Here is a 109,646-nt window from a genome sequence, read left to right as displayed (position 1 = left end):
CGCCCGCGGTCCCTTTGCATCCAGGCTGCGAAGATAACCGAACAGATTGGCGGCGGCTTCATCGAGATCAGCGGTGGGCGACAGATTCATGACAGCGGCGGCCGCCTCTACGCCCGGCAGACGTGCAGGCCCGAACGCAAGCAGCGCTTCATCAGGCGCAACGTCCTGCGCGCGGAGTCGCACAGTCGCGCGCGGCGCGTAATGCGAGGCCAGCATGCCCGGCGCCAGCGGCTGGCTGTCGTCGCTCTCGGCTTCCGCCGGCGGCCGCGCCAGCGGCGCGCCCAGCACCGCCTCGATCCGCTCGCGCGACAGCCCGCCGGGCCGCAGCAGCATCGGTGCGTCGAAGCAACCGACAATGGTCGATTCGACGCCGACGGCGACCGGCCCGCCGTCGACGATCAGGTCGATCCGTCCGGCAAGGTCGCTCTCGACGTGCGCCGCCAGCGTCGGCGACACGTGTCCGGAGATATTTGCCGACGGCGCCACCACCGCCCCGCCGAAGGCGCGCAGGATCGCCTCGGCCACGGGGTGGGCGGGAATGCGGATCGCGACGGTGTCGAGGCCAGCCGTGGCGAGATCCGCCACCGGGCAATCGTCGGTCTTCGGCACCACCAGCGTCAGCGGCCCCGGCCAGAACGCCTCCGCCAGCTTCAGCGCGCGGGCGTCGAACCGGCCGATCCGGCGCGCAGCCGCGATGTCCGGCACGTGCGCGATCAGCGGATTGAAGGCCGGCCGCCCCTTGGCGCTGTAGATATGGGCCACCGCGGTGGCATTGGCGGCGTCCGCGCCGAGGCCGTAGACCGTCTCGGTCGGAAACGCGACCAGCCCGCCGGCGGCCAAGGTCCGGGCGGCGGCTTCCGCGCCGGCCTCACCAGCCGGCAAAATCAGTGTCTCAAGGCCCGTTTTCACAGGGACAAAATTCCTCGGCTCGGCCGCTTGCAGTGCGTCAAACCCGACGCTATAAGCCGCCTTCTTGTCGGAGTGTGGCTCAGCCCGGTAGAGCACTGCGTTCGGGACGCAGGGGTCGCAGGTTCGAATCCTGCCACTCCGACCATTCTTCCAAAAGTTGACGTTTTCCAGAGGCTTGGCGGACCGGCCCGCCGGCGCCTCAGGGTGCCTTTCTGCAACGATTTTCGGGGCGGGTCCACGGCCGATTTGGCCGGGCAGGGGCGCTTGAGCGCGCGGCATGGCTTGTCACTAGCGAGCACCGACGGTTCGGACTTGCGAGCTAGGTCAGAGGCGTACCGCCATTCACAACCGGTAGCCTCTTCCTACTGCTTGAGCCCGACGCTGCTGCAATACCACCAGAGCTCGGTGCCCCTCCAGCCGGCCTTTGCACCCCACGCCAGGCATTCGTTGTAGTTCGCCCAGTTGCCGAAGTTTCGGCACGCTCCCCCAAAACTAGGCCACGAACCGCCGCTGCAGGTGGATCCGGTGGTCGTGGTGTCGGACGCCGGCGTGGCGAGGTGCGTGCGCGGAGCGGCGTTTGCTGGATTGATCGAAGCGAGGACGAGCGCAGCAAGCAGGAGTGACGAGGCATTCATAGCACTTCCCCCATTGCTATTTCTGGCGGCGGCCAGGGCCGCTCGCGCACGGTAGCATCTCGACCTCACGTTGAAAAGTTGCACGAGACAAGCGGATTGATTGTGCCGCTTCACATAGGTGCCGCTCTCCTGCAGGCGCGGCCGCGGTAAGGCCTACCGCCGCGCCACCAGCACGCCCACCAAAAACGCCACCATCAACGACGGCAGCGGGGCCTCGCGCACCATGCCGCGAACGATGTCTGTCCAGTGCTGATCCGGCGCCAGTCGTGGCGATCTGACCTCGGCCATCGGCGTCATGCCCCAGTCGGATGCGAGCTCGGTGATCTCGCTCGAAGCCAAACGCGAGCCGTCGCGGATGCGGAAGATGGCGGCGTCGGTTCGCTCGCGCGGTGCGAGCGCCATCAGCGTCGCGATCGCGGTGCGCAATGTCATCTCGCCAAAGCCTTGCAGCCTCACCGACTCCTCGGGATCGGATGTCATGCCAAATCCCTCACAGCGCGAAGTGGCGTGCGATGGTGAAGGCTGCCGTCGCGCACAGGACCAGCGTGGATACCGCGCCGGCCACGCCGCGGGCGAGATCGGCTCGCGTCAGGTGCCTGGTCATGATCTTGCTCCATGCTCAGCATGGAAATTGCGGCGGGACGCGTTGGTTCCCTAAGCGGCGAGCGAATCACCCGGGCGCCGGTTACTTCCGCAAAAGCTCGCTCAGCGCCGCCGTCGCTTCCGCGCAGCGGATGTCGTCGATCTCTCGCGACAGCCTGAGCGCGCTCGATCTCAGCTCTTCGAGCTTCCAATTCTCCGGATTCTGGCCTTCGAGCTGGCTGAGACGCTTGTTGAGATCGTCCAGTCTCGACTGGAGCTGCCCGATGCTGGCAGCCCCGTTCACTTTCCAAACGCGTTGTGCACGCATCGTCATTCCCCTGTCGTCTCACGGCGTTGTGAGAGCGGTTCGTGGCCGGAATGGGAGTTTGTTTTGTCCGGCTTCAGATCGCAGGGAACCGTTGCAGATTGGCAACGAAAGTTCCCGATCAGGCCGCGCCCGGCTGGCGCTGCGCGATGCATCGCAGCAGTCGCGGGATCTGGTTGTGCGCGATCGCAACGATGCGCCATGCGCCGGCAAATTTCACCAGACTGTAGGTGGCCCGGAAATCGTAGAGAAGGTTGGACGTGCCATCGAGCACATCCATGCGCAGCGAGGCCTGCACGAGCCGCGGCGACAATTCCAGGATCGACAGGTCCTCGACGCGGCCGGAGGGCGCACCGAGCTGGCGATGCAACTCGACGACGCGGGTCATCGCCGCGAGGCACTCCTGTCTGTTCGACATCGCGATCAGTGTGACGTCTTCGCCGTCCGAGACGATATGGCTGGGATAGGCGACGCAGTCGGCGATCGCCTCCACATCCAGCGCCTCGAACGCTGCGCAATAGGTCTGGAAAAACGCCGTCACGCTCTCGGCCAGCTCGTTCGACATCGCGTCTGCTCCGCTCGGTGCATCGATCGGGCAGCAGCGTAGGCGCACAAGATTACACTTTGTCGTCGGCACTTTCCGCCGGGCGGAAGCGGCTGTGTCGGCAGGCTGTCAATCCGATTTCGCAAAAATATTCCACTTTACCGAAATTCGGATTTGTCGTATGTGTCGCCCATCCCGGCTCATCCTTGAGGGGCGATCGTGAGGTCGTCATGTTCGCGAGCGGGGTTTGCGGTGGACGCGGCAGCGTCGGGCGCAGTGGCCAAGGGCAGGGCGGATTGCTCTCCGTGAGCCCGAGGCTTCGCGTGGACGAACGGCGCTGTCAGGTTCGTCTCGCCTGTAAGTTTCCGGCTTTGTCGACAGGGCTGGGAAAACTGCGGCGAATAGCGGGCCGTGCGTACGGCAAAACCGTGTGGTCCTGGCCGTCGTTGCTACGGTCAAGCCTTGGCGGATGCGGCAGTCGCGTCAACCGGCGCGCTGCCGGCGACTTCTGTGAGGGCGAGGGAGGCCAGCAAGAACTCGGCTCCCGGGAGAGCACGGCATAAGCCGTCCAACCATCGCGCAGGGAAGGCCGTGTGTTGGGCTTCACCTGTATACCGCTGTGCGGTCTCCTTGCGCTACCTATTCGCGCAGCGGACCGCGGGTGCTAGCTGGCACCCGGCCTTCCCTCCCTCTTGGCTTTGAGGGTGGAATGACCAAGCAAAGCTCGGGTGACATCAGCCGCGAGGATGCGAAGGTGTGTCTGCAGCGCCGTAGTCCGTAGGATGGGTAGAGCGCAGCGAAACCCATCATGCTTCGGCGTTCACGGGAGTCGATGGGTTTCGCTCCGCTCTACCCATCCTACAAGAGCCGTTCCGAAAATTGCGATGCCGCCTCATAGCAGCGAACTCTTTGTCCATCCCGCCACCCCGAAGTGCGCGCTCCGCGGCGCAATGCGCCGTGGAGCAAGCCTCGAAGGGCGACGGCCCAGCTGCATCTCGGCCGCTCATCCTTCGAGGCTCCCCATGGGACGCGTCGCGTCCCATGCCTCGCACCTCAGGATGACGGATCTGGCAACGACGTACAGGCCAATCCCCCATCACAACCACGTGTCTTTATTCGGGAACAATCATTCCCTATTATGCCGCAATGCAAAAGACAGCCCGCCGATCCCAGCCCGCAGCCCGTCCGCCCGGACGGCCCCGGGAGTTCGACATGGATACCGCGCTCGACCGCGCCGTGCGCGTGTTTCGGGAGCGCGGCTATCATGCCACCTCGATCGGCGACCTCACAGCGGCGATGCGGCTCGCCACCGGCAGCGTCTACAAGGCGTTTCGCGACAAGCATGCGGTGTTCCTCGCCGCCTTCGAGCGCTACACGGCGCTGCGCCAGGAGCAGACCCGCAGCGCGGCGGCCGAGGGCGACAACGGCCGCGAGCGGCTGCGCAACGTGCTGCTGTCCTATGTCGCGCATTCGCAAGGCATCGAGGGGCGGCGCGGCTGCCTTGTGGTCGGCAGTGCGGTCGAACTGTCGGCGGTCGATTCCGCCGTCGCCGCCCGCGTCCGCGCCCAGCTCGAGACCAATGAAAGCTTCATCGCCGGCCTGATCCGCGAGGGCCAGGCCGACGGCTCGATTCCCGGCCATGTCGAGCCCGATGACACCGCGCGGCTGATGATCTGCATCACGCAAGGCATGCGCGTCGTCGGCAAGGCGCGCCTGCCGCTCGACGGCACCCGCATCGTCGGCATCGCGATGAAGCTGCTCGCCTGAATTTGTGTCGTATTAGGGAATGAACGTTCCCGATTGTTTGGAGACCACGTGAAATGACGATGAATGCTACGATCGAGACTGCGCCCAGGCCGGATGCGGTGTCGCAGCGACTAACCTTCGTGCTGGCCGCGGCCTGTGGCATGGTCGCCGCCAACATCTACTACGCCCAGCCGCTGATCGCCCCGATCAGCGCCGCGCTCGGCCTGTCGCACGAAGCGGCCGGGCTGATCGTCACCATGACGCAGATCGGCTACGGCGTCGGGCTGCTCTTCATCGTGCCGCTCGGCGACCTCGTCGAGAATCGCGCGCTGATCTGCTCGGTCATCACGCTCGGCGCGGCCGCGCTGCTCGCCGCTGCGTTCGCCACCCACGCGCTGCCATTCCTGATCGCCGCTTTATTCGTCGGGCTCGGCTCGGTCGCGGTGCAGATCATCATTCCCTATGCCGCGCATCTTGCGCCCGAAGCCATCCGCGGCCGCGTCGTCGGCAACGTCTCGACCGGCCTGATGCTCGGCATCATGCTGGCGCGGCCGGTGTCGAGCTTCGTCACGGCGGCCGCCTCATGGCACGCGGTGTTCTTCTGCTCGGCCGCACTGATGATCGTGCTCGCGGCGGTGCTGTGGATGACGCTGCCGAAGCGCAAGCCGGTCGCGCGCATGCATTACGGAACGCTGCTGCTCTCCATGCCGCATCTGGCCCTGACTACGCCGCTGCTCCGGCGCCGCGCCCTGTACCAGGCGAGCCTGTTCGGCTGCTTCACGCTGTTCTGGACGGTGGCGCCGCTCCAGCTCGCCAGTGAATTCGGCTTCACCCAGCGCGGCATCGCGCTGTTCGCGCTCGCCGGTGTCGCCGGTGTGTTCGCAGCTCCCATCGCGGGACGGCTCGCCGATCGCGGCCATAGCCGCATCGCGACGCGGGTCGCCATGCTGCTCGCCGCCGCCGGTTTTCTGGTGACCTATCTCGGCGCGCCCGGCTCGATGCTGAACCTCGCTTGTCTCGTCGTGGCCGCGATCGCGATCGACATCGGCGTGCAGGGCAACGTCGTGCTCGGCTTTCGCGCCATCTTCGTGCTCGGGCACGAGCACCGCAGCCGCCTCAACGGCCTTTACATGGCGACGTTCTTCGCCGCCGGCGCTGCCGGCTCGGCGGTCGGCGCCTGGGCCTTTGCGCAGGGCGGCTGGACGCTGGCATCGGCCATTGGCCTTGCCCTGCCGGTCGCGGGCCTGCTCTACGCCGCCACCGAGTAGGGCTGCGATGGTGCGATGCGTTTACCAAGCCTCGGCCGGCGCCCGAATTTCCATCTCGCGATTTCCGCAGCGCTGTAGTACTTTGGTCGCAAGCGGCCTTGGTTAACGGGCGGCAGGGGGAGGCTGATGAGGCGTGCGGGACTGTTTGGCGTACCGCGAGTACGGCCATGGTCGTGGCAGGCGTTCCTGCTCGGATTCGGCGTCGTCGCAGCGTCGGCTGCGATTCAAGGCATCTGCGTCGCGCTCGGCGCAAAGCTCTATTTCGCGGCATTCCTGCCCAGCCTGTTCGTGCTCGGCATCGTCGCAGGCGCGCCGGCGGCGGCGTTCGCGGCGCTGCTCACCGTGCCGCTGGTGTGGTGGGCGTTCATACCGCCCTTCTTCGAGTTCATGCCGCTGACCAGCGCGAATGCGGATTCCATCAACTTCTTCTGCCTGCTCGCCGTGCTCCTGATCGGCCTTGCCGATCTCTGCCGCGAGACGATGGCGATCATCAGCCGCGGCGGGCTGAAGCCGTCGGGCGAAAGCGCGGCAACGAATTCGCAATAAATCGGCGGTGCCGGATCGCGCGCGTTGCGCGTGCGCAACAGTCCGGCAACCATCCGCGAGCTTGCTGCGCGGCGCTAACTTTTCGAAAAAGATTTGGCCGCAATTTCTCCCCCGGGAATGACGAGGGAGTTTTCGATGAACGGCCAAATAAACGGTCACGCCATTTTGGAGAACGTGCGTCGCTATCGCGGCATCGCATCTCTCTATCGCCAGACCGCCGCATTCCGCCCGGGCCAGAGCTGGTCGCTGCTGGAGCAGGCGAGGGACTGGGAAGCGCGGGCGCTGTCGGAGCTGGAAACCTACTTTGCCACGCGCGTGGATTACGCCGCCCCGCTCGCGGCCTGATCGTTAACCATCGCAGCACGGAGGTCGAAAGGCGCGAACCGCATGCGAGGGATCGCAGACGCTCGCGCCATGACCGGTCAGAACCTGTAGCTCGCCTGAACGCGCACCGTGCGGCCCTGACCGGGCGAGATGTTGTTGTTGCCGTCGGCGGACGCCCAATAGCCGCGGTTGAAGATGTTCTCGACCGTGAGCTGCGCGCGCCAGTTGGCATCGATCGTGGCGTAGACGCCGGCATCGAAGCGCACGAAGCTCGGCAGGCGCACCGTATCGTCGGACGACGCAAACGAGTCGCCGAAATAGATGATGCCGAGCGCGGCCGCCCACATCGGCGTGAACTGATATTTGTTCCACCAGGCGAACTGATTGTACGGGACAAGCTGCACGCGGTTGCCGGGCACCACGGTCGCCGACGTTGCGCTCGTGATCTTCGCATCCGTATAGGCATAGCCGAGCGAGGACTGCCACTGCTCGGTGACATAGCCGACGAGGCTCGCCTCGAAGCCGCGCGTCAGCGTGCTGCCGGAGGGCAGGAAGAAGCCGGGATTGTTGCCGTCCGCGATCGGCTGGTTGGTGCGGTTGAGATTGTAGATCGCGGTGGAGAACAACAGCTTCGGATTGATGTTCCACTTCATTCCGACCTCGGTGTTCTCGAACTTCTGCGGCTGGAGGATCAGCGTGCCGTCGTTGAGTGAGGAGAACTGGTCGCCGGAGGCGGGCAAATAGGAGATGCTGTAGGCGGTGTAGACCGACATGGTCTGCATCGGCTTGAGGATCACGGCCGCCTGCGGCGACACCAGATTGTCGGTGCGGTTGCGGTTGATGTTGGTGTTCATGTCCAGCGCCGACATCTCGAAGCGGTCGAACCGAGTGCCCAGGATGAGCTGGAGCGCGCGCGAGAATTCGATGGTGTCGCGCAAGTAGCCGGATTCGACGTTCAACGCATATTTGCTGTTGGAATCCGGCGTCGTGACGCCGTCGCCATTCACGCCGGTGAAATGATGGATGAAGGTCACCGGGCCGAAATAGGTCGGTGCGAACGGGTTCTGCACGATGGTGTTGGTGCCGTTCGGGAGGATGCCGGTGTTGCGGATGTCGACGCCGGTCTGGCGGCCGAACTCGGTGCCGAAGCCAAAGGTGTGCGCGATCGGGCCGGTCCAGCCCTTGTAGGTGAAGTCGGTCTGGTTGAAGACATTGTCGCGGTTGGTGGTGTGCTGATAGGCACCGAGGTTGAACGCGGTGTCGGCCGCATTGACGGCGCCGGCGAGCGGCCGTTGGCCGGATAGACGTTCTGGTAGAATTTTTGGTAGTCGGCCGCGATGGTGCCGTTGCGCATCGAGAGCCCGTTCTGGAAATCGTGCTCGATGATCGCCATGCCGGTCTGCACCGTCGCCTGCGCCGTGTTGAGGCTGGGGCTGCCGAAGAAGGTCTGGAGATTCCCGTTCGGTGCAAACGGCGTCGTCGGGTTGAAGCGGGTGACCCCGCCGGGAAGGCTCTGCGAGGGATTGCCGCGATCGGCGGTGCGGCCGTCGTGGTAATATTCGTAGGACAGCTTGACCCTGGTGAAGTCGTCAGGCTTCAGCGTGACGGTCGGGTTGATGCCGTAGCGCTCGAGATGGTTGAAGTCGCGGAACGCATCGCTGCCCTCGTAGAACATGTTCAGCCGCGCGGCCACGTTGTCGTTGATGGCCTGCCCTGCATCGAGCGTGACGCGGCGGTCGCCCCATGATCCCGTCTGCGCACTCGCCTCGTAGATGCGCCTGCCGTCGGCCTCCTTGAGGGTGCGGTTGAGCACGCCGCCGCCGGCGCCGCGGCCGAAGGTCAGCGCGCTCGGGCCCTTCAGCACCTCGATGCTCTGGGCGTTGTACAAGTCGCGGAAGTACTGGACGTCATCGCGGAAACCGTTGACGAAGAAGTTCGCGCTGGAATCGACGCCGCGGATGACGAGCTCGTCGCGATTGCCTTCGCCCTGGTGCACAGCGACGCTCGGGACGTAGCGGGTGACGTCGGTCAGGCCCTGGTAGTTCTGGTCGCGGATCTGCTCGTGGGTGATGACGGAGAGCGATTGCGGAATGTTGACGATCGGCGTGTTGCTCTTGGTGGCAACCGAGGTGCTGTTGGCGAAATAGCCGACCGTGCCGGTGCGCGCGTCCTGCGATGGCGTGAACGGCTTCGGCTGGTCAGTCGTCTCCGGCCTCCGCGCGGTCTGGGGCCGGCGGGTCCGTGGGCCGCTCGACCGGCGCGCGGCGGGGGACGGGTTCGAGCGACCTCGCGTTTCCGGTGCGGTGACGGTGACGGGCGGGAGCGTCGCGCCTTGTGCCGGCGCGGATTGTGCGAAGGCTTGCGGGCTCACGAGAAATGCGGCCGAAATCATCAGGGCGGTGAGAATAGCGCCCGCGATGCCTGGCGCCTTGTTATCGAAAATCCGGCCTGCGGACGGCGACACCTCTGCGTTGGCTGCGATATGACTCATCGCGCCCTCCCTCAACTCTGCAAAACTCGCCCGGATTCCCCAAGGATGCGGCTGGACGCGGGGCAAGACGCATCCGTGCACGCGAAGTCACTGCGTGCATGAACACTGAGGGCGTCGAGCAATTCCTGGACATGAGATTTGAATCGTTCGAAACAATTCGAATTCCGGCGATCGGCCGGATGGGGCAGAACCCGTGGCGACTACGGAGTTCTCTCGGTGCCCGCCTGTGCTAGCAACGGCCGACCGAAATCATCTTCAAACCGGCCGGGGGGCAAGCGATGACCACCTTCAACCGCATCTTCACGACGGAGCGTCTGCTCCAGATCATCGTGGTGCTGGCGGCGACCGTCGCCATGAAGCTCATGAGCTGAGCGCCTGCGAGTTATCGTCCGCCGAACTCGGGCACGTCGGGCAGATAGTTCGAGCCTTCCGAGCCGAGAAAATCGAACATCGCCTGCGCAGGCGGCAGCAGCACCTTGTCGCTGCGGCGGATCACGTACCATTGCCGCACGATCGGCAAGCCCGCGACGTCGAGCACGATGAGGCGGCCCTCGGCGAGCTCGTGCGCGACCGTGTGGGCCGAGATGAAGGCGATGCCGAGCCCGGCGATCACCGCCTGCTTGATCGTCTCGTTGCTGCTCATCTCCATGCCGATGATCGGCTCGAGATCCGACTTCTGGAACATGCCCTCCATCAGCGTGCGCGTGCCGGAGCCCGGCTCGCGGGTGAGGAAGGTCTCGTGCACGAGGTCGGTCAGGCTGAGGCCCGAATCCTTCTCCAGCCAGTGCCCCTTGCGCGCGACGATGATGTGCGGATTGCGTCCAAGCTGACGCACGTCGACGCTGACATCGGCCGGTGGCCGACCCATCACCGCGAAATCGAGGTCGTAGCCGTGCATGGCTTCGCGAATCTCCTCGCGATTGCCGATGGTGAGCTTGATCTCGATCTTCGGATGCCGCTTCGAGAACGCAGCGATCGCATGCGGCACGAAATATTTCGCGGTCGAGACCGCGCCGAGATGCACGGTGCCGCCGGTGCGCCCGGCGAGCAGGTCGAGTGCGCCCTGGCAGTCCATGATCGCGGCCTCGACGCGTTCGGCGAGCGCCAGCACTTCCCGGCCGGCCTCCGTCAGTAGCATGCCGTCGCCGGTCCGCTGCACCAGCGGCAAGCCGGCAAGGTCCTGGAGCTGCCGCAGCTGCTGGGTCACGGCCGGCTGCGTCAGCCCCAGATGGCCGGAGGCCGCCGTGACGCTGCCCTTGGCCGAGAGCGCCGCGAGCGAGCGCAGCTGCCGGATCGTCAGATGCCGGAGCTGGGCCGCCGCATGGCCGGGGCCATTATAAGAAAATTCTTTGGCGCTCATTATGAATAGAAATTTTCCTTATTAGGCCGCCCCTGTCAATCTCCTCGTGCTGGGACTGACCGCACCGACCTCCAGCGGGGAGGGAACTGGATGCGGCGCCAGCAAGGGGATGGACGCAGATGACCGGGCAACTCAGGCTGGACGACCACCTTCAACGGTATTCCGAGACGGCGCCGCATGCGCTTGCCGTGGCGGCCGCAGTCGATGCCATCGCAGCTGCGGCGATCGAGATCGCCGACCTTATCGCGACCGGCGATCTCGCCGACGCCTCCGGCCTGACCACCGGCCGCAACAGCGACGGAGATGTCCAGCGCGACCTCGACGTGCAGGCCGATGCGATCCTGCGCCGCTGCCTTGGCAAGCTCCCGATCGCGGCGCTGGCGTCGGAGGAGATGCGCGAGCCGCAGATCGGTGACCGCGAGGCAAAGATCTGCGTCGCGATCGACCCGCTCGACGGCTCCTCCAACATCGACCTGAACATGACTGTCGGCACGATCTTCTCGATCCTGCCCGCGCCCGACGACGTCTCGCTCGCCTTCCATCAGCGCGGGTCAGCGCAACTCGCCGCCGGGTTCGTCACCTACGGTCCACAGACCTCGCTGGTGCTGACGCTCGGCGACGGCGTCGACATCTTCACGCTCGACCGCAAGGCCAATTGCTTCCGGCTCGCCCGCAGCGCCGTGCAGATCTCCGAGGCCTGCGAGGAGTTCGCGATCAACGCCTCCAACCGCCGGCACTGGGATCCGCCGGTGCGCGCCTTCGTCGACGAATGCCTCGCCGGCGTCGAAGGCCCCGCCAACCATAACTTCAACATGCGCTGGATCGGCTCGCTGGTGGCGGAGGCTTATCGCATCCTCACCCGCGGAGGCGTGTTCCTGTATCCGTCAGACGCGCGTCCCGGCTATGGCGACGGCCGCCTGCGCCTCACTTATGAGGCGCATCCGATGGCCATGATCATCGAGCAGGCCGGCGGCTCGGCCTCGACCGGGCGCGAGCGCATCCTCGATCTGTCGGCGCAAAGCTTGCATCAGCGCGTGCCGCTGATCATGGGCTCGAGCAACGAGGTGCGGCGCGTTGAGGAACTGCATTGCGACCCGCTTTTGGTTGCCAGCGTCGCCGCGCCGCTGTTCGCGCGACGCGGCTTCTTCCGGCTGTAGGAGGGCGTCCCATGTCCAGGAAGCATCCGATCATCTCCATCACCGGCTCCTCCGGCGCCGGCACCACCTCGGTCAAGAAGACCTTCGAGCAGATCTTCTTCCGCGAGAAGGTCAACGCCGTCTACATCGAGGGTGATGCCTTCCATCGCTACGACCGCGCCGAGATGCGCACGAAGATGGCCACCGAGGCCGAGCGCGGCAACAAGCATTTCAGCCATTTCAGCCCCGAGACCAATCTGTTCGAGGAGCTGGAGCGCGCGTTCCGCGACTATGGCGAGACCGGAACGGCGACGACGCGGCATTACGTGCACGACGCAGAAGAATCCGCGCTGCACGGCGCTGCACCCGGCACCTTCACCGAATGGGAACGGCTGCCGGAGAATTCAGACCTCTTGTTCTACGAGGGCCTGCACGGCGCTGTCGTCACCGACAAAGTCAATGTCGCACGTTATGCCGACCTCAAGATCGGCGTCGTGCCCGTCATCAATCTCGAATGGATCCAGAAGCTGCACCGCGATCGCAGCGCGCGCGGCTATTCGACCGAGGCCGTCACCGACACGATCCTGCGGCGGATGCCCGACTACATCCACTACATCTGCCCGCAATTCACCGAGACCGACATCAACTTCCAGCGTGTGCCGACGGTGGACACCTCCAATCCGTTCATCGCGCGCTGGATCCCGACGCCGGACGAATCGATGGTCGTGATCCGCTTCAAGAATCCGCGCGGCATCGACTTCCCTTATCTGCTCTCGATGCTGCCGCACAGCTGGATGTCCCGCGCGAACTCGATCGTGTGTCCGGGCGCGAAGCTCGATCTTGCGATGCAGCTGATCCTGACGCCGCTGATCATGCAGCTGATCGAGCGCAAGCGCAGCTTGAAGTGAACGAGGAGAGAAACCGATGAACATCTCCGTCCACGCCGAAGCCGACCTCACCGCGGTCACGCACAACGATCTCGCCAACGCCGTCCGCTTCCTTGCGGTCGACGCCATCGAGACCTCGCAGTCCGGCCATCCCGGCCTGCCCATGGGCATGGCCGATGTCGCGACCGTGCTGTTCTCTCGATTCCTCAAGTTCGACTCGGCCCATCCCAACTGGCCGGACCGCGACCGTTTCGTGCTGTCGGCGGGCCATGGTTCGATGCTGCTCTATGCGCTGCTGCATCTCACCGGCGGCGCGGTCAGCCTCGACGACATCAAGGCCTTCCGGCAATGGGGCTCGAAGACGCCGGGCCATCCCGAATATGGCCACACGCCAGGTGTCGAGACCACCACGGGTCCGCTGGGGCAGGGCATTGCGACAGCCGTCGGCATGGCGCTTGCCGAACGCATGGCCAATGCGCGGCATGGCGACGGCCTCGTCGATCACTTCACCTATGTCATCGCCGGCGACGGCTGTCTGATGGAGGGCATCAGCCAGGAGGCGATCTCGCTGGCCGGTCATCTCAAGCTCGGCCGCCTGATCGTGCTGTTCGACGACAACGGCATCTCCATCGATGGGCCGACGTCGCTTGCGACCTCGGACGATCAACTCGCACGCTTCGCCGCCTCCGGCTGGTCGGTGCGCCGCGTCGACGGACACGATCCCGAAGCCGTTGCGCAAGCGATCGCGGAAGAGCGCGAAACCGCAAACCCGTCGCTGATCGCCTGCCGCACCATCATCGGCTATGGCGCGCCTGATAGACAGGGCACCGAGAAGGCGCATGGCGCGCCGCTCGGCACCGAACAGACCGCGGCAGCGCGCCGAACCCTCGGTTGGGACTATCAGCCCTTCGTCGTGCCGATTCCCGTCGCGAAGGCGTGGCGGATGATCGGGCAGCGCGGGCAGGTCGAGCGTCTTGCCTGGCTCGATCGTTATGAAGGCGCAACGCCCGAGCAGCGCGATCTGTTCGTCGAGGGCAAAGCTGTTGCCCTGCCGAACGCCTATGCCCAGGCCTCGGCGAAATTGCGCGAGCGCTTTGCCGGCGAGCGGCCGAAGCTCGCGACGCGGCAGGCCTCGCAACAGGTGCTTGATGCCATCGCTGGAACGATTCCCGGGCTGATCGGAGGCTCTGCCGACCTGACGCATTCGAACCTGACGCACGCCAAGGCCCAAGTCCCCGTCAAGAGCGGCGCATTCGCCGGCGATTACATCCATTACGGCATCCGCGAGCACGGCATGGCGGCTGCGATGAACGGCCTCGCGCTGCATGGTGGGTTCATTCCCTATGGCGGCACCTTCCTCGCCTTCTCCGATTACAGCCGGCCCGCGATCCGCCTTGCGGCCCTGATGCGGCTGCGCGTCATCCATGTCATGACGCACGATTCCATCGGCCTCGGCGAGGACGGACCGACGCATCAGCCGGTCGAGCATCTCGCCGCGCTGCGGGTGATTCCGAACCTTCTGGTGTTCCGTCCGGCCGACGCGGTCGAGACGCTGGAAGCCTGGGACTGCGCACTTGAAGAGGAGGATCGTCCCTCCGTGCTCTGCCTGTCGCGGCAGGCGTTGCCGACCTTCCGTAGCGATGTCCGCGGCAGGAATCGGGTCGCCCGTGGCGCCTATCTCATCGTCTCGCCCGCTGGCGGGCGCGACGTCACGCTGATGGCGACCGGCTCGGAAGTGTCGATTGCGTTGGAAGCGGCCCGACTGCTCGCAACCGAGCACGTGCGTGCGGCCGTGGTCTCCGCGCCGTGCTTCGCGTTGTTCGAGGAGCAGCCGGACGATTACCGCGCTGCCGTGCTCGGCACCGCACCGCGCGTCGGCGTCGAGGCAGCAGTCGCCGGCGATTGGCATCGCTGGATCGGCAGTGACGGCGAGTTCGTCGGCATGCGCGGCTTCGGCGCCTCGGCGCCGGCTCCGGTGCTGTACCGCGAATTCGGCATCACGCCGCAAAGCGTTGCCGAAGCCGCCCGCCGGGCGATCGCCCGCGCTCGCAAGCAATAACAGGAGGATCTGTCGTGGCCCGTATCACCCTTCGCCAACTGCTCGATCATGCCGCCAATCACGGCTACGCCGTGCCGGCGTTCAACATCAACAACATGGAGCAGGGCATCGCGATCATGCAGGCGGCGGCCGAGGTCGACGCGCCCGTGATCATCCAGGCCTCGCGCGGTGCGCGCAGCTATGCAGGCGATCTCATGCTGTCGCACATGATCGACGCGCTGGAGCGGACCTATCCGGACATCCCGCTGTGCATGCACCAGGACCACGGCAATGACGAAGCGACCTGCGCCTCCGCGATCGCCCATGGCTTCACCTCTGTCATGATGGACGGCTCGCTCAAGGCCGATGCCAAGACCGCGGCGGATTACGACTACAACGTCGCGATCACGCGCCGCGTCGTCGATCTCGCCCATTGGACGGGCGCCTCGGTCGAAGGCGAGCTCGGCGTGCTTGGCTCGCTCGAGCATGGTGGCGGCGAACAGGAGGACGGCCACGGTGTCGAGGGCAAGGTCAGCCACGACCAGTTGTTGACGGATCCCGACCAGGCCGTCGACTTTGTCCGCGCCACCAAGGTTGATGCGCTCGCGATCGCGATGGGCACCTCGCACGGCGCCTACAAGTTCAGTCGCAAGCCGGATGGCGACATCCTGGCGATGCGGGTGGTCGAGGAGATTCATCGCCGGCTGCCGAACACGCATCTCGTCATGCACGGCTCCTCCTCGGTGCCGCAGCCGCTCCAGGACATGTTCAACCAGTTCGGCGGCGAGATGCCGCAGACCTGGGGCGTGCCGGTGGAGGAGATCGTCCGCGGCATCAAGAGCGGCGTGCGCAAGGTCAATATCGACACCGACTGTCGTCTGGCCATGACCGCCGTGTTTCGCAAGGTCGCGACGCAGGCGCGCTCCGAGTTCGATCCGCGCAAGTTCCTCAAGCCGGCGATGGATGCGATGCGCGAGCTCTGCCGCGATCGCTTCGAGCAGTTCGGCACCGCTGGCCATGCCAGCAGGATCAAGGTCATTCCCTTGAGCGAGATGGCGCGGCGCTACCGCGCCGGCGAGCTCGATCCGCGCATCGGCGCCCGCGAGCCGGTCGCAGCCTAATCATTCAGAGAGAGAAGAGCAGGAGAGAGCCATGAACGCACACGCAGGAACCGTCCGGGGCAAGGAAAGATATCGCTCGGGCGTGATGGAATACAAGCGCATGGGCTATTGGGAGCCCGACTATATGCCGAGGGAGACCGACGTCATCGCGCTGTTCCGCGTGACGCCGCAAGAGGGCGTCGACCCGATCGAGGCATCCGCCGCTGTCGCCGGCGAATCCTCAACAGCGACCTGGACGGTGGTGTGGACGGATCGCCTGACCGCTGCGGAGAAATACCGCGCGAAGTGCTACCGCGTCGATCCGGTGCCGGGCACTCCGGGCTCCTATTTCGCCTACATTGCCTATGACCTCGACCTGTTCGAGCCCGGCTCGATAGCCAATCTGTCGGCCTCGATCATCGGCAACGTGTTCGGCTTCAAGCCACTCAAGGCGCTCCGTCTGGAGGACATTCGCTTCCCGGTCGCCTATGTGAAGACGTTCCAGGGACCGGCGACCGGCGTCGTGGTCGAGCGCGAGCGGCTCGACAAGTTCGGCCGGCCGCTGCTGGGCGCGACGGTGAAGCCGAAGCTCGGGCTTTCGGGGCGCAACTACGGCCGCGTCGTCTACGAGGCGCTGAAGGGCGGGCTCGACTTCACCAAGGACGACGAGAACATCAACTCGCAGCCGTTCATGCACTGGCGCGATCGCTTCCTCTATTGCATGGAGGCGGTGAACCGGGCGCAGGCGGCCACGGGCGAGGTGAAGGGCACCTATCTCAACGTCACCGCGGCGACCATGGAGGACATGTACGAGCGCGCGGAATTCGCCAAGGAGCTCGGTTCGGTGATCGTCATGATCGACCTCGTGATCGGCTACACCGCGATCCAGTCCATGGCGAAATGGGCACGCCGCAACGACATGATCCTGCATCTGCATCGCGCCGGTCACTCGACCTATACGCGGCAGAAGAGCCATGGTGTGTCGTTCCGCGTCATCGCCAAATGGATGCGACTCGCCGGCGTCGATCACATCCATGCCGGCACCGTGGTCGGCAAGCTCGAAGGCGATCCCAACACCACGCGCGGCTATTACGACGTCTGCCGCGAGGACTTCAACCCGATGAAGCTCGAGCATGGCCTGTTCTTCGACCAGTCGTGGGCGAGCCTCAACAAGATGATGCCGGTGGCCTCAGGCGGCATCCATGCCGGGCAGATGCATCAGCTGCTCGATCTCCTCGGCGAGGACGTCGTGCTGCAATTCGGCGGCGGCACCATCGGCCATCCCATGGGCATCGCCGCCGGCGCGATTGCCAACCGCGTGGCGCTGGAGGCGATGATCCTCGCCCGTAACGAGGGGCGCGACTACGTCCATGAAGGCCCGGAGATCCTGGCGAAGGCGGCGCAGACCTGCACGCCGCTGAAGTCCGCGCTCGAGGTCTGGAAGGACGTCACCTTCAATTATCAATCCACCGACACGCCGGACTTCGTGCCGACGGCGCTGGAAACCGTCTGAGGAGATTTGACATGAAACTGACCCAGGGCTGCTTCTCGTTCCTGCCTGATCTCACCGACGACCAGATCTACAAGCAGGTGCAGTATTGCCTCACGAACGGCTGGGCGGTGAACATCGAGTTCACCGACGATCCGCACCCCCGCAGCACCTATTGGGAGATGTGGGGCCTGCCGATGTTCGATCTCCAGGACGCAGCCGGCGTGATGATGGAGCTCGCCGAATGCCGCCGGGTGTATGGCGACCGCTACATCCGCATCAGCGGTTTCGACTCGAGCCACGGTTGGGAGTCGGTGCGGATCTCGTTCATCGTCAATCGGCCGCCGAAAGAGGCGGAGTTCGAGCTGGTGCGGCAGGAGGTGGGCGGACGCGCCATCCGCTACACCACCGTGCGAAAGCTCGCCGCGCACGCTTCTCAATAACCATTCTCGTTCCGCGCGGAGCACTCCCTGCTCCGTTTCCTTGGCGGACCACTGCTTCGCCGCATCCCCCCCGCGGCGAAGCTCTTTTCTTCGAGGGTAGCTATGCTGGATGTCCTCCACGCCACGACGACCGAGCCCGGTGAGACGAGTTTCGATCTTCGCAAGGAAGCGGAAGCCGCCGGGATCACCGACACGCTGCAACAGCTCGAGCAGGAGTTGATCGGGCTCAAGCCGGTAAAGAACCGTGTGCGCCAGATCGCCTCGCTGCTGCTGATCGAGCGCATCCGGCAGCGCGCGGGCCTCGCCGCCGCGCCGCCGACGCTGCACATGTCGTTCACCGGCAATCCCGGCACCGGCAAGACGACGGTGGCGCTGCGTATGGCGAAGATTCTGCACGGGCTCGGCTTCGTGCGGCGCGGGCAGGTGATCTCGGTGACGCGCGACGATCTCGTCGGCCAATATATCGGCCACACCGCGCCGAAGACCAAGGAGATCCTGAAGAAAGCGATGGGCGGCGTGCTCTTCATCGACGAGGCCTATTACCTGCACCGGCCCGACAACGAGCGCGACTACGGCCAGGAGGCGATCGAGATCCTGCTCCAGGTGATGGAGAACCAGCGCGAGGATCTCGTCGTGATCCTCGCCGGCTATGGCGAGCGGATGACGAGCTTTTTCGCCTCCAATCCCGGCTTCCGTTCGCGCATCGCTCACCACATCGAATTCCCTGATTATGCCGAATCCGAGCTGCTCGTTATCGCCGAGCTGATGCTGAAGGAGCGCGGCTATCGCTTCTCGGCGGCCGCACGGGAAGCATTCGAGAAATACATTGCGCTGCGCCGGACCCAGCCGTTCTTCTCCAATGCGCGCTCGATCCGCAATGCCGTCGACCGCATCCGCCTGCGTCAGGCCGATCGCCTGGTGTCCGATCTTGACCGCATGCTCGATGTCGCCGATCTCGAAACCGTCGATGCCGCCGATGTGCTGGCGAGCCGCGTCTTCAGCGGCGGGGCCGACGCGCGGAGTGCAAAACAATGACCAAGCAGATCATCATCGCTCCCTCCATCCTGGCGGCTGATTTCGCCCGCCTCGGCGAGGAGATCGCGGCGATTGACGCAGCCGGTGCCGATTGGATCCATTGCGATGTGATGGACGGACATTTCGTGCCGAACATCAGCTTTGGCGCCGACGTCATCAAGGCGATCCGGCCGGTGACGTCGAAGATCTTCGACGTTCATCTGATGATCGCGCCTGTTGATCCGTACCTTGAGGCGTTCGCCAAGGCCGGTGCTGACGTCATCACCGTCCATGCCGAGGCAGGTCCGCATCTCGACCGCTCGCTCCAGGCAATCCGCGCGCTCGGCAAGAAGGCGGGCGTCAGCCTGTGCCCGGCGACGCCAGAGAGTGCGATCGAATATGTGCTGGATCGTCTCGACCTTGTGCTGGTGATGACGGTCAATCCTGGTTTCGGCGGCCAATCCTTTCTCGAATCCCAGATCGGGAAGATCAGGCGTATTCGCAGCATGATCGGCGACCGGCCGATCCGGCTCGAGGTCGATGGCGGCGTCACGCGCGACAATGCTGCTGCCGTCGCCGCCGCGGGCGCCGATACGCTGGTCGCGGGTTCGGCGGTGTTCCGCGGCAAGAGCCGCGCCGATTATGCCGCCAACATTTCGGCCATTCGCGCCGCTGCGGAAGCCGGTGGGGTTCCGAAGTTGCAGGATATTTCCGCGCAGCCGATGCGCGCCGGAGAGGGCGCGCTCATTCGGTAGACTACGGACGGGACGCGTGGCGATGTTGCTGTGGTCCCCTTTGTGCGAAGGCATGCCACTTTTCTCCGGGGTTCTACGGAGGATGCCGCACAAACTGATCGGTTCTTTTCAGGCCGGGGTAACCAACGCGGCCGGGGCGCGAGTTCGATTAACGCCCGCGCAATGTTAAGCGCCTCAATCTGCGGTTTAGGAACGCTATGAGAGCGCGGGGATGCGGAACGCAGATATTTGCGGGCATGAGGCCTGCACGCGGCGCGGAGCGATGGCATGATGCACCGCTTGTTCGCCGAGCAGCTCCGCTGCGCCACCGATGCTGCCGGACAGGTCGATCTCGTCAAGCTGGGCGAGCTCGTCAGCGCGGCTTACGAGGCCAGTGATCGCGGCCGCCAGAGAATGACGGATGTGCGCGGGCACACCCATGACGAGGTCGAGCAGGATCTGCTGCGGACCCAGGAATTCCTCGACACCATCGTCGAGAACATCCCGATCGCCGTGTTCGCGAAGTGCGCAAAGGATTCGCGCTACATCCTGCTCAACCGCGCCGGCGAGAATTATTACGGCGTGCCGCGCGAGCAGATGCTGGGCAGGACTCCCGAGGAGATCTTCCCGGCCGACGTCGCCCGCATGGTCAACGAGCAGGACCGGCGGGTGGTCGCCAGCGGCATGCCGATGTTCCTGGAGGAGTACCTGCTCGAAGTCGGCGTCAAGGGCCACGACCGCGTCGTGAATTCGCGCAAGATGCTGATCACGGACGGCGCGGGTGAGCCGCAATATCTGGTCGGCGTGATCGAGGACGTCACCGAGCGGGTCAACACGCAGCAACGCATCAGCCATCTCGCACATCACGACGTGCTGACCGATCTGCCCAACCGCAGCGCATTCAACGTTGCGCTGGCGGAGCAGCTGGAACGGGCGCAGGACGCTTCGACCAGCTTTGCGGTGCTGAGCCTCGATCACGACCGCTTCAAGGAAGTCAACGACGTGTTCGGCCACCCCGTTGGCGACATGCTGATGCGGGCGGCGGCGGACCGTCTTGCGGCGGAGGCCGACGGCGCCTTCATCGCCCGCGTCGGCGGCGACGAGTTCATGATCCTGCTGCCGGACGATGCGTGCCGGGACGCGGTGCTGGCGCTCGCCGAACGTCTGGTCGAGGCGATCGGCACCGAGCTCGAGGTCGACGATTATCTCTCCCATGTCGGGCTCAGCGTCGGCATCGCGGTCTACCCCGATGACGGCGTGGATGCGGCGACGCTGCTCGCCAACGCCGATTCCGCGCTCTATCGCGCCAAGCGCGAGGGCAGGGCCCGGGTCCGCTTCTTCGAATCCGAGATGGATCAGGAGCTGCGCGACCGCAGGCTGTTGCAGCACGATCTGCGCCAGGCGCTGGAGCAGAACCAGCTCCTCGTCCACTTCCAGCCGCAGGCCCGGATGGACGGCGAGGTCGTTGGCTTCGAGGCGCTGCTGCGCTGGAACCACCCGACGCGCGGCTTCGTGGCGCCGGACCAGTTCATTCCGCTCGCCGAGGAGAACGGGCTGATCATCCAGATCGGCGAATGGATCCTGCGCGAAGCGTGCCGCGAGGCGGTGTCGTGGCCGCGGCCGCTGCCGGTCGCAGTCAATCTGTCGCCGGTCCAGTTCCAGGCCGGCGACCTCGAACGCTCGATCCACCAGATCCTGCTGGAGACGGGGCTCGCGCCAACGCGGCTCGAGGTCGAGATCACCGAGGGTGTGCTGATCGGCGATTTTACCCGCGCGCTGAATCTGCTGCGGCGTTTGAAGGCGCTCGGCATCCGCATCGCCATGGACGATTTCGGCACCGGCTATTCGTCGTTGTCCTATCTCCAGTCGTTTCCGTTCGACAAGATCAGGATCGACCGCAGCTTCATCTCCAATCTCGAGGCGAGTCCGCAATCGGCCGAGATCGTCCGCGCGGTCCTCAGCCTTGCGCGCGCCCTGAACATTCCTGTCGTCGCCGAAGGGGTGGAGACGGAAGCACAGTGTGCCTTCCTGGCGGGGGAAGCTTGCGACGAGATGCAGGGCTACCTCATCGGCCGGCCCGAACCGATCGAACGGTATCTCGATCTGATCGGCATCACCGTCGAGCGCCGCCGCTACGCCTGAGGCCTTGCGAGTTCCCCCGGTTCTGCGCCAGGAACCAATCTTCGCTTGCGGATTTCTGAAAAGTTAACTTTGATGAGGCCGGCCGTGCGCGCAGCAAATCTGTTGCACGGCCGCCATCGGCCTGACGCAAATCAGGGCAATAAGCCCAGTGAATGCGAGGGAGGGTCTCATGGAGAACGTACGTCGCTACCGGGCACTAGCGTCCCTCTGTCGTCAGCAGGCGGCTTACCGGCCGCTCCAGACCTGGGAACTCCTCGGCCAGGCCGAGCATTTCGAACATCTCGCCGAGACCGAGCTGAAGGCGCATTTCGACGCCTGCAATGCACAACGCGACGAGGACGCCGCCGCGGCCGCAGCGTGGGAGACTCACGTCGCGGCGTGAAGGCAGCCGGCCGGCGAGCGGTCAGAGTAGACCGCGGCTCTCGGCACTCTCGAGTTCGTCCATGAGTGCCTTGTTCTCGTAGCGCGCGAGCGAGAGGACGCCGGCAAAGGCGGGTGTCGGCGCGCCGACCACGGCGCGCGCACAGAGATCGCCGGCGGCGCAGGCTGACATCGTTCCATAGCCCGACAATGCGGCCGTGAGGAATACACCTGCAGTCTTGGCCGCGCCGATCAGTGGCCAGTTTTCCTTCGTCATCGGATAGAAGCCGCCGTAATGCACGCGGTCGCGGGGCAGGGCACCAAGATATTGCCCGAGCGCGGGCTGGAGCCGGCTTGCGGCGCGAAGCACAATCTCAGGGAAGTAAGGATTGAGCTCCGGCTCGCGCGTGGGCTCTGATGGCTCCGAGTTGAAGGCCCAGCCAAGCTTGATCCATTGGCCGTGGTCGCCGCCGTCGGGGCGGCAGTGAATGCTGCCCGGCATCGGCTCCAGCAACCGGGCGAGGTCCGGGTCGGCCGCCAGCGCCTCACGTTCCTCCGGCGACCAGGCCAGCGTCTGGCCGTCGAGGTCGATTGCAAAGGGCATCTTGCGATCGACCGCGCGATGGCGGTCGACGAAGGCGATCTTCTGCTGAAGCACGTTGTGCATCGGCAGCTTTTCGCCGTGCATCGCAGAAATGTGCGCCGCAAACGGGCCTGCCGCATTGACGATGATATCGGCCTTGAGGGTCTGGCGCTCGCCGTCGGCGACGACGTCGACCTGAAACCGGTCGGCCTTGGCGATGCCCACCACGCGCGCCTGCTGAAATTGGACCGCCAACGGTCGCATCGTCTCCAGCATGTACTGGCCGAGCTGTTGGCCGCTGATGTCGCCGGCCCGGCGGATGTGAAGCGCGGTCGCGGCCTCCTTGTCGAAGGCGGGATAATAGCGCTGGATCAGGTCGCGGCCGCGCAGCACATCGACGCCGTCGGGTGCGGTCTGCCAGTCCACCGAGAGCGGCGGCGAATAGGTCTGACTGGTGCCCTCATGCTGGCGGATCAGTTTCGAGGCCGCGGCGCCGTAGCCGGCATGCAACTGACGGAGCAGCTCGTCCGGACTGTCGTCGCGGGTCACGAGGAGGTAGCCGCGCCGCGTCATGTGGATGCGATTATCCGTGCGGCGCGCGACGTCCTCCATCAGGTCCGAGCTGTGGTCGGTAAACGCGGCCATGGTCGGATGCGGCCACCAGTTGCGATAGTTCTCGCCTGACTGCGCCGACGTCAGCGCCATCGGCTGGCCTTGATCGACGATCAGGAGGCGCGAGCGCTTGTGCTCGACGGCGAGGTAGTAAGCGGTGGCAAGGCCCGCCATGCCGGCGCCAATGACCAGGATTTCGACGTCGTTCGTCTTCAAGCGTACTCTCCGTTGGCTCGCGGGACAGATGATCCCCCGGGATCAGTCGGTCTCGTCCCGTGATGCGAGACGCTGCGCCGATCGCAGCGTCTTCTGCGTCTGAACGATGTGCTCGCGCAGCAGGCGCACGGCCTTCTCGACCTCGCCGTCGCGGCAATATTCGAGCAGCTGGTAATGCTCGCGCTGGGGCCGTTCCTTGCCGGTCGCACGCGACACGAGGGTGCGGGTGAAGCGGCTCACATGGCCGTAATTGGCCTCGATCATCGCGAGCAGGCGAGGGCGATTGCAGGGGGCGTAGAGCGCCTTGTGGAAGCGCCAGTTGAACGCGCCCCATTGCTCCGGATCGGGCTCCGCGTCGTAGGAACGCAGGATCTTTCTGGTGTCGTCGAGATCGATATCGCCCATCGCCGGAATGGCGAGCCGCAATGCGTGGCATTCGAGTGCGATGCGGATTTCGAGCAGCTCGACGACCTCGTCGATGGAGAGATCGGAGACGACCGCGCCCCGGTTGGGCAGGAACGTCACGAAGCCTTCCGCTTCAAGCTGGCGCAGCGCTTCCCTGACGGGAATGCGGCTGGTCCCGAACTTCTCCGCGAGCTCGTCCTGACGAAGCTGGATGCCGGGCGCGAGCTCGCCTGCACTGATCGCGCGGCGCAGCGCCTCGCGCACGGCATCAGGCGTGGAGCCGTGACCGCCGCCACTGCGCTGCTTTGCCACTGCTCCCGATTTCATCCGGCACCCTGTCGCGGTTGGCTTGACCCAGATTGTATAAAATCTGTTTGCGGATTATGCAATACGGCGTATAAAATATTGAGAGATTGTATCCAAACTAGGAGTGGCGTGATGAAGGACCTGTGGTATTCGCTGATGTTTTTGACCGCGCTGACGGCGCCCGCGCAGGCTCAGACGCCGGGCGGGACGCTGGCGAAGATCAAGGATGTCGGCGAGATCCGGCTCGGCCATCGCGACGTCTCGGTCCCGTTCTCCTATCTCGACCAGAACCAGAAGCCGGTCGGCTTTGCGATGGATCTCTGCGTGCGGATCGTCGATGCGGTGAAGGACGAGCTCAAGCTGCCGGCACTTCAGACCAGGCTGCAGCCGATCCAGCTCAGCACGCAGATTCCGTTGATCGAGAACGGAACCATCGACATCGTCTGCGGTCCCGCCACCAACACGCTGGAGCGCCAGAAGGTGGTGGCCTTCAGCAATACCATCTTCGTCTCGAGCATTCGCGCTGTGGTCCGGAAGGATGCGCCGATCAAGACGTTCGAGGATCTCAAGGACAAGCCGGTCGCGCTCACCACCGGCTCGACGTCGATCACGCTGTTGCTGGCACGCAGCCAGGAGAAGAATTTCGGCTTCAAGCAGGTGCTGTCGCCGGACCATGCCGCGTCGTTCCTGGCGCTCACGACCGGCCGCAGCGACGCCTTCGTCATGGACGACATCCTGCTCGCGGGACTCATCGCCAGCAGCCAGACGCCGGACAATTGGCGGATCATCGACGACAGCCTGCGCACCGAGCCTTACGGGCTGATCATCCGCAAGGGCGATCCAGAGTTCAAGGCATTGATCGACAAGACGCTGGTCGCCATGATGAAGCGCGGCGAGTTCGCGGAACTCTACGCGAAATGGTTCACAAAACCCATTCCGCCCAAGAATGTGAACCTGAACTTCCCGATGCCGACGCCGCTCAAGGATGCGGTCGCCAATCCGAACGACAAGGGCGTGTGATCGCTCGACGGCATGGTGCAGCTCTTCTGCTGCGCCGTTCTTTGCCAAGATTTAATCGGACGGACGGGACGTCGTAAGGTGACGATGTCCATGTTGGGTTCAAGGCGACTTACCCAACATGGACATTTCGACATGAACGATCGCGTCAATTCCGACACCCCCCGCAAAATCCTGAAGCCGCGCCGCCTCGCGCTGCTCGGCACCGTGGCCGCGCTCGGCGTGGCCGTGCTCGCTGCCTCTCCCGTTTCCTCGCAATTCGGCGTCAACTCCTTCGTCGCGCCGGCCCAGGCCGCGGAAGGCGCCGCGACGCCGCAGGGCTTCGGTGATCTCGTTGCCAAGGTCAAACCCGCCGTCATCTCGGTGCGGGTCAAGATCGACCAGGACAACGACAAGAGCGCGATGATGCAGCAGAACCGGATGGATTCGGACGAGGATTCGCCGTTCGACCAGTTCTCGCGGCAGTTCGGTTTCCGCGGCCCCGGCATGAACGGCATGCCGCGCCAGCGCCACCAGGTCATCACCGGCGAAGGCTCCGGCTTCTTCATCTCCGCCGACGGCTATGCCGTGACCAACAACCACGTCGTCGACCATGCCGAATCCGTGCAGGTGACGATGGATGACGGCACGGTCTACACTGCGAAGGTGGTCGGCACGGATCCGAAGACCGATCTCGCGCTGATCAAGGTCGACGGCAAGAAGGACTTCCCGTTCGTCAAGTTCTCCGACCAGAAGCCGCGCATCGGCGACTGGGTGGTCGCGGTCGGCAATCCCTTCGGCCTCGGCGGCACCGTCACGGCCGGCATCGTCTCGGCCAGCGGCCGCGACATCGGCAACGGCCCCTATGACGACTTCATCCAGATCGACGCGCCCATCAACAAGGGCAACTCCGGCGGTCCGGCCTTCGACATGAGCGGCAACGTGATCGGCGTGAACACCGCGATCTTCTCGCCCTCCGGCGGCTCGGTCGGCATCGGCTTCGACATTCCGGCCTCGACCGCGAAGCTCGTCGTCGCGCAGCTCAAGGACAAGGGTGCGGTGACGCGCGGCTGGCTCGGCGTGCAGGTGCAGCCGGTGACGTCGGACATTGCCGACAGCCTCGGCCTCAAGGAAGCGCGCGGCGCGATCGTCGACAATCCGCAGGACGGCAGCCCGGCGGCGAAGGCCGGCATCGAGGCCGGCGACGTCATCACCGCCGTCAACGGCACCGCGATCAAGGACTCCCGCGATCTCGCCCGCACCATCGCCACGCTGGCGCCCGGCACCTCGGTGAAGCTCGACGTCTTCCACAAGGGCGCAGCCAAGACGGTGACGCTCGCGCTCGGCGAGCTGCCGAACGAGCGGCAGGCCCAAGGCAAGACCGGCGAGGGCAAGGTGCAGCCGGACGCCGGCACGCCGCGCCTCGGGCTGAGCCTGGCTCCGGCCGGCGAGGTGCAGGGCGCCGGCCAGAAGGGCGTCGTCGTCACCGAGGTCGATCCGCAAGGGCCTGCGGCGCAGCGCGGCATCCAGACCGGCGACGTCATCCTCAATGTCGGCGGCAAGGCCGTTGCCAATGTCGGCGACGTCCGCTCGGAGCTGGCGCAGGCGAAGTCCTCCGGCAAGCGCAGCGTGCTGTTGCAGGTCAAGAGCGCGGAGGCGACCCGCTTCGTCGCGGTGCCGCTCGCGTAAGGCGAACGTCGACCGAACCAAATCCAAAGGCGGCCCTTGGGGCCGCCTTTTCTGTTCGCCTTCAGAATTACCGCGGGATATCTGATAACATTCTCGTTAACGGCAGGGACGATGACCCGGTTCGTCCGAAAAAGCCGTGTTCGCTGATCACTGTTCCGAGTCGTATATTTGCTTGGCGGCAACGGAGCCGCCGAGCCAGTTGCAAGCGTGGACCTTCGAACTGCCAGCCGCTTTTTGGAACCGGCCGGTGGTTCGCATTTGATCGGTGCCGAACATGGATCGATTGAAGCTCTCGCTGAGGCGTGCGTTGCTTGTGGCGCCATTGGTGCTGTGGAGCGGAAACGCCCTCGGGCGTGATGACGGCCGTTACGCCGACTCCCCCCTCAAGCCATGGTTCGACAGCCTGCGCAGCCATCTTGGCCCGTGCTGTTCGGATGCGGATGGTTTTGCCGTTGCCGATCCCGACTGGGAGTCGCACAACGGGCATTATCGCGTGCGTCTCGACGGGCAGTGGGTCGAGGTGCCGGATGAAGCCGTCATCACCGAGCCGAACCGGGCCGGCCGCACCATGGTGTGGCCGGTGAAGACCGCGTTCGGGATTTCGATCCGCTGCTTCATGCCCGGCAGCATGATCTGACACGGATCGGCGCGAGCGCTAGGAGGATTTGCGCTTCGACGACCTCTTGGATGATTTCCTGGATGACTTCTTAGACGTCTTCCTGGACGTCTTTTTCTTGGACGTCTTGCGCTTCGATGCCTTCTTCGGGACTTTCTTGCCCTTCTTGCGCGCCTTCGACAGTCCGATCGCGATCGCCTGCTTGCGGCTCTTCACGCGCCCGCCACGACCGCCGCGTCCGCTCTTCGCGGTGCCCTTCTTGTAGCGCCGCATCTCGCTCTCGACATCGCTGCCGGCGCTACGCGAGTAACGGCGTTTCTTTGCCTTGCGTGCCATGCATTCTCTCCCTTGGCCGGGGAAAAACCATTGGACACAAGCATGGTTCCCAAAGCGCGGAACGTTCCGGCTGCCTAGAAAGAATTCGCGAGCTCGATCTCCGCCTCCAGCGCGCGGATGCGGCGCGCAGCTTCAGCGGAGGACAGATCCCGATCGTATTGCGCCGGCTGGTAGGCCTCCTCGCTGAGCCGCTTCAGCCTCAGCCCCTGCGCGCGGGTCATCTCCATGAGAAAAGCCTTTGCGTCGTATTTACCCTGAACCTGCATGTCGCTGCTCCATCCTGAATTCGTGACTTGACTATATGTTCTTATTTTGTTCTAACAAGCCATGGACAACAGAATTAATGAAATTCGACGTAAAATCAGCGCCTTGAGGCTGGAGATGGCCGATATCGAGGCGTCCGTCCGCGACCTCGTCAATCGCGATCGCGACTGCACCGAAAAAGCTCTGGCGCAGATGGATCTGCGCCGGAGGATCAATCTGCTGATCGGCGAATGGAAGGCCGCCGGCGGTGGCGACGTCCTGCCTGATGTCCGCGACCGGGTGCGCCTTCGTCCCGTGAAGACAGCCGTCAATCCGGTGCGCGCCATCGCGCGCCGCTGAGAGTTCGGAGGCGCGCGGTGGAGGAAGACCCGGACACGTACCGGATTCTAAGACTGCGCGCCGAAATCCTCGAGCTCGGCTCCGCGATCCGGCAATTGCAGCGCGAGGGATTGGATGATGCTGCGGCCCAGCTCCTGATTGCGCGCAAGCGCGCGCAGCTCGACCAGCTCGTGAAAGCCAATGCTGTGGGGCGCGTTTAACATCCCTGACATCCGACGCAGCTAAAGCGAGCGCGCTACGCGACACGCTGGAGCTCGCCGATGCACGATGCCGAAATGGCCGCTTTGATACAGGCCGTGCTGGACGACGTCTGCGCCGGGCTTCCTCTCTCCGAACTGGCGACGCGCGAGCGTGTCGCCACGCGGCTGCGTGAGGCCGCGCAAACAGATCGCCGCTCGATCGAGGATCTAAAACAGGCTGCGCGAGATGCTCTGGTCCGCGCACCGACGATGTGGCGCTAAAGCATGATCCGGAAAAGTGCGAAGCGGTTTTCCGGAAAGATCATGCGTAAACAACAACCTAAAGCGCGATGACGATTCATCCAAATCTCATCGCGCTTTAGCGCCCGGTGTGGTCATGACTTGACCGCCATCAGGCCGCTGCGGCAAGCCGCACATCCCCGTGAGATGCCGCCGGTTGCTCGGAACGGAAGCCGGTTCGACCGATTGACCGGGCTCCTCTCATAGCGATGGAGCGTTCCATGGATCTCAAGGGCAAGACGATTGCCATTCTCGCCACCAACGGTTTCGAGCAATCGGAACTGGAAGTGCCGCGCGATCGCCTGAAGCAGGCTGGCGCGACGGTCCACGTCGTCTCGCTCGCGGCGGGCGAGATCAAGGGCTGGGACAAGAAAGATTGGGGACGTCCGGTGAAGGTCGACAAGACGCTCGACCAGGTTTCCAGCAACGACTACGACGCGGTCGTGCTGCCCGGCGGCCAGATCAATCCGGATCTCTTGCGCGTCGAGCCGAAGGCGCTGTCCTTCATCAAGGAGATATTCAACGCCAAGAAGATTGTCGCTGCCGTTTGCCACGCGCCTTGGCTCCTGATCGAGACCGGCATCGCCAAGGGTCGCAAGATGACGTCATACAAGTCGATCAAGACCGACGTCATCAACGCCGGCGCGACATGGGAAGACTCACAAGTCGTCGTCGATCAGGGCGTCATCACCTCGCGCAACCCCGGCGACCTCGACGCCTTCAGCGCCAAGATCATCGAAGAGGTGAAGGAAGGTCGTCACGTCCAGCGCAGCGCTGCCTGACCTTTGCTGCACTGTTTCGACGAAAAGCCCCGCGTTGCCGCGGGGCTTTTGTTTGAGATGCGGCCGAAGCTATTTGAGCTTACTTGCTCATGCCGCCCTTGGTCATCGTGCCGCCCTGATCGGAGCCCGGGCCAGAACCGCCTTGGCCGGAGGCGTCGGGGCCTTTGGAGGGCTTGGTGTTGGCGCCGGTGGTCTGCGACGATGACATCGAGGATCCATGCTTGGCCTTGTGCGACTTGGCCTGCGCGGCGAACGGGGCGGCTGCAAGGCCGGTTGCCAGCATCACGGTGAGAGCGAGCTTGGTCGTCTTCATGCGGGGGAACTCCCTGAGTTAAAATGACGCAGGCTGCCAACCGCCGTCCGTCGCAGGAGTTCCCAACAAAGATTTCGCTCGCTTCACGCAAGCTTCAAGGTTGCTTGTCCTCTGCGAGGATGAACACGACGCCGGTGAGTGTCGCGCCGATCGCGAAGGTCGTCACGAGTGTGAGGGTGAAGACGATGACGGCCTGGCGACCGCCGTCATTCAAGAGATTGGCGACCGCTGGATTGGACAGGATGAGCGCGAGGCTGAAGGCGAGGCCGAGGGCTGCGCCCATCATCGCATGCGTCATCAGCTTGATGATGCCAGTGGGAGAAATCAGATCCGATGACTTTTTCGCGCGCATGGAACTGCGTCCCGAATCCAGCAGGCAAACGCGCGAGACGTTCTTTGGTTCCATCCGGATCAAGGAATTCCGTCGCGCGCTTCATCCGACGTTCATGCCGGGCTTGCGAGGATATGGGCCAGCAACACGGGAACATTCGATATGGGTAAGGTAGTTTTTCTTTACCGCTCGCTGGCCTATCGCAACGCGGCCGCGGACATCTTGCGCAAGGCACGCCAGTTGCCGCGCGGCGCGGAGCGAAGCGCGGCCCGCCGCTATGCGAAGGCGCTGCGCGATCTGGCCCGAACGGAAGCCTGGCTTGAGGGGCGCATCGCTCGCGAACCGCAGACGGCACAGCGCAGGACCAGCGCGGCGTCGGGCTAACCGGATGCGCGCTGCAATTCGACGGAGCCGGCCGCCTCGAACTTGCCGGGTGCCGTCGTCGCCGCAGACTTGCGTGTCAGCGGCACGTCCAGGCGGCACAACAGGCCCTCCGCTCGCCAATCGAATTGCGCCTGTCCGCCGAGCTGGGACTCGACGCTGGCAAGCAGGCTGCGCGTGCCGAACCCGCGCGATTTCGGCGTCCTGACAAGCGGGCCGCCGGATTCCTCCCAGGTCAGCTTGAGAAGGTCGTCCTCGACCTGCCAGCCGATCATGAGCCGCCCGGACCGCGTCGAGAGCGCGCCATACTTTGCCGAATTGGTGAAAAGCTCGTGCAGCGCCAGCGCCAGCGTCTGGGCGGTGGCCGGCAGCAACTGAACTTCGGGACCGGCGAGCTTGATCTGGCCGCCGAGCGAATAGGGCGCAAGCTCTTCGTCGATCAGCCTGGAGAGCTCGGCGCCCTGCCAGCTCGACAGCGACAGGATCGTATGCACGCGCGCCAGCGCGTTGATGCGGCCCTCGACGGCGTTGACATAGGCCTTGACCTCGTCGGCCCGGGTCAGGCGCACGATCGATTGCGCCAGCGCCAGCGCGTTCTTGGCGCGATGATCGACCTCCCGCGCCAGCAGATTCTGCCGTTCCTCGGCCCGCTTGCGCTCGGTGATATCAACCGTGACGCCGCTCACCCGCACGACACGGCCGGCGTGGTCCAGCGTTGCGGCCGCCGTGCCGACGCACCAGCGCACCTCGCCGTCGGGACGGTTGACGCGAAATTCCCCTTCATAGGCACGCGCGCCGGTGTTGAATGCCGCAACCGCCTCGCCGAACCGATCGATGTCATCCGGGTGCAGCAGCGCCTGGATGTTCGCCGATGTGACGTTGAAGGTCTCCGGCGTCACGCCGAAGATGCGGAACTGGCCCTCGTCCCACATCCAGTCGCCGTTGATCCAGTCCCAGTCCCATGATCCCATCTTGCCGGCGGCGATCGCCATGCTGCGCCGCTCTTCGCTCTCGCGCAGCTTCGCGGTGGAGTTCTCCAGTTCCGCCGTGCGGGCGCGGACGCGATCCTCGAGGTCCTGGTTCAGCCGCTCGAGCTCCCGCGTCTTGCGATAGAGCTCGGCAAACACCTTGACCTTGGCGCGCAGCACCTCGGGCACAACAGGCACGGGGACGTAGTCGACCGCGCCCATCTCGTAGCCGCGCAGCCGGTCGATGTCGCTGACCTGGATCGCCGAGATGAAGATCATCGCGGTCTTCTGGAAGCGCGGATGCTCGCGGATCATCGCGGCGAGCTCGAAACCGTCGAGCTCGGGCATGCAGACGTCGACCAGGATCACCGCGATCTCGGTCTTGAGCAGCACCTCCAGCGCCTCGCGGCCGGACGAAGCGATCACGAGGTTCTCGCCGAGATCCTTCAGGATCACCTCGTAGGCGAGCAGCTTGGCCGGCTGGTCGTCGACGAGGAGGATATTGACCTTTTCGTGGTCCATTCGCGGATCCAGCTCAACGGTGCAGCCACATGCGGATCGCAAGCAGCAATTGATCGGTGTTGACGGGTTTGGCGAGGTAATCGGACGCGCCGGCTTCCAGGCATTTCTCACGGTCGCCCTTCATCGCCTTGGCGGTCAGCGCGATGATCGGAAGTCGGGCGAAGGCCGGATTTTCGCGAATGACGCCGATGGTCTGATAGCCATCCATCTGCGGCATCATGATGTCCATCAGCACGATGGCGATTTCCGGGTTGGATTCGACCAGTGTGACCGCCTCGCTGCCGGTCGTCGCCGTCAGCACCTTCATGCCGCGCCGTTCCAGCACGCTCGACAGCGCGAAGATGTTGCGGGCGTCGTCGTCGACCAACAGGGCGGTCTTGCCGATCAGATCCTCGTCGGAACTGTTCAGCTTCTCCAGCATGCGCTGCTTCTCGACCGGCAGTTCCGTGATCACGCGGTGCAGGAACAAAGCGGTCTCGTCGAGCAGGCGCTCCGGCGATTCCACGCCCTTGACCACGATGCTGCGCGCCATGGTGTGGAGTTCCGCGTCTTCCTCCGCCGAGAGCTCGCGGCCGGTGAAGACCACGACGGGAATGTTCGACAGCGCATCGTCCTTGCGGATCTGGTCGAGCACCTCGAAGCCGCTCATGTCAGGCAGCCTGAGGTCGAGCACGACGCAGTCGCAGGGCGCCTCGCGCAGCGTTGAGAGCGCGCCCGCGCCGGTGTCGGTTGCCACGATCTCGATGTCGTCATGGTGCAGGAGCTCGCGGATCGAGAGCTGCTCGGCCTCATTGTCCTCGACGATCAGCAGCCGCTTGCGCCGCGGCTGCGCATATTCCTTGATCTGCGTCAGCGCAGCTGCCACGCCTTCCGTCGTCGTCGGCTTGTTGACGAAGGAGAAGGCGCCGCGGGCCAGTGCGTGCTGGCGGTCCTCGTCGAGCGTAATGATCTGTACGGGGATGTGGCGGGTCAGCGGATTGTGCTTGAGCTGGCTCAGCACCGTCCAGCCGAGCATGTCGGGCAGGAACACGTCGAGCGAGACGGCCCGCGGCTGGTACTGCTTGGCAAGCTCCAGCGCTTCGGCGCCGCGCGCGGCGACCAGGACCTTGAAGCCCTTGTCGCGGGCGAGATCCACCAGCACGCGCGCGTAATGCGGATCATCCTCGACGATGAGCAGGATGGTGTCGCCGGGTTCGAGGTTGAGACGGTCGTCGGGCAATTGCTCGATGACGCGCTGCTGCTCGGGCGCGGACGGCTGCAGCGCGGGCGGCTGGCTATAGGCCTGCGGTGCGGGCGCGCGCGGCGCCAGCGTCGGGCCGGAATATTTCAGCGGCAGATAGAGCGTGAAGGTCGAGCCCTTGCCCGGCGCGCTGCGCAGATGGATTTCGCCGCCGAGCAGGCTTGCGAGCTCGCGGCTGATGGCAAGACCAAGGCCGGTGCCGCCGTATTTGCGGCTGGTGCCGGCGTCGGCCTGCTGGAACGCTTCGAAGATCAGCTTCTGCTTCTCCAGGGGAATGCCGATGCCGGTGTCGGAGACTTCGAATGCGATCACGGCCGGCGCGGAGTTCAGCACCGGGTGATCCGTGCCCCAACCGCCGACGGCGCCGGCGACCGTCAGGCACACCTCGCCTTCGGCGGTGAACTTGAAGGCGTTGGAGAGCAGGTTCTTCAGGACCTGCTGCAGCCGCTTGGAGTCGGTGACGATGCTGCGCGCAAGGTTCGGATCGAGGTCGATCTTGAACGACAGGTTGCGGTTCTCCGCCTCGTGCCGGAACGGCCGGCCGACGGTCTCGAGCAGGTTCGCGGTCAGGATCTCCTCGGCGTCGACCGTCACCGTGCCGGACTCGATCTTGGAGAGATCGAGAATGTCGCTGATGAGGTTGAGCAGGTCGGTGCCGGCGCCATGGATGGTGCGGGCGAATTCGACCTGCTTGAGGGTGAGGTTGCCGTCCGGATTGTCGGTGAGCTGCTGCCCCAGGATCAGGATCGAGTTCAGCGGCGTGCGCAGCTCGTGGCTCATGTTGGCAAGGAATTCGGACTTGTACTTCGAGGTCAGCGCGAGCTCGGTCGCCTTTTCCTCCAGCGCACGGCGGGCCTGCTCGATCTCCTGGTTCTTCCGCTCGACCTCGACGTTGCGCTCGGCGAGCTGCTGCGCCTTCTGCTCGAGCTGGTCGTTGGTCTGCTGCAATTCGCGCTGCTGGGTCTGGAGCTCGCCGGCCAGCTGCTGCGACTGCTTGAGCAGGCCTTCGGTCTGCATCGTCGCTTCAATCGAGTTGAGCACGATGCCGATGGAGTCAGTGAGCTGCTCCAGGAACGTCATCTGCGAGGTCGTGAACGAGACCAGCGAGGCGAGCTCGATCACGGCCTTGACCTGGCCCTCGAACAGCACCGGCAGCACGACGAGGTTCTTGGGCGCGACGCGGAACAATGCCGAGTTGATCGGCACGACATCGGACGGAATGTCGGCCACCACCCGCGGCCGCTTGTCGAGAGCGCACTGGCCGATCAGGCCTTCGCCGAACTGGAGCACGCGCTGATAGGGATAGACGCCGTCGCTGGCATAGGAGGCGAGCAGCAAGAGCTGCGGATTGTCCTCGTTCTCGACCTGATAGATCACGCCGGTATGGGCATTCACAAGCGGTGACAGCTCGGTGAGCAGCAGTCGGCCGACGGTGGCCAGGTCGCGCTGGCCCTGCAGCATGTTGGTGAATTTGGCGAGATTGGTCTTCAGCCAGTCCTGCTCGGTGTTCACGTCCGTCGTCAGACGGAGGTTCGTGATCATCGTGTTGATGTTGTCTTTCAACTCGGCCACTTCGCCGCGGGCGTCGACCTGGATCGATCGCGTCAGATCGCCCTTGGTCACGGCGGTCGCCACTTCCGCGATCGCGCGCACCTGCGAGGTGAGGTTGGCCGCCAGAAGGTTGACGTTACCCGTGAGGTCCTTCCAGGTGCCGGCGGCGCCGGGCACGTCGGCCTGACCGCCGAGACGGCCCTCGACGCCGACCTCACGCGCCACCGAAGTGACCTGATCGGCGAAGGTCGCGAGCGTCTCGGTCATGTTGTTGATGGTATCGGCGAGGGCTGCGACCTCGCCCTTCGATTTCACGGTGAGGTTCTGCTTGAGATCGCCGTTGGCGACCGCTGTCACGACCTTGACGATGCCGCGGACCTGCTCGGTCAGGTTGGCCGCCATGAAGTTCACGGTGTCGGTGAGATCCTTCCAGGTGCCGGCGACGCCGGGCACCTGCGCTTGGCCGCCGAGTTCGCCCTCGGTGCCGACTTCGCGCGCCACGCGTGTCACTTCGCCGGCGAAGGCGTTGAGCTGGTCCACCATGGTGTTGATGGTGTTTTTCAGCTCGAGGATTTCGCCCTTCACGTCCACGGTGATCTTGCGGGACAAGTCGCCGCGCGCCACGGCGGTGGTGACTTCGGCGATGTTGCGGACTTGCGTCGTGAGGTTCGCGGCGAGCAGGTTGACGTTGTCGGTGAGGTCCTTCCAGGTGCCGCCGACGCCGGGCACGACGGCCTGACCGCCGAGCCGGCCTTCGGTGCCGACCTCGCGCGCCACGCGCGTCACTTCGGCGGCGAAGGAGCGGAGCTGCTCGACCATGGTGTTCAAGGTGTCCTTGAGCAGCAGGATCTCGCCGCGCACGTCGACCGTGATCTTCTTCGACAGGTCGCCGCCGGCGATCGCGGTCGCGACCTCGGCGATGTTGCGGACCTGGGCCGTCAGGTTCGAGGCCATGAAGTTGACGTTGTCGGTGAGGTCCTTCCAGGTGCCGGCGACGCCGGGCACCTCGGCCTGACCGCCGAGCTTGCCTTCGGTGCCGACCTCGCGGGCGACGCGCGTCACTTCGCCAGCGAAGCCGTTGAGCTGGTCCACCATCGTGTTGATGGTGTTCTTGAGCTCGAGGATTTCGCCCTTCACGTCCACGGTGATCTTGCGGGACAAGTCGCCGCGCGCCACGGCGGTGGTGACTTCGGCGATGTTGCGGACCTGGGCGGTGAGGTTGCCCGCCATCGAGTTCACGCTGTCGGTGAGGTCCTTCCAGGTGCCGGCGACGCCGGGCACGTTGGCCTGGCCGCCGAGACGGCCTTCGGTGCCGACCTCGCGCGCCACGCGCGTCACCTCGCCCGCGAAGCGGTTGAGCTGGTCGACCATCGTGTTCAGCGTGTCCTTGAGCTGAAGGATCTCGCCGCGCACGTCCACGGTGATCTTGCGCGACAGGTCGCCGCCGGCGATCGCGGTGGCGACTTCGGCGATGTTGCGGACCTGGGCGGTGAGGTTGCCCGCCATCGAGTTCACGTTGTCGGTCAGGTCCTTCCAGGTGCCGGCGACGCCCGTCACCTGGGCCTGACCGCCAAGCTTGCCTTCGGTGCCGACCTCGCGCGCGACGCGCGTGACTTCGCCGGCGAAGGCGTTGAGCTGGTCGACCATGGTGTTGAGCGTTTCCTTCAGCTGAAGGATCTCGCCCGACACGTTCACGGTGATCTTCTTCGACAAATCGCCCTTGGCGACCGCGGTCGCGACCTCGGCGATGTTGCGGACCTGGCCAGTCAGGTTCGAAGCCATCGAGTTGACGGAGTCGGTGAGGTCCTTCCACGTACCGGCGACGCCGCGCACTTGGGCTTGGCCACCGAGCTTGCCTTCGGTGCCGACCTCGCGCGCCACGCGCGTGACTTCGCCGGCGAAGGCGTTGAGCTGATCCACCATGGTGTTGATGGTGTCTTTCAGCTCGAGAATTTCGCCGCGAACGTCCACGGTGATCTTCTTCGACAGGTCACCGCCGGCGACCGCGGTCGTCACCTCGGCGATGTTGCGGACCTGCGCGGTGAGGTTCGACGCCATCGAGTTGACGCTTTCCGTCAGGTCCTTCCAGGTGCCGGCGACACCGAGCACGTTGGCCTGGCCGCCCAGTCGTCCTTCGGTGCCGACTTCGCGGGCGACGCGCGTGACTTCGCCGGCGAAGGCGTTGAGCTGGTCGACCATGGTGTTGAGCGTTTCCTTCAGCTGAAGGATTTCGCCCGAGACGTTCACGGTGATCTTCTTCGACAGGTCGCCGCCCGCGATGGCGGTGGCGACGTCGGCGATGTTGCGGACCTGCGCGGTGAGGTTCGACGCCATGAAGTTGACGTTGTCGGTGAGATCCTTCCAGGTGCCGGCCACACCAGGCACCTGGGCCTGGCCGCCAAGCTTGCCTTCGGTGCCGACCTCGCGCGCGACGCGCGTCACTTCCGAGGCAAAGGAGTTGAGCTGGTCCACCATGGTGTTGATGGTGTCCTTCAGCTCCAGGATCTCGCCGCGCACGTCCACCGTGATCTTGCGCGAGAGGTCGCCGCGAGCCACGGCCGTGGTGACGTTGGCGATGTTGCGCACCTGTGCGGTGAGGTTGCCGCACATCGCGTTCACGGAATCGGTCAAATCCTTCCAGGTTCCGGCAACGCCGGGCACGATCGCCTGGCCGCCGAGCTTGCCGTCGGTGCCGACCTCGCGCGCCACGCGGGTGACTTCGGAGGCGAAGGAGCGCAGCTGGTCCACCATCGTGTTGATGGCTTCCTTGAGCTGAAGGATCTCGCCGCGGACGTCGACCGTGATCTTCTTCGACAAGTCGCCGTTGGCCACCGCGATCGTCACCTCGGCGATGTTGCGAACCTGGTTGGTCAGGTTGTTCGCCATCGAGTTGACGCTCTCGGTCAGGTCCTTCCAGACGCCGGTCACCTCAGGCACCTGGGCCTGGCCGCCGAGCTTGCCTTCGGTGCCGACCTCGCGCGCCACGCGCGTCACCTCGGAGGTGAACACGCCGAGCTGCTTGATCATGGTGTTGACGATGGTCGCCGACTGCAGGAATTCGCCGCGGAGCGGCCGGCCGTCGACATCGAGCTTGACGGTCTGGAGCAGGTCGCCTTGGGCGACGGCGGCGACCGCGCGGGTCACCTCGCGCGTCGGCCAGAGCAAATCGTCGATCAGAGTGTTGACCGAGCCTTCCATGTCGGCCCAGGAGCCCGAGGCGAGGCCGAATTTCACGCGCTGGCGGGTCTTGCCTTCGCGGCCGACGACCTGGCCGACCAGCTCGAGCTGCTGCGCCATGCGCTGATTGGCGGCGATGATTTCGTTAAAAGTGTCGGCGATCTTGCCGTCGATACCGAGATAGTCGCCGCTCATCCGCGCGGAGAAATCGCCGCTGCGCATGGCCTGTAAGACGAGTAGCAGTTCCGCCCGGGAATCCGGCTCTGACATACCGTTGGTTTTAGGTTTTGGGACGCGACGACCGGAGCGTGATGCAGTTCCGGGATCGAGGTCGCTCATACTGATTCCCCCGCAGGCATCGGCCGAATCCTGGCACAACGCGGTTGGTCAAAATAGAGCGTCAGCCAAATTCGAAATCAAGCGTTAAGGTTGCGACGCGTGCAAATGGAACCTGCTTTGCTCAGCCCGGCCGATTTAACGGTGATCAATCGGATTGGTTCCATGCGGCTTCGGAAAAAATTGCCATAGGCGTGGTGACCCTCCACGCCGGCGATGCTCGGAACGGAGCGCCGCCCCTGCGGTTAGCCCGAAAGAGAGGGAGTGTGCATATGAGAGCAGGAATTGCCGCGATCATCGTCTTATTGTTCGCCGCGGGATCGGCGTTCGCCCAGGGTACGCCGAGCGGCCGCGGGGCCGTGACCGGCGATCCCGCCGCCAGCTCCGCTACCCCGCATGCCGGCTCGTCAACCACCGGGAGGAGCTCGACCAGGTCGAACCCGAGCGGCAGCGGCACCTCGACCTCGGGCGGCAAGGATGACAATGGCGATGCGGGCCGGGACAGGATGCCGGACAGCGACCGCACCGTGCGGCCGGAGAGCCAGCAACATCATCCGAATGACAAGTAAAGCGGCTATTTATCCGCCATGGTGCGCTCGGCATCTCTAACCTGCGAGCGCAGCGCCGGGAGCTGCTCGCGCGCGAAGGCGGCGAGTTGCGCATTATCGGGTGCCTTCAGATAGTGATCGAGCAGGCTGATGACGGATTCATACTCGGGAATCTGTGCGGCATAGAAGCTTCTGACGTAAGTCGGCCCGTCCGAATTTTCGGGTTCGACGAGGCCTGCGCTCACCGATGTCGTCTTGCCGGCGCGCGGCTCGGTGCCGATCGCCTCCTGGATTTGCTTCAGCGCCTTGTCGCGCTTGGCCGCCTCTTCGGCGCGCAAGGCGGCGAGGTTCTTGACCTCCGCGTTGCCCTTCAGATCGGTGCTCTCCAGAAGGCCCTGCTGGAAGCGGCTGAAGCTGTAGAGGCCGCTGATGACGTCGGTCGTGGTCGGCGTGCGGTCGCCGGCCGTTCGCTCACCCGTATTGTCGGCGGGCGCCGCGGTGCTGATGAAGGTCAGGACAATCGCGACAAGAATCCTCATGCAGCTCCAATGACTGGCGGCGTGCGAAGTTCCCTAACCTTACGATGGAGTAAGGCCGGTTGCGACGCGGGAGTTCCATCCCCAGATGCTTGTGATGAAACAGTCTGACATCTTCAGGGATAACGCGGACAACTGTCTTCAGCTCGCCGAGCGAGCGGAGGGACAACCTGCCCACAAGCGTTACTCACGCATGGCGGACGCCTGGACGGCGCTCGCCAACGAGCAGGATTGGCTTGATGGCGAAATCCCGCCCGTTACGATCCGGACCCCTCAAACGCGAAGTGCGTAAGTAACTCTCCGCTTCGTGGATCCGCGTGTGAGACCGCTCACGGAATGCAAGCGACCAATTTGGGATCATTGAGCAACAGTCGATCGCGTTGATTTTTCCGATTCCGGAAGGAGGTTTTGCGATGGCTCCACGTCTGGCTCTGCTTTCACTCATTCTCGCCTTCGGCGTCTCGGTCGCGTTCGCGACGGTGACGACCGTTCGGCAGGTGCATCTGGAGAAGGCATCGGTCGCGGTCCACGCCGCGCACAGTTAGTGCCACGCCGGAACATTCGGCGCCGCGGTGCGTAAGCGCTTCGAGACATCGGAGAAGCGAGAGGACATCATGGCGCATTCCGACCACGGCATCGTTAGGGATAAGCGCGCTGAAGACCAGCCCAGCGACAAGCAGCGCGCACAGACCGTGCACAAGACGGATCCCCAAAAAACGAATCCGAAGGGCTCGCCGTCGCGTGAAGCGACGCGCGATCCCAAGCTTAACGACAACAGCAAGACGCCGGGCTCGGGCATGACGCCGGATGATTCCGGCTCCGCACCGAGCGGCTAGAGCACGATCCGGAAAACTGTGAAGCGGTTTTCCGGAAAGATCATGCTGCAAAAATAGCGCGAGGAACGAATCCCCGCGCGAAGAGTCGACGGGTTGCTTCCGGCTGTCATGCCCCCGGTGCGCCGGAAGCAATCTCCAAGGACGGCCCCGGCACTCCCGTGCCGGGGCCGTTTTGCTTGCGAGTAGGACGTTGGATTAGTCGTCCTTGCCGGTGTCAGGCTCGCCCTGAGTGTGGCCCTCAGGGCCGCGGCCGAACACGCCGAAGCTGCTCGATTTCACGCCAGCCACGGCGTCAACGCCGAGGGCGGCCAGTCCGAACTTGAGTAGTTCGCGGACCGCTGCTGCACGCGTGGGCATACGGTGTTTGAACCGGAAATCGTCAACGGCGGCCAACTCTTCCGGCGAGAGCATGACCTGAAGGCGCTCGGCGCGAAGGTCGTTCATGGTCGATCACGCAAAATGTGTAAGTTGAGTAGTTTACTCAATGAACGAACTTGTCTGGAGTTCCACAAGAGTCGGAAAAATCATCAAATTAGTAAGAAACATCAGTAAAATCAATAAGTTACGTTGAAACGACTCGTGCGATGGCGCATTCTCTTTGAAAGGGAGAGAAGCCATGACACAGGACGTCAGGTTACCCCGCAAGCTTTCCGAGGAGCCCGAAGCCCCCAAGCCGGTGCGTCCGAGCCACCAGAAGGTCATCGAACAGGTCGAGCGCTGGGCCAACAGCCCCGGCCTGCAACCGCCGAGGACGGACGATGCGAAGACGATCTGAGCCGCACACATTCGAGCAACGCCTCGATGCGCACAGGCTGCGGCTCGAGCATGAGCTGTCCGGCTTGCCGGACGGACACCTGCGCGACTCGGTTCTCGCGCGCCTCGATCAGCTTCAGACCGCCGCCGAGATGTACGGTTTCCTGATGTTACGAGAAGAGGCTACGGCTCCTCGCTGATCACGCCCGGCGTTCGGACTGTCTGCGGCCGGAGGTGATGCGAAGCGTCCGCCTCAGCGACCACGCCGCCACCGCGACGGCAGCCCACACCAGAAAGGCGGCGGCGAATGCGCCGACCACACTCGCCGGAACCAGGGCGTAAAAGACAGAAGCGAACGCCACAAGACCAATGCTTCCAAGAGCGGCCCCCGCAGCGTCCAGCGCTGCGGCCTGCTGCCCGCGTCGCCGCCCACTGAGGCCGGTCTTCTCCTTGGCGCGGCGCTCATGGCTCTCGATGAGCGTCGCACTGGCGCAGAGGACGGCGGGGAGCGCGAGGAACAGCCCGCCAACGGCGACGCCGAAGCGCGCGCTGACGAGGCCAGCGAAAACCGTGGCCAGGCCTCCGAACAGGAAGCGAATGCCGTATTCGTACCAGCGCGTCTGCTTGAGCGAGGCGGACGACAGCTTGACGAGCATCACGCCGCACCTCCGAAGCCCGCGAGCAGGCCGAAGGCGACCACGAGCCATACCGCGAAGGCGGCAATGGTGGCCGGCAGCGCGGCGAGACGAAGCCTCATCACCAAATGGCAGACCGCGAGGCTGTAGCAGGCGAGGGCAATCGCGCCGTAGATCATCGTCCAGCTCTCGGCCGCAGCATATTGCGGGCCATGCTGGACCACGGCGATGCCAAGCGTCGCCAGCGCGACCGAGGGCGCGGCGCCGAGCAGCCCGGCAAAGCTTTTCGGCCGCAGCATGTCGCCGCAGATCGCGAACACGGAGACGATCAGGCCGCCGGCGATGAAACGCACGAGATATTCCGTCATGGCCGCACCCGGAAAGCTGAAGGCCGCGGCTGCCCTGACTTTCCGAGTGTGAACGGCCTGAGCAGCCGCTCGACGAGGACGCCGAGCGTGAAGCCTACCACCACGTCGCTGGTCCAATGCGCAAGCAGCGCCACCCGCGTCAACGACAGCGCCACGGCGAGCGCGCGCGCCACCCGGCGCCGCGCCGGCGACAACAGGCCGGCGGCGGAGGCGAGTGCCCCCATATGCACGGCGTGACCTGAGGGAAATGCGTCCCGGGATCGTCCGGAAAAGGGAATGCCGCGCCGATGGCCGCGCACTGTCAGCCGGTCCGGTCTCGTCTGATTGAACACTGACTTCAGGACGTGCGGCAGCACGGCTGTCGCCATCGACACCATCAGCACGTGATCGGCAAGGCGGCGCTCCTGCGGTTGCCGCAGCCTTGTGTAGAGCCATCCTGCCGCGGCGAGTGCGAGCAGCACGTGCTCGTCGGCGCCCCACGTCAACGTCTCGGCAGCGTGCTCAAGCCCTGGGTTGGTGTGGTCCGCGATCTCGTTCGCGATCGCTGTATCGATCCGGGTAGGTTTGACAGTTGCGAGCGCCATCGGTCCGCAGGCGGTGGTTCCTTTGTGACAGTTATGTAAACCAGGAAGGCGGCGATCGTTCCTGGCTTTTACCTGTCATCGGCCCGCGGCGCCGAGGCTATGGCTGACCTGATCCGCCGGCGGATCCATACACCTGACCGGTCGCGTAGCTTGCGTCCGCCGCGGCCAGTTGCACGTAAATGGACGCGAGCTCGGCAGGCTGGCCGGGGCGCCCGAGCGGAGTCATGCCGCCGAACTTCTCGAGCTTCTCCATCGATGCGCCGCCGGAGACCTGCAGGGGCGTCCAGATCGGGCCCGGCGCGACGCCGTTGACGCGGATGCCTTTCGGGCCGAGCTGCTTGGCCAGCGACTTCACGTAGTTCATCGTCGCCGCCTTGGTCTGCGCGTAATCGTAGAGCTCCGGAGACGGATCGTAAGCCTGCTCGGAGGTCGTGCCGATGATGCAGGACCCGGGCCCCAGATGCGGCAGCGCCGCCTTGATGATCCAGAATGGCGCGTAGATATTCGTCTTCATGGTCGCGTCGAAATCCTCGGACGATACATCGACGATCGACTCGCGGCTCTGTTGGCGTGCGGCGTTACAAACCACGATATCGAGCCCGCCCAGCTGCTGTACGGCCTGCTCGACCAGCGTCTTGCAGAAAGCCTCGTCGCGGAGATCGCCGGGGATGGCAACGCCGCTGCGGCCTTCCTTCTTGATCAGCGCGATCACGTCCTGCGCATCTGCCTCCTCGGTCGGGAAATAGTTGATGGCGATGTCGGCGCCTTCGCGCGCATAGGCGATCGCGGCGGCGCGGCCCATGCCGGAGTCGCCGCCGGTGATCAGCGCCCTGCGGCCGGCAAGGCGGCCGGAGCCCTTGTAGCTGGTCTCGCCATGATCGGGGCGCGGCTCCATCTTGCCGGCAAGACCCGGCCAGGGCTGCGACTGCTTCTTGAACGGTGGCTTCGGATAGCGGATGACGGGGTCGATCAGCTTCTGCTCGGCCATGGATGTCTCTCCTTTCACTGACGAAGACGCCAGCGAAGCCGCCGCGAGCGTTGTGCTCGCGGCGTGAACGACGTGCCGGCGGGTGAGTGAGGTCTTGTCTTGCTGTGCCACGATGGTCTCCGCGATTTTGAGATCAATCCGCCGAGACCGGCATCGTTGCTAACGGGGAGGACCGCAAGGGCCGGCGTCCATCAGAAGATGGTTACTTCGACTGACCGACGCTCGGGGCCTTGCCGAGCTCCTTGGCCATGTCGAGATGGTGCTTGAGTGCCGGCAGGGTCTTGCCGGCCCAGTCCTTCAGCGCGGAATTGTCGCCGCCCTTGGCATAGCGTTCGAACAGCGACACGGCGTCCTCGTGGGCGCTGACCTGGTAGGAATTGTAGTCCGAGCTGAAATCCTTGCCCGTCGCGCCCTTGAGCTTGTCGAGCTTGCTCTGGTGCGAGCTGTCGAGCGCCGTCGGCAGCGTCGCCTGCACCTTGCCGCCGCTGACCAGGCCCTTCAGCTCGCCGCTGGTCTTGGTGTGGTCCGTCACCATCTGCTGGGCGAAGGCCTTCTCCTGCGCATTGCCCTTCTGCTCGGCGAGCTTGCTCGATTCGATCTCGAACATGTCGCTGATCGCCACCTCCTTGACGAAGTCGGCTGTGGTGGGCGCGACGCCGAGTGCCGAATTGACCCCGGTCTTCTCGCCCAGCGACTGGGCGAGCGCGGGGCCTGCAAGCAGCACGCAGGCGATGGCGACGATGGTCCGTTTCATGGTCCGATCTCTCCGATGTGGGCGCGCAGCCTCCCGCCGCGCGACGTTGCGCCGACCAACCCACCGCTGGGGCCGAGGTTCCTAACGGCTAATCGGTGGGGTTGCGGCCGGTGCGCGGATTGATCGGATCGGTCGGCTTGCGCCGCAGCCGCTCGGGCAGAAACGGCTCGCTTGGCGAGGCCGAAGGCTCTGCACGCACGTCGGCATGGTGTTGTGCGCGCTCGTGGGGCGTCTTGTTGTCGTTGAAGTGCTGCTTCACGTCGACGCCATCGACGGGGTCGTTGACGCCATGCTGGATATCGCGGAAATCGCTCATGGTTCACTCCTTTCCGGGCAGGATGGTTTCGAGCACCTGCCGTGCCGCGCCCTTGATGACGCTGCTCTCGTTCGGATCGCCCTTCATCAGCGCGAGCGAGAAGTTCTTGGCCTGCTGGAGCGTGATGTGCGGCGGCAGCGGCGGCACCTCGGGATCGGTCTTCACCTCCAGCACGACGGGCCTCTCGCTCGCCAGCGCCTGATCCCAGGCCGAGCCGAGCAGCTGCGGACTGTCCACGAAGATGCCGGTGAGGCCGATCATCTCGGCGAAGCGGGAATAGGACACGTCGGGAATGCGCTGCGAGGCCTCGAACTTAGGATCGCCGTTGATGATGCGCTGCTCCCAGGTGACCTGGTTGAGATCCTCGTTGTTGAAGACGCAGACGATGAAGCGCGGGTCGCGCCAGGAGCGCCAGTATTTCGCGGCCGTGATCAGCTCGGCCATGTTGTTCATCTGCATCGCGCCGTCGCCGACCAGCGCAATCACCGGCCGGTCCGGATGGGCGTATTTCGCGGCAAGCGCATAAGGCACCGCGGCGCCCATCGAGGCGAGGCCGCCCGAGAGCGAGGCGATCATGCCGCGGCGTATCTTCAGATCGCGCGCGAACCAGTTGGCGCAGGATCCGGAATCGCTGGTGATGATGGCGCGGTCAGGCAGGCGCGGGGACAATTCCCAGGCGACCAGTTGCGGATTGACCGGCGCGGCTGGCTGATGCGCGCGGTCGTCCAGCGTCTTCCACCATTTTGCGAGGTCCTCTTCGATCCCCTTGCGCCAGGCTCCATCGGCCTTCGGCGCGAGCCGCGGCAGCAGCGCGCGCAAGGTCTCTGCGGCATCGCCGACGAGGCCGACTTCCATGGGAAAGCGGATCGACATCATGCTGGCGTCGATGTCGATCTGCACGCCGCGCGCAGCGCCTTCCTTGGGCAGGAATTCGGCATAGGGAAAGGCGGAGCCGACCATCAGCAGCGTGTCGCAGCCCATCATCATGTTGTAGCTGGGCTCGGTGCCGAGCAGCCCGATCGCGCCGGTCACCCAAGGCAGATCGTCCGGCAGCGCCGCCTTGCCGAGCAGCGCCTTGGCGCAGCCAGCCGACAAGCGGTCGGCGACCGCGATGACCTCGTCGGTCGCGTGGAGCGCGCCGGCGCCGACGAGCATCGCGACCTTCTTGCCGGCGTTGAGCACCTCCGCGGCGCGGTCGAGATCGGCGTCGCGCGGCAAGATGCTGGGCGCATTGTAGCCGACGCTGGAATGCAGCGTGCCGTGCGCACGGGGCGGGCTTTCGTAGGGCTCTTCCTGGAGATCGTTGGGCAGGATGATCGCGGTGGGAGCACGCCGGGCCAATGCAGTCCGCACCGCGCGATCGATCAGGTGCCGCACCTGCGCGGGCGAGGACGCCTGCATGACATAGGCGCCGGCAACGTCCTTGAACATCGAGACGAGGTCGAGTTCCTGCTGGTAGTTCCCGCCCAGCGCATCGCGTGCCTGCTGGCCGACGATCGCCAGCACCGGCTGGTGATCGAGCAGCGCATCATAGAGGCCGGTGATGAGATGCGAGGCGCCCGGGCCCGAGGTCGCGATGCAGACGCCGAGCTCGCCCGAGAACTTCGCATAAGCGGTTGCCATGAACGCGGCCATCTCTTCGTGCCGCGCCTGCACGAAGCCGATCTTGCCGTCCGCCCGGTTCAGCGCGCCGAACACGCCGTTGATGCCGTCGCCGGGATAACCGAACAAGTGCCGCACGCCCCATTGATGCAGGCGCTGGACGATGAAGTCGGAGACGGTCTGGGACATCGAGGCGGCTTCCGGTTTCTCTCGGTGTGACGTTAGAGAACCGCGCGTTTCCGGCGATGTTCCTGAATGTTGGGCAGGTTGCGTGCCGGAACGATCGCTCGCCTGTGCGGTTGGTTCACACATTGGCAGAGTGGAGAATTGATATGTTGAATCAAGGCGAACTGGACCGCGGCGAGATGGGCCGGTTGATCGGCAGCGACAAGGTCGAGGGAACATCGGTCTATGGCGCGGATCGCAACCGGATCGGCTCGATCGAGCGTGTGATGATCGACAAGGTCAGCGGCAAGGTGTCCTACGCCGTGCTCGGCTTCGGCGGCTTCCTGGGGCTCGGCAATGATCACTATCCCTTGCCCTGGCAGTCGCTCAAATACGACACGGAGCTCGGCGGCTATGTCACCGGCATCACCACCAAGGAGCTGGAAGGCGCGCCGAAATACGGCGATCGGAGCGACTGGAACTGGGGTGACGACGCCGCGGTTCGCGGCATCAACTCCTATTACGGCGTTCCCTTCGCATAGCATCCAGCGAAGGAGCCTGCGATGAGCAAGGAACGACCCAACGACGATCCCCGGCAGCAGAATGACTGGGGCTCGCACAGTCAAACGGACACGCCCTGGAAGGGCACTCCGGAGAAGGAGCAGGGGTCGGGCAAGGTGAAGCCCGATCTCGAGAAATGGCATGAGACCAAGACGCACTGAGCAAGTTCGTCTTACCGACACTTCAGACAAGCGCGGCACCGAGAGTGCCGCGCTTGTTTTTTGAGCGATGCAATCACGAATGGCGGTGAGCTTCTTTAAAGCCGGAACCATGCCTCAGCGCTGCGGTTAGGCTCGCAGTGCGCGAGCTGCTCGTCTCTGCTCTCCCGCCGGTTTAGTCCGCAAGAAAGGTGTTCACCGTGGATGCTCAGACACGGCAGCGCGATCCGTCCGCGGAGCAGCCGCAGAGGGCGAAGGAGGCTCCGAAAACCCCTCCTGATCAGACCCGCGACGCCGACGGCCAGAAGTCGGCGCAGACGCCATCGCTGCGCGACCGGCTGCGTGAGCATTGGCTGCTGGCAAGTGTCGGCACCGTCGTGCTGATCGCAGCCCTCGTCGGCGGCGTGCTCTATTGGCTCGAGGTCCGCCACTACGAATCCACCGACGACGCCTTCGTCGCGGCGCGCAGCTTTTCCGTGGCATCGAAGGTCGGCGGCTACGTGACCGACGTGCCGGTTACCGACAACCAGCATGTCAAGGCCGGCGATCTGCTGGCGAAGATCGACGAGCGCGACTACCGGATCGCGGTCGATCAGGCTACGGCTCAGGTTGAAGTCTCCAAGGCCAACATCGCCAATGTCGAGGCGCAGATCGTCTCCCAGGAGGAGCAGATCAAGCAGGCTCAGGCCCAGCTCGATCAGGCGCAGGCCCAGCTCCAATTCGCGCAAGAGGAGTTCAAGCGCGCGGAAGATCTGGTCGAGAAGGGCGCCGGCACCGTGCAGCGCCAGCAGCAGACGCGCTCCGACCTTCAGGCGCAGCAGGCCAATACCGAGCGCGCCAAGACCGCGGTCACGACCGCGCAGGTCGGCATCAAGACGCTGCAGGCGCAGCTCGAAGGCGCCAAGGCACAACTGGAGCAATCGCAGGCGCAGCTCGATCAGGCCAAGCTGAATCTGCAATACACCAGCGTCGTCGCGGCGCAGTCCGGCCGCGTGGTCAAGCTGTCGGGCGCCAAGGGCACCTTCGTCACGGCAGGCCAGAGCCTGATGATGTTCGTGCCGGACGAGGTCTGGATCGTCGCCAACTACAAGGAGACGCAGCTCAACGACATGCGTCCGGGCCAGCCCGTCGAGATCCGCATCGACGCCTATCCCGGGCGCAAGCTGACCGGCCATGTCGATTCCGTGCAGCCGGGCTCCGGCACCGCGTTCAGTCTGCTGCCGGCGGAGAACGCCACCGGCAATTACGTCAAGGTGGTGCAGCGCGTGCCGGTGAAGATCGTGGTCGACAACTGGCCGGCCGATCTGCCTGTCGGTCCCGGCATGTCGGTCGTGCCCTGGACCAGGGTGCGATGACCGACGCCACGCAAGAGGGCGCCGGAGGCTGGTCGCCGGAGCGCTCGGCGGCCGGTGGACACAATCCCTATCTGATCGCCTTCGTGGTCTCGATCGCGACCTTCATGGAGGTGCTCGACACCACCATTGCCAATGTCGCGCTGCGCCACATCGCCGGCGGGCTCGCGGTGGGCCTCGACGAGAGCACCTACGTCATCACCAGCTATCTCGTTGCGAATGCCATCGTGCTGTCGATCTCGGGCTGGCTGTCGACCGTGATCGGCCGCAAGCGCTTCTACATGATGTGCGTGGCGACGTTCACGGTGGCATCGCTGCTGTGCGGCTTTGCCTGGAATCTGGAGGCGCTGGTGCTGTTCCGGATTCTCCAGGGCCTCGGTGGCGGCGGCATGGCGACCAGCGAGCAGGCGATCCTCGCCGACTCCTTCCCGCCGCACAAGCGCGGCCAGGCCTTTGCGATCTACGGCGTCGCCGTCGTGGTCGCGCCGGTGATCGGCCCGACGCTCGGCGGCTGGATCACCGACACCTACAGCTGGCACTGGGTGTTCCTGATCAACGTGCCGATGGGCCTGCTCTCGCTATTCCTGGTCGGCACGCTGGTCAAGGAGCCCTCGGGCGCGGAGGAAGAGAGGCAGAAGCTGCTGAGCAAGGGCCTGCGGGTCGATTATGTCGGTTTCGCACTCGTCGCAATCGGGCTGGGCTCGCTCGAATACGTTCTCGATGAAGGCCAGCGCAACGACTGGTTCGGCTCGAACATGATCATCGTCTTCGCGGTGCTGGCGGCGGTGTCGCTGCTCGCGCTGATCCCGTGGGAGCTGACGCGCGAGGATCCCATCGTCGACCTCCGTCTGCTCGGCCGGCGCCAGTTCGGCGCCTGCTTCCTGGTCATGCTCGGCACCGGTGCGGTGCTGATCTCGACCACGCAGCTTCTGCCGCAACTGCTCCAGACCGAATTGAACTACACGGCCATGCTGGCCGGACTTGCGCTGTCGCCCGGCGGCGTCGCGACGCTGGTGCTGATGCCGGTGGTCGGTCGCCTCATCAGCACCGTGCAGCCGAAATATCTCATCATGTTCGGCGCTGCGGTCGTCGCGTTCTCGATGTGGCATCTCACCGGGCTCAGCGGCGACATCACCTACGGCTATGCGGCATTGTCGCGCATCTTCCTCGCGATAGGTCTTCCTTTCCTGTTCCTGCCGGTGACGACCGCCTCCTATGACGGCGTGCCGCCGGACAAGACCAACCAGGCTTCTGCCTTGATCAACGTCGCCCGCAACATCGGAGGATCCATGGGCGTTGCGCTGGCGCAGACCATTTTGGCGCAGCGCCAGCAATTCCATCAGAGCCGTCTGATCGAGCACGCCGCACCGTCCGATCTCGGCTATCAGCAGACCATCGACGCCATGACGCGCTACTTCCAGGCCCAGGGCTCGAATGCGAGCGATGCGGCGTCACAGGCGGTGGCCTGGGTCGGCCGCACCTTGCAGCAGCAGGTCGACTTCCTCGCCTATATCGACGTGTTCTGGACGCTTGCGATCGTTGCGGTGCTGATGATCCCCACCGCGGCCGTGCTGCGGCCGATCGATCTGCATGCGCCGGCGCGACATTGAGCTCGTGGGTATTTGACGGCTCTATGTTGGGATTATAGCCTCCGGCCCAATCACGTGTCTTGCCCGGAGGAGGCGACCTTGCCCAAGCGAAACGCGACAGCGGCCGTGATCGGCGCCGGCGATTTCATCGGTTCGGAGATCGCCAAGAAATTTGCCGCAGAGGGCTTTTCGATTTTCGCCGGCCGGCGCAACGGCGACAAGCTCGTGCCGCTGGTGAAGGATATCGAAGTTGCCGGCGGCGAGATCCACGCGCGCTCGCTCGATGCGCGCAAGGAGGAGGAAGTCATCTCCTTTCTCGACGATGCCGACAAGCATGCGCCGCTCGAAGTCTGCATCTTCAACGTCGGTGCCAACGTCAACTTTCCGATCCTCGACACCACCGAACGCGTTTTCCGCAAAGTCTGGGAGATGGCCTGCTATTCCGGCTTCCTCGCCGGCCGTGAAGCGGCGCGGCTGATGCTGCCGCGCGGCGGCGGCAACATCTTCTTCACCGGCGCGACTGCGAGCTTGCGCGGCGGCAGCGGCTTTGCCGCCTTCGCCAGCGCGAAGTTCGGTCTCCGCGCCGTGGCGCAGGCGATGGCGCGCGAGCTCGGGCCGAAGAACATCCACGTCGCCCATCTCATCATCGATTCCGGCGTCGACACCGAATGGGTGCGGCAGCGCCGGCTCGAAGCGCTCGGCCCGAATGCGCTCGACAATCCCGACCTCTTGATGCCGCCGTCGGCTGTGGCCGACTCCTATTGGCAGCTCTACCAGCAGCCGAAGAGTGCCTGGACCTTCGAGATGGAGATCCGCCCGTTCGGAGAGAAATGGTGACCGCGGCGCAAAAGTCCGGCTAGACTGAAATCAACCTGAGCAAATTCCGGGAGGAGGACCTACGTGAAGACCGCGATTACCGAACTGTTCGGCATCGAGCACCCGATCATCCAGGGCGGCATGCATTTCGTCGGCTTTGCCGAGCTGGCTGCCGCCGTCTCCAATGCCGGCGGGCTTGGCATCATCACCGGTCTCACACAGAAGACGCCGGAGCTGCTCGCGAAGGAGATCGCGCGCTGCCGTGACATGACCGACAAGCCGTTCGGCGTAAACCTCACCTTCCTGCCGACGTTCTTGGCGCCGCCTTATCCGGAATATATCGCGGCCATCGTCGAAGGCGGCATCAAGGCGGTGGAGACCGCGGGCCGCAGTCCGGAACAATACATGCCCGCACTGAAGGCCGCCGGCATCAGGGTGATCCACAAATGCACCTCGGTGCGGCACTCGTTGAAGGCCGAGAAGATCGGCTGCGACGCCGTCAGCGTCGACGGTTTCGAGTGCGGCGGCCATCCCGGCGAGGACGACATTCCGAACATGATCCTGCTGCCGCGTGCGGCGGAGGAATTGAAGATCCCGTTCGTCGCCTCGGGCGGCATGGCCGATGGGCGCAGCCTCGTCGCGGCGCTCTCGCTCGGCGCGGCCGGCATGAACATGGGCACGCGCTTCATCGCCACCAAGGAAGCGCCAGTGCATCAGAACGTGAAGAATGCGCTGGTCGCCGCCACCGAGCTCGACACGCGCCTGATCATGCGCGCGCTGCGCAACACCGAGCGCGTCCTCAAGAACGCCAATGTCGATCGCCTGCTCGAGATCGAGCGCGAGAAGGGCGCCAAGCTCTCCATCGACGACATCCACGACCAGGTCGCGGGCGTCTATCCAAAAATCATGCTGGACGGCCAGATGGACGCGGGCGCCTGGAGCTGCGGCATGGTCGCGGGCCTCATCCACGACATCCCCACCTGCAAGGAACTCGTCGATCGCATCATGAGCGAGGCGGAAACCATCATCCGCAGCCGCCTGCTGGGGTTCCTGGAGGGTACGGGAACGGCAAGAAAAGTCGCCTGACACCGGCAAACTTCTTAACCACGGCGGCAATCGGCCGCTGGAATTGCACGCGGCGCCTCCTAAATAGGGGTAAATTACCCCTTTAATAATTCAATTTCAGGAGGCGTCCGTGGTCCTGAAAAGCGTTTGTTTTGCAGTTGCCCTCGTGCTCGCATGGGGCGGACTCGCACGCGCTGACGACTACAAGCCCGACGAATATCTCGGCCTCGATCTCTCCAAGGCGGTGCTGTCGCCGAAGCGGCTCGGGCCCGAGACGCAGTTCGCGCCGGTGGCGCTCCAGGCCAAGGGCGGCAACGAGGCGCAGGCCCGTGTCGAGCCGATGGATGTGCCGAAGAAGGTCGCCGCCGAGCGCGTACATGTGCCCGAGCCGAAGGTCGCGCGTGCCAGGAGCGCCGAGCCGCGCGGTGCAGCGCGCACCAAGCTAGCACATCGCCGTGGCAATCCGCTCGACGCGCAGGCGATGGACACCCGCATCCAGACCTGGCCGTGCCGCTCCGGCGGCATCTGCAACTGGAAGCGCTAGGCGCGCTGTCGCTGTGTCTTTACCTCGCCCGCTTGCGGGGAGAGGGTGGAATTCGCGCGTAGCGCGGATTCCGGGTGAGGGGGTACAGGTCCCGCGACGATCGCACGTGTGGATGGAGCCCCTCACCCCAACCCTCTCCCCGTAAGAACGGGGCGAGGGAGTGGACCGCCGCTGCGGCTCCCGCTCAATGCGTCATCTCCACGTCGCAAAACCGTAGGCGCAGAGTCAAGAAACCGTAAGCTCGGAGTCAAGGAGCGCAGGCACCTTCCGTCGCGATTCGACGAAGGTCTCCTGAATGGCATCGCTCCGCGCCTCGCGCGCATGGACCCGGCGGCAATTCCTGGTCTGCTCCGCCTCAAGCCTCGCCATCGCCTCGCTTGCGAAGCCTTCGATCAGTCGCGCCGCTGATCGTCCGCAGCTCGCGGGCGGCATCCAGTCCGGTGATGTCTGCGATGGCTCCGCCGTGATCTGGGCGCGCGCGGATCGGCCCGCGCGCATGCAGCTGGAGTGCTCCACCGTCGAGAGCTTCAAGACCATCATTGCATCCGTCTCGCGCGATGCGCTGCCCGACGCCGACTTCACCGCAAAGCTGCAGCTCGACGATCTGCCGGTGGGGCAGGACATCTTCTATCGCGTGCGCTTCGACGACATCGCGACCGGCATCGCCGGCGAAAGCCGTATCGGCCATTTCCGCACCGCGCCGGCGGCCGGCCAGTCGATCTCGTTCGTGTGGTCCGGCGACGTCGCGGGGCAGGGCTGGGGCATCGACGTCTCGCGCGGCGGCTATCGCAGCTATCGCACTATGCTCGACAACCGTCCGGACTTCTTCATCCATTCCGGCGATCACATCTACGCCGATTGCGCGATTCCCTCCGAGCAGAAGCTGCCGAACGGCGAGACCTGGCGCAATGTGGTGACGGAGGACAAAGCCGAGGTCGCCCACACGCTGGCGCAGTTTCGCGGCAATTACAAATACAACCATCTCGACGAGCACTTTCGCGCCTTCCATGCGCAGGTGCCGATGTTCGCGCAGTGGGACGACCACGAGGTCACGAACGACTGGTCGCCCATCGGCAGCTACGATGAAGCCGGCTTCGAGGACGACGGCACCCCGCGCCTCGTCGCACGCGCTCGCCGCGCCTTCTTCGACTTCATGCCGATCCGCGACATCGGCGCGCGCATGGGCCGGGTCTACCGCAAGATCGGCTACGGCCCGCTGCTCGACGTCTTCATGATCGACATGCGCAGCTATCGCGACGAGACCTGGAACAAGGGCGACGATCATCGCGGCTGGATTCTCGGTGCCAAGCAGCTCGCCTGGCTGAAGCGGGAGCTCGCCGCCTCGCGCGCGACCTGGAAGGTGATCGCGGCCGACCTACCCATCGGCCTCGTCAGTCTCGATGCCGTCGCGCTTGGCGACGGCGCACCCGACCGGCGCGAGCACGAGATCGCTGATCTGCTCAGTGCGATCAAGCGCGCCGACGTGCGCAACATCGTCTGGCTCACCGCCGACATGCACTACACCGCCGCGCACTACTACGATCCGAACAAGGCGCAGTTCCAAGATTTCGAGCCGTTCTGGGAGTTCGTCTCCGGCCCGCTGCATGCCGGCACCTGGAGCCCGGGCGAGCTCGACAACACCTTTGGCCCGGTCGCGATGTACCAGTACGGATGCAGCGAGGCGCAGGGCGACAACCTCGCGCCGTGCTTCGGCCTGCAGTTCTTCGGCCGCGTCGACATCGACGGCGCCAGTGGCGTGATGACCGTGACATTGAAGGACGTCGACAACCGCGACCTCTGGTCGGTCGACATCGAGCCGCAGCCGCAGGCGCGCCCTGCCGTGGTGGCGCAGCATTCGTGAGGGGCGTGCAGTCTCTCCGTCGTCATGGCCGGGCTTGACCCGGCCATCCACGTCTTGCCTGGCACGAAGAACGTGGATGCCCGGGACAAGCCCGGGCATGACGGCGAGGGAAAACTAACCCGATCTTGATTGGCAGCCTTGCGCCACACGCGCTACACTGCTCGCTCCCGCCACCTCTTTTCCATCACCGAAGAGTCTGTCCCCCGCGGTCCCACCGCGTGTCTGGCGGCACGAAAGACGTCAGGAGTTTACCCATGGATCATCTGAAGACACAGGGCATCAGCATGCCCAAGCTCGGCCTCGGCACCTTCCGCATGCAGGGCGATGCCTGCCGCGCCGCGGTCGAGAGCGCGCTTTCGATCGGCTATCGCCACATCGACACCGCCGAGATGTACGCCAACGAGGAAGCCATCGGCGCCGCGCTTGCCGCCGCCCAGCTGCCGCGTGGCGATCTGCATGTCACCACCAAGGTCTGGCACGAAAATCTCAGCCCAGACGCCATCCGCCGGGCTTTCGATGCCAGTCTGCAGAAGCTGAGGCTCGATCACGTCGACCTCTACCTCGTGCATTGGCCGTCGAAGTCAGCGAACTGGGGCGCGGTGTTTGAGACCCTGATGAAGCTGAAGGAGGAAGGGCGCACGCGGGCGATCGGTGTAGCCAATTTCACCACGGCGCTGCTCAAGATCGCGGTCGAGGACATCAGGGCGCCGATCGCCTGCAACCAGATCGAATACCACGCCATGCTCGATCAATCGAAGGTGCTGGCCTATCTCAACGCCAAGTCGATTCCGTTGGTTGCCTATTGTCCGCTGGCGCAGGGGCGCATCGCCTCCGATCCGGTGCTGGCAGAGATCGGCGCCAAGCACAATGCGACCGCAGCCCAGGTCGCGTTGAAATGGCTGCTCGACCAGAACGGCGTCGCCGCGATCCCGAAGGCCTCGCGCCGCGAGAGCCAGCAGGCCAATCTCGACGCGCTGAAAATCATGCTCGACGATGCCGACCGCAGGAAGATCGCCGCGCTGCCCAAGGACAGGCGCTGCGTCAATCCAGGTTTTGCGCCGGCGTGGGATTAGGCGAGGGCATGTCGCGAACGCAAAGAAATGGCCCCGGGGAGGGGCCATTTCGATGTTGCGTTGCGCATTAGTCCCAGTGGTGACGATGGCCGCGCTTGATCACCACGACCTTGTCGCGATGGTGCCAGCCGCGATGCCAGCCGTGGTCGCGATGCATGCCGTATTCGGCGCGGGCGCCGTACAGGCCGTGATGATGACCGCGCTGGACCACCACCGTCTCGGCGTTGGCCAGCGTCGGCGCCGCGATCACGAGCGCACCGAGGGCCGCAACCACATAACCAAGCTTCTTCATGATGTCCTCCTCCAATCGAATGCAAATCTAAACCGCGCATTCGCATGAACGTTCCGGAGGAACGGGAAGAGATTTCTGAATGGATGTTCAGACAGAGCATGATCCGAAAAGATCATGCTCGCACGCAATGGTTAATCGCAGCGCTGCTGCACCGGCGTCGGCTCGCCCGTGGCGACGTATTTGCCGTCCTTGATCGTGTAGACGCCGCGCTCGCTGCGATTGTAGATCGCGCGCAAGCCGCCGTCCTTCAACAGCAGCAGGCCGAACTCGCGCGTCTGCTGCATCGAGGGGAAGTACACCATCACATTGAGCAGGCCCTCGGCCTTGACCGTCGCGGACACCACCTCGTTCTCGTCCTTGGCTTCGCCGAAACTGCGCCGGTACATCACCCGGCCGTCCTTCCGGATTTCGTAACTGAGCCGCGCGCCCTTGTCGCGATCGGGCCTTGCTGCGCAATCGACCGCCCATTCGCCGAGCAGGCCCCATTGCTCGACTGTTGCTGCCAGCGTCTCGGCGCCGGCCGCGGACGCGAACGCAATCCATAGCACCGCTGCCGTGGTCCAGCGGCTCACACAACGCGTCATATCCTGGAAAACCCCGCCTCGAACAATTCCAAATTCTAGCATCCCGGGCGCGATCGTCCACGCTGGCTGCCATTCGCGCGCGAATTTGATCCGCGTCAATGAGGCCGGTCGCATCAGGCGTAGGATGACGCTCCCGAAGGCGATACGTGGTGAGAGCGATGCTGAATCAAGTCATGGATTTCGCGGGCGAGGTGCTGCCGGGGAGCTGTGCCGTGCCGCCTTATTCCGAGGCCGCGTTTCTGGCCGAGCTCGGCGAACGCTTGAGAACCTCGCGCACGCGCTGCGAGCTGTCGCGCCGGGAGCTCGCCCGCCGCTCCGGGATTTCCGAGCGCTATATCGCCCAGATCGAGGCTGGCAAGGGCAACGTCTCGATCGTGCTGCTGCTGCGGCTGGCCGCCGCGATCCATAGCAGCCAGCCTCAGGTGGCCTAAGCGACCTTCAGGCCCGCTTCTCCACATTGGCGCTGCGGGCCGGCACGCCGAACTCCTTGCGGCAGACCTCGGCCAGCACGGCGACGCCCTCGCGGATCTGCTGATGCGAGGGGCTTGCAAAGCACAGCCGCAGCCGCGAGCTGGAATGGCTCTTGTTGGTCGACCATTCCGGCCCCGGATTGATCGAGACGCCGGCGGCAAGCGCGGCCTGATAGAGCTTTAGCGTATCGACCTGGTCGGGCAGCTTGACCCAGAGGAAGATGCCGCCCTTGGGCTCCTCGAACTCGGCCGCGGTGCCGAACTGCTCGTTCAGCGCCTCCATCAGCGTATCGAGCTTGGTGCGCAGCGCCTTCGTCAGCGCCGGCACGTGGCTCGCAAAATGCGGCTTGCAATAGGCCGCGAGCACCATCTGCTCCAGCGCGCCGGAGCCGGCATCCGTCTTCAGCGCCAGCATCCGCGACATCACATCCCAGGGCGCGACGATGAAGCCGACGCGCAGCGCCGGCGCGATCGACTTCGAGAACGAGCCGATATGGATCACGCCGCCGTGCGGGCTCATCGCGTAGATCGCCGGCGGCCGCTGTCCCGACCAGACGAGGTCGGCATAGCAATCGTCCTCGAAGATCGGCACGCCGTACTCGGTCGCGAGCCGTACCAGCTCAGCGCGGCGGCTCTCGGGCATGATGGTGCCGGTCGGGTTCTGCACGGTGGGAATGGTGTAGATGTATTTGGGACGGATACCGCGGCTTTTCAGATCGGCCAGCGTCGAGGCCAGCACGTCCATGCGCATGCCGTCCTTGTCGAGCGGGATGCCGACCACGTTGACACCGAGCCGCGCCAGGCGAGTCAACGAGCCCTGGTAGCTCTCCTGCTCGAAGATCACGGTGTCGCCGCGCGCCAGCAGCGTGTTGTTGACGAGGTCGAGGGCCTGGAGCGAGCCGGACACGATCAGGAGATCGTCGACCGCGCAGTTGATGCCGGCATCGCGCTTGAGTTTCGTCACGAGGAACTCGCGCAGGGGCAAATAGCCTTGCGGACCATGCGCCAACCCATAGGTGGCGAGCGAGCGGCCCTCGCGTTGCAGGGCCGAGTTGGTCGCCTCGATCAGGCCCTCGAGTGGCAGCTGCTCGGAATCGTTATTGCCGCCGACAAAACTGTATTTGGCAAGGCCCGTCCAGCGCGCAGAAGGGGCCGGCAGCCCTGCGGGAAACAGGGGCGCGAAATCGAAGCTGGACGTCATGGGAGCGTTCCTCGTTTCTGTTCTTGTTGAGCAGCCGGCGTTGCGCCGGCCAGCCTTGTTTCTTCTTTGCCGGCCGCCTGGGAGGGCGGCCTTACTTCTTTCCGGCCGTCCTGGTCGGACGTCCCTGGCTGATGAAAGCGTAATGCGCATTGGCGACGCCGCCAACCATCAAGGCTTCGACCACCGGCTCGGCGATCTCGCCCGTTGCGGCCCAGTCGACCAGGAAATTGGCCCCGGTCCCGCCGCGCACGTCGTCGGTCGCAATGAAAATCGAGACGGTGGCCAGCGGCTTCAAGGCTACCGGTGTCTTCAGATAGGTCTCGACCTGCTTGCCTGCGGTGTCGAAATAGGCGATGCGTTTGACTACCAGTGCTTGCGTCTCGGAGGCGTTGTGAACGCTCAAGGTCACCGAGAAGTCGACACGCAGCTTGCCCTGGCTCATCGCAACGCTGGAATAGGCGGGCACGTAGAACCCACCGGAGACGGCCAGTTCCTCCTTCGGCAGCGCGGTGAGCGAATCGGCAAAGGTCTGCTCGATATTGACCTTGGGCTGAGCGATTGCAGGCGCGAACGAACCTAGTAGGGCTATCAGCCAGAGCACGATCCGCATGTGACGAATTGCTCGCTTGCCGCGCTGCACTCGGTCACTAGGGTGCGGCAAAACGGACCGATTTGGCATGCATGAGCTTATTCGCGACATCACTCTTTGTATCCTGTTTGCCTGGATGCTGGGCCTTTTGGCCCATTTCTCCCGGCAACCGCTGATCCTGGCCTACCTTATCGCCGGCTTCTGCATAGGTCCATTCGGCGCCGGCTGGGTCCAATCGCAGGAATCGATCAGCGTCATCTCCGAGCTCGGCCTGATCTTCATGCTGTTCATGATCGGCCTCGAGATCGACCTGAAGAAGATCGTGCGGGCGGGCAAGGTGATCCTGTTCGCGGCGGGGGGCCAGCTGCTGGGCGGCTGCCTGCTCGGGGTGCTGTTCTTCGTCGGCATCGGCCTGTCGCTCGGCGGCGGCCATTTCGATGCGCTCTATCTCTGCGTCGCCTGCGCGCTGTCGAGCACGGTCATCATCGTCAAGGTGCTCTACGAGAAGCGCGAGCTCGATACGCTGCCAGGCCGCATCACGCTCGGCGTGCTGGTGCTCCAGGACATCTTCGCCATCCTGTTCCTGGCCGTGCAGCCGAGCCTTGCCAATCTGCAGGTCAGCGTCATCCTGCTCTCGATCGGCCGCGTCGCGGTGCTGGTCGCCGCCGCGCTCCTGGTCAGCCGCTACGTGCTGCCACGGCTGTTCCACCAGATCGCCCGCCGGCCTGAGCTGATCCTGCTCGGGGCGCTGGCCTGGTGCTTTCTCGTCGCCGAGACCGCCGAGCGGCTGTCGCTGTCGCGCGAGATGGGCGCGCTGATCGCCGGCGTCTCGCTCTCGACCTTTCCCTATGCGCTCGACGTCACCGCCAAGGTCACGACGCTCCGCGACTTCTTCATCACGCTGTTCTTCGTCGCGCTCGGCATGACGATTCCCGTGCCCGGCCTTTCCGTGATCGGGCTGGCGCTGATGATCGCGGCGTTCACGGTGGTGAGCCGGCTCGTCACCACATTCACCCCGCTCTATCTGATGAAGCAGGGCCTGCGCGCCAGCCTGCTGCCGGCCCTCAACCTCGCGCAGATCTCCGAGTTCTCGCTGGTGGTGATCCAGACCGGCGTTGCCGACCACCACATTGCGGCCGAAACGGCGAACGCCGCCTCCTTCGCCTTCGTGGTGCTGGCGGTGCTCTCGACCTTCGCGATGAGCCGCAGCGACGAGATCACCCGCTGGGCGATCGGCCCGTTGAAGCGGATCGGCCTGAAGGACCTCGACGACGGCCAGGCGCGCGGCGAGGAGGGCCACGAGGGCGGCCACGGCGAGGCCCGCCGCATCGTCATCCTCGGCTTTTTCCGTGCGGCGAGCGCGCTGCTGGCGGAGATCGAACGACAGGCGCCGGTGCTGCTCGAGCAGATCACGGTGGTTGATTTCAACCCCAATGTGTACCAGACGCTGCTGTCGCGCGGCCTGCACGTGATCTATGGCGACATCAGCAGCGCCGACACGCTGCTCCATGCCGGCGTCGGCAAGTCCGAGATGATCATCCTCAGCGTGCCGGATGCGCTCCTCAAGGGCGCCAGCAACGAGAAGCTGGTCCGCCACGTCCGCACGCTGAACCCGACCGCCATGATCGTCGCTACGGCCGATCTCCTGTCGGATGTGGGTGAACTCTATGAGGCCGGAGCCAGCTACGTCACGGTGACCCGGCTCAGCGACGCTCATGAGCTATTTACCGTGATCGAGGCCGCCCAGGCGGGGCTTCTGGCCGACAAGCGCGCCGAGCTCGACCTGCGGCTCGGCGAGCGGCGCGAAGTGCTGCCCTGACGGCGGTCTTCCCCCTGGGGCATCCGCGCCTATATCGATGGTATCTGCGGTGCAAGCCTGAAAGCCGCGGGCAGGCCCGCGAGCCGGAATATGCGGTTGCGTCCAGGACACTAGCGCCCCGGCCGAAGTCCGGCTAAGCCTCCCGCTCATAACCGATAGAGATTGGGACATGCCCGATAGCGTTCAGGAAGTCTTGCAGGCCTTTGCCCGGGGCGAGCTCGTGGTCGTCACCGACGACGAAGACCGCGAGGGCGAGGGCGATCTGATTGTCGCCGCTTCGCTCTGCACCGCCGAGAAGATGGCGTTCATCATCCGCCACACCTCCGGCATCGTCTGCGCGCCCGTGACCACCGAGGACGCCCGCCGCCTGCGGCTCGATCCGATGGTCGCCCACAACGATTCCGCGCATACCACCGCCTTCACGGTCTCGATCGACTACAAGCCCGACGGCGGCACCGGCATCTCGGCCGAGGAGCGCGCCTCATGCTGTCGCGCGCTGTCCAATCCCAATGTCGGCGCCAACGATTTCGCCCGTCCGGGCCACATTTTCCCGCTGATCGCCAAGGATGGCGGCGTGCTGCTGCGCTCCGGTCATACCGAGGCCGCCGTCGACCTCTGCAAGCTCTCCGGCCTGCCGCCGGTCGGCGTCATCAGCGAGCTGATGAACGACGACGGCAGCGTGATGAAGGGCGAGCAGGTCTCGCAGTTCGCCGCCAGGCACAAGCTCAAGCACGTCACCATCGCCGACATGATCGCCTACCGTCAGGCGCGCGAGAAGCTGATCGAGCGGGTCTCGACCTTCGTCACCGAAAGTCCGATCGGCCCCTTGCAGGGCTATGCCTACCGCTCGCCGTTCGACTCCATCGCCCACGTCGCCTTCGTCTACAACGGCGTCGGCGACGGCAAGAACGTGCTGACGCGCTTCCACAAGCCGAACATCGTCAAGGACACCTTCACCGGCCACAAGCGCATGGCGGTCGTGCTCGAGCATTTCAAGAAATCCGGCCGCGGCGTGCTGGTGTACTTGCGCGACGGGGCGGCCGGTGTCCCCGTGTCGCCGCTGCCGGACGAGTCGGCGACGGAGGCCGACCGCAACCGCCAGTGGCGCGAGGTCGGCGTCGGCGCGCAGATCCTGCGCGATCTCGGCGTCACCTCGATCCGCCATCTCACCTCCTCGGTGCACGACTACAAGGGCCTGTCGGGCTTTGGCATCGAGATCGTCGCCAACGAGCAGCTCGAGAGCTGACACGCAGTGTCGTTCCGGGATGGCGCTGAAAGCGCCAAACCCGGAATCTCGAAGGCAAAGAGATGCCGGGTTCGACGCTTCGTAACGGCCCGGAATGACCGAAACCAGGATGCAATTGCACTTGTTGCCGCGGCGCTTTAATTTGTCGGGCAATTATTTGACGGAACCAGACGCGAAAGGACGTTTCATGAGCGTGCGCCCTCAGACCAAGGACAAGCCGGCTGCGGCTTCCTTCCAGTGGGACGATCCGTTCCTGCTCGACGAGCAACTCACCGAAGACGAGCGCATGGTGCGCGACACCGCCCGCGCCTACGCCCAGGACAAGCTGCTGCCCCGCGTTTCCAAGGCCTATCTCGAAGAGAAGACCGATCGCGAGATCTTCAACGAGATGGGCGAGCTCGGCCTGATCGGCATCACGTTGCCGGAGGAATATGGCTGCGCCAATGCGAGCTACGTCGCCTACGGCCTCGTCGCGCGCGAGATCGAGCGGGTCGATTCCGGCTATCGCTCGATGAACTCGGTGCAGTCCTCGCTGGTGATGTATCCGATCTACGCCTATGGCGATGAGAACCAGCGCAAGAAGTACCTGCCGAAGCTCGCCAGCGGCGAGTGGGTCGGCTGCTTCGGCCTGACCGAGCCCGATGCCGGCTCCGACCCGGCCGGCATGAAGACCCGCGCCGAGAAGGTCTCGGACGGCTATCGCCTGACCGGCAGCAAGATGTGGATCTCCAACGCGCCGATCGCCGACGTGTTCGTGGTCTGGGCCAAGTCGGCCGAGCACGACAACCAGATCCGCGGCTTCGTGCTGGAGAAGGGCATGAAGGGTCTGTCCGCGCCGAAGATCGGCGGCAAGCTCTCACTTCGCGCTTCCATCACCGGCGAGGTCGTGATGGACGGCGTCGTGGTTCCCGAGGACGCGCTGCTGCCCAACGTCTCCGGCCTCAAGGGACCGTTCGGCTGCCTCAACCGCGCCCGCTACGGCATTTCCTGGGGCGCGATGGGCGCCGCCGAGGATTGCATGCATCGTGCCCGCCAGTACACGCTCGACCGCAAGCAGTTCGGCAAGCCGCTTGCCGCGACCCAGCTCGTGCAGAAGAAGCTCGCCGACATGGAGACCGAGATCGCGCTCGGCCTGCAGGGCTCGCTTCGCGTCGGCCGCCTGATGGACGAGGGCAAGTTCGCGCCCGAGATGATCTCGATCATGAAGCGCAACAATTGCGGCAAGGCCCTCGACATCGCCCGGGTCGCCCGCGACATGCACGGCGGCAACGGCATCTCGGCCGAGTACCACGTCATGCGCCACGTCCATAACCTCGAGACGGTCAACACCTACGAGGGCACCCACGACGTCCACGCCCTGATCCTGGGCCGCGCCATCACGGGCATTCAGGCGTTTTTCTGAGCGCTTACGGTACGAGGCAAGAGAACTCTCCACCTCCGTCATGGCCGGGCTTGTCCCGGCCATCCACGTCTTAGCCCGCGCGAAGAACGTGGATGCCCGGCACAAGGCCGGGCATGACGAAGTCAGCAAGGTATGAGCAAGCCATGTCCGACAACGACGACGTCCCGTTCAACCGCAACTTTCCACTGAAGCCTGGCGTCGTCGAGGAAGTCCGCCCCGGCGTGCGGCGCGTGCTCTGTAACAATCCGAGCCCGTTCACCTTCACCGGCACGGTCAGCTACATCGTCGGCAAGGGCAACGTCGCGATCATCGATCCCGGTCCTGATGACGCCGCGCATGCGGCCGCGCTGCTCGATGCCGTGCGCGGCGAGACGGTAAGCCATATCTTCGTCACCCACACCCACCGCGACCATTCGCCGAACACCGCGCGGATCAAGCAGGCGACCGGTGCGCCGGTCTATGCCGAGGGCCCGCACCGCGCCTCGCGTCCGCGCTTCGAGAGCGAGAAGCACAACCCGGAATCGGGCGCCGACCGCGACTTCGCGCCCGATATCAGGATCGCCCATGGCGACGTCGTCGAGGGCGATGGCTGGCGGCTCGAGGCGGTGGCAACGCCCGGCCACACCGCCAATCATCTCGCGTTCGCCTGGCCCGAGCGGAAGTTCAACTTCGTCGGCGACCATGTGATGGGCTGGTCCACCTCGATCGTGGCGCCGCCCGACGGCTCGATGATCGACTACATGGAATCGCTCGATCGTCTCGCCGCACGCGATGAGGATCTCTATTTCTCCGGGCACGGCCCTGAGATTCCGGACGGCCAGCGCTTCGTGCGCTTCCTGATCCGTCACCGCAAGGCGCGCGAGGCCTCGATCCTGCACCGCCTCGCCAAGGGCGAGACCGACATCCCGACCATGGTGCGCGCGATCTATATCGGCATCGACCCGCGCCTGACGACGGCCGCTGGCTATTCCGTGCTGGCGCATCTGGAGGATCTCGTCGCCCGCGGCGTGGTGGCGACGGACGGCGATCCCGTGATCACGGGTTCGTATCGGATGGCCTAAGGCGAATGGCGAATTGGGAATAGCGAATAGGTGCTCTGCACTCGCTATTCGCTACTCCCCATTCGCCAATCTCATTTCTTCACCGTCTTCGCCGGCGCCTTCGGCGGCGCCACCGGTGTCTTTTTCACCGGCTTCAGCGCATCGGCATCCGCAGCGGTGTTGAGATCCTCGATGAACTTGGTCACGCGCGCGGCGTTGCTGCCCAGATCGCTGTCGAAATTGCGCGAGGCGGAGCGGATGTCGACGCGGGAATCGTCGCCATCGGGCACGACCCTGATGGAGATGTCTTCGCGCAAGCCCATGATCGGCGTGCGCGCCACCGCCTCGATGCGGCCGATGCGGCGCGGCGGCCTCGGCTCGCGTTCGTCGATGACGAGCCATTTGCGCTTGATGACGAGCTGGCGCGCGATCGCATAGGCGCGGTCGACGGGGATCTCGAGCTCGATCGGCTCGATATCGGGATAGAACTGGCGCTGCTGTTCGGCCGAGTAGAGACCGGCATAGACCGCGGTGTTGGCACCCTCGCCGGCGCGCAGCGGGGCCAGCGCCTCGAAGCGCGGCGGATCGATCGGGTCGGTGGTGATGTCGTGGATCGCCGGCAGCTTGCGGTATTGCAGGCCGAGATAGGCGGGGTAGGCGAGGATCATCCCGTCGATCAGGAACGCGAGCAGGATGCGCGCCATGCCGCGCGAGCCGTTCTGCCAGATCGCGGCAAAGCCGGCGAGCCCGAACAGGATGGAGAGCCCGGCGATCGCAAGGCCCCCGAAGAAAGTGGCGAGCGCCGGCTTCGGCTCCAGAAAGCCGAAGCGGACGATGAGGATCGACACCAGCACCGCCACCACCGCGAACACGGCCAGATTGCGCGCCCAGCTCGCGAGGCTGGACACGGGCTCCGTCTGATAGGGAGCGGAAAACCTGCGGGCCATCGATGAGAACTGCCGGGTTGGGGGCTTGGCCCGCCGCCAGGGGGCCGATTGAAAACTGGCTGCTTGAGACCACGGCGGCCCGGCAATTTCAAGGTTTGCGGACGATACGGCACAGAGAACAGACGGGATTATGCAACTTAGTTGATTAACCATTCAATCTAAATGATCTTTAGTTGTAGATTGACTTGGTCGTAATTTCGCCCCAAGGCTCTACTGCAGGTTGTCGGAACCGCCGAGGCGAGGGACCGTCCCGGCGAAAGGTCAAAAAAAGAACAACGGCTAGGAACAACGGCGGGCGTCAGCCGGAAACGTTGCAAGAGTGACCTCAGCTCCCGGTCGTGCCGCAAAGGCTGACCGGACGTGCGCGGTTGCGCCTCATGAGCTGCAAGGATCGCGAACAGCGTAGCCGGTGCCGACCAGCGCGGCTGGTGGGCCGCCCCATCAGGGCGAGTGTTCAGTATGAGTGGTGGACCGCACGAAAGCGATATCGATCCGCAAGATCCGACGTACTACGCGCCGCGTAACTTGCGCGAGCGGACGGTGCAGCCGACGGCGGCGCCAAGACGATTCACGGAGCCGACTGCCGATGGCCCGCCCCTGCAATCGCCCGGCAACCGGCGACGTCGTGACCATTCGGACGTGTTCTCCAAAGCCGTCGCCCAAGCCATGCACGAGGCGATGGAGCCCATGGAGGTGCCGGCCGCCCTTCGTAACTCGGGGAGGAGCGCGCTGCTCAGCGTAGTGGTCAGGTTCGCGATCGCGGCAGCAGTTGCGGGAGGCATCGCGCTCATTCTCGTCATAGTCATTCCGGCATCGCAAAGGCCTGGAGTTCAATCGAACGACGCCACATCGATCTCGTCGCTTTGGCAATCGGTGAAAGCCGCGATCGGTCCGGCACCGCAACGCAAGCAAGTCGCGACCCTTGCGGTGGAGGACAGCAGCGGGCTTGCCAACGCCCCCTTGCCGCTCGGGATGCGCGTGGGTGCTCCCCCTTCCGGCGCTATCGTTGCCATCAATGGACTGCCAGCCGACGCACGGTTGACGTCTGGCAAGCGCGTCGCCAACGAGTGGCGCGTGCCGGCTTCGGAAGTTTCCGCCGTGTCGGTCATTCCGCCAGACGGTTTCGTCGGCCAGATGGTCGCGATGGCAGAATTGCGTGACAGCAACGGCGCCGTGCTCGTGGTTGGCTCGAGCCGACTTTCCTGGAAACCCGCCGCCAGCGTCGCTCCGCAGCCGTCGACAGCCGTCACGGCCGTACCGCCCGCGCGCTCCTTGGTGGCCTCCCCGCCGCCGCAGACGGACGCCGTGCGTAGCCTGGATCCGAAGGAAATTTCTGGCCTCGTCAAACGTGGACAGGATTTGCTCACCAGCGGCGACGTCTCGGCGGCGAGGCTGCTGCTTCTGCGTGCGGCCGAAGGAGGAGACGCGCGCGCCGCGCTGCTGGTGGCCAGGACCTACGATCCGAACGTGCTCAAGCAGTTGGGCGCCAGTGGCCCGCTCGCGGACCTCGCGCAGGCCCGCAACTGGTACCAACGGGCAAAAGAATGGGGTGACCCCGAGGCGCAGCGACAGCTTGATACGCTCACGCCCACCCGCTGATCCCGGCAGCGTGCGTCGCGCGCGCCTGTCAATCTCGACCATTCGGAGTTTCACGACATGATCATCCGACGTTTGACCGACCTGGCTTTCGGCTGCGCGGCCGGGGTCGCGGTGCTGCTGGCGACGCCGGCCTTTTCCCAGGACAGGGGAGGCGAGGTCGACCCGGCCGCAGTGAGCGAGGGCCTGAAGGCGATTTTCAGCTATTCCAGCACCAGCAAGAGCACGCGCGAGAGGCTCAACGCCAACACCGTGACGCTGATGTCAGGCACAATCGGCGGAACCTATGTCCAGTTCGGCGCCGACCTTGCCTCCGCGCTGGATGACGGCGACCGGATGCGGGTGCTGCCGATCATTGGGAGGGGCTCGGTCCAGAGCATCGCGGACATCCTTTTCCTCAAGGGGGTCGATCTCGGCATCGTGCGCGCCGACACGCTCGATTACCTGGAAAGGAAGGGCTACACCGGCAACATCCGCAACCAGTTCGTCTATATCACGAAGCTCTACAATGAGGAGATGCACGTCGTCGCGCGGTCGTCGATCCGCAGCCTTGCCGATCTGAACGGTCGGCGTGTTGCCGTCGACTTGCCGAACGGAGGCACTTTCGTCACCGCAATCACGATCTTCGAGAGGCTCGGCGTCAAGCCGGTCTACGCCTATATCGAGCAGCGCATCGCCTATGAAAAACTGAAGAACGGCGAACTCGACGCGGTGATCGCGGTGCAGGGAAGTCCCTCCAAGGCCGTGAGCCAGGTGAAGGGAGACGACCTGCATTTCGTACCGATCCCATATAGCGGGCCCTTGCAGAGCGACTATCTTCCATCTGTCCTCAAGGCGGAGGACTATCCTTCACTGATCCCACCTGGCGGCCGCGTTGACACGATCGCTGTGCCCGCCATCCTTGCGGCTTACAACTGGCCCGCAAAGACCGAGCGATACGGTAAGGTGGAGCATTTCGTGCAGGTCTTCTTCGACCGGCTGAAAGACCTGCAGCGGTCGCCCTTCCATCCGAAGTGGAAGGAGGTGGTGTTGAGCGCGCCACTGAAGGGATGGAATCGCTTCCCGCCGGCGCAGGAGTGGCTCGACCAGCATTCCGGTCCAGCCTCCGACACACGCGCGAGATTCGACCAGTTCCTTGCCGCACAGACCCGCGAAACCGGCCAGCAGGGCGCGCGAACGCCGGAACAGGACGAAGCGCTCTATCAACAATTCCTGAAATGGCAGAAGAGCACCGGCCAGGCGGAGGCAAAGCGTTAGAGCATGATCCGGAAAAGTGCGCAGCGGTTTTCCGAACAGATCATGCTCAAACAACAACCTAAAGCGCGATGACGATCAATCCTAATCTCATTGCGCTTTAGAGCGTGATCCGCCGAAGGTCGCATCAGATCATGATCACTCTGCCTGCCTGACCTTGATACTTGCCGGAGGGCCAGAGGCTCTCACGAGATCGGATCGATTTGCGTTCGTGATGAAACTGAGCTCCCCCGCAAGCGGGGGAGGTGAAGCGAATTCGCAACCGCAGGACCGACCAGGTCCTGGGGCAAGCGGGTCTCGGGGCAAGCTATTCCGGTCCGCTCACGCCGCCGCGTTCGGGAAGCGGTAATCCTTGAACTGGTCGCGCAGCGCCGTCTTCAGGATCTTGCCCGTGGCGGTATGCGGGATGCCGTCGACGAAGGCGACGTCATCGGGCATCCACCACTTGGCGATCTTGCCGTCCATGTATTTCAGGATGTCCTCGCGCGTAGCCTGCTGGCCCTGCTTGAGCTGCACGATCAGGAGCGGCCGCTCGTCCCATTTCGGATGGAACACGCCGATCACCGCGGCCTCCGCCACGGCTGGATGGCCGACGGCGAGGTTTTCGAGGTCAATCGAGGAGATCCATTCGCCGCCGGACTTGATCACGTCCTTGGAGCGGTCGGTGATCCGCATGTAACCGTCCTCGTCGATGGTCGAGACGTCGCCGGTGTCGAAGAAGCCTTCCTCGTCGAGGATGTTGGCATCGACCCGGTAATAGGCCTTGGCGACTGCGGGCCCGGAGACCTTGAGGCGGCCAAAGGTCTTGCCGTCCCAGGGCAGCTCCTTGCCGGCATCGTCGGTGATCTTCATCTGCACGGCGAAGGGCGCATAGCCCTGCATCTGGAGCACGTCGAGCTTGGCATCGCCGGTCGCGCTCTGGAACGGAGGCTTCAGCGCCGCGACGCTGCCGATCGGGCTCATCTCGGTCATGCCCCAGGCGTGGCGGACGTTCGCGCCCATGTCGAGGAAGGCCTTGATCATCGAGCGCGGCATCGCCGAGCCGCCGCAGATCACCATCTTCAGCTCCGGCAGCTTGAGGTTATTGGCGGCCATGTGCTGCAGCAGCATCAGCCACACCGTGGGCACACCGGCGGTGTGCGTCACCTTCTCGGTCGAGAGCAGCTCGTAGACCGAGGCGCCGTCGAGCTTGGCGCCGGGCATCACCAGCTTGGTGCCCTGCGAGGGCGCGGAGAAGGCGATGCCCCAGCTGTTGGCGTGGAACAGTGGCACCACCGGCAGCATCGTCTCGGAGGCGCTGGTGCCAAGCGCGTCGACATTGTTGGCCATCAGCGCGTGCAGCACGTTGGAGCGGTGCGAGTACAGCACGCCCTTCGGGTCACCCGTGGTGCCCGACGTGTAGCACATCGCCGCTGCCGTGTTCTCGTCAAAGTCCTTCCATTTGAATTTGCCGTCGGCCTGCGCGATCCAGTCCTCGTATGCCATCACATTCTTCAGCGTGGTCTGCGGCATATGCGCCTTGTCGGTGAGCACGATATAGCGCTCCACGCTTGGCAGCTTGTCGGCGATCTTCTCCAGGACCGGAACGAAGGTGATGTCGGTCATCACGATGCGGTCCTGCGCATGGTTGATGATCCAGGCGATCTGCTCGGGGAAAAGACGGGGATTGACGGTATGGCAGATGGCGCCGATCCCCATGATGCCGTACCAGACTTCGAGATGGCGCCAGGTGTTCCAGGCGATGGTTGCGACGCGGTCGCCGAGCTTGATGCCGTCTCGCTCCAGCATCTGCGAGACCTTCAGCGCGCGCTTGTGGATTTCGGCATAGTTGGTGCGATGGATCGGTCCCTCGACCGAGCGGGTGACCACCTCCTGCTTGCCATGAATCCTGGCGGCGTGTTCGATGATCCGGTGGCAGAGCAGGGGCCAATCTTGCATCAAACCAAGCATTCCGTCGTTCCTCCGAGAAGTCGCTGGGCGGATTATAGCTCTCAGCGTTGGGCCAAAGAATTGTCATGAGTTTTAGCCTGCCGGACTTTCGCCGCAAATGGTCTTGTCGCGGCTATATGTCCGCCCGCGCGGCAATGGTTACCGCTGTAGCCGGATTGTCGCTCGTACTGACTGAGCGGGCAGAGGCGCGCAAATATGCTGCGCCGCTCGATATCTTTGGTCTTGGTACACCACGGCCGCGCGCGGCGGTTCATTCCGCCAAGATACCTGCGAAGATACCGCTACCAAAACCTCGCCCTGACGAAGCCCCCAAGGCGACGGACGAGGCCGCGCCGGAGTCCGACGGCAAGCCTTCGCCGGACAAGGCTTCTCCCGACAAGCCCGGCGCCAACAAGCCCGCCGAGGCCGCGCCGCCCGCAAAGCAGCTCTCGGCTTGCCGGCTGGCGCTGACCGAGGAGATCGCGATCGCGCCCTCCATCCCCGACATCCGTGGTCCCGGCGCCTGCGGCGGCGAGGATCTGGTGCGGCTGGAAGCCATCGTGCTGCCGGACAAGCGCAAGGTTTCGGTCAAGCCCGCGGCGATCCTCCGCTGCACCATGGCCTCCGCGCTCGCCGATTGGGTGCGTAAGGACATGGTGCCGCTGGCCGCGAGCCTCGGCTCGACCATCAGCGATCTCGACAATTTCGACAGTTTTGAGTGCCGCGGCCGTAATCGCGTGGTCGGCGCAATGCTGTCCGAGCACGGCAAGGCCAACGCGCTCGACGTCCGCGCCATCAAGCTCGCCAACGGCCAGTCGATCGGCCTCACCGACCGCACTATGTCGCGCGACGTGCGCGAGCGCGTGCTGCATTCGGTCTGTTCGCGGTTCTCCACCGTGCTCGGCCCGGGCTCGGACTGGTACCACGAGGACCACATCCATCTCGATCTGGCGCAGCGGCGCAACGACTACCGGATCTGTCAGTGGAACGTCTGGGATCCCCTGCCGCAGGTCGCCCCGCTGCTACCGGCGGAACGGCCCGAGGAAGCACCGCCGCGCGAGGTCGCGGCGAAGCCGGAGGATAAGGGTGGGGCTGATGACGAGGCTGCGGAGAAATCTCCCGCGCCTGCGGACAAGCCGGCGGCCGACGGCGACAAAACCCAGCCGCACAAGCGGGCAACAAAAAAGCGCCGGTGAAACCGGCGCTTTTGGATGTCTAAAGGTCGGAAGCGATCAGTAGCTGCCCGCCTGGCCAGTCTGGCTTCCGCCGAGCGCGAGGCGCGAGTTGTATGGCGAGTCGCCGTGCTTCGGCTCGAGCACCACGACGATGGTGCCGACCTTGACGCGGTTGTAGAGGTCGATCGCGTCCTCGTTGGTCAGGCGGATGCAGCCCGACGAGATCGAGGCGCCGATATATTCCGGCTGGTTGGTGCCGTGGATGCGGAACAGCGTGTCCTTGCCGCCCGAGTAGAGATACATCGCGCGGGAGCCCATCGGATTGTCCGGACCCGGCGCGACATAGGTCGGAACGCCAAGGCGCGAAATCTCACCCGGGGTCGGATGCCAGGCCGGCCACTCGGTCATGCTGCCGACCTTGGCGATGCCCGACCAGGCCATGGCCTCTTCGCCGACGGTGATGCCGTAGCGGATCGCCTTGCCGCCATCCATCACCCAGTAGAGGTAATGGTTGTCGGAATCGACCACGATCGAGCCCGGCGATTCCTTGCGATGGCAATCGACGATGGCGCGGCGGAACGGCTCGGCGACCGGGGTGTTCTCGTACCGGACCTTGGCGAGAAGTTCCTTATCCTTCGGCTTGAAGGCCTTGGTATCGGTCGCCTCAAAATGTGTGGCCTGCATGCAGCCCGACAGCATCAGGCCCGCGGCCAAAATACCCAGCGTAACTTTCAGCGACGACATGATTTGGTTCCAATCGACAACAACAAGCTTTCGTGGGGCTTGAGCCAAGCTCAAGACCACGACTCCGTTGAGCCTATTATCGTTGAAATCTGCCACAATTCCAGCGTTTCGGACCTTATCCCGCGCTGCGAGACCCAAGCTGTGGCTTTTTTGCCGCAATTTTTGCGGTCTTGGGCTGGTTTTGGGGCGGGGAATGCCGAATCTGTCGATTCCGTGCCACGGTTGGGCCACGGCGCCGCCACAAATGCAAACGCTCCATTAATGTGCTTGTCATCATGAACTTGTCAGAATCGCGCTAAGGGCTTGTCATTCTGTCGCAGGCCCCTGCTGGAGTTGGTGCATGTTTTCTGTTTTCGTTCCCTCCGAGGGCACCCTCAAAAGAGCCGTGGTCGAGGATCTGGCGGCCGTGCCGGAGCATGCGGTGTGGGTCGACCTGGTCAGCCCGACCGCGGCCGAGGACAAGGCGGTGGAGCGGCTGCTGGGCATCGCCATCCCGACCCGCGAGGACATGCAGGAGATCGAGATCTCCAGCCGCCTCTATATCGAGAACAGCGCGCGCTACATGACGGCGACGCTGATGTGCCACTCCGATACCGACATGCCCCGGACCACGGCGGTGACCTTCATCCTCGGCGACCACCGCCTGGTGACGGTGCGTTATGACCTGCCCAAGCCGTTCGCCCTGGTCGAGGCCAAGCTCGCCCGCTCCTGCACGCCTTCCATCACCGGTGAGATGGTGCTGATGGAGCTGCTGGACGCCGTGATCGACCGCTGCGCCGACATTTTGGAGCGCTGCGGTGCCGAGATCGACCAGGTCTCGCACGACATCTTCGAGCCCGAGAGCGAGCGCCACGGCCACGCCAAGCAATATTCCCAGATCCTGATCTCGATCGGCCGCAAGGGCGATCTGACCTCGAAGGTTCGCGAGAGCCTGGTCTCGATCGGTCGCGTCGTCACCTTCCTCTCGGCGGTGGTTGAGGGCGTGAAATGGTCCAAGGACATGCGCGAGCAGCTCAAGACCATGCAACGCGACGTGGCGTCACTCACCGACCACGCCTCTTATCTCTCCAGCAAGATCACCTTCGTGCTCGATGCCATGCTCGGCGTCGTCAATCTCGAGCAGAACAACATCATCAAGCTGTTTTCGGTCATGGCTGTTGTCCTGATGCCGCCGACGCTGATCGCCTCGATCTACGGCATGAACTTCAAGGTGATGCCGGAACTCGAATGGGTCCACGGCTATCCGATGGCGCTGGTGATGATGCTGATCGCCGCGATCGTCCCGTACTGGCTCTTCAAGTTCAAGAAGTGGCTGTAAAGCGCAGAACGCGCCTGCGCTGAGTGGATGCTCGAAACGTCAGCCTGACTTTCGCAGTGATCCAGCGTCGTCAGGCAAAGATACCTACCGATATCTTACGCCGTTCGCCGAGAGACGGAGTATCGTGTCGCAGAATAGAGCGGGATTGCGGCCGCGCCGTGATGTGTGCGCGCCGCCCCAATTCCTCCGGTAAAATTTGAGCGGTGGGCTGAACGTTTGCGCGAAACTTGTCTGCGATAAGCAGTGTGTAGCCGCGAGGAACAGCCATGGTTGAAAAACACATAACGTCGCCCCGCAACGTCATCGACCTGGCGAACTATCGTCAGGTGGTGGCGAGCGGCAAGGCGTCGTCGATGTCGGCGCGCATGTGCCGGCACTGTGGTGCTCCGCTGCTCGACGGCGAGAACGACGACGACTGCTCGACTGCGTTCAGCACGGCTGCTCCGCGGCCGCGCGAGAGGTCGCGTCGGATTCGACTCGATTGAGGAGTGGAAGGAAGGGCGATCCAGGTCTTGCGGCGGCGTTGTCTGGATCGCCTGCTTCCATCGTTCGGCAACTCACCTAACGCTTCACGATCTCCGCCGTCGAGACGAGGCTCTCGGCGATCACGCCGTCGCGGCTGAAGGATGCAAGAAGTTCTCCGATTTCGCGCAGCATCGGCTCGACATTCTCGCCCAACGCGTCCGGTGAGGACGACGAGTAGGTGAGGGTGCGGCGTGTCAGGTCCTCCACGCTCACGTTATGGCTGGTCTCGACCGCGACGAGCTCGGCAGGCCGAAACGCACTGCCGCGAAAGAATGCCGGCAGATCGCGATGGGTCCGCGTGCCCTTGCCGGCTTCCTCCCACAGCTTGGCGGGTGACCAGCGGCGGCGGATCTCGTTGTAGCCGTCGAGCCATGGGTTGCGGCCGTCGGTGACCGAAAACGAGGCGCAGATCGCAATCGCACCATCGTGCGCGACCAGATGGTCGAGCCGCGCAAGCGTGGCGTCGCGATCCATCCAGTGCAGCGCGCGGCCGATCGTCACGACATCGAAGCTGCCGATGTCGTCAGCAAGCGTCTCTGCCTTGCCTTCGATCAGCGTGAGCTGCCGCCCTGCGCCCGCAGCCGCGCGCCGCGCCGCATCGAGCATTGCGGGCTCCGGGTCGACACCGACGACACGGCCGACATGAGGGCCGAAGCCGAGCGCGAGCAAACCGGGCCCGGTGCCGAGATCGATCAGGCTGCTCTGTTTGGTGAGGCCGAGCTTGTGTGCAACGGTGCGGAAAAATTCCCGCGGATATGGCGGCCGCAAATGTTCGTAGAGTGACGCTGTGCTCGCGAACCGGCCCATGCTTCCGCCGTCTTGGCCTAAACGTGCTGGCCGCCGTTGATGTGGATCTCGGCGCCGTTGACGTAAGACGAGGTGTCCGTGCACAGCACATAGATGATCTTGGCGACCTCGTCGGGCGTTCCGAGCCGGTGCATCGGGATCTGCTGGTCGACGATCTTCTCGGTGCCCGGCGACAGGATCGAGGTGTCGATCTCGCCCGGCGCGATGGCGTTGACGCGCACGCCGACGCGGCCGAAGTCGGAGGCCATCTCGCGCGTCAGCGCGGCGAGCGCAGCCTTTGAGGTGGCGTAGGCGGCGCCTGCGAAGGGATGCACGCGCGAGCCCGCGATCGAGGTGACGTTCACCACCGAGCCCTTGGCCGCCTTCAACTCCGCGATCAATCCGCGCGCCATCATGATCGGTGCGAAGAAGTTGACGTGGAAGACGTGGGTCCAGGTGTCGAGATCGGTGTCGACCGAGCCGAGCCGTGCGCCACCGGGGCCCTTCGGCGAGATCGCGGCGTTGTTGACCAGCGCATGCAGCGTGCCGCCCTCGAGACGATTGCGGATCTCGTTGATGGCGCGCGCGGTGTCTTCAGGGTTGCCGAGGTCGACCTGGATGTGATCCTCCGGCCCTGCGTCCCACGGACAGTCCTCAGGGAAGGGATGCCGCGAGCAGGTGATGACGCGCCAGCCCGCCGAGGAGAAGCGGATCACGGTGGCGTGGCCGATGCCGCGGCTTGCTCCGGTCAAGAGCAGTGTGCGGCGCGGCGCGTTGGACGAGTGCGGCATGGACATCTTTCAGGTCGGCCTAAGCTCAGGGATACATCCGCGTCTTGGACCATGGCTGGCCGGCCGCGTCACGGCGAAATTCGATGCGGTCGTGCAGGCGGAATGGGCGGTCGTGCCAGAACTCGATGCGAACAGGCGTGATGCGCCAGCCGCTCCAGCCCGGCGGCCGCGGCACTTCGCCGATGACGTATCTGGCCGCGACTTTTGCGATCGCCTGTTCGAAGGCGAAGCGGCTCTCCAGCGCCTCGGACTGCTTGCTGGCCCAGGCGCCGATCTGCGCCTGCTTCGGCCGCGTCGCGAAATAGGCGTCGGCTTCGGCGTCGGTCACCGGCGTCACGTTGCCGCGGATGCGGACCTGACGGCGCAGCGACTTCCAGTGAAAAAGTAAAGCGGCCTTAGGGTTTGCGGCGAGTTCGCGGCCCTTCTGGCTGGCGATGTGGCTGTAGAAGACGAAACCCTCGGCATCGAAGCCCTTCATCAGCACCATGCGCACGTCAGGCAGCCCGTCGGGATCGACGGTCGCGAGCGCCATCGCGTTCGGATCGTTCGGCTCGCTTTTGATCGCCTCGTTGAGCCAGGCCTCGAACAGCGCAAAGGGCTCGTCGGCGGCGGTGAAATCACCGGATGTTAAGGGTGTCTGGTGTTTCATCGAGGTCGTGTCGGTCATGTCCGGAGTCCGAGTTGCGTCCCGCGGCCCAAAACGCGCTGTTGTCCGCTCCCACCCTATATAGGGCATGGGGACGCGTTGGCCTATCGGCGATCCATCGATCGGGCCTTGTCGTGACGATCATCCTGATCGGGCTTGGCGCGGGCGGCTGCAGCTTTTCCCGCAATGACAAGACCGCCTATGCCAAGGCCGACGATAGCGACCTCACCGGTTCGATCGCGCGGAAGGATGCCCCGCCGACCGAGACCGATCTCGCTTTCGCGCGCAACGCCGCCTCCGACGTCCTCAGCAAGGGCGACAAGGATTCGAGCCAGCACTGGGAGAATCCGGAGACCGGGGCGCGCGGCTCGGTGACGCCGATCGCGCAGTCTTATGCCGCCGAGGACGGCCGCAAGTGCCGCGATTTCCTGGCGAGCTACGTCAACGGCAGCACCGAAAGCTGGCTCCAGGGCGCCGGCTGCCAAAGCAGCCATGGCCGTTGGGAGATTCATACGCTAAAGCCATGGCGGAGCTGAGCAGGATCCTGACCCGGAAGGGCGGTTCTCAAAGAGTGTGAACCGGTTTTCCGATAAGATCGTGCTCGAATCGAAGCGGTCCGCTTCACCCGACTAGTTGCAAAAATGCCACTCCGCCCCCACATGGATGACAGCTGGGGTGGGGAGCCCTTTGAACAATTTCGAATTCTTGAAGGAGACGTGACGGATGCGCGACCCCTATGAGGTCTTGGGGGTGCCGCGGAGCGCCAACGCTGCCGCGATCAAGAGCGCCTATCGCAAGCTTGCCAAGAAGCACCATCCCGACAGCAACAAAGGCGATCCCAAGGCCGCTGAGCGCTTTGCCGAGATCAACTCGGCCAACGAGATCCTCGGCGATGAGGACAAGCGCAAGCAGTTCGACCGTGGCGAGATCGACGCCGACGGCAAGCCGCGCTTCCAGGGCTTTCCGGGCGGCGGAGGTCCGCGTGGCCGCGCAGGTCCCGGCGGGTTCGAGAGCTACACGTTCCGGAGCGGTGGTGCGGGTGGCGGTCCGGGCGGGGGTGCGTTCGAGGACATCCTCAACAGCATGTTCGGCGGCGGGACGCGTGGCGCGCGGCCCGGGGCCGGCGGCGGCGCCCAGTTCGAGTTCGACACCGGCGGGATCGGGCTCGATCTCGACGTCAATGTCGCCATGAGCGTCTCGCTGGAAGAAGCGGTCAAGGGCGGTGAGAAGCGGGTCCGGCTGCCGAATGGCAAGGAGCTCAACGTCAAGATTCCGGCTGGCGTCACCGAGGGCCAGCAGATCCGGCTGCGCGGCCAGGGCGAGACCGCACAGGGCCACCCGCCCGGCGACCTCCTGCTCACCATCAACATCGCGCCGCATCCTTACTTCAAGGTCGAGGGCGCGGACCTGCGAATCGATCTGCCGGTCACGCTGTATGAGGCGGTGCTCGGCGGCAAGGTCCGCGTGCCCACCCTCGGCAATGCCGTGGAGCTGTCGGTCCCGAAAAACACCTCCAGCGGCCGGACCTTCCGCCTCAAGGGCAAAGGCCTGCCGAAGGCCGGCGGAACCGGGGATCTCTTCGTCACCATCAGGATTATGCTACCGGATGGGAACGACGCCGAGCTTGAGGCATTGATGGAGAAGTGGCGCGACCAACATCCGTACAATCCGCGTAGCGGGCTCGGCTAGGGCATGATTCGGAAAAGTGCGTAGCGGTTTTCCGAAAAAATCATGCCCATGAATTAGGGCGCTATCCGAGACCGTGTCGACGATCGGAGCATTCTCTTCCCCACAGGATGATGCTCAACATACGCCCGAAGCGCGGGCCGCGCTTCGACGCTGACGTCTGAGACGTGTCGGCTGTCCGGCGGGGCAGCCGATAAAAAGGTGCGGCCTCGAGAGGGGGACCAGCGCGGTACCAAAAACCCCAATCGAGGCCGCCCGCGTCGATCGGCGGATCGAACGCCGCTCATAATCGCGTGATCACCCGGTGCGATAATGAGACGCACGCATGTCTTGATTCGAAATTTTCAATGTCGGAATCTGGGCACCGCGTTTCGCGCGGTTGTTTAGCCGCCGCTTTTCTCTGCCTGGTCGTAAACGGCTTGCGCCACCTTGTTCAGCCGGTCGCGGTCGGCGCCGACGCCGCTGACGACGTAGCCGACGCCGCGCTCGGCCCAGAACAGTGCCCCGTCCTTGTCCGTCTTGGCGTAGCGCATCTGCGTTGCACCATTTTCGGTCTTGGCGCTGTAGATCGTGTAGCGTTCGCCCGAGGCGCCCTCATACATCAGGAACGAGGCCGGCCCGTTCGGCCCCGGCAGGAGCCGGCCGCCGACGAGCTTCAGCCCGCTCGCCTCCAGGTTCGGCGCGAACACCGTCCAGCCGCAGCGCCTGGTCAGCCAGGCCTGAAGGTGGTCGCGCTCGTTGCCCCCGACCTCGACCGGATGCCGGACCTCGACGACATAGAGGCGATGGGCGTCGAGCGCGTCCGCCGTGAAGCTCTGGAAGGTCGAGGGGGCGTTGGCGGCGCCGTGCGCGAGCCAGCCGGCGGAGCCGCCGGCGACGAAAGCCACCAGCACAGCCGCCGCGGCGCCATACAGCCATTGCCGCGGCCGGCGCTCCAGGCGCTCGAGCTCCAGCCGCGCCGGCACCGGCTCCAGGGCGACGGCGTCGTAGCGGGCGTGCAGCATCTCGGCCATGGCGCGCCAGGACTGCACGCGCTCGGCGTCTTCTGGGTAGGCGGCGAGCCAGGCCTCGACATCGGCGCGGCGCTCGGCCGGCAATTCGCCGTCGACATAGGCGTGCAGTTCGTCCTCGGTCACTGGGATATTGCGGTCGTTCATATCGATCGTCTCTGGCTCTGCGGCCCAAAATGTTCTTGGTGACTCAACTTGGCTCGCCTCATCGACAGGCGGGACAAAACGCGATGCATCAACCCTGCCATCATTTCACCCGCCTGAGCGCCGGGCGCTCGCCCTCCAGCGAGGCTTTGACGTGGGCTCTCGCTCGTGCGAGGCGCGACATCACGGTGCCGATCGGCACGCCCTGGATGTCGGCGACTTCGCGGTAGCTCATGCCCTCCAGCATCACCAGGAGCAGCACCGAGCGTTGCTCCTCGACCAGCGTCGCCAGCGCCTTCTCGATGTCGCGCCCTTCGGCTTCGGTCCCGCTGGCATCCGGGTTGTTCTCCGTCAGTTGCATGAATTGCGGACGCCTTGCCAGCGAGCGCCGCCGGTTCTTGTTGAGGTTGGTCAGGATTGTGTAGAGCCAGCTCCTGACATCGCCTCCGAGAAACAGGCGCTCCGAACGCAGCGCCCGCACCAAGGTGTCCTGCACCAGATCGTCGGCCGCATCCGCATCGCGCGTCAGCGCGCGGGCGTAGCGGCGCAACGCCGGGATCATGGCTTCCACACTCTGGCGAAACGCACTCATTACCGTCTTGTCGTCCCTCATATCAGGCGCGAGCGCCTCGATCATCATAACACCCGAATGGAACGGCTATTCCGGCGCTCGAAACAGCGTTAACGCCGCGTATTAGGGCTGTACCGCAGGGGAGGGCTGGTGTACCTCCAGACCTCAACCCGCTCGATGGGACGTGAAGAAATGGCGCAGAATTCAGGTCTGATGCAAGGCAAGCGCGGAGTGATCCTCGGCGTCGCCAACAACCGCTCGATCGCCTGGGGCATTGCCAAGGCATGCCACGCCGCCGGCGCCGAGCTCGCCTTCACCTATCAGGGCGATGCGCTGAAGAAGCGTGTCGAGCCGCTCGCCGCCGAGATCGGCGGCCTCGTGCTCGGCCATTGCGATGTCACCGACGCTGCGACCATCGACGCCGTCTTCGCGGTGCTGAAGGAGAAGTGGGGCAAGATCGACTTCCTGGTGCATGCGATCGCCTATGGCGAGCAGCTCGACGGCCGCTATGTCGACACCACGCAGGAGAATTTCTCGAAGTCGATGCTGATCTCCTGCTATTCGTTCACGGCCGTGGCGCAGCGCGCCGAGAAGCTGATGACGGACGGCGGCTCGCTGATCACGCTCTCCTATTACGGCGCCGAGAAGTGGATGCCGCACTACAACGTGATGGGCGTGGCCAAGGCGGCGCTGGAAGCCAGCGTGCGCTATCTCGCCGCCGATCTCGGCGAGAAGAACATCCGCGTCAACGCGATCTCGGCAGGTCCGATCAAGACGCTCGCCGCGTCCGGCATCGGCGACTTCCGCTATATCCTGAAATGGAATGAGTACAACGCGCCGATGCGGCGCAACGTGTCGACCGAGGACGTCGGCGGCAGCGCGCTGTATTTCCTCTCCGATCTCTCGCGCGGCGTCACCGGCGAGGTGCATCACGTCGATTCCGGCTATCACGTGCTCGGCATGAAGCGCCCGGACGCGCCGGATATTTCGCTCGGTGGCAAGGACTGATCTTTAGCTGCAATGCCCGTGCCCACGATCTATTTCCTTCGCCACGGCGAGACCGAGTGGAATGCGCTCGGCCGGCTCCAGGGCACCAAGGACGTCCCGCTCAATGCGCGCGGCCGCGGCCAGGCCGTGCACGCCGCCGGCGTGCTGGCGGATCTGCTCGAGCGTGACGGCAAGGACCGCGCGGCGCTGCCCTACGTGTCGAGCCCGCTCGGCCGGGCCCGCCAGACTATGGAACTTGCGCGCGCCAAGCTCGAACTGCCGCCTGCCGACTATTCGCTCGACGATCGCCTGCGCGAGATCGGCTATGGCAGCTGGGAAGGGCTGACGCTCGCCGAGAGCGAGGCGGCCGACCCGGAGGTCTATGCAAGGCGCTTCGCCGACAAATGGACGGTGGCCCCGAGCGGCGGCGAGACCTATGCCGCGGTGCAGCTGCGCATGCTCGACTGGTACGAGTCCATCCTCGTCGACACCGTCGCGGTTGCCCATGGCGGCACCTGCCGGGCCCTGATGGTGGCCTTGGGGCTGGAGACTCCCACGAGCGCCGCCGAGCTCTATATCGAGCAGGGCGCCGTCTACGTGTTCCGCGACGGGCGGCTGGAGAAGTTTAGTTAAGAGCGCTCCCGTCCTCCGCCGTCATGCCCGGGCTTGTCCCGGGCATCCACGGACTTTTGCGCTTCCGGCCCCCAAGAACGTGGATGGCCGGGACAAGCCCGGCCATGACGCCTGTGGGGACCATTTGACCCCCCATTCAGATCGCGTTACGTCACGTTGACATTCACCATAGGCGTTGCAAGTCAACGCTAGGCGGCAGTTCGGCATGTCCTTCAACACCTTCGGCCACATGTTCCGCGTCACCACCTTTGGCGAGAGCCACGGGGTGGCGATCGGCTGCGTGGTCGACGGCTGCCCGCCGATGATCCCGCTCACTGAGGCCGATATCCAAAAGGATCTCGACCGCCGCCGGCCCGGCCAGTCGCGCTTCACCACCCAGCGCCAGGAGCCGGACCAGGTCAAAATCCTGTCCGGCGTGATGGCGCATCCGGAGACCGGCGTGCAGGTCACGACGGGCACCCCGATCGGGCTGCTGATCGAGAACACCGACCAGCGCTCGAAGGACTATTCCGAGATCAAGGACAAGTTTCGCCCCGGTCATGCCGACTTCACCTATGAGGCGAAATACGGCCTGCGCGATTATCGCGGCGGCGGCCGTTCCTCGGCACGCGAGACCGCGATGCGCGTTGCCGCCGGCGCCATCGCGCGAAAGGTGCTGCCCGACGTGAAGGTGCGCGGCGCGCTGGTGCAGATCGGCCCGCACAAGATCGACCGCGAGAAGTGGGACTGGGACGAGATCGCGAAGAATCCGTTCTTCTGTCCCGACAAGGACAAGGCCGCCTTCTTCGAGACCTATCTCGACGGCATCCGCAAGAGCGGCTCCTCGATCGGCGCGGTGCTGGAGATCGTCGCCGAGGGCGTACCCGCAGGCCTTGGCGCGCCGATCTACGCAAAACTCGATTCCGATCTCGCGGGCGCAATGATGACCATCAACGCCGTGAAGGGCGTCGAGATCGGCGCCGGCTTCGGCGCCGCCGAACTCACCGGCGAAGAGAACGCCGACGAGATGCGCACCGGCAATGACGGCACGCGCTTCCTCTCCAACCATGCCGGCGGCGTTCTGGGCGGCATCTCGACTGGACAGCCGATCGTGGTGCGTTTCGCGGTGAAGCCGACCTCGTCGATCCTTCAGCCGCGTCTCACCGTCGATCGCAAGGGCGCCGACACCGAGATTTTTACGAAGGGCCGCCACGATCCCTGCGTCGGCATCCGCGCCGTCCCCGTCGGCGAGGCCATGATGGCTTGCGTGCTGGCCGACCACTTCTTGCGCGATCGCGGGCAGGTCGGACGCTAGCGCAAAGGTCCTCATCTCGCGGTACCAGCCCACCGCGTAGCTTGACGTCCACACAACTTCATCCGCTAATGCGGTCATGCAAAGCTCCGAGCTCCAGCGCATCACCAACTGGCTGATCGACGGCGCGCGGTCGTCGGGGACCCCGGCCGAGATGATCGCCGAGGTCTGCGAGCATCTGGTCGAGGCCGGCCTGCCGCTGTGGCGGTTCGGCATCTTCATCCGCACGCTGCATCCGGAGATCTTCGGCCGCAACTTCATCTGGCGGCAGGGCGAGGAGGTCGAGATCGGCACCGTCGATTTCGAGATCCTGGAGACGCCCGAATTCGCCAAAAGCCCGCTCCGGATCGTTTTCGAGCAGGGGCTAGAGGTGCGGGGACGCATCGGCGATCCCGACAACGAGCGGTTTCCGTTTCTCGACGACATGCGGGCCGAAGGGGCGACCGACTATATCGCGGTGCCGATGCCGTTTCTCGACGGCTCGGTGCATGCGACGAGCTGGGTGACGCGGCATCCCGGTGGCTTCAGCGACGACCACGTCGCGGCAATCCGCTCCATCGTGACGCCGCTCGCGCGCGTCGCCGAGATCATCAGCCTGCGCCGCACCGCCGAGATGCTGCTCGACACCTATGTCGGTAATCGCGCCGGCGCGCGCATCCTCGGCGGCCAGATCCGCCGCGGCCACAACGACACCATGCAGGCCGCAATCTGGCTCTCCGATCTGCGCGGCTTCACCGCGCTGTCGGACCGGCTACCGGCCGAGACCGTGGTCGAGATCCTCAACCAGTATTTCGACTGCCAGGTCACCGCGATCCGCGGCCACGGCGGCGAGGTGCTGAAATTCATGGGCGACGGCCTGCTCGCGGTGTTCCCGATCGACGAATATGTCGGCGATGCCCCGTATGTGTGCTCTCGCGTGCTCGAGGCTGCGCGCGAATCCCGCGCCAGCGTCGAGGCGCTCGCCTTTCCGGTCGGCGACGTCGTCGAGCGTTTCCGCTTCGGCGTCGCGCTCCACGTCGGCAACATCCTCTACGGCAACATTGGCGGCGGCAACCGCCTCGACTTCACCTGCATCGGCCCCGCCGTCAATCTCGCCGCGCGGCTGGAGAAGATCGCCGGCCGGCTCGGCCGCACCGTCGTCGCCTCGGAAGGCTTTGCCAATGTCTGCCGCCACGACTGGCGCGCGCTCGGCGATTTTCCGATCGCGGGGTTTTCGAAAGCGCAGCGCGTCTACGGGCTCGGCGAGGAGACGCCGGTGGTGATGGCCTAAGGGCGTCTTTCCAGGAGCGATGTCTGCTCCCCGAGGTCGAGCAGACCGGCCGGTCCCGACACATTGCCGCAACAATGGAAAAGGTATAGTGTTCGTCATTGCTCAGCCGGCTCGATAGTCCGGCCTTTCGTTCGATCCCTGCATTGCGTCGCGAAAAGGGGAGCATAATTATGCCGATTACGACGCTGAAGGTTTTTGCGAGCCTCATCCAATTGCATGGGCCTGGCGCAACCATTCAGAGCGACCATCAGGGTATCGACGCATTGCTGAACGATTTGCGAGGACAGCGTGCGGAGCAGGGCGTCGTCTCCGACGACCCCGTGGCGACCCAGGCTGCTTTCAGGCGAGGCGCTTTTGCTAAGGGCGCCAACGCAGGCGCCTTCCGCAGGGGGGCAACCGCTCCGGGTGTCGGGGCGTTCCGCCGAGGCGGATTCGTTCGAGGGTACTAGACAAACTTCTTCCAGCTCGTTTCGGTGTCGGCATGTCGGCTGACGGTTCAGATTGTGTCGCTTTCCAGGATCAGCCGATCACGCAATTGCTGGTCAAGGTCGCAACGAGATGTAACATCGACTGCTCCTATTGTTACTGGTTTCGCGACGCGTCCGTTTACACCAAGCCGAAGCTGATGAGCCCTGACGTGCAGCATCGTCTGCTGCAGCGCATCGAGGAGCACGTTGTCAGATTCTCGCTCGCCGATTTCCCCGTCATTCTGCACGGCGGCGAGCCGTTGCTGTGGGGCGTCGAGAATTTCCACGGCTTTGCCGAGGCCTGCGAGGCGATTTCATCGCGGACCGGATGCGGCATACCGATCGCGGTCACGACCAATGGTGTGTTGATCGATGATGAATGGCTGGCCTGCTTCGAGGCCCGCAACATTTCGGTTGCGATCAGCGTGGACGGACCGGCACATATTCACGACCTTCATCGCAGGACGTTTCAGGGGACGGGCACCCATGCCGCCGTGGAACGTGCCGTTCGCATGCTGGTGTCGCGCAACATCGGCGTCATTGCGCTGGCCGTCTGCAATCCCGCTTACGCGCCGCAGCAATACGCCGATTTTTTCGCCGCCTGCGGAATCTCCAACTACGACATAATGATTCCCGATGCGACGGTGGATGAGAGTCCGCCATCCATTGCCGCTTTCTACAAGGGGCTGTTCGACCTGTGGCTGGAGGCAAATCGCTCGACGCCGACGACCGATATCCGCATCATCTCGGACATGATCACCGCCCTGCTTGGCAACGATTCACCGACCGAGGGCGTAGGCCACAAGCCCGTCGAGCTTTGCACCGTGATGACCGACGGCACCGTGGAGGCCCACGATGTGCTGCGGATCGCAGGCGACGGCTTCACCAGCACCGGCTTCAACATCTTCGATCACGCGATCGATGAGGTCAGGAATGAGCCGCGCTGGAAAGCCGCCCGCGATGCCTCAATCAATCTTTGTGCGAAGTGTCGCCAATGCAAGTTCATGAACGCCTGCGGGGGAGGCTATCTTCCGCATCGCTTCTCCAAGAAAAACGGCTACGACAATCCGTCCGTCTATTGCGACGATCTCTATTCGATGTTTGAGAACATGCAATCCGTATTGGAGAGCCATCTCTATGTCAGCAAGCCGGACGGTGAGCGTGTCAACGTGCGCGACACGCTGGCAGGCGCCTAAAGCATGATCCGGAAAAGTGCGAAGCGGTTTTCCAGAAAGATCATGCGTAAACAACAACCTAAAGCGCGATGACGATTCATCCAAATCCCATCGCGCTTTAATGGACGTTGCTGAGGGCGTTCAGACCGACGATCGCGCCGGTCGGCTGAGCAGAGAGCGACAGTCACCACTCTTGGCTGCTGCGCGCCTCAGTCCGTCCGCTCCAGATTGTCGCGCACGCGCCATTGCAATGCATCGATGTCGATCTGATGCACGCTGCCGCTGCCGGCGAGGTCGAGCGCGTGCGCCGCGGCGGCGCCCATCGCCATGCAGGGGCCCATCACCCGAACGCTGGAGAGTGCGGCCTTGTCGGCATCGATGCAGCGGCCGGCCGCGACGATGTTGTCGGCTTCCTGCGGCGCCAGGCTGCCGAACGGCACATAGTGGACGTGGTCCTTGTCGAAGACGTGCCAGTGATGGCCGGAGCCGTGGTCGTGCAGTTCGATCGGCCACGCCGTACGGCCGATCGCGTCTTCGAATTTGGTGCCGGCGCGGACGTCATCGACCGACAATTGCTGGCGGCCGACGATCCAGCGCGTCTGGCGGATCCCGGGAAAGCCATACGCGCGGATGCGCGCCTTGCCGAAGCAGGCGGGGAATTCGTTCCTGAGGAAAGCGAAGGCGCGGTCGGCCTGGTCCTTGCCTTCGATGCCCTTGCGGCTCGCCTCCAGCGGCTCCAGCGGCGTTTCGACATGGGTCATGTTCATGGCGGCAACGCCGCGCCCGGGAATGACGAAGGACAGGCCCTCGCGCCGCAACAGGCCGTAGTCGCCGGCCTTCTCTCGCATGCGCGCCGGCAATTCCTCTCGGCTCGGCACCTTGCTCTCGTCGATATTCTCCACGATCAGCATTTGCGTGCCGTAGATCGGGCCGTCGTCCGGCTCGCGGCAGGCAAAACCCGCCTGCCACACCAGCGCGGCGTCGCCGGAGGCGTCGACGAAGCCGTTTGCCTCGACCTCGACGTCGCCGTAGCGGGTGGAGAGATCGATCCCGGTCACGCGCCGGCCGGCGACGTGGACGTTGCGCATGACGGCGCCGACGATCACCGTCACGCCGGCCGCAAGCATCGCCTTCTCGACCCAGCGTCCGAGCGCGACCTCGTCGTAATAGACGACGGTGGTGTGCGGCCCGCGGCGGTAGAACAGTGCGTTCTCCTGCGCACCGAGGTCGCCCAGCAGATCGTCGGCGATACCGTGGGTGAACTGGTAGCCGTCGCTGCCGTTCGAGAACAGGCCGCAGAATGTGCCGATGATGGAGTTGACCGCCTGGCCGCCGAGCGCGGGCAGGCTATCGACCAGCACCACCTTGCGTCCGGCGCGCGCGCCCTCGATCGCCGCAGACATGCCGGCCGCACCGGAGCCGACCACGCAGATGTCTGCGACCACCCGCGACGGCTTCTGGTTTGCGGCACGCCGGACGATTTTGGTGCCCGCGGTGACTTCGCTCGTGCTCATGGGGCGCTCCGTGTTCTTGTTGTCGTTGCCATCAGTCATTTCGGCGCCGTCGGCCGGTCCGGGACGAAGGATTTGTCGATGATCTTCTCGGCGTCGATATCGGGTTCGATCATCTTCTGGCGCTTGAACCAGGCAATCTGACGGGCGATGTCGGCGCTGTCGAGCGCGGGATCGACGACCGAGAGCCCGATGCGGAGCTGCTCGACCTTCTGCTCTGTGTATTTGGAGATGATCGTGAGCATCGCGTCACCTTCCTCGCTGCGGACGAACTTGCCGTCCGCATCGCGTTTCAACAGCACGCGCGCATAGTCGTCGGCGCCGCGGCGATAGGCGGCCAGCACCTTCTCGACCAGCTTGCGGTTCTTCTCGATCGTCGCCGTCGAAGCCACCACGCAGCCGAGCATCCAGGGCGTCTCGTCGCCGACGAAGCCGAGAATGATCGCGTCGCCGGAGGCGACCACCGGGCTGATCGTGGTCGTGGCGGTAAGCGCCGCGTCGAGCTGGCCGCCCTTGATGGCAGCGGCGACATTCGGCAACGATTGGAGCGGAACGACGCGGACGGATGTCACTTCGAATTTCAGCCTGTCGGCGATCTGGCCGAGCGAATAATGGAAAGTCGAGCCGACTTGCGTGATGCCGACGGAATGGCCGGGCAAGTCCTTCAGCGCCTTCAGGCCCGAATCGTACGCGCGCTTGGAGGCGACGTAAGCCGTATTCTGGAAGCCGGGTGCCTCGCGCGCCGTGCCGGCAATCACCTTCAGTCCGCCCTTGCCCGCGAGGTTGTAGAAAGCGGCCGTGAAGCCGGTGAAACCGATATCGATATCGCCGGAGACGCTGGCCACCGCGATCGGCACGGCGGCGTCGAAGAACTTTAGATCGGCCTCGATCCCTTCTTGCTCGAAATAGCCGCGCTCCTTGGCGAGGAACAGCGGGGCGGCCGAGGAGAGCTTCAACAGCCCGATGCGGACCCGTTCGGCCGCTTGCGCCATGCTGCTAGCGAGGAAGGTGATCGCCGCCAGCGTCAGAACCAGTCGGCCTCTTGTCACGAAGCTTCTTCTTGATATGCCCACTTCCGTCGTTTCCCGCCCTGCTTATTGACCGGCCTGCGCCGGTTTTGCGGCATTGTCGGCGATCTCTGGCCGGATTGCAAAGTCGGATTTTCGAAAGCGCAGCGCGTCTCGGCGAGGAGACGCCGGTGGTGATGGCGTGAGCGTGCGGATACGCAGCGGCGCTAATCAGCGCGAACATATGATTGCTTCAGCCCAAGCGTCAGGATCGTCAAGGTGATCCACAGCCGCAGCATGGCGAAGCTGAAGATGAAGCAGAAATAGATCAGGTTCTTGGTGAACTGGGTCGCCGACGAGGTCTGCCAGAAATTCCAGATCGCGCTCCGCACCGCTTCCTGTCCGTAGGCCAGCGCGACGTTGACAAGGCCGAGCACGATCACCGCAGCGCCGAGCCACAGCCCGCGCCGCGCGAATTCACCGATCGCGGGAAATATTGCGATTTTGCCGTCGTCGCGCTCGGCGCGGACGATCATGAGCAGCACGAGTGCGGCGATCCAGGCGCTCCAGAAGCGTCCGGGATGCGTGAACTGGTCGAACGCCATGCCATCGAGGCCTGCCATCAGATGAAGGGCGGCCCCATAGCCGGCTGCTGCGCTGCCGAGCGCCGCGACGATCATCACGAGCGCGATCCGCCACAGAATCGAGAAAGAGAGACTGAGTTGCTCCCCGAAGGTCAATTCGCCGAGCGAGGACTGGCCGCCGGCCGCCTCGATCGATTGTTGCGCTGTCGCGAAGAAGGCGAGCAGCACCGAGATGTCGGCAACGATGATCGCGGGCAGCGCTACGGCGCCGCCGCCGAACGCGATCACGCGCATCGCCGCCGCGAGGATCAGCCATGGAAGTGCATGTAGCAGCTTGAACGGGCCGAATGAGGTCTCGTGGCGTGCCGGCTTGAGCTCGAGCTGTTTGCGAAGTGCGACTGACATCGCATCGTCGTGACACAGGAGATTAAACCCGCGGTCACACGGATCGATAAAATTGAGGCGAACGGGGCCAGGCGGCGCCTTATTCCTCCGGCTCCGTGGTGAACAGCAGCGGATAGCCCTTGGCGCGGCCGGCGTCGGTGGCACGCGTCGCCTTGGTCTCGGCGACGTCCTTGGTGAACACGGCGACCACGCAGGCGCCGAGCTTGTGGGCGGTGATCATCACCTTGTAGGCCTGATCCTCTGTCATGCGGAATTCGGCCTTCAGCACCATGGTGACGAATTCGCGCGGCGTGTAGTCGTCGTTGATCAGGATGACCTTGTGCAGCTTCGGCCGCTCGACCTTGGTCTTGGTTCTGGTTTTCGGCTTGGTAACGGTGTCGTTCATTCCGCCTCCCCGGACAGGCCGGGCTCGGGTTCCAGCCGGAGCGATCAGCTCGCGGCCTTCGCACCATATTGCAGGACCTGCACCTTCTCCAAGGTGATCAGGCCGCTCGACATCATGCCATCCAGGATGGGCAGGAATGCATTGATGTTGTCCTCACTGTCGACGATCTCGATCAGGAGCGGCAGGTCCTCCGACAGCCGCAGGATCTTCGAGGTGTGCAGCCGGCTCGACTTGCCGAACCCCATCGGGCCGCGCAGCACGGTGGCGCCGGCAAGGTGCCGCTCGCGCGCCGTGGTCACGATCGCTTCATAAAGCGGCTTGCCATCATAATGGTCGCTCTCGCCGATGAAGATACGGAGCGAAACAGCCTGATTGGGAATCTGCATGGTCAGCTCCTTTTCAAGCGATTATAGCGGCTCGCCATCATATGGCCGAGCCAAACCGACACCAGCCAGCAGACGACCGACGCGGCGATATAGGCCAGCGCCGTATACTTCATGCCGCCATGGAACAGGCGGAAGGTTTCCAGGCTGAAGGTGGAGAAGGTGGTGTAGCCGCCGCAGAAGCCGGTCATGACGAACTGCCGATGCTCGGGCCGCGCCAGCACGCGGCCATCAGGGCCGGTCAGCGCCGCATAGAAGCCGATGATCAGCGAGCCTGTGGCATTGATGAACAGCGTCGCGGTGGGGAAGCCGGGCCCGGTATCGAGCGCGAGCCCAACCAGGTAGCGCGTCAGCCCGCCAATGATGCTGCCGGCGGCTACCCAGGCATAGAGCATTGCAGTGCGCCAGCGCTCGGCGGAGGAGGGGGATTTCATCCGCGTCTAGCCTCCAAGACTGTCCGCAAGGAGGAAGCCGCAACTGACGGCGGCGAGGCACAGCCCGACCGAGAACACCACGTTGCCGAGCGCGTGCATCGGCTCGCCGTTGCGCGCGAGCGTCAGCGTCTGCAGGCTGAACGAGGACACCGTGGTGTAGCAGCCGAGGAAGCCGGTCACCGCGAACAGCCAGGGATTGGGCGCCGCGAAGATCGAGCCGGGGTGCGTCGCCAGCGCGCCAAAAATGCCGATCAGGAAGGCGCCGGTGACGTTGATGGTCATGGTGCCCCACGGAAACGTCTCGCTCAGCCGCCGGGCGATCGCGCCGGAGACGAAATAGCGCGCGCAGCCGCCGAGCACGCTGCCGATCACGATCGCGATCACCCCGCTCAGCATCACTTGTCCTCCGCGACGAGGCCGTTGCCCACAGTGAGCAGCCCCACGAGCGCCACCAGCGCGAAGCCGAGTCCGGCGAGGAACGTGCCCGCCGGGCCATAGGCGTCCCACAGCGCGCCGGCGATCACGCTTGCGGCCAGCAGGGCAAGCCCCGTGAACAGGTTGAAATAGCCGAAGGCAGTGCCGCGCAGGCTCGACGGCGCAGCGTCGGCGACCTGGGCCGAGAGCAGGCCTTGCGTCAGTCCCATATGCAGCCCCCACAGCACGACGCCGAGCGCGAGGCCCGCAAGGCTCGGCAGCAGCGCGAGCGCGAGATCGGCGCCGGCGAGAAAAATGAGACCGAGCGCGAGCAGGCCGGTCCGGTTGATCCGGTCGGAGAGCACACCGGCCGGATAGGCCGACAGCGCGTAGGTGATGTTCATCAGCACCAGCACCGCGGGCAACCACATCGCATTGAGCCCGATGTTCTGCGCGCGCAGGATCAGGAAGGCCTCGCTGAAGCGCGCCAGCGTGAACACCACGCCGACCGCCACGACGCGCCAGTACACCGATCCGAGTTGCCGCATTGCCGCGAGGTTCAGCGGATTCGTCGCGGGCTCCCGGCCCGGGTCCGGCTCCGGCTCGTGGACCGCGAACGCGATCAGTCCGAAGGACAGGAAGGCCGGCAGCACGGCCATCCAGAACACGAGGCTAAAATTGTCCGCGGTCCACCACATCAGGCCGATCGCCGCGAGCGGCCCGACGAAGGCGCCGATGGTGTCGAGCGACTGCCGCAGGCCGAAGCTTGCGCCGCGCAGGCCCGCAGGCGCGATGTCGGCGATCAGCGCATCCCGCGGCGCACCGCGAATGCCCTTGCCGACCCGGTCGATGAAGCGCGCCGCGACCAGCCATCCGACGCTGGGGGCGAGCGGAAATAGCGGTTTCGTCATCGCGGCCAGCCCATAGCCGAGGGCCGCGAGCAGCTTGCGGCGGCCGAGCCAGTCGGATAGCGCGCCCGAAAAGATCTTGGTGATCGAGGCGGTCGCCTCCGCGACGCCCTCGATGAAGCCGACTGTGAGCGTGGAGGCACCGAGCACGGTGACGAGATAGACCGGCAGCAGCGCGTGGATCATCTCGGAGGAGACGTCCATCAGCATCGAGACGAAGCCGAGCACCCAGATCCCCCTGGGCAACGCGCTGCGCGCAGCATTCGGTGTCGTCGTCACGCCTTCTCCTTCGTCCGGCTTCAGGCAACAAAAAACCCGCCATCGGCGGGTTTGTCCATGCTCCCGCCAAAGGCGGAGGCTCAATGATTGCCCCACCTCAAGCAGGAGTCATCAGCCCATTACGGTCCAGGTACTGAGCCGCCGGGCGGTTGTCGGGGGACTCCATCCCCATCTGTGCGTCCAGCCTAGCATGGAAATCGCGCCGGACAAGTGGGCGGGGGGAGTAGCTCCACTAACACCGTCATTCCGGGGCGATGCGCAGCATCGAACCTGGAATCTCGAGATTCCCAGGCGCGCAAGGGGCGCGCCGGAGTTCTCGCTTCGCGAGCCCCGGAATGACTGTGCTTTGACTAGGCACGCGTTCCGATGACGCAAGCGCGGCAACACGGCGGCGGCTTTGCGCAAAGCGCGAAATTCCTAACTCGAATGTGAAGCGCAAGCGATCTTCGCGCTTTGCGCAAAGACGAATGCATGTCACCATCGCGTCATACGACGGGAGACTGCGATGCGCTTGCTGTTCTCGATCGGGGCTGTGCTGGTGGCCGGCATGTTCGCCGGAGGGGAGGTCGCGGGAATCGCGGCACCGGGACCCAAATTTGAGCCGTCCAGACATCAGCCGCAACGGCTGGCAGCCGACAAGGATGCACAGACGGTCGACGTCGAGCTGATCCTGGCGGTCGACGTCTCCTACTCCATGGACATGGACGAGCTTGCGGTGCAGCGCGAAGGTTATGCGCAGGCGATCCAGTCGAAGGAATTCCTCCAGGCACTGAAGCTCGGTCCGAACGGCCGGATCGCGGTGACCTATTTCGAATGGGCCGCCTCCAGCGACCAGAAGGTCATCATCCCCTGGCGGCTGGTCGACGGACCGGAGACCGCGGATGCGGTCGCGGCCGAGATCATGAAGACGCCGATCCGGCGCGCCTCGCGCACCTCGATCTCCGGCGCGATCAATTTCGCGATGCCGCTGTTCGAGGAGGACCCCTATCGCGGCCTGCGTCGCGTGATCGACATCTCGGGCGACGGTCCCAACAACAATGGCGGCCCCGTGACCGTGGCGCGCGACGCCGCGCTCGAGAAGGGCATCGTCATCAACGGCCTGCCGATCATGGTCAAGGAGCCGTCCTACTCGACGATGGATATCGACAATCTCGATTACTACTACGAGGACTGCGTCATCGGCGGTCCCGGCTCCTTCGTGATCTCGATCAAGGATCGCGAGAAGTTCAAGGAAGCGATCCGCACGAAACTCCTGATGGAGGTTGCGGGCCGCACGCCGGAGCGCCCCGTGATTCCCGTTGCCGACAAGGACAAGGAGCCGCGGGTCAATTGCATGATCGGCGAGAAGATCTGGTCCGACCGCTGGGGCCGCTGAGACGCGCGCGACCTGTCGAACGGGACCGTTTGCCTCACTCGCGCCGGGGTTGAACTTAACGGCTCGTTAACCAGCGCGTGGTCCTAATCCGATTGTTTCCAGCTGTTTCAGGATCATGTCCTGATACTGTGCGCCGACATGCGAACGAAAGCGTCTTTGTCAGGATCGTCCGCCGAGCAATCCAATGGCCGTCATCTCGTCTAGCACCAACCAGATCTCGCCCGCCAACGAGCGGATGTATCACCAGAGCAACCTGGTCGGTGACTGGAAAGGCAATTGGGCGGGCAACAATCAGGAAGTCGGCTTCAAGGTCGTGAACATCCGGGGAGCCCGAGCCCAGATCGAGTATACCCATAATGGGCATACAGAGCGCGGTTTCGGCGAGGTCAATGGTGCGACCATCACCTACGGCAACGTCACTGTCGGCACCAAGGATGGCAAGAATCTCGCGCTGGTGTTCTCCGCCGGCGGCGGCCAGGCGACCGCCACTCTCGCGAAGCAGGCGCCTCCCGGTTCCGACAACAATCTCATGGGAAGCTGGGGCGGCTATTCGGCCGACAATGGCAAGAGCGCAAGCTTTCGCGTCCTCGCCATCAACGGCCAGGAAGCCACGGTCAGCGTCACCACCGACGGCATCACCCGCCAAGGCACCGGCTACCTCTACAAGAACGTCATCATGTTCGGCCAGTCGCAGATCGCGACCGACGACGGCAAGAACGGCAAGATCATCTACCAAGTCGGCACCAAGTCCTTCATGGTCCCGGTGACGAAATATCCGCCGGCTGACGGCTCGTCCTCGGTGGACAAGACGGCCTAGCCGATTACGGCTGTTAGCCTGCGGATTGCGTTGGTTCCTCCGCAACGACGACTCTATCCAATCCGTCATCCTGAGGTGCGAGTGGCGCGATGCAACGCATCGCGCCGGGAGCCTCGAAGGATGCACGGCCCCGATCCTTCCGCGCGGCTACCAGCCGGGCCGTCGCCCTTCGAGGGCCGCTGAAAGAAGCGGCCACCTCAGGGTGACGGTGATAGAGTCGTCGGGGCCTGCGCGGCGCAACTACTTCGCAGCCAGCGGCGGCAGCGGCGGGACGCTGTCGTTCGGCGCTTCCGCCTGCATCGTGATCAGCGTCATCGAGACCAGGTCGTAATAGCCGATCAGGCCGATGATATCCATGATGCCGCGCTCGCCGAATTTCTGCTGGGCGGCGCGATAGACCGCGTCGGACACCTTCTTGTCGCGGTAGAGCGCCATCGCGAGATCATAGAGCGCGGCCTCGTCGTCCTTCATCGTCTGCGGCCGCATGCCGTTGGCGAGGTCCTTGGCGACCTGCGGATCGAGGCCGGCTTTCATCGCCAGCGGATAATGCGCAAACCATTCGTACTGGGCGGTCCATTGCCGTGCCGTGATCAGGATGGCGAATTCGCTGAGGCGCGCCGGCAGCGACGAATTCCAGCGCAGGTAGTCCGACATCGCCGAAAGCTTTGGCGCCAGCTCGGGGTTGCGGATATAGGCGCGGTAGGGCGGGTTGGTGAACTTGGCGTTGCGCGGCGGCACCGCGATCGCATCGGCCCATTCCTTCTGCGGCGGCGTGAGCTCGTCCGCTTTCAGCGGCGTGAAGCGGGTCGGCTCGGCTGCGCGGCCCGCGCCGGAGATCGTCATGGCGAGCAGCGCAACCAGCGCCAGGCCGGAATATTTCATCGTCATCCTCCCATGCCGGCGGACTCATGCCGCCTTGTTCGATCGCCAGCTTACGTTGCAGCCTGGCCCGTGCAAGGCCTCGGGCGCGCATGCTACACTGCGCGCAGGAGATTGCTTGCGATGGAGAGGGATCGATGACCGACGAACACCAGATGATGGCGGGCTCAGCCACCGTCTTCGTCGTCTCAGACATCGCTGCCAGCCTTGCCTATTACCGCGACGTGCTCGGCTTCGAGGTCACCTTCGAATATGGCCAACCCCCGTCCTATGCCTGCCTCTGCCGGGACGAGGTCGGCCTGCATCTGCTCGCGGCGGCCGCAACGAAACGGCTGCCCGGACATGGCGGTCTCTGCGTTTTCGTTCGCGACGTCGATCGGATCTATGCCGAAGTCTCGGGGCGCGGGGCCAGACTGCTCAACCGGCCGGAGGATCGCGACTACGGCATGCGCGATTTCGACGTCGTCGATGCCGACGGCAACCAGATCACGTTCGGGATGGGCGTCGGCGACGCGGCCTGACATCGTCGGCCGCGGCGCTCGCGCGCGGTCAGATCCGTGCCTCCAGGATCAGGTTGAACGGCGTCTCGGCGGCGCGGCGGAAGCGCGACAGGCCGCCTTCGCTCGCGACCTTGCGCAGCCTTGCCTCGCCGGCTTGGGCGCCGAGCGCCAGGCCCACCTCCTGATCGAGCGAGGCCGGCGTGCAGATCATGGTGGACGCTGCGTAGTAGACGCGCCCGACCGGGTTGAGATTGTCTTCGAGGCGGTCGCCCGCGAACGGTTCGACCAGCATGCAGGTGCCGTCCTTGGCCATGGTCTGCCGCACGTGGCTGATGGCGCCGACGGGATCGCCCATGTCGTGCAGGCAGTCGAAGAAGCAGACGAGATCGTAGCCCTCGGCCGGATAGGTCTTGGCCGAGTGCACCGCGAAGCTGACGCGATCGCCGAGCTTTGCTTCGGCTGCAGCCTTTCGCGCCGCTTCGATCGAGCCTTCGTGATAGTCGAAGCCGTAGAAGCGCGAATTGGGGAAGGCTTCCGCCATCAGCCGCGTCGAGACGCCGTGACCGCAGCCGACATCGGCGACCTTGGCACCGCGCTTCAGCTTGTCCACGACGCCATCCAGCGCAGGCAGCCATTCCTGCACCAGATGATGCATGTAGCCGGTGCGGAAGAAGCGGGCGGTGCCGCAGAACAGGCACTCGCTGCGCCGGTTCCAGCCGACGCCCTTGCCGGACTTGAACGCATCCGTGATCTTCGGCTCGTCGAGAAACGCCGCGGCAATGACGTTGCCGACGGCGCCGAGGAATACCGGGCTGTCCGGGTCGGCAAGCGCCATAGCCTGCTCCGGCAGCATCGAGAATTTTCCGGATGCTGAATCATATTCGACGTAGCCGGACGCCGCCTGGCTCGAGAGCCATTCGCGGACATAACGCTCCGTCGTTCCGGTGGCGCTCGCCAGCTCGGCGGAGTTCATCGGTCCTTTGGCGGCGAGGGCGCGGTAAAGGCCGAGCTTGTCGCCCAGCAGGACCAGCGATGCGTTCATCGCCGCCCCGACCTCGGTGATCATCTTGCCCATAAAGGCATTCAACCTGTCGGTATCGACGTCCATGATAGCCTCCATGCGATGGCGGACATTTCAAGGGTCCGCGCACATCCACTGTCGGGAGCGCGCTGCATGCCCTGTAAATGGGTCCGCCCGTCAGAGGCGAGGTTCACGGCGTCAGGAAAAGGTGATGGCCGGAACTGGACCGCGTAACCGCGGGTATTGCGTCGCTGGCATTTGCACGATCCTGGGCATATAATCTGCGAGGTTTCTGACGGTCACCTGAATGCCCAGCTTCGCTCGTTCCTGCGCTCTTGCAACTCTCTTCGCGGTGCTCTGCCTCGGCGATGCGCCGGCCCATGCGCAGGCCGCCCCGCTACAATATTGGATTCCGGGCGGGCCCTTCGGTTTCGGCGGCAGCGCCGTGCAGAGCGCCGACGCTTACGGCAATTTTCCGAGCTTCAATGCGGGCGATGCCAACGGGGGCTATGATTTTCGTCCCGGTTTCTTTGTCGGAAGCGCGCGCGGCAATCTGGGCTTGAGCGGCCTCAGCCAGTCCGTCCCGGCCGGCAATTTCAGCGCGCTGTCCTACGACAGCACGCAGTTTGGCTACAACACCAAGACCGCGGGCGGCATGCCGGTCACGTTCTTTGCCGGTTTCAACTCGCTGAAATACGGCGACGGCATCGGCAGCTCGCTGGCGCCGCTCACCTCCGGTGCGTCGCCCGGCTACAGCGCGTTCGCGGGCGTCGAGTTCAAGCCGACCTCCAACCTCAGCCTGTCGTTCGGCGCCGGTGTCGTCCAGCAGGATTCGAGCCGCATGGACAGCGATATCCGATCGAACATGTTGCCTGGCGAGTCGCCGGCGTTGAGCGGGCTGCGGCGCTAGAGCATGACCCGGGAAAGTGTGCAGCGGTTTCCCGAAATGTCATGCTCAAACAAAAAGACTACCGCGTGAACCTCGCGACAAGCTCCACATGCGGCGTGTGGCGGAATTGGTCCACCGGCACCACGTTCTCGATCTTGTAACCACCATCGATCAAGAGCCGCGCATCGCGGGCGAAGGTCGCGGTGTTGCAGGACACGGCGATCACCACAGGCACCTCGCTCGCGGCGAGCTTCAAGGCCTGCGCCTGCGCGCCCTGACGCGGGGGATCGAACACCACGGCGTCGAAGTCGCGCAGCTCTTGCGGCACCAGCGGGCGGCGGAACAGGTCGCGCGGCTCGCACCTGATCGGCTTCAGGCCGGGCGTGCGCGCGGCTTTCGCGAGTGCGGCGATCGCGCCGGCGTCGTTGTCAAAGGCGGTGACGCGCGCCTTCTCAGCGAGCCTCAACGCAAACGGGCCGACGCCGCAGAAGAGGTCGAGCACCTCCTTGGCTTTGCCGACGCGCTCGGCTACGAGCGCGGCCAGCGTCTCTTCGCCCGCGACGGTGGCTTGCAAGAAGGAGCCCGGCGGCAGCGTCACCTCAGTGCGGCCCATCTTCACGATCGGTGCCAGTCGTTGCAGCACCAGCTCGCCATGCCGCGTCAGCCGCGCCAGGCGATGCTGCTCGGCGACGCGCGACAGCATGGTGACGATCGGTGTCGGCAGCGGACCGGAGCCGCGCACGTCGACATCGAGGCCGTTGACGGTCGCGGTGATCTGGATGTCGAGCGGTTTCGTCACCGGCATTTTCGACGTCAGCGGCTCGGCCAGCGCCCAGGCGGCGTCGAGTGCACCTTCGAGGCCGGGATCGAGGATCGGGCAGCGATGGATCGGGATGACGTCGTGCGAGCTCGCCGCCGAGAAACCGACCTTGAGCACGTCATGTGTGCCAAATCTTCCATGAAGCGTGACGCGCCGGCGGCCGGCGCCATGGGCATCGACCAGTGGCGCCACCTCGCAGACGATGCCCGCCTGTGCCAGCGTCTCGACCACGATGCCGCGCTTCCAGGCGTGATAGGGCTCTGCGGCCCAGTGCTGGATGGCGCAGCCGCCGCAGATGCCGAAATGCGGGCAGAATGGTCCGATGCGTTCGGAGCTGGCGACGTCCACTGCCAGCAGCTTGCGGCGATCGGGATGGTGGCCGGCGACGTGATCGACCTCGACGGTCTCGCCGCCAAGCGTGTAGGGCACATAGATCGCTTCGCCGGCGTCGAGGCAGACGCCATCGCCGCGATGGCCGACGTGATCGATCCTCAGGCGCTCAACCACGGCGCGCGCCCAGGAAGAATTCGATATTGCCGTCGCCGCCCGCGATCGGGGAGGGGAATATTTCGATGTCGGTGCAGCCGAGCGAAGCCGCAAACGCCGCGATGTCGTCGCAGATCTCCTGATGCACGGCGGTGTCGCGGATGATGCCCTTCTTGTTGTGCTTCCGGTCGGCCTCGAACTGCGGCTTGATCAATGCCAGCAGGCTCATCGGCGCGGCCGCCAGCGACAGCGCCACGGGCAGCACGGTTTTCAGCGAGATGAAACTGACGTCGATCACGACGACATCGGGCCGCGCCGGCAGCCGCTTGCCGTCATAGCTGCGAATATCGGTTTCCTCCATCGACACGATCTTGGGATGGCCGCGCAGCGAGGGATGCAGCTGGCTGGTGCCGACATCGACGGCAAAGACGAGGCTCGCGCCGTTTGCCAGCAGCACCTCGGTGAAGCCGCCGGTGGAGGCGCCGACGTCGAGGCAGACATGGTCCTCGATGTCGATCGGGTAGCGCTCCAGCGCGTCGGCGAGCTTGACGCCGCCGCGCGAGACGTAGGGGTGCGCAGGCTCGGCTTGGATCACGGCGTCCTCGGCGATCGTCTCCGACGGTTTTGAAACCTGCTTGTCGTCGGCCGTGACGAGCCCGGCCTCGATGGCCGCGCGCGCCCGCGCCCGGCTCTCAAACAGGCCGCGCTCGACCAGCAGAACATCCGCACGCTTGCGGGCAGGGGACAATCGACTCTCCAGGACTGGGCTTGTCGCTTATGTAGCGATCATTCGCGCGGCCGCCATCCGGGCGCAAGTCTCGAACGCAGCCAGATCGTGCCAGACGTCGATCGGCATCTGCGCTGGCGTCACCAAGGGGCAGCCGTGCAGCTCCAGCGCATGGATCATCATGAGGTTGTCGACGAGGCCAAAGTCCTCGACCGTCAGCCCCTGCGCATCGACCAGCCGTCCGTCCGCGGAGGTGACGTCAGCGAAGCGGCCGAGACGGTCGGCATAGGTGGCGGGATCGTTGGAATAGGCCAGACAGAATTTGCGGCGGCCGGCCATGTAGCCGAGCTCGTAGACAGTGCCGGGATCGGCGCCGGCGCCGCGGAACGGCGTGAGGTTGGCGATGATGGCATCGGCCTCGTCCATCATCGCCTCGTTGGCGCAGAAGATCTGCCGGGAGGCGTCGGGCGAGGCGAGGTCGATCGTGTTGTCGAGGGGATAGAGGCCGGTGAGCCCGTGCGCGGCGCAGATCGCGGCTTTCTGCCGGCCGATCTCAACCGCATCCGGCAGGAACACGTCGGGTCCTGCCAGATAGATTTTCATGAGAGTCGCGCTTCTTCGCCGATGGTCGAAGCTCGCCGTTAGGCGAGCTTGACCGTCTCGGTCTTCACGTCCTTGCCGAGCGCCTCGAACACCTTGGCGACGATGCCCTTGGCGTCGAGACCGGCGCGGGCGTACATCGCGGCCGGCGTGTCGTGGTCCTGGAACACGTCAGGCAGCACCATCGTGCGGAACTTGACCATGCCGCCGTCGAGCACACCCTGGTCGGTCAGGAACTGTGCGACATGCGAGCCAAAGCCGCCGACCGAGCCTTCCTCGATCGTGATCAGGATCTCGTGGTCGCGGGCGAGCTTGAGCACCAGATCGGTGTCGAGCGGCTTCATGAAGCGCGCGTCCGCAATCGAGGTGGAGAGGCCAAGGGCGGCGAGCTCGTCGGCCGCTTTCTCGCATTCGGCGAGACGGGTGCCGAAGGAGAGCAGGGCGATCTTGCTGCCCTGGCGGATCATGCGGCCCTTGCCAATCTCGAGGGGAACGCCGACGTCGGGCATCTCGATGCCGCGGCCTTCGCCGCGCGGGTAGCGCAGCGAGCTCGGACGGTCGTCGATCGCGACCTGGGTCGCCACCATGTGCACGAGCTCGGCTTCGTCCGCCGCCGCCATGATCACCATGTTGGGCAGACAGCCGAGATAGGCGTTGTCGAACGAGCCGGCATGGGTCGCACCGTCAGCGCCGACGAGGCCGGCGCGGTCGATGGCGAAGCGCACGGGCAGGTTCTGGATCGCGACGTCATGCACGATCTGATCGTAGCCGCGCTGCAGGAAGGTCGAGTAGATCGCGCAGAACGGCTTGTAGCCTTCGGTCGCAAGACCGGCGGCGAAGGTCACCGCATGCTGCTCGGCGATGCCGACGTCGAAAGTGCGGTCCGGGAACGCCTTGTTGAAGATGTCGACGCCGGTGCCGGACGGCATTGCCGCGGTGATGGCGACGATCTTGTCGTCCTTCTGGGCTTCCTTGACGAGGCTCTGGCCGAACACGTTCTGGTAGGCCGGCGCATTCGGCTTGGCCTTGGCTTGCGTTCCGGTCGCGACGTCGAACTTGACGACGGCGTGGTACTTGTCGGCGGAGGCTTCCGCCGGGCCGTAGCCCTTGCCCTTCTGCGTGACGACGTGGACCAGGATCGGGCCGGTCTCCATGTCGCGCACGTTCTTCAGCACGGGCAGCAGATGGTCGAGGTTATGGCCGTCGATCGGGCCGACGTAATAGAAGCCGAGCTCCTCGAACAGCGTACCGCCGTCCATCATGAAGCCGCGGGAATATTCCTCGACGCGGTTGGCGCGGTTGGCGATGATCTTGGGCAGGCGCTTGTTGATCTGCTTGGCCGCATCGCGCAGCGTGCGATAGGTCTTGCCGGAGTAGAGGCGCGACAGATAGGCGCTCATGGCGCCGACCGGCGGCGCGATCGACATGTCGTTGTCGTTGAGGATGACGATCAGGCGCGAGTTCATGGCGCCGGCGTTGTTCATGGCCTCATAGGCCATGCCCGCCGACATCGCACCGTCACCGATCACTGCAATAACGTTGTTCTTGCCGCCGGAGAGGTCACGCGCGACCGCCATGCCGAGACCGGCCGAGATCGAGGTCGAGGAATGCGCGGCGCCGAACGGATCGTAATCGCTCTCGCTGCGCTTGGTGAAGCCGGAGAGGCCGCCGCCGGTGCGCAGCGTGCGGATGCGGTCGCGGCGGCCGGTGAGGATCTTGTGCGGATAGGCCTGATGGCCGACGTCCCAGATCAGCCGGTCGCGCGGCGTGTCGAAGACGTAATGGATCGCGGTGGTGAGCTCGACCACGCCGAGGCCCGCGCCGAAGTGACCGCCGGTCACCGAGACGGCATCGATGGTCTCCTGCCGCAGCTCGTCAGCGACTTGGCGAACCTGCTCGATCTTGAGCTTGCGCAGGTCGTCCGGGGTCCGGATGGTGTCGAGAAGCGGCGTCTTACTGTATGCGTTCACGGCGATTTCCAATTTGTCAGCGCCGGAAGGTCGTTCCGGTGCGCGATGGGTTTGCACAATATCGGCGCAGCGCGAATCCTAAAACCGTCGGAGCCACCTGCCTGGGGCACGGCCCCGTCTTCAAGCTTAGGTGAGCTTAGGTGCGCTCCGGTTCAGTCTCTGTGATCCCTGTCACTTAGATCGGCTTCGTCCGTCCCAGCCAATTCACCAGCAGTTTGAAGCGCTTGTCGTCGGTAATCAGTGCCCACGCAAGGCTTGCAAAAAGCCACACTCCGCGCAGCTTTACACCAAAGCTTGGGCCAAAGCCAACCCGCCCCGCCGATTACGGCCATGCAGCTGCAACCGGCGGGCCAGATTGGTTAACCTTGGGCAGGGACCGGCGGTTCCTACCCGCCTGCTTCGTTCGCAGTGCTTTTCGGTGAAAATATGTGCTTTTTGCCCGCTCCCTGGTTCCGGCCGGCCAAGGCATTGGCCTTCGCCGGTTCCGCAGCCGGAACGTCCGCGGAACCACCCCCACGGAAAATACGGACGGAACTTCCGCATGAAGCCTTCCATGCAGGCGGCGCCGGTCAGAATGGAATTGGGCGTGTCGGCCTTACTGCACGTCGAGCGGCGCGGTGCCGGTGGCCTGACCGCTGGCATCGGTGGTGATCTTGTCGACGCGGGCCTCGGCCTGGCGCAGCAGGTCCTCGCAGCGGCGCTTCAGGGCTTCGCCACGTTCGTAGATCGTCACGGATTCCTCGAGCGGCACCTTGCCGTCCTCGAGCCGCTTCACGATCGTTTCGAGTTCCTCGATCGCGCGCTCGAAGGTGAGCCTGGAGACGTCGACTTGGGTATTTTCGGCCATATCCGTTTCCGATCGACCTATTCGCTTTCCCTGGAGTGGAGGCGGGTTTTGCGGGCTTAATGTGGCGGGCGTCGTCAGGCGCCCATCAGGGCGCCGACATGCGCCGTAACAGATTCTTTCAATCCTTGCAGGTCATAGCCGCCTTCGAGCACGGAGACAACGCGCCCGCCGGCGGACTTGTCGGCAAGGTCCATCAGCTTACGCGTGACCCAGGTGTAGTCCTCGGCGCGCAGATTCAGCGACGCCAGCGGATCGCGGTAATGCGCATCGAAGCCGGCGGAGATGATCAGCAGCTCGGGGCTGAATTTTTCCAGCCGCGGCAGGATCAGGCTCTCGAACGCGGAACGGAATTCGGGCCCGCCGTCCTCGGACGCGAGCGGTGCATTGACGATGGTGTCGTGATCGCCGCGCTCGCCCTTGGCGCCGGTGCCCGGAAACAGCGGCATCTGGTGCGTCGAGCAGTACATCACGGTCGGGTCCGACCAGAAGATGTCCTGCGTGCCGTTGCCGTGATGCACGTCGAAATCGACGATGGCGGCGCGCTTGATGCCGTATTTGCGCTGCGCATGGCGCGCGGCGATCGCGACATTGTCGAAGAAGCAGAAGCCCATCGGCTTGCCGATCTCGGCGTGGTGGCCGGGCGGGCGCACCGCGACGAAGGCGTTGCGGTGCTCGCCATTCATGACAGCTTCAGTCGCCGCCACCGCGCCGCCGACGCCGCGCATCACCGCTTCCCACGTGCCGGGGGACATCGAGGTGTCGCCGTCGATATAGACCTGGCCGCTGGTCGGCGCGATGTGGCGCAGCTCGGTGACGTAATGCTCGTTGTGGCAGAGCGTGACGAGATCGAGATCGCCCTCCGGCGCCTGGTCGCGCACCAGGAACTGGAAGCGCTCATGCGACAGCGCTTCCTCCACCGCCCGCAGGCGGTCGGGCCGTTCAGGATGTCCCGGCGGCGTGACGTGGTCGAGGCAGGCCTTGTGGGAGAGGAGAAGCGTGCTCATCAGGTCGGCCTCACAGAATACGGGCTCTCGACGTCGTTGACGCATCCGGCGCCAAAACGCAATGCAAATCCCAATCTAGGTGTTCCCTGCGGAATGGCAAACTGTGGGCCAGTCCGCTTGATCCGGATCAATTCACCCGCAGGATGCGGGTCGGTGGCAGCGGACCGATCGGCCCGTGCGCCCGGAAGAAGGCGAACAGCGCGTCCGCGTCATAGCCGCCATATTGCGGCGAGGTGCCCTGCTTGGCGACGGTAAAGCCATCGCCGCCGACGGCGAGGTAATCGTTGAGGGTGACGCGGTAGCCGCTGCCGGCTTCGATCGGCCTGCCGTTGAGCGTCATCGTCTCGAGGCTGACGCGCTCGCCGAACGGTCTTGACGCATCCCAGGTGTAGCTGAATCCGTTCGACACTTGCAGGATCCGCGGCCGCTTCGGATCGAGCCATTGCTGCTCCAGCATGTCCTTGAGCTGGCTCCCCGTCAGCGTCATCGTGACGAGACGGTTGCGGAACGGCTGGCTGGAGAACACGTCGCCGAAGGTGATCGCGCCGTTCTCCTTTGGCACGATATCGGTGCGGATGCCGCCGGGATTGGTGAGCGCGATGACAGCGCTGCCGTCCTTGGCGTCTTTCGTTGCGGCAAGCTGCGCGTCGGCGATGACGTCGCCGAGCGCGCTCTCGCCGGCCTCGTTCGGTACGCGCGATAGCGTCTGCGTCACCGAGCCGGCCGGGCGATTGGCGATGGGAGCTGCGAGCTTGTCATAGGCCTCGATCAGCGCGGTCTGCTCGGGGTCTTTCGCCAGTGAGGCATTGGCGACGATGACGTTGTCGGCTCTCGCGCCGACGATGTCGCGCGTTGCGGGATCTAGCTTGAGGTCGATCGCGGTGACCAGCGTGCCGTATTTATCGCCGCTGGTGACGAGCCGGCCGTCGATGTCGCAGACATAGGCGCGGTGGGTGTGGCCGCTGACGACGACGTCGACGGCGCGGTCGAATTTCTTGACGATGTCGACGATCGGGCCCGTGATCGCAGGGCATTCATTGTAGTCGCCCGAGGGCTCGCCTCCCTGATGGATCAGCACCACGATCGCCTCGACACCGCGCGCCTTCAGTTGCGGCACCAGCGCGTTCACCGTCTCGGCCTCGTCGCGGAATTCGAGCCCGGCAATGCCTGACGGCGAGACGATGCCTGCGGTCTCCTTCAAGGTGAGGCCGATGAAGGCGACGGGGATGCCGTCGAACTCGCGGATCTCGTAAGGCGGCAGCACGCTCTTGCCGGTCGCGGTCTCCACGGTGGACGCCGCGAGATAATGGAATTTGGCGCCGGTGAACGGATGCGGCCCCTGGCAGCCGTCGAGCGAATGGCAGCCGCCGTTCTGCATCCGCAAGAGCTCCGTCTTGCCCTCGTCGAACTCGTGATTGCCGACCGATGTGATCGCCAGCCCCATCATCGAGAGCGCTTCCACCGAAGGCTCGTCGTGAAACATCGCCGACAGGAACGGGCTCGCCCCGATCAGATCGCCGGCGGCGACGAAGATCGTGTTCTTGTGTCCCTCGCGCAGCTGCTTGACCAGCGTCGCCATGTACTCGGCCCCGCCAGCGGCGACCATCACCTTCTTGCTCTTGTCCTCGGGATCGCCAATGCGGATGCCGCCCGGCGGCGGCCGCAGATTGCCGTGAAAATCGTTGATCGCGAGAACGCGCAGCTCGACCGGCGCGGCGGTTTGCGCAGAGGCGGGCAGGGCGGAGATGAGCGCGAGTGCGGCAAGGATGGATCGGTATCGCATGGAACCAGACTAGTCGTTCAGCGCGAATATTTCACGAAAGTTCTCGCTGTCATTCCGGGGCGCGACGAAGTCGCGAGCTACGGTGCGCAATTGCGCACCTGAGAATCCATTGATCCACCGACGCTGTCGCCCGATGGATTCCGGGCTCGCGCTACGCGCGCCCCGGAATGACGGGCCTCACCGCTTCTTCCTGTTCGCGAACGCGTTGAACGCGGCGACGGCTTCGTCCGACTTCAGCCGCTCGCCGAACAGATGGGCTTCCTGGTCGATGCGGCGGGTGAGCTCTTCCGGCGCGGCGCGCAGCAATCGGCGCGAGGTCGCGACCGCCTCGGCCGGCAGCTTGCAGATCTCGCGCGCCACCTTGCGGGCCTCGACCTCGGTATGTCCCGGCGAGACCACGGTGTTGACGAAGCCTGCGGCTTCGGCCTGCTCGGCGGTGAAGGTCCGGCCCATGACCAGCATGGCAAAGGCGCGCTGATAGCCCATCGTGTGCGGCATCAACAGGCTGGCCGCGCCGACCGGCACGAGGCCTAGATTGATGTAGGGCGCCGAGAAGGTCGCGGCAGTGGAGGCCAGCACGTAATCGCAATGGAACAGCATCACCGTGCCCATGCCGATCGAGGCGCCGTCGACCGCCGCGATGATCGGCTTGACGTTCAGCGCGAGCGAATAGAGAAATTTTGCGCCGTTCGACAGCGTCTCCGGTCGCGCGGCGTCGGCCTTCAGGAAGTCGTCGATGTCGTCGCCGGCGGTGAACACGCCGGAGCCGCCGGTGATGATCATGCAGCGGATGTCGGGATTGTTCTGCGCCGTATCGATCGCGTGGCTCATCTCCCGGTACATGTCCTGCGTGATCGCGTTCTTCTTGCCGGGGCGACGCAGGGTGATCACGCGGGTTCCGCGCTCTTCGGTGACGACGATATTGCCATTCGCCATAACAACCCCCTGCACCCGCCGCGACGCTGCTGGCGAGTCTCGCAACGCTCAGCCTACATGATCTTGCAGGCGTGCCAATGCGGCAGCTCGACCTTTTCGGGAACGACCCTGTGAGGTCTCTGCGCATGGCGCTCATCTCATCGTGTCGCATGAGCCGTTGCGCATTGCAACAATTGGCTACAATGTTTCATTTGAAAAACCGTTGGTTGTGGGGCAGGGTTGCGCATGCCGTTCATCTTGGCCGAGCGCTCGACCGATGATTGCCGCAACGAAGGCTGACGAATCCTCGCTGCGTTATCGCGGCTGGCGCGTGGTGCTGGCCTGCTTCCTGATGGCTTTCTTCATGTTCGGCTTCGGCCTCTACGGCCAGGGCGTCTATCTTGCCGAGCTGCAGCGCGCCCATGGCTGGCCCGGCACGCTGGTCTCCGCCGCCAGCACCTTCTCGTTCCTGCTGACCTCCGTCCTCGTCATCTTCACCGACGATCTGCTCGCCCGCATCGGGTTGCGTGCGCTGATCCTTTGCGGCCTGTCGGCGCTCGGCGCTTCGACCGCGCTGCTGGCGCTGATGCAGACGCCGTGGCAGCTCTATCTCGCCTATGCGCTGATGGCGGTCGGCTGGACCGGGATGGGCACCGTGGTGATCGCGACGGTGCTGAACGCCTGGTTCGAGCGCCGCCGCGGGCTCGCGCTCAGCCTCGCGTTCAACGGCGCAACTTGCGGCGGCATCATCCTCGTGCCGCTGCTGCTGTCGCTGACGGGCAGCATCGGCTTCCGTCCGGCGATGCTGACAGCAACGATCGTGATGGTGGGGCTGGTGCTGCCGGTGGTCGTGAGCTTCATCGGCTGGCCCTCAGGGATGTCGCCGAGCTCCGGCGCAAACGCGGACGCCGGTGGTGTGGCCGTGCCGGCGCATTCGCGCAGGACGCTGCTCGCCAACGCGGCGTTCTGGACCATGGTGCTGCCGATCGCGATCGCGCTTCTCGCACAGATGGGATTCATCATCCACCAGGTGACGTTCCTCGAGCCGCTGATCGGCCGTCACGCCGCAGGCCTTGCGGTCACCGTCATGGCGGCGATGGCGGTGGTCGGCCGCCTGTCGCTCGGCCTGTTCGTCGACCGGCTCGATCCCAGGCTTGCCTGCGCGGCGTCGATGACGAGCCAGGCCGCCGCGCTGTTCGTGCTCCTGCAGACCACCAGCCCGACGGTGCTGCTGGTGTGCTGCGCCGTCTACGGCTTCTCGATCGGCAACATGATCACGTTCCCGCCGCTGATCATCCAGCGCGAGATCGGCTCTACCGCCTTCGCCGCCGCGATGGGATTGGGCACTTCGATCAGCGGCATCGTCAGCGCCTTCGGCCCCGGCATCGTCGGCCTCGTGCGCAGTTTTACCGGCGATTACACCACGGCGTTCGCGATGTGCGTCATGCTGGACCTGGTGGCCGCGGGTGTCGTGCTGTGGCGGCCGGGAAGACGCGTGAAGGTCGTGGCTTCGTAGCCCGGATGGAGCGAAGCGCAATCCGGGGCCGCTGCATGCTCGTGGCACACGCGTGCCGCACATTCGATGTCATCGCCCGACTTGATCGGGGCGATCCAGTATTCCGAGACCCAAGTCGTTTTTCGAGAGGCCGCGGCGTACTGGATTCCCCGCCTTCGCGGGGAATGACAGCGGGGAGGAGGAGATGCTTCCCGCTACATCGCTGTCAGAGCGGAACTTCGCCTACAACAACACCGCATCCGCCGCTGCGACCGAGTCCGCGCTCTCCGTCACGGTGCGCTCGAGCGCGCCGGCCTGCACCGCGATGTTCTCGGCGAAGAAGCGCGCGAGCGAGACGTAGCGCGGCGCATCGCCAAGGCCGTCGGCCTTCGCGGCAAGCGCTTCGGAGGCGAGCATGCAGCCGCCGAGCGTGGAGCCGAACTGCTGGAGATACGGCGTTGCGCCGGCGAGCGCCTCGTTCGGGGCGGAGGTCACGCGCTCCAGCAGCCATTTGCTGGTGCGCGTCAAGGCCTCCAGCGCCTCGCGCAATTTTACGCCCGTGGTGCCGAAAGCGGGATCGTTGGAGGCCTCCACCTGCTTGACGGTCGCCGCAAGCTCGTCGAGCAGCGCCCACACCGCTGCGCCGCCATTGGCCGCGAGTTTTCGCGTGACGAGATCGATCGCCTGGATGCCGTTGGTGCCCTCATAGATCGCGGTGATGCGTGCATCGCGATAGTGCTGCGCCGCGCCAGTCTCCTCGATGAAGCCCATGCCGCCATGCACCTGCACGCCGAGATAGGCGACCTCGTTGCCGATGTCGGTGGAATAGCCCTTTGCCATCGGCGTCAGCAGCGCCGCGCGCGCGGCAGCTTCGGCACGGACCTTGGGATCCCTGGCGCGAATGGAGACGTCGAGCGCGACGGCGGTCGCATAGCAGATGGTGCGCGCGGCCGCGGTCTGCGCCCGCATCCGCATCAGCATGCGCTTGACGTCGGGATGCACGAAGATCGGGTCCGAGCCGTCGCCTTTCTTGCCGACGGCGCGGCCCTGCTTGCGCTCCTGGGCATAGGCGAGGGCCTGCTGATAGGCGCGGTCGGCAACGCCGACGCCCTCGAGGCCGACGCCGAGGCGAGCCTGGTTCATCATCGTGAACATGCAGCGCATGCCCTGGTTCTCTTCGCCGATCAGAAAGCCGATCGCGCCGCTATGGTCGCCCATCGTCATGGTGCAGGTCGGCGAAGCATGCATGCCGAGCTTGTGCTCGACGCCGCTGGCGAAGATGTCGTTGCGTGCGCCGAGCGAGCCGTCTTCGTTGACCATGAACTTCGGCACCAGGAACAGCGAGATCCCCTTGGTGCCGGCGGGCGCGTCGGGCAGGCGCGCCAGCACGAAATGCACGATGTTGTCGGTCATGTCGTGCTCGCCATAGGTGATGAAGATCTTCGTCCCCTTGATGCGATAGGTGCCGTCGGCCTGCTTCTCCGCGCGGGTGCGCAGCGCGCCGACGTCGGAGCCGGCCTGCGGCTCGGTGAGCTGCATCGTGCCGGTCCATTCGCCGGTGACGAGCTTCTCAAGATAGATTGTCTTCAGCTCGTCGCTGCCATGCGCTTCCAGCGCCTCGATCGCGGAGGCCGTCAGCAGCGGGCAGAGGCCGAAGGCGACGTTGGAGGCGCTCCAGATCTCGGTGCAGGCGGCGTTGATCGCGAGCGGCAGGCCCTGGCCGCCGAAACCTTCCGGACCCGAGACAGCGTTCCAGCCGCCATCGGTCCAGCGCTTGTAGGCGTCCGGCCAGCCCGGCGCGGTCGTGACCTTGCCGTCACTAAGCTTGATGCCGTGCTCGTCGCCGACCTTGTTCAGCGGCGCCAGCACGTCGGTCGCGAACTTGCCGGCTTCCTCCAGCACGGCCGCGGCGATGTCGGCGTCGAAATCGCCGTAATGGCCGGCTTCCACGGCGGCCTTCAGGCCGGCGCCATGGTTGAGCGACAGCAGCATGTCAGAGAT

General features: G+C 64.7%; 112 protein-coding genes, 1 tRNA gene, 1 pseudogene and 1 riboswitch (2 of these 115 cut by a window edge). Of the genes and pseudogenes, 59 read left to right on the top strand and 55 right to left on the bottom strand.

All coding sequences use genetic code 11. From position 1 onward, the window contains the following. Window positions 1–909, bottom strand: the 5' portion of a protein-coding gene (locus tag BRAGE_RS0126335; RefSeq protein WP_027558215.1) for an L-threonylcarbamoyladenylate synthase. It extends 81 nt beyond the left edge of the window; 909 of the gene's 990 nt are visible here — the first part of the coding sequence; it begins with the start codon at window positions 907–909; its stop codon lies beyond the left edge, outside the window. Between the two features lie 68 nt (window positions 910–977). Here BRAGE_RS0126335 and BRAGE_RS0126330 point away from each other — a divergent pair. Then, window positions 978–1,054, top strand: a tRNA-Pro gene (locus BRAGE_RS0126330). Between the two features lie 643 nt (window positions 1,055–1,697). On the opposite strand, the gene BRAGE_RS0126320 is transcribed toward BRAGE_RS0126330, so the two are convergent. From BRAGE_RS0126320 to BRAGE_RS0126305, 3 genes are all read right to left on the bottom strand, one after another. Further along, window positions 1,698–2,024 carry a hypothetical protein gene (locus tag BRAGE_RS0126320; protein WP_027558216.1) on the bottom strand — a complete coding sequence of 109 codons (327 nt, stop codon included), beginning with the start codon at window positions 2,022–2,024 and terminating at the stop codon, window positions 1,698–1,700. A 205-nt stretch (window positions 2,025–2,229) separates the two neighbouring features. Next, window positions 2,230–2,454 (bottom strand): hypothetical protein, encoded by a 225-nt coding sequence (locus tag BRAGE_RS0126310; protein ID WP_027558217.1) that lies wholly within the window; start codon window positions 2,452–2,454, stop codon window positions 2,230–2,232. 118 nt (window positions 2,455–2,572) lie between these two features. Next, entirely contained in the window at window positions 2,573–3,016 is a 444-nt protein-coding gene (locus BRAGE_RS0126305; RefSeq protein WP_027558218.1) for a hypothetical protein, read from the bottom strand. 1,125 nt (window positions 3,017–4,141) lie between these two features. Between BRAGE_RS0126305 and BRAGE_RS0126300 the strand changes: the two genes are divergently transcribed. The 4 genes from BRAGE_RS0126300 to BRAGE_RS0126285 all read left to right on the top strand — a co-directional run bounded on the left by BRAGE_RS0126300 (window position 4,142) and on the right by BRAGE_RS0126285 (window position 6,900). Beyond that, window positions 4,142–4,762 carry a TetR/AcrR family transcriptional regulator gene (locus BRAGE_RS0126300; protein WP_035730079.1) on the top strand — a complete coding sequence of 207 codons (621 nt, stop codon included), beginning with the start codon at window positions 4,142–4,144 and terminating at the stop codon, window positions 4,760–4,762. A gap of 53 nt (window positions 4,763–4,815) precedes the next feature. Further along, window positions 4,816–6,009 carry an MFS transporter gene (locus tag BRAGE_RS0126295; RefSeq protein ID WP_027558220.1) on the top strand — a complete coding sequence of 398 codons (1,194 nt, stop codon included), beginning with the start codon at window positions 4,816–4,818 and terminating at the stop codon, window positions 6,007–6,009. Window positions 6,010–6,135: 126 nt separating this feature from the next. Beyond that, window positions 6,136–6,555 (top strand): hypothetical protein, encoded by a 420-nt coding sequence (locus BRAGE_RS0126290; protein WP_027558221.1) that lies wholly within the window; start codon window positions 6,136–6,138, stop codon window positions 6,553–6,555. Between the two features lie 135 nt (window positions 6,556–6,690). Then, on the top strand, window positions 6,691–6,900 hold the full coding sequence (locus BRAGE_RS0126285) for a hypothetical protein (protein WP_027558222.1): 210 nt from the start codon (window positions 6,691–6,693) through the stop codon (window positions 6,898–6,900). Between the two features lie 77 nt (window positions 6,901–6,977). Here the strand turns inward: BRAGE_RS0126285 and BRAGE_RS56915 are convergent, their stop codons facing one another. The 3 genes and pseudogenes from BRAGE_RS56915 to BRAGE_RS0126270 form a co-directional block, all read right to left on the bottom strand. After that, window positions 6,978–8,198, bottom strand: a complete 1,221-nt coding sequence (locus BRAGE_RS56915; protein WP_245161745.1) for a TonB-dependent receptor — start codon at window positions 8,196–8,198, stop codon at window positions 6,978–6,980. Between the two features lie 551 nt (window positions 8,199–8,749). After that, window positions 8,750–9,271, bottom strand: a pseudogene (locus BRAGE_RS56910) (TonB-dependent receptor plug domain-containing protein); the annotation flags it as partial. A 481-nt stretch (window positions 9,272–9,752) separates the two neighbouring features. Then, a complete protein-coding gene (locus BRAGE_RS0126270; RefSeq protein ID WP_027558224.1) occupies window positions 9,753–10,730 on the bottom strand; it encodes a LysR family transcriptional regulator in 978 nt (325 codons plus the stop codon). 119 nt (window positions 10,731–10,849) lie between these two features. On the opposite strand from BRAGE_RS0126270, the gene BRAGE_RS0126265 reads away from it, so the two are divergent. From BRAGE_RS0126265 to BRAGE_RS0126220, 10 genes are all read left to right on the top strand, one after another. Next, complete coding sequence (locus BRAGE_RS0126265) at window positions 10,850–11,887, top strand: class 1 fructose-bisphosphatase (protein ID WP_027558225.1); 1,038 nt, start codon at window positions 10,850–10,852, stop codon at window positions 11,885–11,887. Between the two features lie 11 nt (window positions 11,888–11,898). Further along, window positions 11,899–12,774 (top strand): phosphoribulokinase, encoded by an 876-nt coding sequence (locus BRAGE_RS0126260; RefSeq protein ID WP_027558226.1) that lies wholly within the window; start codon window positions 11,899–11,901, stop codon window positions 12,772–12,774. 16 nt (window positions 12,775–12,790) lie between these two features. Then, window positions 12,791–14,812: a transketolase gene (gene tkt / locus BRAGE_RS0126255; RefSeq protein ID WP_027558227.1), complete on the top strand. Its 2,022-nt coding sequence runs from the start codon at window positions 12,791–12,793 to the stop codon at window positions 14,810–14,812. Window positions 14,813–14,826: 14 nt separating this feature from the next. Further along, window positions 14,827–15,912 carry a class II fructose-bisphosphate aldolase gene (gene fba, locus BRAGE_RS0126250; RefSeq protein WP_027558228.1) on the top strand — a complete coding sequence of 362 codons (1,086 nt, stop codon included), beginning with the start codon at window positions 14,827–14,829 and terminating at the stop codon, window positions 15,910–15,912. Between the two features lie 31 nt (window positions 15,913–15,943). Beyond that, window positions 15,944–17,404: a form I ribulose bisphosphate carboxylase large subunit gene (locus tag BRAGE_RS0126245; protein ID WP_027558229.1), complete on the top strand. Its 1,461-nt coding sequence runs from the start codon at window positions 15,944–15,946 to the stop codon at window positions 17,402–17,404. Between the two features lie 11 nt (window positions 17,405–17,415). Continuing rightward, window positions 17,416–17,823, top strand: coding sequence for a ribulose bisphosphate carboxylase small subunit (locus tag BRAGE_RS0126240; protein WP_027558230.1), 408 nt, complete (start codon window positions 17,416–17,418; stop codon window positions 17,821–17,823). 102 nt (window positions 17,824–17,925) lie between these two features. Continuing rightward, entirely contained in the window at window positions 17,926–18,858 is a 933-nt protein-coding gene (gene cbbX / locus BRAGE_RS0126235) for a CbbX protein (RefSeq protein ID WP_027558231.1), read from the top strand. Next, the gene (rpe, locus tag BRAGE_RS0126230; protein ID WP_027558232.1) at window positions 18,855–19,592 is read left to right on the top strand and encodes a ribulose-phosphate 3-epimerase; all 738 of its coding nucleotides are present in this window, start codon (window positions 18,855–18,857) and stop codon (window positions 19,590–19,592) included. The genes cbbX and rpe overlap by 4 nt, the downstream gene beginning before the upstream one ends. A 267-nt stretch (window positions 19,593–19,859) precedes the next feature. Then, a complete protein-coding gene (locus tag BRAGE_RS0126225) occupies window positions 19,860–21,713 on the top strand; it encodes a putative bifunctional diguanylate cyclase/phosphodiesterase (protein ID WP_035730076.1) in 1,854 nt (617 codons plus the stop codon). A 169-nt stretch (window positions 21,714–21,882) separates the two neighbouring features. Next, window positions 21,883–22,095, top strand: a complete 213-nt coding sequence (locus tag BRAGE_RS0126220; protein WP_027558234.1) for a hypothetical protein — start codon at window positions 21,883–21,885, stop codon at window positions 22,093–22,095. A gap of 21 nt (window positions 22,096–22,116) precedes the next feature. On the opposite strand, the gene BRAGE_RS0126215 is transcribed toward BRAGE_RS0126220, so the two are convergent. Together BRAGE_RS0126215 and BRAGE_RS0126210 are read right to left on the bottom strand one after the other, a co-directional pair. Further along, window positions 22,117–23,484 (bottom strand): NAD(P)/FAD-dependent oxidoreductase, encoded by a 1,368-nt coding sequence (locus tag BRAGE_RS0126215; RefSeq protein WP_027558235.1) that lies wholly within the window; start codon window positions 23,482–23,484, stop codon window positions 22,117–22,119. 42 nt (window positions 23,485–23,526) lie between these two features. Then, entirely contained in the window at window positions 23,527–24,216 is a 690-nt protein-coding gene (locus BRAGE_RS0126210) for a GntR family transcriptional regulator (RefSeq protein ID WP_027558236.1), read from the bottom strand. A 111-nt stretch (window positions 24,217–24,327) separates the two neighbouring features. Between BRAGE_RS0126210 and BRAGE_RS0126205 the strand changes: the two genes are divergently transcribed. From BRAGE_RS0126205 to BRAGE_RS0126190, 3 genes are all read left to right on the top strand, one after another. Beyond that, entirely contained in the window at window positions 24,328–25,215 is an 888-nt protein-coding gene (locus BRAGE_RS0126205; protein ID WP_027558237.1) for a transporter substrate-binding domain-containing protein, read from the top strand. A gap of 132 nt (window positions 25,216–25,347) precedes the next feature. Next, the gene (locus tag BRAGE_RS0126200; RefSeq protein WP_027558238.1) at window positions 25,348–26,880 is read left to right on the top strand and encodes a Do family serine endopeptidase; all 1,533 of its coding nucleotides are present in this window, start codon (window positions 25,348–25,350) and stop codon (window positions 26,878–26,880) included. A gap of 274 nt (window positions 26,881–27,154) precedes the next feature. Next, window positions 27,155–27,517: a hypothetical protein gene (locus BRAGE_RS0126190; RefSeq protein ID WP_027558239.1), complete on the top strand. Its 363-nt coding sequence runs from the start codon at window positions 27,155–27,157 to the stop codon at window positions 27,515–27,517. 18 nt (window positions 27,518–27,535) lie between these two features. On the opposite strand, the gene BRAGE_RS0126185 is transcribed toward BRAGE_RS0126190, so the two are convergent. Beyond that, entirely contained in the window at window positions 27,536–27,832 is a 297-nt protein-coding gene (locus tag BRAGE_RS0126185; protein ID WP_027558240.1) for a DUF6496 domain-containing protein, read from the bottom strand. 74 nt (window positions 27,833–27,906) lie between these two features. Then, on the bottom strand, window positions 27,907–28,098 hold the full coding sequence (locus tag BRAGE_RS0126180; RefSeq protein ID WP_027558241.1) for a DUF3072 domain-containing protein: 192 nt from the start codon (window positions 28,096–28,098) through the stop codon (window positions 27,907–27,909). A 115-nt stretch (window positions 28,099–28,213) separates the two neighbouring features. Here BRAGE_RS0126180 and BRAGE_RS0126175 point away from each other — a divergent pair, with 115 nt between their 5' ends. From BRAGE_RS0126175 to BRAGE_RS0126160, 4 genes are all read left to right on the top strand, one after another. Then, complete coding sequence (locus BRAGE_RS0126175; RefSeq protein WP_027558242.1) at window positions 28,214–28,435, top strand: hypothetical protein; 222 nt, start codon at window positions 28,214–28,216, stop codon at window positions 28,433–28,435. A gap of 17 nt (window positions 28,436–28,452) precedes the next feature. Then, window positions 28,453–28,635 carry a hypothetical protein gene (locus BRAGE_RS53040; protein WP_084334204.1) on the top strand — a complete coding sequence of 61 codons (183 nt, stop codon included), beginning with the start codon at window positions 28,453–28,455 and terminating at the stop codon, window positions 28,633–28,635. 60 nt (window positions 28,636–28,695) lie between these two features. Next, window positions 28,696–28,896, top strand: coding sequence for a hypothetical protein (locus BRAGE_RS0126165; protein WP_027558243.1), 201 nt, complete (start codon window positions 28,696–28,698; stop codon window positions 28,894–28,896). 239 nt (window positions 28,897–29,135) lie between these two features. Then, the gene (locus BRAGE_RS0126160; RefSeq protein ID WP_027558244.1) at window positions 29,136–29,696 is read left to right on the top strand and encodes a type 1 glutamine amidotransferase domain-containing protein; all 561 of its coding nucleotides are present in this window, start codon (window positions 29,136–29,138) and stop codon (window positions 29,694–29,696) included. Between the two features lie 79 nt (window positions 29,697–29,775). Here BRAGE_RS0126160 and BRAGE_RS0126155 read toward each other — a convergent pair whose 3' ends face one another. After that, entirely contained in the window at window positions 29,776–30,009 is a 234-nt protein-coding gene (locus BRAGE_RS0126155) for a hypothetical protein (RefSeq protein ID WP_027558245.1), read from the bottom strand. A 94-nt stretch (window positions 30,010–30,103) separates the two neighbouring features. Further along, complete coding sequence (locus BRAGE_RS0126150) at window positions 30,104–30,361, bottom strand: hypothetical protein (RefSeq protein ID WP_027558246.1); 258 nt, start codon at window positions 30,359–30,361, stop codon at window positions 30,104–30,106. Between the two features lie 141 nt (window positions 30,362–30,502). On the opposite strand from BRAGE_RS0126150, the gene BRAGE_RS0126145 reads away from it, so the two are divergent. After that, window positions 30,503–30,724 (top strand): hypothetical protein, encoded by a 222-nt coding sequence (locus BRAGE_RS0126145; RefSeq protein WP_027558247.1) that lies wholly within the window; start codon window positions 30,503–30,505, stop codon window positions 30,722–30,724. On the opposite strand, the gene BRAGE_RS0126140 is transcribed toward BRAGE_RS0126145, so the two are convergent. Further along, window positions 30,721–32,211, bottom strand: coding sequence for an HWE histidine kinase domain-containing protein (locus BRAGE_RS0126140; protein ID WP_027558248.1), 1,491 nt, complete (start codon window positions 32,209–32,211; stop codon window positions 30,721–30,723). The two genes, BRAGE_RS0126145 and BRAGE_RS0126140, sit on opposite strands and share 4 nt — an antisense overlap. A 13-nt stretch (window positions 32,212–32,224) precedes the next feature. Continuing rightward, window positions 32,225–38,518, bottom strand: a complete 6,294-nt coding sequence (locus tag BRAGE_RS0126135) for a HAMP domain-containing protein (RefSeq protein ID WP_028146366.1) — start codon at window positions 38,516–38,518, stop codon at window positions 32,225–32,227. Window positions 38,519–38,787: 269 nt separating this feature from the next. Between BRAGE_RS0126135 and BRAGE_RS0126130 the strand changes: the two genes are divergently transcribed. Then, window positions 38,788–39,084 carry a hypothetical protein gene (locus tag BRAGE_RS0126130; RefSeq protein WP_035730072.1) on the top strand — a complete coding sequence of 99 codons (297 nt, stop codon included), beginning with the start codon at window positions 38,788–38,790 and terminating at the stop codon, window positions 39,082–39,084. 5 nt (window positions 39,085–39,089) lie between these two features. Here BRAGE_RS0126130 and BRAGE_RS0126125 read toward each other — a convergent pair whose 3' ends face one another. Further along, on the bottom strand, window positions 39,090–39,602 hold the full coding sequence (locus BRAGE_RS0126125) for a DUF4142 domain-containing protein (protein WP_027558251.1): 513 nt from the start codon (window positions 39,600–39,602) through the stop codon (window positions 39,090–39,092). A 94-nt stretch (window positions 39,603–39,696) separates the two neighbouring features. On the opposite strand from BRAGE_RS0126125, the gene BRAGE_RS56905 reads away from it, so the two are divergent. The 3 genes from BRAGE_RS56905 (at window position 39,697) to BRAGE_RS0126110 (ending at window position 40,435) form a co-directional block, all read left to right on the top strand. Next, on the top strand, window positions 39,697–39,891 hold the full coding sequence (locus BRAGE_RS56905; RefSeq protein ID WP_027558252.1) for a hypothetical protein: 195 nt from the start codon (window positions 39,697–39,699) through the stop codon (window positions 39,889–39,891). A gap of 121 nt (window positions 39,892–40,012) precedes the next feature. After that, window positions 40,013–40,144, top strand: a complete 132-nt coding sequence (locus tag BRAGE_RS57605) for a hypothetical protein (protein WP_265440642.1) — start codon at window positions 40,013–40,015, stop codon at window positions 40,142–40,144. 69 nt (window positions 40,145–40,213) lie between these two features. Then, window positions 40,214–40,435: a hypothetical protein gene (locus BRAGE_RS0126110; protein ID WP_027558253.1), complete on the top strand. Its 222-nt coding sequence runs from the start codon at window positions 40,214–40,216 to the stop codon at window positions 40,433–40,435. Window positions 40,436–40,630: 195 nt separating this feature from the next. On the opposite strand, the gene BRAGE_RS0126105 is transcribed toward BRAGE_RS0126110, so the two are convergent. Then, the gene (locus BRAGE_RS0126105; protein ID WP_027558254.1) at window positions 40,631–40,879 is read right to left on the bottom strand and encodes a hypothetical protein; all 249 of its coding nucleotides are present in this window, start codon (window positions 40,877–40,879) and stop codon (window positions 40,631–40,633) included. A gap of 172 nt (window positions 40,880–41,051) precedes the next feature. On the opposite strand from BRAGE_RS0126105, the gene BRAGE_RS56000 reads away from it, so the two are divergent. Both BRAGE_RS56000 and BRAGE_RS56435 read left to right on the top strand, forming a co-directional pair. Next, window positions 41,052–41,210, top strand: a complete 159-nt coding sequence (locus BRAGE_RS56000) for a hypothetical protein (RefSeq protein WP_167336524.1) — start codon at window positions 41,052–41,054, stop codon at window positions 41,208–41,210. After that, on the top strand, window positions 41,194–41,388 hold the full coding sequence (locus BRAGE_RS56435) for a hypothetical protein (protein WP_027558255.1): 195 nt from the start codon (window positions 41,194–41,196) through the stop codon (window positions 41,386–41,388). The genes BRAGE_RS56000 and BRAGE_RS56435 overlap by 17 nt, the downstream gene beginning before the upstream one ends. Here the strand turns inward: BRAGE_RS56435 and BRAGE_RS0126085 are convergent, their stop codons facing one another. The 7 genes from BRAGE_RS0126085 to BRAGE_RS0126055 form a co-directional block, all read right to left on the bottom strand. Next, the gene (locus BRAGE_RS0126085; protein ID WP_027558256.1) at window positions 41,389–41,844 is read right to left on the bottom strand and encodes a DUF3147 family protein; all 456 of its coding nucleotides are present in this window, start codon (window positions 41,842–41,844) and stop codon (window positions 41,389–41,391) included. Then, a complete protein-coding gene (locus BRAGE_RS0126080) occupies window positions 41,844–42,191 on the bottom strand; it encodes a DUF3147 family protein (RefSeq protein WP_027558257.1) in 348 nt (115 codons plus the stop codon). Before BRAGE_RS0126080 ends, BRAGE_RS0126085 begins: the two co-directional genes overlap by 1 nt. Continuing rightward, window positions 42,188–42,775, bottom strand: coding sequence for a phosphatase PAP2 family protein (locus tag BRAGE_RS0126075; protein WP_027558258.1), 588 nt, complete (start codon window positions 42,773–42,775; stop codon window positions 42,188–42,190). The genes BRAGE_RS0126080 and BRAGE_RS0126075 overlap by 4 nt, the downstream gene beginning before the upstream one ends. Before the next feature lie 97 nt (window positions 42,776–42,872). After that, window positions 42,873–43,763 carry an SDR family oxidoreductase gene (locus tag BRAGE_RS0126070; RefSeq protein ID WP_027558259.1) on the bottom strand — a complete coding sequence of 297 codons (891 nt, stop codon included), beginning with the start codon at window positions 43,761–43,763 and terminating at the stop codon, window positions 42,873–42,875. A gap of 202 nt (window positions 43,764–43,965) precedes the next feature. Next, window positions 43,966–44,517, bottom strand: a complete 552-nt coding sequence (locus BRAGE_RS0126065; protein ID WP_027558260.1) for a DUF4142 domain-containing protein — start codon at window positions 44,515–44,517, stop codon at window positions 43,966–43,968. Window positions 44,518–44,605: 88 nt separating this feature from the next. Then, complete coding sequence (locus tag BRAGE_RS0126060) at window positions 44,606–44,833, bottom strand: hypothetical protein (protein ID WP_027558261.1); 228 nt, start codon at window positions 44,831–44,833, stop codon at window positions 44,606–44,608. A 3-nt stretch (window positions 44,834–44,836) separates the two neighbouring features. Further along, window positions 44,837–46,624 (bottom strand): thiamine pyrophosphate-requiring protein, encoded by a 1,788-nt coding sequence (locus BRAGE_RS0126055; RefSeq protein WP_027558262.1) that lies wholly within the window; start codon window positions 46,622–46,624, stop codon window positions 44,837–44,839. Between the two features lie 143 nt (window positions 46,625–46,767). Between BRAGE_RS0126055 and BRAGE_RS0126050 the strand changes: the two genes are divergently transcribed. The 9 genes from BRAGE_RS0126050 to BRAGE_RS0126010 all read left to right on the top strand — a co-directional run bounded on the left by BRAGE_RS0126050 (window position 46,768) and on the right by BRAGE_RS0126010 (window position 55,619). Continuing rightward, window positions 46,768–47,142 (top strand): PRC-barrel domain-containing protein, encoded by a 375-nt coding sequence (locus BRAGE_RS0126050; protein WP_027558263.1) that lies wholly within the window; start codon window positions 46,768–46,770, stop codon window positions 47,140–47,142. Between the two features lie 21 nt (window positions 47,143–47,163). Continuing rightward, a complete protein-coding gene (locus BRAGE_RS55995) occupies window positions 47,164–47,322 on the top strand; it encodes a hypothetical protein (RefSeq protein ID WP_167336523.1) in 159 nt (52 codons plus the stop codon). A gap of 197 nt (window positions 47,323–47,519) precedes the next feature. Next, window positions 47,520–48,674: an HlyD family secretion protein gene (locus tag BRAGE_RS0126040; protein ID WP_027558264.1), complete on the top strand. Its 1,155-nt coding sequence runs from the start codon at window positions 47,520–47,522 to the stop codon at window positions 48,672–48,674. Beyond that, window positions 48,671–50,281, top strand: coding sequence for a DHA2 family efflux MFS transporter permease subunit (locus BRAGE_RS0126035; RefSeq protein ID WP_027558265.1), 1,611 nt, complete (start codon window positions 48,671–48,673; stop codon window positions 50,279–50,281). The genes BRAGE_RS0126040 and BRAGE_RS0126035 overlap by 4 nt, the downstream gene beginning before the upstream one ends. 78 nt (window positions 50,282–50,359) lie before the next feature. Beyond that, window positions 50,360–51,097: an SDR family oxidoreductase gene (locus BRAGE_RS0126030; protein WP_027558266.1), complete on the top strand. Its 738-nt coding sequence runs from the start codon at window positions 50,360–50,362 to the stop codon at window positions 51,095–51,097. A 63-nt stretch (window positions 51,098–51,160) separates the two neighbouring features. Beyond that, complete coding sequence (locus BRAGE_RS0126025; RefSeq protein ID WP_027558267.1) at window positions 51,161–52,162, top strand: NAD(P)H-dependent flavin oxidoreductase; 1,002 nt, start codon at window positions 51,161–51,163, stop codon at window positions 52,160–52,162. Window positions 52,163–52,271: 109 nt separating this feature from the next. Continuing rightward, entirely contained in the window at window positions 52,272–52,685 is a 414-nt protein-coding gene (locus BRAGE_RS0126020) for a hypothetical protein (protein ID WP_027558268.1), read from the top strand. A 295-nt stretch (window positions 52,686–52,980) separates the two neighbouring features. Next, window positions 52,981–54,546, top strand: a complete 1,566-nt coding sequence (locus BRAGE_RS0126015; RefSeq protein ID WP_027558269.1) for an alkaline phosphatase D family protein — start codon at window positions 52,981–52,983, stop codon at window positions 54,544–54,546. 254 nt (window positions 54,547–54,800) lie between these two features. Next, window positions 54,801–55,619, top strand: coding sequence for an aldo/keto reductase (locus BRAGE_RS0126010; protein ID WP_027558270.1), 819 nt, complete (start codon window positions 54,801–54,803; stop codon window positions 55,617–55,619). A gap of 67 nt (window positions 55,620–55,686) precedes the next feature. Here the strand turns inward: BRAGE_RS0126010 and BRAGE_RS0126005 are convergent, their stop codons facing one another. Both BRAGE_RS0126005 and BRAGE_RS0126000 read right to left on the bottom strand, forming a co-directional pair. Beyond that, the gene (locus BRAGE_RS0126005; protein ID WP_027558271.1) at window positions 55,687–55,911 is read right to left on the bottom strand and encodes a hypothetical protein; all 225 of its coding nucleotides are present in this window, start codon (window positions 55,909–55,911) and stop codon (window positions 55,687–55,689) included. 131 nt (window positions 55,912–56,042) lie between these two features. Then, window positions 56,043–56,495 carry a hypothetical protein gene (locus BRAGE_RS0126000; protein ID WP_035730066.1) on the bottom strand — a complete coding sequence of 151 codons (453 nt, stop codon included), beginning with the start codon at window positions 56,493–56,495 and terminating at the stop codon, window positions 56,043–56,045. Between the two features lie 158 nt (window positions 56,496–56,653). On the opposite strand from BRAGE_RS0126000, the gene BRAGE_RS0125995 reads away from it, so the two are divergent. Continuing rightward, window positions 56,654–56,926: a helix-turn-helix domain-containing protein gene (locus tag BRAGE_RS0125995; protein ID WP_027558273.1), complete on the top strand. Its 273-nt coding sequence runs from the start codon at window positions 56,654–56,656 to the stop codon at window positions 56,924–56,926. 7 nt (window positions 56,927–56,933) lie between these two features. Here the strand turns inward: BRAGE_RS0125995 and BRAGE_RS0125990 are convergent, their stop codons facing one another. Together BRAGE_RS0125990 and BRAGE_RS0125985 are read right to left on the bottom strand one after the other, a co-directional pair. Next, window positions 56,934–58,166, bottom strand: coding sequence for a PLP-dependent aminotransferase family protein (locus tag BRAGE_RS0125990; protein ID WP_027558274.1), 1,233 nt, complete (start codon window positions 58,164–58,166; stop codon window positions 56,934–56,936). 91 nt (window positions 58,167–58,257) lie between these two features. Next, window positions 58,258–58,776 (bottom strand): DUF3124 domain-containing protein, encoded by a 519-nt coding sequence (locus tag BRAGE_RS0125985; RefSeq protein WP_027558275.1) that lies wholly within the window; start codon window positions 58,774–58,776, stop codon window positions 58,258–58,260. 67 nt (window positions 58,777–58,843) lie between these two features. Between BRAGE_RS0125985 and BRAGE_RS0125980 the strand changes: the two genes are divergently transcribed. The 4 genes from BRAGE_RS0125980 to BRAGE_RS0125965 all read left to right on the top strand — a co-directional run bounded on the left by BRAGE_RS0125980 (window position 58,844) and on the right by BRAGE_RS0125965 (window position 64,283). Then, window positions 58,844–60,574 carry a cation:proton antiporter gene (locus BRAGE_RS0125980; RefSeq protein ID WP_027558276.1) on the top strand — a complete coding sequence of 577 codons (1,731 nt, stop codon included), beginning with the start codon at window positions 58,844–58,846 and terminating at the stop codon, window positions 60,572–60,574. 169 nt (window positions 60,575–60,743) lie between these two features. Then, a complete protein-coding gene (gene ribB / locus BRAGE_RS0125975) occupies window positions 60,744–61,820 on the top strand; it encodes a 3,4-dihydroxy-2-butanone-4-phosphate synthase (protein ID WP_027558277.1) in 1,077 nt (358 codons plus the stop codon). Between the two features lie 187 nt (window positions 61,821–62,007). Continuing rightward, on the top strand, window positions 62,008–63,222 hold the full coding sequence (locus BRAGE_RS0125970) for an acyl-CoA dehydrogenase (protein ID WP_027558278.1): 1,215 nt from the start codon (window positions 62,008–62,010) through the stop codon (window positions 63,220–63,222). A gap of 143 nt (window positions 63,223–63,365) precedes the next feature. Then, entirely contained in the window at window positions 63,366–64,283 is a 918-nt protein-coding gene (locus BRAGE_RS0125965) for an MBL fold metallo-hydrolase (protein WP_027558279.1), read from the top strand. 71 nt (window positions 64,284–64,354) lie between these two features. On the opposite strand, the gene BRAGE_RS0125960 is transcribed toward BRAGE_RS0125965, so the two are convergent. Further along, window positions 64,355–65,209, bottom strand: a complete 855-nt coding sequence (locus tag BRAGE_RS0125960) for a DUF1499 domain-containing protein (protein ID WP_027558280.1) — start codon at window positions 65,207–65,209, stop codon at window positions 64,355–64,357. A 459-nt stretch (window positions 65,210–65,668) separates the two neighbouring features. On the opposite strand from BRAGE_RS0125960, the gene BRAGE_RS0125955 reads away from it, so the two are divergent. Both BRAGE_RS0125955 and BRAGE_RS0125950 read left to right on the top strand, forming a co-directional pair. After that, window positions 65,669–66,808: a hypothetical protein gene (locus BRAGE_RS0125955; protein WP_231164294.1), complete on the top strand. Its 1,140-nt coding sequence runs from the start codon at window positions 65,669–65,671 to the stop codon at window positions 66,806–66,808. A 57-nt stretch (window positions 66,809–66,865) separates the two neighbouring features. Next, window positions 66,866–68,062, top strand: a complete 1,197-nt coding sequence (locus tag BRAGE_RS0125950) for a TAXI family TRAP transporter solute-binding subunit (protein WP_051378029.1) — start codon at window positions 66,866–66,868, stop codon at window positions 68,060–68,062. A gap of 318 nt (window positions 68,063–68,380) precedes the next feature. On the opposite strand, the gene BRAGE_RS0125945 is transcribed toward BRAGE_RS0125950, so the two are convergent. Beyond that, a complete protein-coding gene (locus BRAGE_RS0125945; RefSeq protein WP_027558283.1) occupies window positions 68,381–70,009 on the bottom strand; it encodes a fatty-acid--CoA ligase in 1,629 nt (542 codons plus the stop codon). Between the two features lie 65 nt (window positions 70,010–70,074). On the opposite strand from BRAGE_RS0125945, the gene BRAGE_RS0125940 reads away from it, so the two are divergent. Further along, window positions 70,075–71,184 (top strand): extensin family protein, encoded by a 1,110-nt coding sequence (locus tag BRAGE_RS0125940; protein ID WP_027558284.1) that lies wholly within the window; start codon window positions 70,075–70,077, stop codon window positions 71,182–71,184. A 36-nt stretch (window positions 71,185–71,220) separates the two neighbouring features. Here the strand turns inward: BRAGE_RS0125940 and BRAGE_RS0125935 are convergent, their stop codons facing one another. Next, the gene (locus tag BRAGE_RS0125935; RefSeq protein WP_028146365.1) at window positions 71,221–71,907 is read right to left on the bottom strand and encodes a L,D-transpeptidase; all 687 of its coding nucleotides are present in this window, start codon (window positions 71,905–71,907) and stop codon (window positions 71,221–71,223) included. 340 nt (window positions 71,908–72,247) lie between these two features. Between BRAGE_RS0125935 and BRAGE_RS0125930 the strand changes: the two genes are divergently transcribed. After that, window positions 72,248–73,225 carry a magnesium transporter CorA family protein gene (locus BRAGE_RS0125930; protein WP_027558286.1) on the top strand — a complete coding sequence of 326 codons (978 nt, stop codon included), beginning with the start codon at window positions 72,248–72,250 and terminating at the stop codon, window positions 73,223–73,225. Window positions 73,226–73,786: 561 nt separating this feature from the next. Here BRAGE_RS0125930 and BRAGE_RS0125920 read toward each other — a convergent pair. Genes BRAGE_RS0125920 through pdxH form a run of 3 tightly spaced genes read right to left on the bottom strand, consistent with a single transcriptional unit; the run spans window position 73,787 to window position 75,994 of the window. Beyond that, a complete protein-coding gene (locus BRAGE_RS0125920) occupies window positions 73,787–74,557 on the bottom strand; it encodes a class I SAM-dependent methyltransferase (RefSeq protein WP_027558288.1) in 771 nt (256 codons plus the stop codon). Between the two features lie 17 nt (window positions 74,558–74,574). Continuing rightward, the gene (locus tag BRAGE_RS0125915; RefSeq protein WP_027558289.1) at window positions 74,575–75,327 is read right to left on the bottom strand and encodes an SDR family NAD(P)-dependent oxidoreductase; all 753 of its coding nucleotides are present in this window, start codon (window positions 75,325–75,327) and stop codon (window positions 74,575–74,577) included. A 25-nt stretch (window positions 75,328–75,352) separates the two neighbouring features. After that, complete coding sequence (gene pdxH / locus BRAGE_RS0125910; protein WP_027558290.1) at window positions 75,353–75,994, bottom strand: pyridoxamine 5'-phosphate oxidase; 642 nt, start codon at window positions 75,992–75,994, stop codon at window positions 75,353–75,355. A gap of 113 nt (window positions 75,995–76,107) precedes the next feature. Here pdxH and BRAGE_RS0125905 point away from each other — a divergent pair, with 113 nt between their 5' ends. Both BRAGE_RS0125905 and BRAGE_RS0125900 read left to right on the top strand, forming a co-directional pair. Further along, on the top strand, window positions 76,108–76,509 hold the full coding sequence (locus BRAGE_RS0125905) for an RT0821/Lpp0805 family surface protein (protein WP_027558291.1): 402 nt from the start codon (window positions 76,108–76,110) through the stop codon (window positions 76,507–76,509). 187 nt (window positions 76,510–76,696) lie between these two features. Beyond that, window positions 76,697–77,662 (top strand): DnaJ C-terminal domain-containing protein, encoded by a 966-nt coding sequence (locus BRAGE_RS0125900; RefSeq protein WP_027558292.1) that lies wholly within the window; start codon window positions 76,697–76,699, stop codon window positions 77,660–77,662. Between the two features lie 380 nt (window positions 77,663–78,042). Here BRAGE_RS0125900 and BRAGE_RS0125895 read toward each other — a convergent pair whose 3' ends face one another. Together BRAGE_RS0125895 and BRAGE_RS0125890 are read right to left on the bottom strand one after the other, a co-directional pair. Continuing rightward, on the bottom strand, window positions 78,043–78,816 hold the full coding sequence (locus BRAGE_RS0125895; RefSeq protein WP_027558293.1) for an anti-sigma factor family protein: 774 nt from the start codon (window positions 78,814–78,816) through the stop codon (window positions 78,043–78,045). A gap of 100 nt (window positions 78,817–78,916) precedes the next feature. After that, window positions 78,917–79,405, bottom strand: a complete 489-nt coding sequence (locus BRAGE_RS0125890; protein WP_011085414.1) for a sigma-70 family RNA polymerase sigma factor — start codon at window positions 79,403–79,405, stop codon at window positions 78,917–78,919. A gap of 171 nt (window positions 79,406–79,576) precedes the next feature. Here BRAGE_RS0125890 and fabI point away from each other — a divergent pair, with 171 nt between their 5' ends. From fabI to BRAGE_RS0125860, 5 genes are all read left to right on the top strand, one after another. Next, on the top strand, window positions 79,577–80,392 hold the full coding sequence (gene fabI, locus BRAGE_RS0125885) for an enoyl-ACP reductase FabI (protein WP_027558294.1): 816 nt from the start codon (window positions 79,577–79,579) through the stop codon (window positions 80,390–80,392). A 12-nt stretch (window positions 80,393–80,404) separates the two neighbouring features. Then, complete coding sequence (locus tag BRAGE_RS0125880; RefSeq protein ID WP_027558295.1) at window positions 80,405–81,004, top strand: histidine phosphatase family protein; 600 nt, start codon at window positions 80,405–80,407, stop codon at window positions 81,002–81,004. A gap of 205 nt (window positions 81,005–81,209) precedes the next feature. After that, window positions 81,210–82,298: a chorismate synthase gene (gene aroC, locus BRAGE_RS0125875; protein ID WP_027558296.1), complete on the top strand. Its 1,089-nt coding sequence runs from the start codon at window positions 81,210–81,212 to the stop codon at window positions 82,296–82,298. 76 nt (window positions 82,299–82,374) lie between these two features. Beyond that, window positions 82,375–83,565, top strand: coding sequence for an adenylate/guanylate cyclase domain-containing protein (locus tag BRAGE_RS0125870; RefSeq protein WP_027558297.1), 1,191 nt, complete (start codon window positions 82,375–82,377; stop codon window positions 83,563–83,565). 535 nt (window positions 83,566–84,100) lie between these two features. Beyond that, window positions 84,101–85,228, top strand: a complete 1,128-nt coding sequence (locus BRAGE_RS0125860) for a radical SAM protein (RefSeq protein ID WP_231164295.1) — start codon at window positions 84,101–84,103, stop codon at window positions 85,226–85,228. Window positions 85,229–85,416: 188 nt separating this feature from the next. Here the strand turns inward: BRAGE_RS0125860 and BRAGE_RS0125855 are convergent, their stop codons facing one another. From BRAGE_RS0125855 to BRAGE_RS0125820, 8 genes are all read right to left on the bottom strand, one after another. Beyond that, on the bottom strand, window positions 85,417–86,721 hold the full coding sequence (locus BRAGE_RS0125855) for an FAD-dependent oxidoreductase (protein WP_027558300.1): 1,305 nt from the start codon (window positions 86,719–86,721) through the stop codon (window positions 85,417–85,419). Window positions 86,722–86,756: 35 nt separating this feature from the next. Next, complete coding sequence (locus BRAGE_RS0125850; RefSeq protein ID WP_027558301.1) at window positions 86,757–87,767, bottom strand: ABC transporter substrate-binding protein; 1,011 nt, start codon at window positions 87,765–87,767, stop codon at window positions 86,757–86,759. Between the two features lie 185 nt (window positions 87,768–87,952). After that, complete coding sequence (locus BRAGE_RS0125845; protein ID WP_027558302.1) at window positions 87,953–88,714, bottom strand: hypothetical protein; 762 nt, start codon at window positions 88,712–88,714, stop codon at window positions 87,953–87,955. A 79-nt stretch (window positions 88,715–88,793) separates the two neighbouring features. Continuing rightward, a complete protein-coding gene (clpS, locus tag BRAGE_RS0125840; RefSeq protein WP_025034645.1) occupies window positions 88,794–89,099 on the bottom strand; it encodes an ATP-dependent Clp protease adapter ClpS in 306 nt (101 codons plus the stop codon). A gap of 44 nt (window positions 89,100–89,143) precedes the next feature. Further along, window positions 89,144–89,485, bottom strand: a complete 342-nt coding sequence (locus BRAGE_RS0125835) for a DUF190 domain-containing protein (RefSeq protein ID WP_027558303.1) — start codon at window positions 89,483–89,485, stop codon at window positions 89,144–89,146. 2 nt (window positions 89,486–89,487) lie between these two features. Then, window positions 89,488–89,916, bottom strand: a complete 429-nt coding sequence (gene crcB, locus BRAGE_RS0125830) for a fluoride efflux transporter CrcB (RefSeq protein ID WP_027558304.1) — start codon at window positions 89,914–89,916, stop codon at window positions 89,488–89,490. A 6-nt stretch (window positions 89,917–89,922) separates the two neighbouring features. Beyond that, the gene (crcB, locus tag BRAGE_RS0125825; RefSeq protein ID WP_027558305.1) at window positions 89,923–90,312 is read right to left on the bottom strand and encodes a fluoride efflux transporter CrcB; all 390 of its coding nucleotides are present in this window, start codon (window positions 90,310–90,312) and stop codon (window positions 89,923–89,925) included. Beyond that, entirely contained in the window at window positions 90,312–91,517 is a 1,206-nt protein-coding gene (locus BRAGE_RS0125820) for an MFS transporter (RefSeq protein WP_027558306.1), read from the bottom strand. The genes crcB (BRAGE_RS0125825) and BRAGE_RS0125820 overlap by 1 nt, the downstream gene beginning before the upstream one ends. A gap of 95 nt (window positions 91,518–91,612) precedes the next feature. Further along, a riboswitch (Fluoride riboswitch) is annotated at window positions 91,613–91,696 on the bottom strand. 326 nt (window positions 91,697–92,022) lie between these two features. On the opposite strand from BRAGE_RS0125820, the gene BRAGE_RS0125815 reads away from it, so the two are divergent. Further along, complete coding sequence (locus BRAGE_RS0125815; protein WP_027558307.1) at window positions 92,023–92,892, top strand: DUF1194 domain-containing protein; 870 nt, start codon at window positions 92,023–92,025, stop codon at window positions 92,890–92,892. A 184-nt stretch (window positions 92,893–93,076) separates the two neighbouring features. After that, the gene (locus tag BRAGE_RS0125810) at window positions 93,077–93,709 is read left to right on the top strand and encodes a hypothetical protein (protein ID WP_027558308.1); all 633 of its coding nucleotides are present in this window, start codon (window positions 93,077–93,079) and stop codon (window positions 93,707–93,709) included. 240 nt (window positions 93,710–93,949) lie between these two features. Here BRAGE_RS0125810 and BRAGE_RS0125805 read toward each other — a convergent pair whose 3' ends face one another. Beyond that, entirely contained in the window at window positions 93,950–94,591 is a 642-nt protein-coding gene (locus BRAGE_RS0125805; RefSeq protein ID WP_231164296.1) for a carboxymuconolactone decarboxylase family protein, read from the bottom strand. 134 nt (window positions 94,592–94,725) lie between these two features. Here BRAGE_RS0125805 and BRAGE_RS0125800 point away from each other — a divergent pair, with 134 nt between their 5' ends. Further along, window positions 94,726–95,109: a bleomycin resistance protein gene (locus BRAGE_RS0125800; protein WP_027558310.1), complete on the top strand. Its 384-nt coding sequence runs from the start codon at window positions 94,726–94,728 to the stop codon at window positions 95,107–95,109. Between the two features lie 28 nt (window positions 95,110–95,137). Here the strand turns inward: BRAGE_RS0125800 and BRAGE_RS0125795 are convergent, their stop codons facing one another. Beyond that, window positions 95,138–96,196 carry a class I SAM-dependent methyltransferase gene (locus tag BRAGE_RS0125795; protein ID WP_027558311.1) on the bottom strand — a complete coding sequence of 353 codons (1,059 nt, stop codon included), beginning with the start codon at window positions 96,194–96,196 and terminating at the stop codon, window positions 95,138–95,140. A 220-nt stretch (window positions 96,197–96,416) separates the two neighbouring features. On the opposite strand from BRAGE_RS0125795, the gene BRAGE_RS0125790 reads away from it, so the two are divergent. Next, on the top strand, window positions 96,417–97,019 hold the full coding sequence (locus BRAGE_RS0125790) for a hypothetical protein (protein ID WP_027558312.1): 603 nt from the start codon (window positions 96,417–96,419) through the stop codon (window positions 97,017–97,019). A 58-nt stretch (window positions 97,020–97,077) separates the two neighbouring features. Here BRAGE_RS0125790 and BRAGE_RS0125785 read toward each other — a convergent pair whose 3' ends face one another. The 8 genes from BRAGE_RS0125785 to BRAGE_RS0125745 all read right to left on the bottom strand — a co-directional run bounded on the left by BRAGE_RS0125785 (window position 97,078) and on the right by BRAGE_RS0125745 (window position 106,171). Further along, window positions 97,078–98,325, bottom strand: a complete 1,248-nt coding sequence (locus BRAGE_RS0125785; protein ID WP_027558313.1) for a class I SAM-dependent RNA methyltransferase — start codon at window positions 98,323–98,325, stop codon at window positions 97,078–97,080. Continuing rightward, complete coding sequence (locus BRAGE_RS0125780) at window positions 98,318–99,052, bottom strand: TlyA family RNA methyltransferase (protein WP_027558314.1); 735 nt, start codon at window positions 99,050–99,052, stop codon at window positions 98,318–98,320. Before BRAGE_RS0125780 ends, BRAGE_RS0125785 begins: the two co-directional genes overlap by 8 nt. 27 nt (window positions 99,053–99,079) lie before the next feature. Further along, entirely contained in the window at window positions 99,080–99,634 is a 555-nt protein-coding gene (locus tag BRAGE_RS0125775; RefSeq protein WP_027558315.1) for a nucleoside 2-deoxyribosyltransferase, read from the bottom strand. A 38-nt stretch (window positions 99,635–99,672) separates the two neighbouring features. After that, window positions 99,673–101,601, bottom strand: coding sequence for a 1-deoxy-D-xylulose-5-phosphate synthase (gene dxs, locus BRAGE_RS0125770; RefSeq protein ID WP_027558316.1), 1,929 nt, complete (start codon window positions 101,599–101,601; stop codon window positions 99,673–99,675). Between the two features lie 595 nt (window positions 101,602–102,196). After that, entirely contained in the window at window positions 102,197–102,448 is a 252-nt protein-coding gene (locus tag BRAGE_RS0125760) for an exodeoxyribonuclease VII small subunit (protein ID WP_027558317.1), read from the bottom strand. A gap of 74 nt (window positions 102,449–102,522) precedes the next feature. Continuing rightward, entirely contained in the window at window positions 102,523–103,452 is a 930-nt protein-coding gene (locus tag BRAGE_RS0125755) for a histone deacetylase family protein (RefSeq protein WP_027558318.1), read from the bottom strand. A 127-nt stretch (window positions 103,453–103,579) separates the two neighbouring features. Continuing rightward, window positions 103,580–105,235: a bifunctional metallophosphatase/5'-nucleotidase gene (locus tag BRAGE_RS0125750; RefSeq protein ID WP_027558319.1), complete on the bottom strand. Its 1,656-nt coding sequence runs from the start codon at window positions 105,233–105,235 to the stop codon at window positions 103,580–103,582. Between the two features lie 177 nt (window positions 105,236–105,412). Further along, complete coding sequence (locus BRAGE_RS0125745; RefSeq protein ID WP_027558320.1) at window positions 105,413–106,171, bottom strand: enoyl-CoA hydratase-related protein; 759 nt, start codon at window positions 106,169–106,171, stop codon at window positions 105,413–105,415. 256 nt (window positions 106,172–106,427) lie between these two features. On the opposite strand from BRAGE_RS0125745, the gene BRAGE_RS0125740 reads away from it, so the two are divergent. Then, the gene (locus BRAGE_RS0125740) at window positions 106,428–107,666 is read left to right on the top strand and encodes an MFS transporter (RefSeq protein WP_027558321.1); all 1,239 of its coding nucleotides are present in this window, start codon (window positions 106,428–106,430) and stop codon (window positions 107,664–107,666) included. Between the two features lie 222 nt (window positions 107,667–107,888). On the opposite strand, the gene BRAGE_RS0125735 is transcribed toward BRAGE_RS0125740, so the two are convergent. After that, window positions 107,889–109,646 carry the 3' portion of an acyl-CoA dehydrogenase gene (locus BRAGE_RS0125735; protein ID WP_027558322.1) on the bottom strand. It continues 18 nt past the right edge of the window, so 1,758 of the gene's 1,776 nt are visible here — the last part of the coding sequence; its start codon lies beyond the right edge, outside the window; the stop codon is at window positions 107,889–107,891.

The organism is Bradyrhizobium genosp. SA-4 str. CB756, assembly GCF_000473125.1.
In the GTDB taxonomy this organism is placed as follows: domain Bacteria; phylum Pseudomonadota; class Alphaproteobacteria; order Rhizobiales; family Xanthobacteraceae; genus Bradyrhizobium; species Bradyrhizobium arachidis.
This window is presented reverse-complemented; position numbering and strand designations above follow the sequence as displayed.

What these genes read in the sequence shown, in the direction of transcription:
- BRAGE_RS0126010 (WP_027558270.1), top strand. Translation starts at nt 54,801, where the DNA reads ATGGATCATCTGAAGACACAGGGCATCAGCATGCCCAAGCTCGGCCTC.
- crcB (WP_027558305.1), bottom strand. Translation starts at nt 90,312, where the DNA reads ATGCTGAGCGGGGTGATCGCGATCGTGATCGGCAGCGTGCTCGGCGGC.
- BRAGE_RS0125750 (WP_027558319.1), bottom strand. Translation starts at nt 105,235, where the DNA reads ATGCGATACCGATCCATCCTTGCCGCACTCGCGCTCATCTCCGCCCTG.
- BRAGE_RS0126075 (WP_027558258.1), bottom strand. Translation starts at nt 42,775, where the DNA reads ATGGCGCTCGCAACTGTCAAACCTACCCGGATCGATACAGCGATCGCG.
- BRAGE_RS0126060 (WP_027558261.1), bottom strand. Translation starts at nt 44,833, where the DNA reads ATGAGCGATTTCCGCGATATCCAGCATGGCGTCAACGACCCCGTCGAT.
- BRAGE_RS0126225 (WP_035730076.1), top strand. Translation starts at nt 19,860, where the DNA reads ATGATGCACCGCTTGTTCGCCGAGCAGCTCCGCTGCGCCACCGATGCT.
- BRAGE_RS0125760 (WP_027558317.1), bottom strand. Translation starts at nt 102,448, where the DNA reads ATGGCCGAAAATACCCAAGTCGACGTCTCCAGGCTCACCTTCGAGCGC.
- BRAGE_RS0125740 (WP_027558321.1), top strand. Translation starts at nt 106,428, where the DNA reads ATGATTGCCGCAACGAAGGCTGACGAATCCTCGCTGCGTTATCGCGGC.
- BRAGE_RS0126105 (WP_027558254.1), bottom strand. Translation starts at nt 40,879, where the DNA reads ATGAACGACCTTCGCGCCGAGCGCCTTCAGGTCATGCTCTCGCCGGAA.
- BRAGE_RS0125985 (WP_027558275.1), bottom strand. Translation starts at nt 58,776, where the DNA reads ATGCGGATCGTGCTCTGGCTGATAGCCCTACTAGGTTCGTTCGCGCCT.
- BRAGE_RS0126305 (WP_027558218.1), bottom strand. Translation starts at nt 3,016, where the DNA reads ATGTCGAACGAGCTGGCCGAGAGCGTGACGGCGTTTTTCCAGACCTAT.
- BRAGE_RS0125965 (WP_027558279.1), top strand. Translation starts at nt 63,366, where the DNA reads ATGTCCGACAACGACGACGTCCCGTTCAACCGCAACTTTCCACTGAAG.
- BRAGE_RS0125955 (WP_231164294.1), top strand. Translation starts at nt 65,669, where the DNA reads ATGAGTGGTGGACCGCACGAAAGCGATATCGATCCGCAAGATCCGACG.
- BRAGE_RS0125815 (WP_027558307.1), top strand. Translation starts at nt 92,023, where the DNA reads ATGCGCTTGCTGTTCTCGATCGGGGCTGTGCTGGTGGCCGGCATGTTC.
- BRAGE_RS0126295 (WP_027558220.1), top strand. Translation starts at nt 4,816, where the DNA reads ATGACGATGAATGCTACGATCGAGACTGCGCCCAGGCCGGATGCGGTG.
- BRAGE_RS0125795 (WP_027558311.1), bottom strand. Translation starts at nt 96,196, where the DNA reads ATGGACGTCGATACCGACAGGTTGAATGCCTTTATGGGCAAGATGATC.
- BRAGE_RS0125970 (WP_027558278.1), top strand. Translation starts at nt 62,008, where the DNA reads ATGAGCGTGCGCCCTCAGACCAAGGACAAGCCGGCTGCGGCTTCCTTC.
- BRAGE_RS0126065 (WP_027558260.1), bottom strand. Translation starts at nt 44,517, where the DNA reads ATGAAACGGACCATCGTCGCCATCGCCTGCGTGCTGCTTGCAGGCCCC.
- BRAGE_RS0126260 (WP_027558226.1), top strand. Translation starts at nt 11,899, where the DNA reads ATGTCCAGGAAGCATCCGATCATCTCCATCACCGGCTCCTCCGGCGCC.
- BRAGE_RS0126270 (WP_027558224.1), bottom strand. Translation starts at nt 10,730, where the DNA reads ATGAGCGCCAAAGAATTTTCTTATAATGGCCCCGGCCATGCGGCGGCC.
- tkt (WP_027558227.1), top strand. Translation starts at nt 12,791, where the DNA reads ATGAACATCTCCGTCCACGCCGAAGCCGACCTCACCGCGGTCACGCAC.
- BRAGE_RS0126285 (WP_027558222.1), top strand. Translation starts at nt 6,691, where the DNA reads ATGAACGGCCAAATAAACGGTCACGCCATTTTGGAGAACGTGCGTCGC.
- BRAGE_RS0125775 (WP_027558315.1), bottom strand. Translation starts at nt 99,634, where the DNA reads ATGAAAATCTATCTGGCAGGACCCGACGTGTTCCTGCCGGATGCGGTT.
- ribB (WP_027558277.1), top strand. Translation starts at nt 60,744, where the DNA reads ATGCCCGATAGCGTTCAGGAAGTCTTGCAGGCCTTTGCCCGGGGCGAG.
- BRAGE_RS0126015 (WP_027558269.1), top strand. Translation starts at nt 52,981, where the DNA reads ATGGCATCGCTCCGCGCCTCGCGCGCATGGACCCGGCGGCAATTCCTG.
- BRAGE_RS0125870 (WP_027558297.1), top strand. Translation starts at nt 82,375, where the DNA reads ATGCAAAGCTCCGAGCTCCAGCGCATCACCAACTGGCTGATCGACGGC.
- BRAGE_RS57605 (WP_265440642.1), top strand. Translation starts at nt 40,013, where the DNA reads ATGGCTCCACGTCTGGCTCTGCTTTCACTCATTCTCGCCTTCGGCGTC.
- BRAGE_RS0126160 (WP_027558244.1), top strand. Translation starts at nt 29,136, where the DNA reads ATGGATCTCAAGGGCAAGACGATTGCCATTCTCGCCACCAACGGTTTC.
- BRAGE_RS55995 (WP_167336523.1), top strand. Translation starts at nt 47,164, where the DNA reads ATGAGCAAGGAACGACCCAACGACGATCCCCGGCAGCAGAATGACTGG.
- BRAGE_RS0126190 (WP_027558239.1), top strand. Translation starts at nt 27,155, where the DNA reads ATGGATCGATTGAAGCTCTCGCTGAGGCGTGCGTTGCTTGTGGCGCCA.
- BRAGE_RS0126180 (WP_027558241.1), bottom strand. Translation starts at nt 28,098, where the DNA reads ATGCAGGTTCAGGGTAAATACGACGCAAAGGCTTTTCTCATGGAGATG.
- BRAGE_RS0125945 (WP_027558283.1), bottom strand. Translation starts at nt 70,009, where the DNA reads ATGCTTGGTTTGATGCAAGATTGGCCCCTGCTCTGCCACCGGATCATC.
- BRAGE_RS0126175 (WP_027558242.1), top strand. Translation starts at nt 28,214, where the DNA reads ATGGCCGATATCGAGGCGTCCGTCCGCGACCTCGTCAATCGCGATCGC.
- BRAGE_RS0125920 (WP_027558288.1), bottom strand. Translation starts at nt 74,557, where the DNA reads ATGGGCCGGTTCGCGAGCACAGCGTCACTCTACGAACATTTGCGGCCG.
- BRAGE_RS0126145 (WP_027558247.1), top strand. Translation starts at nt 30,503, where the DNA reads ATGGGTAAGGTAGTTTTTCTTTACCGCTCGCTGGCCTATCGCAACGCG.
- BRAGE_RS56435 (WP_027558255.1), top strand. Translation starts at nt 41,194, where the DNA reads ATGCGAAGACGATCTGAGCCGCACACATTCGAGCAACGCCTCGATGCG.
- BRAGE_RS0125845 (WP_027558302.1), bottom strand. Translation starts at nt 88,714, where the DNA reads ATGTCAGTCGCACTTCGCAAACAGCTCGAGCTCAAGCCGGCACGCCAC.
- BRAGE_RS0126150 (WP_027558246.1), bottom strand. Translation starts at nt 30,361, where the DNA reads ATGCGCGCGAAAAAGTCATCGGATCTGATTTCTCCCACTGGCATCATC.
- BRAGE_RS0125745 (WP_027558320.1), bottom strand. Translation starts at nt 106,171, where the DNA reads ATGGCGAATGGCAATATCGTCGTCACCGAAGAGCGCGGAACCCGCGTG.
- BRAGE_RS0126110 (WP_027558253.1), top strand. Translation starts at nt 40,214, where the DNA reads ATGGCGCATTCCGACCACGGCATCGTTAGGGATAAGCGCGCTGAAGAC.
- BRAGE_RS0126085 (WP_027558256.1), bottom strand. Translation starts at nt 41,844, where the DNA reads ATGCTCGTCAAGCTGTCGTCCGCCTCGCTCAAGCAGACGCGCTGGTAC.
- BRAGE_RS0125805 (WP_231164296.1), bottom strand. Translation starts at nt 94,591, where the DNA reads ATGAAATATTCCGGCCTGGCGCTGGTTGCGCTGCTCGCCATGACGATC.
- BRAGE_RS0126240 (WP_027558230.1), top strand. Translation starts at nt 17,416, where the DNA reads ATGAAACTGACCCAGGGCTGCTTCTCGTTCCTGCCTGATCTCACCGAC.
- aroC (WP_027558296.1), top strand. Translation starts at nt 81,210, where the DNA reads ATGTCCTTCAACACCTTCGGCCACATGTTCCGCGTCACCACCTTTGGC.
- BRAGE_RS0126300 (WP_035730079.1), top strand. Translation starts at nt 4,142, where the DNA reads ATGCAAAAGACAGCCCGCCGATCCCAGCCCGCAGCCCGTCCGCCCGGA.
- BRAGE_RS56000 (WP_167336524.1), top strand. Translation starts at nt 41,052, where the DNA reads ATGACACAGGACGTCAGGTTACCCCGCAAGCTTTCCGAGGAGCCCGAA.
- BRAGE_RS0125995 (WP_027558273.1), top strand. Translation starts at nt 56,654, where the DNA reads ATGCTGAATCAAGTCATGGATTTCGCGGGCGAGGTGCTGCCGGGGAGC.
- BRAGE_RS0125855 (WP_027558300.1), bottom strand. Translation starts at nt 86,721, where the DNA reads ATGAGCACGAGCGAAGTCACCGCGGGCACCAAAATCGTCCGGCGTGCC.
- BRAGE_RS0126035 (WP_027558265.1), top strand. Translation starts at nt 48,671, where the DNA reads ATGACCGACGCCACGCAAGAGGGCGCCGGAGGCTGGTCGCCGGAGCGC.
- BRAGE_RS0125755 (WP_027558318.1), bottom strand. Translation starts at nt 103,452, where the DNA reads ATGAGCACGCTTCTCCTCTCCCACAAGGCCTGCCTCGACCACGTCACG.
- rpe (WP_027558232.1), top strand. Translation starts at nt 18,855, where the DNA reads ATGACCAAGCAGATCATCATCGCTCCCTCCATCCTGGCGGCTGATTTC.
- BRAGE_RS0125930 (WP_027558286.1), top strand. Translation starts at nt 72,248, where the DNA reads ATGTTTTCTGTTTTCGTTCCCTCCGAGGGCACCCTCAAAAGAGCCGTG.
- BRAGE_RS0126135 (WP_028146366.1), bottom strand. Translation starts at nt 38,518, where the DNA reads ATGAGCGACCTCGATCCCGGAACTGCATCACGCTCCGGTCGTCGCGTC.
- BRAGE_RS0126140 (WP_027558248.1), bottom strand. Translation starts at nt 32,211, where the DNA reads ATGGACCACGAAAAGGTCAATATCCTCCTCGTCGACGACCAGCCGGCC.
- BRAGE_RS0125950 (WP_051378029.1), top strand. Translation starts at nt 66,866, where the DNA reads ATGATCATCCGACGTTTGACCGACCTGGCTTTCGGCTGCGCGGCCGGG.
- crcB (WP_027558304.1), bottom strand. Translation starts at nt 89,916, where the DNA reads ATGAAATCCCCCTCCTCCGCCGAGCGCTGGCGCACTGCAATGCTCTAT.
- fabI (WP_027558294.1), top strand. Translation starts at nt 79,577, where the DNA reads ATGGCGCAGAATTCAGGTCTGATGCAAGGCAAGCGCGGAGTGATCCTC.
- BRAGE_RS0125940 (WP_027558284.1), top strand. Translation starts at nt 70,075, where the DNA reads ATGAGTTTTAGCCTGCCGGACTTTCGCCGCAAATGGTCTTGTCGCGGC.
- BRAGE_RS0126320 (WP_027558216.1), bottom strand. Translation starts at nt 2,024, where the DNA reads ATGACATCCGATCCCGAGGAGTCGGTGAGGCTGCAAGGCTTTGGCGAG.
- BRAGE_RS0125895 (WP_027558293.1), bottom strand. Translation starts at nt 78,816, where the DNA reads ATGAACGACCGCAATATCCCAGTGACCGAGGACGAACTGCACGCCTAT.
- BRAGE_RS0125835 (WP_027558303.1), bottom strand. Translation starts at nt 89,485, where the DNA reads ATGCAGATTCCCAATCAGGCTGTTTCGCTCCGTATCTTCATCGGCGAG.
- BRAGE_RS0126220 (WP_027558234.1), top strand. Translation starts at nt 21,883, where the DNA reads ATGGAGAACGTACGTCGCTACCGGGCACTAGCGTCCCTCTGTCGTCAG.
- BRAGE_RS0125880 (WP_027558295.1), top strand. Translation starts at nt 80,405, where the DNA reads ATGCCCGTGCCCACGATCTATTTCCTTCGCCACGGCGAGACCGAGTGG.
- BRAGE_RS0126130 (WP_035730072.1), top strand. Translation starts at nt 38,788, where the DNA reads ATGAGAGCAGGAATTGCCGCGATCATCGTCTTATTGTTCGCCGCGGGA.
- BRAGE_RS0125990 (WP_027558274.1), bottom strand. Translation starts at nt 58,166, where the DNA reads ATGACGTCCAGCTTCGATTTCGCGCCCCTGTTTCCCGCAGGGCTGCCG.
- BRAGE_RS0125980 (WP_027558276.1), top strand. Translation starts at nt 58,844, where the DNA reads ATGCATGAGCTTATTCGCGACATCACTCTTTGTATCCTGTTTGCCTGG.
- BRAGE_RS0125800 (WP_027558310.1), top strand. Translation starts at nt 94,726, where the DNA reads ATGACCGACGAACACCAGATGATGGCGGGCTCAGCCACCGTCTTCGTC.
- BRAGE_RS0125900 (WP_027558292.1), top strand. Translation starts at nt 76,697, where the DNA reads ATGCGCGACCCCTATGAGGTCTTGGGGGTGCCGCGGAGCGCCAACGCT.
- cbbX (WP_027558231.1), top strand. Translation starts at nt 17,926, where the DNA reads ATGCTGGATGTCCTCCACGCCACGACGACCGAGCCCGGTGAGACGAGT.
- BRAGE_RS0125790 (WP_027558312.1), top strand. Translation starts at nt 96,417, where the DNA reads ATGCCCAGCTTCGCTCGTTCCTGCGCTCTTGCAACTCTCTTCGCGGTG.
- BRAGE_RS0126080 (WP_027558257.1), bottom strand. Translation starts at nt 42,191, where the DNA reads ATGACGGAATATCTCGTGCGTTTCATCGCCGGCGGCCTGATCGTCTCC.
- BRAGE_RS0126050 (WP_027558263.1), top strand. Translation starts at nt 46,768, where the DNA reads ATGTTGAATCAAGGCGAACTGGACCGCGGCGAGATGGGCCGGTTGATC.
- BRAGE_RS0125915 (WP_027558289.1), bottom strand. Translation starts at nt 75,327, where the DNA reads ATGCCGCACTCGTCCAACGCGCCGCGCCGCACACTGCTCTTGACCGGA.
- BRAGE_RS0126125 (WP_027558251.1), bottom strand. Translation starts at nt 39,602, where the DNA reads ATGAGGATTCTTGTCGCGATTGTCCTGACCTTCATCAGCACCGCGGCG.
- BRAGE_RS0126210 (WP_027558236.1), bottom strand. Translation starts at nt 24,216, where the DNA reads ATGAAATCGGGAGCAGTGGCAAAGCAGCGCAGTGGCGGCGGTCACGGC.
- BRAGE_RS0125810 (WP_027558308.1), top strand. Translation starts at nt 93,077, where the DNA reads ATGGCCGTCATCTCGTCTAGCACCAACCAGATCTCGCCCGCCAACGAG.
- BRAGE_RS0125890 (WP_011085414.1), bottom strand. Translation starts at nt 79,405, where the DNA reads ATGAGTGCGTTTCGCCAGAGTGTGGAAGCCATGATCCCGGCGTTGCGC.
- BRAGE_RS56905 (WP_027558252.1), top strand. Translation starts at nt 39,697, where the DNA reads ATGAAACAGTCTGACATCTTCAGGGATAACGCGGACAACTGTCTTCAG.
- BRAGE_RS0125960 (WP_027558280.1), bottom strand. Translation starts at nt 65,209, where the DNA reads ATGGCCCGCAGGTTTTCCGCTCCCTATCAGACGGAGCCCGTGTCCAGC.
- BRAGE_RS0126185 (WP_027558240.1), bottom strand. Translation starts at nt 27,832, where the DNA reads ATGGCACGCAAGGCAAAGAAACGCCGTTACTCGCGTAGCGCCGGCAGC.
- BRAGE_RS0126200 (WP_027558238.1), top strand. Translation starts at nt 25,348, where the DNA reads ATGAACGATCGCGTCAATTCCGACACCCCCCGCAAAATCCTGAAGCCG.
- BRAGE_RS0126265 (WP_027558225.1), top strand. Translation starts at nt 10,850, where the DNA reads ATGACCGGGCAACTCAGGCTGGACGACCACCTTCAACGGTATTCCGAG.
- BRAGE_RS0126000 (WP_035730066.1), bottom strand. Translation starts at nt 56,495, where the DNA reads ATGACGCGTTGTGTGAGCCGCTGGACCACGGCAGCGGTGCTATGGATT.
- BRAGE_RS0126155 (WP_027558245.1), bottom strand. Translation starts at nt 30,009, where the DNA reads ATGAAGACGACCAAGCTCGCTCTCACCGTGATGCTGGCAACCGGCCTT.
- BRAGE_RS0126245 (WP_027558229.1), top strand. Translation starts at nt 15,944, where the DNA reads ATGAACGCACACGCAGGAACCGTCCGGGGCAAGGAAAGATATCGCTCG.
- BRAGE_RS0126165 (WP_027558243.1), top strand. Translation starts at nt 28,696, where the DNA reads ATGCACGATGCCGAAATGGCCGCTTTGATACAGGCCGTGCTGGACGAC.
- BRAGE_RS0125935 (WP_028146365.1), bottom strand. Translation starts at nt 71,907, where the DNA reads ATGTCGTCGCTGAAAGTTACGCTGGGTATTTTGGCCGCGGGCCTGATG.
- BRAGE_RS0126205 (WP_027558237.1), top strand. Translation starts at nt 24,328, where the DNA reads ATGAAGGACCTGTGGTATTCGCTGATGTTTTTGACCGCGCTGACGGCG.
- clpS (WP_025034645.1), bottom strand. Translation starts at nt 89,099, where the DNA reads ATGAACGACACCGTTACCAAGCCGAAAACCAGAACCAAGACCAAGGTC.
- pdxH (WP_027558290.1), bottom strand. Translation starts at nt 75,994, where the DNA reads ATGACCGACACGACCTCGATGAAACACCAGACACCCTTAACATCCGGT.
- BRAGE_RS0126005 (WP_027558271.1), bottom strand. Translation starts at nt 55,911, where the DNA reads ATGAAGAAGCTTGGTTATGTGGTTGCGGCCCTCGGTGCGCTCGTGATC.
- BRAGE_RS0126070 (WP_027558259.1), bottom strand. Translation starts at nt 43,763, where the DNA reads ATGGCCGAGCAGAAGCTGATCGACCCCGTCATCCGCTATCCGAAGCCA.
- BRAGE_RS0126290 (WP_027558221.1), top strand. Translation starts at nt 6,136, where the DNA reads ATGAGGCGTGCGGGACTGTTTGGCGTACCGCGAGTACGGCCATGGTCG.
- BRAGE_RS0126055 (WP_027558262.1), bottom strand. Translation starts at nt 46,624, where the DNA reads ATGTCCCAGACCGTCTCCGACTTCATCGTCCAGCGCCTGCATCAATGG.
- BRAGE_RS0126310 (WP_027558217.1), bottom strand. Translation starts at nt 2,454, where the DNA reads ATGCGTGCACAACGCGTTTGGAAAGTGAACGGGGCTGCCAGCATCGGG.